The following is a 115,343-nucleotide window of genomic DNA, read 5'->3' on the forward strand; positions in this document are numbered from 1 at the left end:
CGAGGCGCTCACCCGGGTGCTGGGCGCCGGCCGGCACGCCGTCCTGACGGCGGAGACCGGGCCGGAGAAGCGGTACGCCCAGTGGCTGGCCGTCAGGCGGGGCGCGGTGCGGGCGGTGGTCGGCACCCGGGCCGCGATGTTCGCGCCGGTACGGGACCTCGGCCTCGTCGCCATCTGGGACGACGGCGACGGCAGCCACAGCGAGCCGCACGCCCCGCAGCCGCACGCGCGCGACGTGCTGCTCCTGCGCGCCGCCCACGACGGGTGCGCGTTCCTGCTGGGCGGCACGAGCTGCACCGTCGAGGCCGCCCAGCTGGTCGAGAGCGGCTGGGCCCGGCCGCTGGCCGCGAACCGGGACCAGGTGCGGGCCGCGGCCCCGCTGGTGCGCACGGTGGGGGACACGGACCTGGCCCGCGACGAGGCCGCGCGGGCCGCGCGGCTGCCCACGCTGGCCTGGCAGGCGGTACGGGAGGGGCTGAAGACGGGACCCGTGCTCGTCCAGGTGCCTCGCCGGGGCTACGTACCGCGCCTCGCCTGCGAGCGCTGCCGCACCCCCGCGCGCTGCCGGCACTGCGCGGGACCGCTGGAGGCGCCGGAGCAGCGGGAACTGCGCTGCGGGTGGTGCGGCCGGGGCGCTCCCGACTGGCACTGCGTCGCCTGCGGGTCGACCCGGCTGCGCGCCCAGGTCGTCGGCGCGCGGCGCACGGCGGAGGAGCTCGGCCGGGCGTTCCCGGCGGTGCCCGTCCGCACGTCCGGCCGGGACCACATCCTGGACACCGTGCCGGGACGGCCCGCGCTGGTGGTCTCCACACCGGGCGCGGAACCCGTCGCCGAGGGCGGCTACGCCGCGGCGCTGCTGCTGGACGGCTGGGCCATGCTCGGCCGCCCCGACCTGCGGGCGGGCGAGGAGGCCCTGCGGCGCTGGATCGACGCGGCCTCGCTCGTGCGCGGCCAGGGGGACGAGGGCGCCGGCGGGGTCGTGGTGATCGTCGCGGAGCCGACGCTGCGGCCGGTGCAGGCGCTGGTGCGCTGGGACCCGGTCGGCCACGCCCAGCGGGAACTGGCGGAGCGGGCGGAGCTGGGCTTCCCCCCGGTGTCGCGGATGGCCGCGGTGTCGGGTCCGCCGCAAGCGGTGGAGTCCTTCCTCGCGACGGCCGAACTGCCGCACGACGCCGAGGTGCTGGGCCCGGTGGCACTGCCCGTCGTCCGGCCCGGCGGACCTCGGCGGCCCGGCGACACCCCGCCGGGGGAGCAGTGGGAGCGGGCGCTGGTCCGGGTGCCCCCGGGCAACGGCGCCGCGCTGGCGGCGGCGCTGAAGAAGGCTCAGGCCGGACGCCTGGCCCGTGGCGGAGGCGAACCGGTGAGGGTCCGGGTCGACCCGCCGGACATCGGCTGAGGCGTGCGGGCGGCGGCGCGTCGCCCACCCGGGAACGGGGGACCCTGCCGACCCGACCCGACCCGGAGATGGCTCGGACATGGCCCGGACATGGCTCGGCCGCCCCGCTCCGCTGGAGCGTGGGCGGCCGGAGAGCGCAGGTCAGCCGTTGCGGGGGCCGGGGAAGGCGGGCGGGCGGGGTTCCTCGCGCAACGACTGGGTCGCGGGCGTGGGCTGCGGCGGCATCGCGCGGGCGGACGGGACCACCGGGAGCGTGCGGGTCGTGCCCGGCTCGGACGCGTGGTCCTGCTCGACGGCGCCGCCACCCTGCTGGGGCGCGCGCCGGGCACCGTAACGGCGGTGGACGGCCTGCTTGGTGACCCCGAGAGCCGAGCCCACCGCGTCCCAGGAGAACCCCAGCGAACGGTCGAAGTCCACGGCCGCCGTCACCAGTGTCTCGACGCTGTCCCGCAGTTCCTGCGCCAGCCGCACCGTCGGCGCGGGCGCCCGTCCGTACACGACGAAGCCCGTCGACGGGCCGGAGCGGCGCGGGCGGTAGACATTGCCCAGTTGGGCCGTGAGCGTGCGCAGTGCGTCCACCTGCCGCCGGACCCGCTCGATGTCCCGCACCAGCAGGTGCAGACTTGCCCGGGCCTGGGCGTCGTGGGTTGCGTGGTCGGCCATGTGCAAGCCTCTCGAACCGGCGTGTCAAGGGGAGCGGGCCACGGCGAACAGCGGCCCGTGTCGGTCAATCTCTCTTGACCAACGCGCCACCCGTGGTCAGGTCACGCTGCGGGGGCGTATCCGCATATGCGCGGAGCGCCCACGTGCCCGTACGCCCCCTCGCGCCCCCGCCCGGGCGGGTCCTCGACGACGGCTCCCGGGGGGCGTCCCGGCATCCGCCCGTGCGCCCGCCGGGGTTGACGGGTCAGCACCTAGACTGGTGCGTCGCCGCATTCCGCCCCGAGACAGACAGGCAGTCAGCCACTGATGAAGCTCGTCTTCGCAGGCACCCCCGAGGTCGCCGTACCCGCCCTGGACGCCCTGATCGCCTCCGGACGGCACGAGGTCGCCGCCGTCGTCACCCGACCGGACGCGCCGGCGGGCCGCGGCCGGCACCTCGTGGCCAGCCCGGTCGCCCAGCGCGCGGAGGAGGCCGGCATCGAGGTGCTGAAGCCGGCGAAGCCGCGGGACGAGGACTTCCTGGCCCGGCTGCGCGAGATCGCCCCGGACTGCTGCCCCGTCGTCGCCTACGGCGCGCTGCTGCCCCGCGTCGCCCTCGACGTCCCCGCCCACGGCTGGGTCAACCTGCACTTCTCCCTGCTGCCCGCGTGGCGCGGCGCCGCCCCGGTCCAGCACGCGGTGCTCGCGGGCGACGAGGTGACCGGCGCCACGACCTTCCAGATCGAGGAGGGCCTCGACTCGGGACCGGTGTACGGCGTGATCACCGAGGACGTCCGGCCCACCGACACCAGCGGCGACCTGCTCACCCGGCTCGCCTTCGCGGGCGCCGGGCTGCTCGCCGCGACCATGGACGGCATCGAGGACGGCAGCCTGAAGGCCGTGCCGCAGCCGACCGACGGCATCACCCAGGCGCCCAAGATCCAGGTCGAGGACGCCCACGTGGACTGGAAGGCCCCGGCCCTGCGGGTGGACCGGCTCGTACGGGCCTGCACTCCTGCCCCGGGCGCCTGGACCCTCTTCCGCGGCGAGCGCCTCAAGCTGATCCAGGCCCACCCGGTGCCGGACCGCACCGACCTGGCGGCCGGCGAGCTCGCGGCCGGCAAGAACAACGTGTTCGTCGGCACCGGTTCGTACGCCGTCGAGCTGCTCTGGGTCCAGCCGCAGGGGAAGAAGCCGATGCGCGCCGCGGACTGGGCGCGCGGTGTCCGGATCGCCGCGGGGGAGCGGGTCGGGGCCTGACGCCGGTCCGGAGGTCCCGCCCGGCCCTCCCGGCGGACGGCTCCGGACCGCCTCCGTGCCCTGTCCGGGCCCGGCTCCTGTGCGGAGCCTCCCACCGGCCGCCCGTGGACGGGAGGCGGGTGGGAGGGCCGGTGGCACGGACGTAGGCTGGGAGGGTTCGACCTTCTCACTTCGTCAGCGGAGCACCTTTTGAGCGAGCAGGCCCAGCGCCGTACCCCGCGCACCCCCAAGCCGTACCGGCGCCCCAAGAAGGATCCCGTGCGGATCCTCGCCTTCGAGGCGCTCAGGGCGGTCGACGAGCGGGACGCGTACGCGAACCTGGTGCTCCCGCCGCTGCTCAAGAAGGCGCGCGAGAAGGAAGGGCCCGAGAAGTTCGACGGGCGGGACGCGGCGCTGGCCACCGAGCTGGTCTACGGGACCCTGCGACGTCAGGGCACCTACGACGCGATCGTCGCGGCCTGCATCGACCGGCCGCTGCGCGAGGTCGACCCGCCGGTGCTCGACGTGCTGGCGCTCGGCGCGCACCAGCTGCTCGGGACGCGGATCCCGTCGCACGCCGCCGTGTCGGCCAGCGTCGAGCTGGCCCGGGTGGTGCTCGGCGACGGCCGGGCCAAGTTCGTGAACGCCGTGCTGCGGAAGATCGCGCAGGACGACCTCGACACCTGGGTGCAGCGGGTCGCGCCGCCCTACGACAAGGACGCCGAGGACCACCTCGCGGTCGTCCACTCCCACCCCCGCTGGGTGGTCTCCGCGCTCTGGGACGCCCTCGGCGGCGGCCGGGCCGGCATCGAGGACCTCCTGGAGGCCGACAACGAGCGGCCCGAGGTCACCCTGGTCGCCCGGCCGGGCCGCGCCACCACCGACGAGCTGCTCGGCGAGGACACGCTGCCGGGCCGCTGGTCGCCGTACGCCGTGCGCCTCGCCGAGGGCGGCGAGCCCGGCGCCATCGAGGCCGTCAGGGAGGGCCGCGCCGGCGTCCAGGACGAGGGCAGCCAGCTGGTCGCCCTCGCGCTCGCCGCGGCGCCCCTGGAGGGACGGGACGAGCGCTGGCTGGACGGCTGTGCCGGACCCGGCGGCAAGGCCGCGCTGCTCGGCGCGCTGGCCGCGGAGCGCGGGGCCGTCCTGCTGGCCTCGGAGAAGCAGCCGCACCGCGCCCGGCTGGTCGAGCGGGCGCTCGCCGGCAACCCCGGCCCGTACCAGGTCATCGCCGCGGACGGCACCCGCCCGCCGTGGCGCCCCGGATCCTTCGACCGGGTCCTGATGGACGTCCCCTGCTCCGGCCTCGGCGCGCTGCGCCGCCGGCCGGAGGCCCGCTGGCGCCGCCGTCCGGAGGACCTGGACGGCTTCGCCCCGCTCCAGCGCGGGCTGCTGCGGGAGGCGCTGCAGGCCGTCCGCGTCGGCGGGATCGTCGGCTACGCGACCTGCTCGCCGCACCTCGCCGAGACCCGGGTGGTCGTCGAGGACGTCCTCAAGGGCCGCGGCGGGCCGGCCGTCGAGGCCGAGTGGGTCGACGCCCGGCCGCTGATGCCGGGAGTGCCCGCCCTCGGCGACGGCCCCGACGTCCAGCTGTGGCCGCATCTGCACGGCACGGACGCCATGTATCTGGCCCTCCTGCGCCGCACGGCCTGACGGCGGACGCCCCGCGCGGCGGCGAAAGGCCGGGATTGCCCGGCCTGTCACGCCCGCGGGTCCCGTCGGATCGCACGGAACCGCACACGAAACGCCTCCGCGGCAAAGAAGTGCCCAAGGACATGGCAGGCTTGGCACATGGCGCAGATCAATCCCAGCATCCTGTCCGCGGACTTCGCCCGGCTCGCCGAGGAGGCGAAGGCCGTCGACGGGGCCGACTGGCTGCACGTCGACGTGATGGACAACCACTTCGTGCCCAACCTGACCCTGGGCGTGCCGGTGGTCGAGTCGCTCGCGCGGGCCACGGACACGCCGCTGGACTGTCACCTCATGATCGAGGACCCCGACCGCTGGGCCCCGCAGTACGTGGAGGCCGGGGCCGGGTCGGTCACCTTCCACGTCGAGGCGGCGGCCGCGCCCGTGCGGCTGGCGCGGGAGATCCGGGCCAAGGGCGCGCGCGCCTCGATGGCGCTCAAGCCGGCGACGCCGATCGAGCCCTTCGAGGACCTGCTCCCCGAGCTCGACATGCTGCTGATCATGACGGTCGAGCCCGGCTTCGGGGGCCAGTCCTTCCTCGACATCATGCTTCCGAAGATCCGCCGCACCCGTGAGCTGATCTCCAAGCACGGCCTGGAGCTGTGGCTCCAGGTCGACGGCGGCGTCGCGGAGTCCACCATCGAACGCTGCGCCGAGGCCGGCGCCGACGTCTTCGTGGCCGGGTCGGCCGTCTACGGCGCGGCGGACCCGGCCGAGGCGGTGCGCTCGCTGCGGGCCGCCGCGGAGTCCGCGACCGCGTCCGCGGCGTGGGCGTGTGGCCACTGAGCCGCGGGCAGATGAACGCGGCCCGTCGGAGCGCCGACAGGCCTGATCAAGGACCGCCGTATCTGACAGGATGAACGGTGAGTCCAGAGTGTGAACAGCAGTATGTGAACCACTCGTGCGTGAGCAGTATGTGAGCAGCGGTACGTGAACAGCAGTGAGGAGATCGCGGTGGCGGGTATCTCAGCGGGACGGTCAGCCCTGCGGATGGGACCCGCGGAGCTGGTGCAGGCGGCGGCCATGGCCCGCCGCTTCTACCTCGAGGGCAAGTCCAAGATCCAGATCGCCGAGGAGTTCGGCGTCAGCCGCTTCAAGGTGGCCCGGGTCCTGGAGACCGCCCTCGAACGCGACCTCGTACGCATCGAGATCCGCGTACCCGCGGAGCTGGACGCCGAGCGCTCCGACGCGCTCCGCGCCCGCTTCGGGCTCCGCCACGCCGTGGTCGTCGAGTCCCCGGCGGAGGGCGAGGACGAATCGCCCGACCCGGAGAACCTCGGCGAGGTCGCGGCCGACCTGCTCGGCGAGCTGGTCACCGAGGGCGACGTCCTGGGCCTGGCCTGGGGCCGCTCCACCATCCACATGGCGGCGGCGCTCGACCGGCTGCCGCCCTGCACGGTCGTGCAGCTCACCGGCGTGTACGACGCCGGGACGGCGGAGCGCGGCTCGGTCGAGGCGGTACGGCGCGCCGCCCAGGTCTCGGGCGGCGAGGCGCACCCCATCTACGCGCCCATGCTGCTGCCGGACCCGGCCACCGCCGCCGCGCTGCGCAACCAGACCGGCATCGCCCGGGCCTTCGAGTACTTCGACAAGGTCACCGTCGCCTGCGTCTCCATCGGCTCCTGGGAGCCGGGCATCTCGACCGTGCACGACATGCTCACGGACGAGGAGCGCGCGCACTACGCCTCCCTCGGCGTCGCCGCCGAGATGTCCGCGCACCTCTTCGACGCCGAAGGGCGCCGGGTCGGCCGCGACCTGGGCGAGCGCTGCATCACGGTCGAGGCGGACCGGCTGCGCCGGATCCCCGAGGTCGTGGCCATCGCCGGCGGCCAGCGCAAGGCGGCGGCGATCGGGGCGGTGCTCCGCTCGGGCCTCGTCACCAGCCTGGTGACCGACCGCGCCGCGGCGGACCACCTCCTGACGGAGGCCCCGGGGCCCCGTCCCGCCCTGGACCGCAAGGACCCGGACGGCGTCTGACCCCCCCCGAGGGGGCGGGTGGCCGGCAGCCGCCCACCCCCTCTTCTTCACCGTGGTGCGCGAGCCGACCGGCGCCTCCGCTCCCCGCGCCCGCGCCGGACGGCCCCTCCGGCCTGCGGGACCGAAGGGGCGGCCGTAGATTCGGGGCATGCTGCTCCGGCCCGCGCGCGGGCTCCTCGCGCTCCTCCTCTGCCTCGGGGTTCTGGGCGGCTGTTCCTCCGCCGGGGACGGCGGCGTCTCGCGGAGCAGTGCCACCGCGGAGCGCACCCCCACGCTCCGGGCCACGCCCCAACCGCAAGCCACCCCCACCACCACCCGGCCGCCGGCCCCGGCGCGGTCCGCGACCGTGCCCGGACGCGTCTCAGGGCTCCCCGCCGTCCCGGTCGCCGAGCTGCCCGCCGAAGCCCGGGCGACCCTGCGCCTGATCGAGCGGGGCGGGCCCTTCCCGTACGGCGGGGACGGCGCGACGTTCTCCGACTTCGAGCGGATCCTGCCGCGCCGCGAGCGCGGCTACTACCGCGAGTACACCGTCCGCACCCCCGGCGAACGCGACCGCGGCGCCCGCCGCCTGGTCACCGGCCGGGGCGGCGAGATCTATTACACGGACGACCACTACGAGACCTTCCGGGAGGTCGTGCCCGATGACACCCGATGACGTGCTGCGCGACGCCGTCGTCCTCGACCTCCACGGGGTCCTGGACAAGGGCGCCTTCATGGACCGCTGCGCCGCCGCACTCGGCCTGCCCGCCTGGTTCGGGCGGAACTGGGACGCCCTGGCCGACTGCCTGGGCGACCTCCCCGGCCCGGTCTCCGTCGTCGTCACCCGGTGGCAGGAGTACGCCGACACCCGCCCGCGCGACTGGTCGATCGCCGAGGAGGTCTTCGCGGCGGCGGTCGACGCGAGCCCCTCCGGCCTCATGGTCCTGCTCGCTCTTGGAGGATCCTCCAAGAGTGATGCCGGAAGCCTCGGATGAATCGCTCTGGACTGGTATGCCTACCACCGTGGGACAATGAACTACGTGCTTTTTCCCCTGGCTGAAATGCCTAGGGGCCACTCCGAACGACTGGATGTTCAGCACGTGCGTTTCCTCAATGACGTCAAGCCGCCGTACGACCTGACGTACGACGATGTGTTCATGGTGCCGAGCCGCTCGGCCGTGGGTTCCCGCCAGGCCGTGGACCTCGCCTCGCCCGACGGAACGGGCACGACGATCCCGCTGGTCGTGGCCAACATGACCGCGATCGCCGGCCGCCGGATGGCCGAGACCGTCGCCCGCCGCGGCGGCATCGTGGTCATTCCCCAGGACATCCCGATCGAGGTCGTCACCGACGTCGTGTCGTGGGTGAAGAGCCGCCACCACGTCCTGGACACCGCCATCGAGCTCGCCGAGCACCAGACCGTGGCCGACGCGCTCTCGCTGCTGCCCAAGCGCGCCCACGACGCCGGTGTCGTCGTCGACGAGGACCGCCGCCCGATCGGGGTCGTCACCGACGCCGACCTGTCCGGAGTGGACCGCTTCACCCAGCTGTCCGAGGTCATGTCCAAGGACCTGCTGCTCCTCGACGCGGACATCGACCCGCGCGAGGCCTTCAACATCCTGGACCAGGCCAACCGCCGCTACGCGCCGGCCGTGGACGGGGACGGGCGCCTGGTCGGCATCCTCACCCGCAAGGGCGCGCTCCGCGCGACCCTCTACACCCCGGCCACCGACGCCAAGGGACAGCTGCGCATCGCCGCCGCCGTCGGCATCAACGGCGACGTGGCGGGCAAGGCCAAGCAGCTCCTCGACGCCGGTGTGGACACCCTCGTCGTCGACACCGCGCACGGCCACCAGGAGTCGATGATCGCCGCGATCAAGGCCGTGCGGGGGCTCGACCCGCACGTGCCGATCGTCGCGGGCAACATCGTCGCCGCCGAGGGCGTGCGCGACCTCATCGAGGCCGGCGCGGACATCATCAAGGTCGGTGTGGGCCCCGGCGCCATGTGCACCACCCGCATGATGACCGGTGTCGGCCGCCCGCAGTTCTCGGCCGTCCTCGAATGCGCCGCCGAGGCGAAGAAGTTCGGCAAGCACGTCTGGGCCGACGGCGGCGTCCGGCACCCGCGCGACGTGGCCATGGCGCTCGCCGCCGGCGCGTCCAACGTGATGATCGGCTCCTGGTTCGCCGGCACGTACGAGTCCCCGGGAGACCTCCAGCAGGACGCCCACGGCCGGCTGTACAAGGAGTCCTTCGGCATGGCCTCGGCCCGCGCCGTGCGCAACCGCACGAGCGAGGAGTCGGCGTACGACCGGGCGCGCAAGGGCCTCTTCGAGGAGGGCATCTCGACCTCCCGGATGTTCCTCGACCCGGCCCGTCCGGGCGTCGAGGACCTGATCGACTCGATCATCGCGGGCGTCCGCTCCTCCTGCACCTACGCCGGTGCGGCCTCTCTGGCCGAGTTCGAGGAGAAGGCCGTGGTCGGCATCCAGAGCGCCGCCGGCTACGCCGAGGGCAAGCCGCTCCACGCGAGCTGGAGCTGAGCCGCTGAACCCGCCGGCGGGGCGGACGGGCCCGGTGGCCCGTACGCGCCGCTCGTGACCGTACGCGGCCCCGGCCACGCCGCCGGCCGCGCGGGAGCGCACAGGGCCCCTGGGAACCTCTCCCGGGGGCCTTCGCCGTTCCCGCGGGGCCCGGCACCCGGTACCGGCGCCGCGGGCTCCCGCCGACGGCGCCGTGAGGGTCGCCGGGAGGGTCGCCCGGGCAGATCCCCGCGCCGTCCCCGTTCAGGCGCCTTCGCGTCGTGCCCGGGGCGGGCCGGACGCCTCGACGTAGCCCGCCCGCCGCAGCGCCCCGGCCACGGCCGACGCCAGGCGGGCGTGGCCGCGGTCGTTGGGGTGCAGGCCGTCGGCGAGGTCGTCCGGGGTGAGCAGCGGAAGGCCCGGCAGCAGCGTGAGCCGCTCGTCGCCGTCCGCGACCAGGTCCCGGGCCGCGTCCTCCATCGCGGCCCGGAGCTCGCCGAGGGTGGCCCCGAGGGCGTTCCCGGTGGTCTCGGCAGCCGGGCGCAGGACGGGGGAGAGGAGGAGCATCGGGGTGTCCGGATGTCCCTGGCGCACCAGCGTGACGAACGCCCGCGTCGTCTCGTAGAGCAGCGACGCCGAACACGGCACCGCTGCCCAGCAGTTGGTCCCGAAGGCCAGGGTCAGCAGGTCGCCGGGCAGGCTCGCGAGCTGCTCGGCGAGCGGCAGTTCGCCGCGCGCGCCGCCCGCGAACCCGAGGTTGACCGTGTCCAGCCCCAGTTCCCGGCCCGCCGTGGCCGGCCAGGAGTACGCCGGCCGTGTCGACCACCAGCCCTCGGTGATCGAATCGCCGTGCACCAGCCAGCGCGGTCGGCGGGGCGCGGGGGTGATAGATCCGCCGTCCGCCCGCAGGCCCAGGACCACGGGGCCCTGGCTCTCCGGCAGGTGGACGGTGAACGAGCCGCCGCCGGGGGGCAGTCGGAGGGTGACGGTCGACTCCTCCGCCGGATCGGTGAAGACCTCGGCGACGCACTCGCCGCCCCGCCACAGGGCGAAGCAGTGGCGCAGCTCGCGCAGCGCGTCCCCGCGGCCGGGGACGGCCGCGCGGTAGCGCAGCTCGATCGCCCGGGTGCCGGGCGCCGCCTCGAACTCGACGCGTACGCCGATGGGCAGCGCGGCGCGCTCCGCGGTGTCCCACGGCAGCCGCGCGAGGTCCGCGGGATCGGCGCGTACGGGGCGTCCATGGTCGAGCCAGGCGGTGCCGCGCAGGAAGGGTTCCGGGTCGAGCCAGCCCACCGAGGCCTCCGTTCGGGAAGACGCCGAGGGGTCGCACAGTGCGTGATGGGGCATGAGGAGTCAATGCACAGGGACCGGGGGGTTCACACCCCCAATGTGTCGATTCATGCGGTGGGGCGCAATGTTTCCCCGTCTGTTCCCCCAGCGCGCAATGATCATCTGCTCATGCGCAACAACCCTGCATTACGGATGCGAAGCGCTGGGCTCTAGCATCGTGCTTCGTACCAGGAGTGGCGGCGACCGCCTGCTCGGCGGTCCTCACCCCTCGCGGGCTGCTCCGGCATGCCCGCGCTCCGCCGCGGTCGTCGCGCCCCCGACAGGCAGCGATCAAGGAGCCCCCGCAGTGCTGGATCAAGGCGCAGCCCCGCCGGCCACCGAGCCGACCGTCCCCAGGGCGACCGTGCTCTCCGCCCTAACTCGGCGCAAGCCGGTGGAAGCCCTGGTCGAAGAGGGTGGTCAGGGTGAGGGCGGCAGTCTTCGCCGGTCCCTCTCGATGTGGCAGCTGACCATGATCAGCATCGGTGCGACCCTGGGCACCGGCATCTTCGTGGTGCTCGGCGAGGCCGTGCCGGAGGCCGGCCCGGCCGTCACCCTGGCCTTCGTCTTCGCCGGACTCACGGCGCTCTTCTCGGCGCTGTCGTACGCGGAGCTGGCCGGCACCATCCCGGTCGCGGGCTCGTCGTACTCGTATGCGTACGCAACGATGGGCGAACTCGTCGCCTGGGTCTGCGGCTGGTGCCTGCTCCTGGAGTACGGCGTCTCCATCGCCGCCGTGGCCGTCGGCTGGGGCGACTACCTCAACGAGCTCCTCGACGGCACCCTCGGCGTCACGCTGCCCACCGCGCTCAGCGCGCCTCCCGGCGACGGCGGGATATTCAACCTCCCGGCGCTGATCGTCGTCCTGCTGGCCATGGTGTTCCTGCTCGGTGGCGCCAAGGAGTCGGCCCGCGCCAACACGATCATGGTCGCGGTGAAGATCGGGGCCCTGGTCCTCTTCTGCGCCATCGGCTTCATGGGCTTCAAGTCCGGCAACTACAGCGACTTCATGCCGCTCGGCCCCGGCAGCGTGGGCGCCGCCGGCGCGATCCTCTTCTTCTCCTACATCGGCTTCGACGCCGCCTCCACGGCCGGCGAGGAGGCCAAGAACCCCAAGCGCGACCTGCCCCGGGCGATCATGCTCTCGCTGGTCATCGTGACGGCGCTGTACGTCCTCGTCTCCGCCGTCGCGGTGGGTGCCTGGGACTGGAAGAAGTTCGCGGGCTCCGAGGCCACCCTCGCCGCGATCATGAACGACGTGACCGGCCAGAGCTTCTGGGGCACGCTCCTCGCCGCCGGCGCCGTCATCTCCATCGCGAGCGTCGTGCTCACCGTGCTCTACGGCCAGACCCGCATCCTCTTCGCGATGTCCCGCGACGGTCTCGTCCCGAAGGTTTTCGGCAAGGTCCACGTCAAGACCGGTACGCCCCGCGTCAACACCGTGATCGTCTCGGTCTTCTGCGGCCTGCTCGCCGCGGTCGTCCCGCTGGGCGAGCTGGTCAACGCGACCAGCATCGGCACGCTCTTCGCCTTCGCCCTGGTCAACGTCGCCGTGGTGGTGCTCCGCTACACCCGCCGTGACATGGAGCGTTCCTTCAGGGTCCCGTTCGGGCCGCTCTTCCCGGCGCTGGGCTTCCTCTTCTGCGGCTACAGCATGTACACCCTCGACCTGGTCACCTGGAAGGTCTTCGGTGGCTGGATGGCCGTGGGCCTCGTGTTCTACTTCCTGTACGGCATGCGCCGCTCCCGACTGGCCTCCGCAGAGAAGTGATCCACCCGTAGTGCGACTCAACGACCTCGACGAACGCATCGTCCACGCCCTGGCGGAGGACGCCCGTCGCTCGTACGCCGACATCGGCTCGCTCGTCGGGCTCTCCGCGCCCGCCGTGAAGCGGCGCGTGGACCGGCTCCGGGCCGAGGGCGCGATCACCGGCTTCACCGTACGGGTGGACCCGGCGGCGCTCGGCTGGGAGACCGAGGGGTTCGTCGAGATCTACTGCCGCCACAACACCTCGCCGGACGACATCCGGCGAGGTCTGGAGCGGTATCCCGAGGTGGTGTCCGCGTCGACCGTCACCGGTGACGCGGACGCCGTCGTCCAGGTCTTCGCCTCGGACATGCGCCACTTCGAGCGGGTCCTCGAGCGCATCGCGGGCGAGCCGTTCGTGGAGCGCACCAAGTCGGTGCTGGTGCTCTCGCCGCTCCTGCGGCGTTTCTCCTCGGGCTCGCCCGCGTAGGCAGGTTCGGGCCTCCGGGCGGCGAAGGGCGGTGCGGGCCGTGGTTCCCGCACCGCCCTTCGCCCACCCCGAGGTCACTCCGTCGGGTACTCGAGCCGCCAGGGCAGTACGTGGAAGTCGCCCGTCCCCGCCCGGACCTTCTCGAACGGGGCCGTGCTCATGCAGGGGGGCAGTTCCTTGTACTCCTCCTTGGTGATCCAGTTGTAGCCGAGCCGGTCGTGCCTGCCGTCGTCGTGGACGGAGATGCCGACCCGCTTGTTCCGGAAGCCGTCCACGTCCGTCTCGGTGACGACGCCCGTGACGACCGCCACCTTGCCGCCCGTGACCAGGCAGTCCACCGCGGCCACCGCGTAGCCGCCCTTGCCGCCCTTGTAGTGGCTGAACCGGATCGTCCCGGTGGCGGCCTCCGGATCCTTGTTGTCCTTCGCCGCCAGGTGCGCGTCGAACGAGAAGGTGATGTCGTCGCCGGCCGGGCGGTAGAGCTTCGCGGTCCCGGTCAGCGCGGACGCCTCCCGGCTGCCGCCCCGCCCGTCGCCCGAGGCGACGGCGGAGCCCGCGGCCCCGGCGGTGATCAGCAGTGCGGCGGCGACGGCGGCGATCTTCGTACGGCGGTTCATGTCGGTCCTCTCGGCAGGTCAACCGGACAGCCACCACTCTTCCGCCCGGCCCGTCCCGGGGCGTCAGGCCGGGGAACGGTCCCGCCTCCGCCGCGCGGCGGGGAGGACGTACGACCCTGGGGCCAGGGGGGCGCGCAACGAATCACCGCCGTACCGGGGGAGCGCGCAACGCATCGACGGTCGGTCCGCAACGGTCGCGCCTTGTCCCGGGAGAGTCCGGAACCGTACCGTTTTTGACGTCTTCCCCTTCGCTCCGGACCCCCCGAGGATCGCCCATGCCCGCGCTGCGCACCGCCCTGCTCCAGAGCTCCGGTGAGCTCGGTGACGTGGCCGCGAACCTGAAGCTCCTCGACGAGGCCGCCGCCCGCGCGGCCGCCGCCGGGGCCGGGCTCCTCCTCGCTCCCGAGCTGTTCCTCACCGGGTACGCCATCGGTGCCGACCTGGCCCGTCTGGCCGAGCCGGCGGACGGCCCCTCCGCCCGCGCGGTCGCCGCCGTCGCCGTGCGCCACGGCCTGGCCGTCGGCTACGGCTACCCCGAGCGCGACACCGAGCGGCACGGAGTCCTGTACAACGCCGCCCAGGTCTTCGGCGCCGACGGCGAGGTGCTCCTGCACTACCGGAAGACCCACCTCTACGGCGCCTTCGAGCGGCAGTGGTTCACCCCCGGAGACGACAGCGTCGTCCAGGCGGAGCTCGGCGGCCTCACGGTCGGCCTGATGATCTGCTACGACGTCGAGTTCCCGGAGAACGTGCGGGCGCAGGCGCTGGCCGGTACGGACCTCCTCCTCGTACCGACCGCGCTCATGCACCCCGCCGAGGTCGTCGCCGAATCGGTCGTCCCCGTGCGCGCCTTCGAGAACCAGATGTACGTGGCGTACGCCAACCGGGTAGGCACGGAGGGCGAGTTCGAGTTCGTCGGACTCTCCACGCTCGCCGGCCCCGACGGCACCGCCCGGGCCCGCGCCGGCCGTGGCACGGACCTGGTGCTCGGCGACGTCGACCCCGCCCTCCTGGCCGCCTCGCGGACGGACAACCCGTACCTGAGCGATCGCCGTCCCGGCCTCTACGGCTCCCTCGCCGTCTGACCCCGGCCCGCCCCGCCCGTCTCCCTCCCCAGTCTTTCCCCGCAAGGAGTCCGTACCCCATGACGTCCACGGTGCCCACCGCCGTCCAGCACACCGACGCGCAGCCGCCGATCACCATGTTCGGTCCGGACTTCCCGTACGCCTACGACGACTTCCTGGCCCACCCGGCCGGTCTCGGCCAGATACCCGCGACCGAGCACGGCACCGAGGTCGCCGTCATCGGCGGCGGGCTCTCCGGCATCATCGCCGCGTACGAGCTGATGAAGATGGGCCTCAAGCCCGTCGTCTACGAGGCCGACCAGATCGGCGGCCGGCTGCGGACCGTCGGCTTCGAGGGCACCGGCACCGACGGGCTGACCGCCGAGATGGGCGCGATGCGCTTCCCGCCCTCCTCCACCGCGCTCCAGCACTACATCGACCTGGTCGACCTGAAGACCTCGCCGTTCCCGAACCCGCTCGCCGAGTCCACCCCGTCGACCGTGGTCGACCTCAAGGGCGAGTCGCACTACGCGGAGACGGTCGACGACCTGCCCCAGGTCTACCGCGACGTCGCCGCCGCCTGGAACGCCTGTCTGGAGGAGGGCGCCGACTTCTCCGACATGAACCAGGCCATGCGCGAGCGCGACGTCCCGCGCATCCGCGAGATCTGGTCGAAGCTCGTCGAGAAGCTCGACAACCAGACCTTCTACGGCTTCCTGTGCGACTCGGAGTCCTTCAAGTCCTTCCGGCACCGCGAGATCTTCGGCCAGGTCGGCTTCGGCACCGGCGGCTGGGACACCGACTTCCCCAACTCCATCCTGGAGATCCTCCGCGTCGTCTACACCGAGGCCGACGACCACCACCGCGGCATCGTGGGCGGCTCCCAGCAGCTGCCGCTGCGCCTGTGGGAGCGCGAGCCGGAGAAGATCGTCCACTGGGCGCCCGGCACCTCGCTGCGGTCCCTGCACGAGGGCGAGCCGAAGCCGGCCGTGACGCGGCTGAACCGCACCGCCGGCAACCGGATCACGGTGACCGACGCCTCCGGCGACATCCGGACGTTCCGGGCGGCCATCTTCACCGCGCAGTCCTGGCTGCTGCTGTCCAAGATCGCCTGCGACGACTCGCTCTTCCCGATCGACCACTGGACCGCGATGGAGCGGACCCACTACATGGAGAGCTCGAAGCTCTTCGTGCCGGTCGACCGGCCGTTCTGGCTGGACAAGGCCGTCGACGACCAGGGGAACCCGACGGGCCGCGACGTCATGTCGATGACCCTGACCGACCGGATGACCCGCGGCACGTACCTCCTGGACGACGGCCCGGACAAGCCCGCCGTGATCTGCCTGTCGTACACCTGGTGCGACGACAGCCTGAAGTGGCTGCCGCTGTCCGCGAACGAGCGGATGGAGGTCATGCTGAAGTCGCTCGGCGAGATCTACCCGAAGGTCGACATCCGCAAGCACATCATCGGCAACCCGGTGACGGTGTCCTGGGAGAACGAGCCCTGGTTCATGGGCGCGTTCAAGGCCAACCTGCCGGGTCACTACCGCTACCAGCGGCGCCTGTTCACCCACTTCATGCAGGACCGGCTGCCCGAGGACAAGCGGGGCATCTTCCTGGCCGGCGACGACATCTCGTGGACGGCCGGCTGGGCCGAGGGCGCCGTGCAGACCGCGCTGAACGCCGTGTGGGGCGTCATGCACCACTTCGGCGGCGAGACGGACGCCACGAACCCGGGTCCGGGTGACGTGTACGACGAGATCGCCCCGGTGGAACTTCCGGAGGACTGACCCCGTTGGGGGAGTGGGGCGGACAGTACCGGTGCGCGAGCGGCCGCGAGAGCGGTCAGCCGCACCGTGCGAGCGGCGTCAGCAGCATCCGCCCCACCAGACCCACCGACCGGTCGAGGCGTTCCCGGAACTCCTCGGCCAGGTCGGGCAGTCCACGCAGCTGCCACATCGAGCGGGCGGCGAGCCAGGCCCCGTCGCGGGCCCGGTCCAGGCTCCAGCAGCCCAGCAGGTGCGTCAGCGGGTCCGCGACCTCCAGCAGGTCGGGGCCCGGCATCAGTTCCTCGCGGATGCGCTCCTCCAGCAGGACGAGGATGTCGCCGACGCGGTCGAACTCGTCCTCCAGCTCCGCGGGCGCGCAGTCGAGCGTCCGGCAGCTGTCCACCACGGCAAGCGCCAGGTCGTGCCCGATGTGCGCGTTGATCCCCGCCAGTGCGAACTGCAGCGGGCGGACGCCGGGGTGCCGCCGGTACTGGAAGAGCGGCCGCCAGCAGGCCGGGGCCGGGCAGCCGGTGGCGACCGCGTCGACCACCTCCAGGTACCGCTCCGCGAAACGGACGTCGAGGGTGGCGGCCGCCCGCCGGTCGGCGAAGGTGCCCGCCTCGATGGCGTGGCCGATCTCCTCCGTCACCGTCAGGTAGACCCGGTTGAACACCGCCACCCCGTCGGCGGGGTGCCAGGTCGAACGGAAGCTCCGCATCCGGTCCACCACGGGGTCGACCGCCGTGAACTGCCCGATGTACCCCGTGCCGGTCTGCTGGGTCTGCGCCATGAGGGCAGCGTTCCAGCAGCCGGGCCCGCAGGGGAGCATTCCGGGCCGGGCTTGACCGGAACGGGCGAACGGGACGCCCGCCGGCCGCCGGTCCGTCCCGCACCGGGTCCGGCCCGGGCCCCGGCGCTACGGCTTGCCCGCGCCCTCACCCGCGCCCCCACCGGCGCCCTCGTACGAGCTGGTGCCGGCGTCCAGCAGCGGTTCCTGCGCCTTGAGGTGCGCCGGGGCGAAGGCCCGCAGCACGTGGTAGCCGGTGATCACCACGATCGTGCCGAGCGCGATGCCACCGAGCTCGAAGGTGTCGGTGAAGGTCAGCTTCACGCCGCCGACGCCGATGATGATGCCCGCCGCGGCCGGCACCAGGTTGAGCGGGTTGCGCAGGTCCACCCCGGCGTTGGTCCAGATCTGGGCGCCGAGCAGGCCGATCATGCCGTAGAGGATCACGGTGATGCCGCCGAGGACGCCGCCGGGGATCGCGGCCACGACCGCGCCGAACTTCGGGCACAGGCCGAACAGCAGCGCGAAGCCGGCCGCGGCCCAGTAGGCGGCCGTGGAGTAGACCCGGGTGGCGGCCATGACGCCGATGTTCTCGGAGTACGTGGTGTTCGGCGGACCGCCCACCGCGGTGGAGAGCATCGAGGCGGCGCCGTCCGCGGCGATCGCGGTGCCGAGCCTGCCGTCCAGCGGGTCGCCGGTCATCTCGCCGACCGCCTTGACGTGACCGGCGTTCTCCGCGACCAGCGCGATCACCACGGGCAGCGCGACCAGGATCGCCGACCACTCGAAGCTGGGCGCGTGGAACGACGGCAGGCCGATCCAGTCGGCCTGCGAGACACCGGAGAGGTCGAGCCGCCAGTGGTCGGTGACCTGGCCGCTCGCGGACATCGAGTGGATCTTGCCGAAGACGAGGTCGAAGAACCAGGAGACGGCGTAGCCGAAGATCAGGCCGAGGAAGATCGCGATGCGGGACCAGAAGCCCCGCAGGCACACGACGGCCAGACCGGTGAAGAGCATCACCAGCAGGGCGGTCCACTGGTCCTGCGGCCAGTACGTCGAGGCGGTCACCGGCGCGAGGTTGAAGCCGATCAGCATGACGACGGCGCCGGTGACGATCGGCGGCATCGCCGCGTGGATGATCCGGGCGCCGAACCGCCGTACGGCCAGACCGGCCAGGAAGAGCACCCCGCCGACCACGAACACCGCGCCCGTGACCGTCGCGCTCGTGCCGCCGGAGGCACGGATGGCCGCGGCGACACCGACGAACGACAGCGAGCAGCCCAGGTAGCTGGGGACCGTGCCCCGGGTCGCGAGAAGGAAGATCACCGTGGCGACGCCGGACATCATGATCGCGAGATTGGGGTCGAGCCCCATCAGGACCGGGGCGACGAACGACGCCCCGAACATCGCGACCACGTGCTGGGCCCCGAGGCCGACCGTACGGGGCCAGGAGAGGCGCTCGTCCGGCCGGACGACGGCGCCCGGAGCGGGTGTGCGCCCGTCGCCGTGCAGGGTCCAGCGCACGCCGAGGTTCATGGGGTGGCTCCAGTTCTCCGGTTCCGGTGGCCGTGTCGTGGCCGCAGAAGATCAGCCACATGGTAGTGCGCCGCTGGTCAGCGGGGTTCCGGTGCGCTCCGCCCGGTGGCCGGTGGGCTCCGGACCGGCCTCCCGTGCCCGGCCGGACGGCCCCGCCCGGCCCGCGGGACGGACGGCGCCGCCCACCGGACGGGACCCTACGAGACCTGGCCCGAGCGGGTCGCCCGGCCGGTGCCGCCCTCCTTGCCGGGCGTTCCGGCCGTGGCCCGGCCGCCGCCGGCCGGCACGTCGGCGCCGGACGCCGGGCGGGACGCCTGGCGCAGCACCCCGGCACCGACCACCAGGCCGAAGGTCAGCAGGGTGACCAGGCCGAAGGAGACCATCAGGGAGGTCGCGTCGGCGATGCCACCGATCGCGGAGGGGGCGATCAGCCCCGAGGTGTACGTGATGGTGGCGACGCCCGCGATGGCCTGGCTCGGGTTGGGGCCGCTGCGCCCCGCCGCCGCGAAGGCGAGCGGGACGACGACCGCCACCCCGAGGCCGATGAGCCCGAAGCCGGCCATCGCGACGGCCGGGTGCGGGGCGAAGACCACGAGCAGCCCGCCGGCGGTCGCCGCGACGCCGCCGACGCGCACGGTCCGTACGGCGCCGAACCGGTCCACGACCCGGTCGCCGACCAGCCGGGCGACGGCCATGGTCAGCGCGAACGCGGTGGTGGAGGCGGCCGCGACGCCCGCCGACGAGCCCAGCTCGTCGCGCAGGTACACCGCCGACCAGTCCAGGCTGGCGCCCTCGGCGAAGACGCCGCAGAAACCGATCGCCCCGATGATCAGGGCCGACTTCGGCGGCAGGGAGAAGCGCGGGGGCGGCTCCTCGTCCGGCGCGCTCTGCAGGTCGAGGACGCCCTGGCAGCAGACGAGGCCGAGGGCGGTCAGGACGATCGCCCCGATCAGGTGGTGGAGCCGGGCGTCGGCACCGAGGTGCGCGGCCACCGTGCCGGCCGCGGAACCGAGCAGGGCGCCCACGCTCCACATGCCGTGCAGGCTCGACATGATCGACTTGTGGAGACGGTTCTCCACCTCGACGCCCAGGGCGTTCATCGCCACGTCGGACATGCCGGCGGTCGCGCCGTAGACGAAGAGTGCCGCGCACAGGCCGTAGATGTTCGGGGCGAGGGAGGGCAGGGCCAGGGACAGGGTCCACAGGGCGAGCAGGCCGCGCAGGGCGGTACGGGCACCGAAGCGGTGGCTGATCGCGCCGGCCAGCGGCATCGCGAGCGAGGCGCCGATCGCGGGGAAGGCCAGGGCGAGTCCCAGCTGTCCCGCGCTGACGCCGGCGTGGTCCTGGATCCACGGGACCCGGGTGGCGAAGCTGCCGGTGACCGCGCCGTGGACGCAGAAGACGGCGGCGACGGCGAAGCGCGCGCGTCGCAGCCGTTCGGTGCTGAAGACGGTCTCGCCCGTCATGTGCCCTCCCTCGTCGTGGTGCGCCGTAAACTATCAGGAACCCTGCCTGATAAATAGTTCGGCGACGGAACCGACGCACGAAAGTCTGAGAGGATCCCGGCATGCCCGCATCCCCGAGCACCGCCCGGGCCATCAACGACCGGCTCGCCCTGCGACTGCTCCAGGACGAGGGGCCGCTGACGGCGACTCAGCTGAAGCACCTGACCGGACTGTCCCGGCCCACCGTCGCCGACCTCGTCGAGCGGCTGCGGGGATCCGGGCTCGTCCGCGTCGTGGGGGAGTCCGGTGCCGCCCGGCGCGGCCCCAACGCCAAGCTGTACGGGATCGCCGCCGACCGCGCCCATCTCGCCGCCCTCGACGTGCGCACCCGATCCGTCTCCGTCGTGGTGGCCGACCTGCTGGGCAACACGCTCGGCGAGGCGTCCCTGCCGGTCGGGGACGGCACGGCGACGGGCCCCGCCGTGGAACAGGCGGCCGCCCTCCTCGAACGCACGGCCAAGGAGGCCGGCATCGAGGCCCTGCACAGCGTCGGGATCGGCGCGCCCGGGCTCATCGACCCGGCGACCGGCCAGCTCAACGACTCCTCGGGGCTGCCGGCCTGGCACCGGCGGCTGGTGCCCGCCCTCCAGGAACGGCTGCCGGCGACCGTCCTCGTCGAGAACGAGACCAACCTGGCGGCCGTCGCCGAGCAGCGGGTGGGGGCCGTGCGCGACCGCGACACCTTCGTGCTGCTGTGGCTCGGTCAGGGCGTCGGCGCGGCCGTCGTCCTGGACGGGCGGCTGCGGCGGGGAGCCTCCGGCGGCGCGGGCGAGATCGGCTTCCTGCCCGTGCCGGGCACCTCGGGCCTGCCCTCGGCCGGGGACTGCGCGGGCGGGTTCCACGAGCTGGCCTGCGTGGCGGCGGTCGACGCGCTGGCCGTCCGGCACGGCCTCAACCCCCGAACCGCCCTGGCCTCGGGCGACGGCCCCTTCCTCGACGAGCTGGCGGACCGCCTCGGCGTCGGCGCCGCGGCCGTCGTCTCGGTGCTCGATCCGGGCTGCGTGGTCCTCGGCGGCGAGACCGGCCACGCCGGCGGCACCGCGCTCGCGGCCCGGGTGGAGGAGCGCCTGGCCCGGCTCTCACCCCTGCGCACCGAGGTCCGGCCCACCGCGCTGGGCGACACGGCGGTGCTGCGCGGCGCCCTGCTGGCCGCCCGCGACGCGGCCCAGGACGAACTCTTCGGCCCCGCGGGCCACGACCGCGCCGGACAGGCCCGGCTGGTGCCCTGAGGGCCGTCGCGTGCGCCCGCCGGGGATCGCGGGACAGCCCTCAGGCGGCGGCGCTCCCCGGTCCGCCGCCGAAGCGCCTCGCCAGGAACTCGTCGAACGTCACCCGGCCGACCGCCGACTCCGGGGCGAGGTGGCCGCCGTGCCGCAGACCCCGGTACGCCTTGCCCGCCAGCGGCACCTCCACCAGCCGCCGGGTCCGCCCGCTCGCCTTCAGGTACGCGGCCGCCAGATCCGGGAGGCTGAGGATCTCCGGGCCGCCCATGTCCGCCACGCGTCCGAGCGGACCGCCGGCCGCGAGCTCCGCGAGGCGGGCCGCGGCCTCGGTGACCTCCAGCGGCTGGTCCCGCACGCCCTTGGGCAGCAGCATCACCGGCGGCTTGGCCAGGCCCTGGAGCAGCTGGAGGATCAGGTCGTGGAACTGGGTCGTGCGCAGGAGGGTCCAGCCGAGTCCGGACTGCTGGACCATCCGCTCCACGGCGTACTTCGCGCGGTAGTAGCGCAGCGGCACCCGGTCGACCCCGACGATCGAGATGTACACGAGGTGCGGTGCGCCGCCGGTCCGGTGCGCGGCCTGGATGAGCTGCCGCGCCGCCTCCTCGTCGCCCTTCATGATGTTCGTGCAGTGGACGACGGTGTCCACGCCGTCGAGCGCGCGGTCCACCAGGGGACCACCGCGCCGCAGGTCGACGGCGTACGGAGGGGAGTGGCGGCTCAGGACGCGCACCTCGTGCCCGTCCGCCCGCAGCCGCTCGCACACGGGGCGGCCCAGCGTGCCCGTCCCGCCGGTCACCAGGATCGTGGTCATGCCTCCAGCGTGAACGCGCTCGCCGCGGCCCGCACACGCGGGCCGCGGCGAACGCGGGGGAGGACCCGGCGGCGGCAAGGGCCGTGAGAACCGCCGCCGGGCGTTCTTCAGCGGGCCGGGTTCCCGGTGCGCCGGCGGTTCACCGGTGCACCGGGGCGGCCGGCGTCAGCAGGCGCCGAGGTCCTTCCAGACGCCCCAGTCACCGGTCGTGCCCGGCTCCTCGTTCTGGGTCCACCACTGGGCCTTCCACTTGTGGCCCTTGTGGGAGACCTCGGTGCCGCCGTTGTAGACCGTGCCGGCCACGTACGCCGGAGCCGTGCAGGTGCCGGTGGGCGGAGTGGTCGGCGGCGTCGTCGGCGGGGTGGTGGGAGGTGTGGTCGGCGCGGTGGGCGTCGGGGTCGGCGTCGAGCCGCCCGGCTCCACCGTCGTCGTGCCGCGCGCCAGGTCACCGGCGAGCGCGTAGGTGGTGCCGTTGACGGTCACCGTCCAGTTCGACGGCGTGGAGACCGGCAGGTAGTAGTTGAACGCCAGGTCCACCGTCGCGCCGGGGGCCAGCGACTGCCAGGCCGGGAGCTTCAGGGAGACCCGGTGGAAGTCGCCCTTCAGGCCGCCCACGTTGCTGCCCGTGTGGTCGCTGCTGATGACCTTCGTGCCGAAACCGGACTGGTCGGAGGCGTTGCCCGGGGACGAGGTCGCGTAGTCGAACTGGAACTCCGTGCCGCCGGGCAGCGCGGTCTGCGTGTTGTTGGTGATCCTGATCTTCGGGGTGATCGGGTAGTTGGAGTCGCCGAGCTTGAACTCGGTGAACTCCACGCCCACGTTCACGGCCTGCGTCGGCAGGGTCGCGCGGGACTTCTTCGCGCCGTACGGGGTGGCCGCCTTGAACTTGTCGTACATCAGCGAGGTGAGCGTGGAGCCCATCTCGTACTGGCCCTTGGTCGCGTTCCAGGCGTAGTCGCCGGCCATCTCCCAGATCATGGTGCCGCCGATGCCGCGGTTCACCACGTAGTCGGCCTTCGCGGCGATCGACTGCTCGTCCTCCGTGGAGAGGAAGACCTTCTTCTGCGCGTTCCACAGCCACGGCGCGACCAGCGTCGCGTCGTACTTGCGGGCGTAGGTGCCGGTCAGCGTGGTGTTCGCGGGGAAGCCGTACCGGGTGACGTAGTCGCCGACGATCCCCTTCTCGAGGTTCTTGGCGTGCCACATCGGGTTGGAGCCCGCGGGGGACTCCGCGCCGTTGGTGTCCTTGTCGTGCCAGAGGTTGTCGATGCCGACGGCACCGTCACCGCACTTGGTCAGACCGGAGCCGGCCGGGCAGGTGGTCGCGGTGGCCTTGCCCCACAGTCCGTCCGTGCCGCCCTGCACGTTCTTGTGGCCGCGGGTGTAGTACGGCAGGCCGATGTTGATCCGGCCGGCCGGCATCGAGCCGCGGAAGTAGTGGTACGCCCAGTCGGTGTTCAGGTAGCCGATGCCGCCGTACTGCGAGGAGCCGTAGACGTTCGCGGCGGCCAGCTCGCCGTCCTTGCCGTCGTCGAAGAGCGAGGCGTTCGGCCCGACGTACTCGTTCCAGGCGCCGTGCAGGTCGTAGGACATGATGTTGACGTAGTCCAGATACTTCTGCATCTGGAAGGTCTCCATGCCGCGCAGCAGGTAGCCGGAGGAGGGCGCGGCGACGGTCAGCAGGTAGTGCCTGCCGTCGGCGGCGCCGGCCCGGTCGAGCTTCTCGCGCAGCGACTTCATCAGCACCGCGTAGCTCTGCACGAGGCCCGCGCGGCGGGCGTTGGCCAGCTGCCAGTCCAGCGGGTTGCCCGCGTCCTTCATCGTCGTCGGGTACTCGTAGTCGATGTCGACGCCGTTGAAGCCGTACTTCTTGATGAAGGCGACGGCCGAGTCCGCGAACGTGTCGATCCCGGCCTGGTTGACCGAACCGTCGGCGTTGGTGGCCATCGAGTAGAAGCCGCCGGAGTTCACCCGGGCGCCGTTGTCGTCGAAGTAGCCGCCGGTCTCCGCCCAGCCGCCGACCGAGATCAGCGTCTTCACGTCCGGGTGCTGCTTCTTGAATTTGTTCAGCAGGTTGAAGTGGCCCTTGTAGGCGAAGGCCGGGTCCATCTCCGCGCCGGCGACACCGGGCCAGGTCATCCCGGTGGCCGCGTTGTTCGGGCCGTCCGTGCCGACGGAGAGCTTGTTGTCGGAACCGATGTGGCCGAACGCGTAGTTGATGTGGGTGATCTTGTCCCACGGGATGTTGTTGGCCAGGTAGGCGGGCTCGCCGTTCTTGCCGGTGCGCCAGCCGGTGAAGTAGCCGATGACCCGGCGCTGGTGGTCGGCGCCCATCTTCTCGCGGCCCTCGGTGTCGTAGACCGAGCAGTAGGGCACGTCGACGCCGGGGGTCTTGTACAGCCCGTCGGGGCGACAGGACTCGTTGTCGGCCGCGTACGAGACGCCGCCGGAGAGCGAGCTGATCAGCAGCCCGGCGACGGCCGCGCCGGACGCGAGCAGCGAGGCTCTCGCCTTCGTGGGGGACAACACGATCGGTTTCCTCCTGAATGGGGGTACCACCACACCCCCAGGGCGTAGGGGGAGTGGGCCGAACACAACGAACAAGGGGGTGGGTCGTGTTGGGCCCGTGGAGTGCGCACACCGGCGGGCCGTACCTCGGAGGTGACACGGAGATTAAGAGGACTAGACCAGTGCGTCAATAGGTCTGGACCATTTGACGTGGATGTGAGGTGCACACGGCAGGTTGTGAGCCAGGCCACAGGGCCTCGCCCGCATGGCCGACGATCGTCCGTGGCACACTGGCCCTGTATCAGCAGCAGCGCACTCCGGGGTCGGTGTAATTCCGAACCGGCGGTATAGTCCGCGACCCGTCCGCAGCCAGCGGCCGGTTGACCAGGTGAGATTCCTGGACCGACGGTGAAAGTCCGGATGGGAGGCAGTGCGCGGCGGGCGACCCCTCACGGGGCCGTCGGCCGTATTCCGCTGGTCGCGACGGCCGGATCCTCCGGCCGGCAGCCGGTCTCGCCGGCGATCGCGACGATCGGTGTACGCGCCCTCGGCGTCCCGGTGCGAGGTGTCCCACCCGCTCTCTGTCGTCATCGACAGGCCCCGGAGTCCGTGCCCGAAGAGGCAGGAGGACCCGGTGGCCGAGCAGGCCGAAGTGAACGCCATGCGCCGAGCCGTCGCGCTCGCCGCCCGCGGACTCGGCTCGACCAGCCCCAACCCGGTCGTCGGCTGCGTCATCCTCGACGCCTCCGGACACCCGGTCGGCGAGGGCTACCACCAGCGCGCCGGCGGACCCCACGCCGAGGTCCACGCCCTGCGCGCGGCCGGTGTCCTGGCCCGCGGCGGCACCGCGTACGTCACCCTCGAACCCTGCAACCACACGGGCCGCACCGGCCCCTGTGCCCAGGCCCTGATCGACGCCGGGATCGAACGCGTCGTGTACGCGGTCGCCGACCCGAACCCGCAGGCCACAGGTGGTGCGGACACCCTGCGCGCGGCCGGTGTCGAGGTCGTCGGCGGCCTGCTGGAGGACGAGGCCGAGGCGGGCAACATCGCCTGGCTCACCTCCGTGCGCCGCGGCCGGCCGTACGTCCTGTGGAAGTACGCCGCCACCCTCGACGGCCGGATCGCCGCCTCCGACGGCACCTCCCGCTGGATCTCCTCCGCCGAGTCCCGCGCCGACGTCCACCGGCTGCGCGCCGAGGCCGACGCCGTCGTGGTCGGCTCCGGCACCGCCCGCGCGGACGACCCCCACCTGGCCGTCCGCGACGTCGAGGGCGCCGTCCAGCCCCTGCGGGTCGTCGTCGACACCGAGGCGCGCGCCGTACGGCCCGGCGCCCGGATCCTCGACGACGCCGCCCCCACCCTGATCGCGATCGCCGAGGACGCCGACACCTCGCTGACCGACGTGGTGCGGCTGCCGCGGGCCGACCGCGGCCTGTCCGTGCCCGCCCTCCTCGCCGCCCTCCACGAGCGCGGCGTCCGCTCCGTGCTCCTCGAAGGCGGCCCGACCCTCGCCGCCGCCTTCGTCGCCGCGGGAGCCGTCGACCGGGTCGTCGGCTACCTCGCCCCGGTCCTGCTCGGCGCCGGCCCGAACGCCCTCGCCGACGCCGGAATCACCACCCTCGCCGACGCGTTGCGGCTCGATGTGACCGAGACCGTGCGCATCGGACCCGACCTGCGGATCACCGCCACCCCCGTCACCCCTGCCACTGCCAAGGAGCGCTGAGCGTGTTCACCGGAATCGTCGAAGAACTGGGTGAGGTCACCGCCGTCGAGCGGCTGGCGGACGCCTCCCGCTTCCGCCTCCGCGGCCCCCTGGTCACGGAAGGCGCCAAGCACGGCGACTCCATCGCCGTCAACGGTGTCTGTCTCACGGTCGTCGAGTTCGGCGACGGCGAGTTCACCGCCGACGTGATGGCCGAGACGCTTCTGCGTTCCTCGCTCGGCGCGCTCGAGGTCGGCTCCCGGGTCAACCTGGAGCGCCCGATGGCCGTCGGCGACCGCCTCGGCGGGCACATCGTCCAGGGTCACGTCGACGGCACCGGCTCGATCCTCGACCGGACCCCGTCGGAGAACTGGGAGATCGTCAGGATCGCCCTGCCCGCGCACCTCTCCCGCTACGTCGTCGAGAAGGGCTCGATCACCGTCGACGGCGTCAGCCTCACCGTCGTCGAGGCCGCGGACGACTGGTTCAGCATCAGCCTCATCCCCACGACCCTCGCCCTGACCACCCTCGGCATCAAGCGGAGCGGTGACCCGGTCAACCTCGAGGTCGACGTCATCGCCAAGTACGTCGAGCGGCTGCTCGGCCCGAACGCACGGGAGAACGTCAAGTGAACTGGCTCAACTCCGAGGCGTTCACCGTCCTCGACCAGCACATCATGTGGTCCGACATGATCGGCAACACGATCGGTCTGATCGCCCTCGCGCTCGGCTGGCGCCGCTCCATCCTCACCTGGCCCGCCCAGCTGCTCTCCGGCGTGATCCTGGTCGGCGCCTACGCCTCCGCCCACCTCAGCGGCGGCGTCGGCAAGCAGCTCCTGGTCATCGGCGTCGCCGCCTGGGGCTGGTGGCAGTGGAACCGGGGCAGGCAGCAGGCCCAGGACGGCTCCATCGCCGTCCGCTTCGCCACCTGGAAGGAACGCGGACTGCTCCTGGCGGGCGCGGCCCTCGGCACCCTCGCCGTCGGCGGTCTGTTCACCCTCTACCCGTCGCTCTCCTGGAGCCCCTGGGCCGACGCGTACATCTTCGTCGGCACCCTCGTCGCGATGGTCGCCCAGGCCCGCGGCCTGGTCGAGTTCTGGTTCGCCTGGCTCCTGGTCGACCTGGTCGGCGTGCCCCTCGCCTTCAACAGCGGCCTGGCCTTCTCCGGCCTGGTCTACGTCATCTACTTCGCCCTCGTCATCTGGGGCATGCGCGACTGGTGGCTCCGGACGCGCACGGCCTCCGCTCTGGAAGGAGCCACGGCATGAGCGCGCTTCCGCTCTGGGACGCCACCGACCTGTCCCTGGACCCCGTCGAGCAGGCCGTCCGCGACATCGCCGCGGGCCGCCCCGTCGTCGTCGTCGACGACGAGGACCGCGAGAACGAGGGCGACCTCGTCATCGCGGCCGAGAAGGCCACCCCCGAGGTCGTCGCCTTCATGATGAGCGAGTGCCGCGGCCTGATCTGCGTCCCCATGGAGGGCGACGAGCTGGAGCGCCTCGAACTCCCGCAGATGGTCGAGCACAACACCGAGTCGATGCGCACGGCCTTCACCGTCTCCGTCGACGCGTCCACCGCCCACGGCGTCACCACCGGCATCTCCGCCGCCGACCGCGCCACCACCCTGCGCATGCTGGCGAGCGGCACCCACGAAGCGTCCGACTTCGTCCGGCCCGGCCACATCTTCCCGCTGCGCGCCAAGCCCGGCGGCGTGCTGGCCCGCAACGGCCACACCGAGGCCGCGGTCGACCTCGCCCGGCTCGCGGGCCTGCGCCCGGCCGGCGCCATCGTCGAGATCGCCGGCGAGGACGGCGTCATGCTGCGCCTGCCCGAACTGGTCCCGTTCGCCCGCAAGCACGGCCTGACGATCATCTCGATCGAGGACCTCATCGCCTACCGCCGCTCCTCCGAGCCGACGGTCCGCCGCGAGGCCGAGGTCCAGCTGCCCACCGCGCACGGTGAGTTCACCGCGTACGGCTACCGCTCCACCGTCGACGGCGTCGAGCACGTCGCCCTCGTCCACGGCGAGATCGGCGAGGGGGAGGACGTCCTGGTCCGGGTCCACTCCGAGTGCCTGACCGGCGACATCTTCCACTCGCTGCGCTGCGACTGCGGCCCCCAGCTGGAGGCCTCCATGGACCGGATCACCGAGGCGGGCCGCGGCGTCGTCGTCTACCTGCGCGGTCACGAGGGCCGCGGCATCGGCCTGCTCTCCAAGCTGCGGGCCTACGAGCTCCAGGAGCGGGGCCGCGACACCCTCGACGCCAACCTGGAGCTGGGCCTGCCCGCCGACGCCCGTGACTACGCGGCCGGTGCGCAGATCCTCGGCGACCTCGGTGTCCGCAGCCTCCGGCTGATGACCAACAACCCCGACAAGATCGCCGCCCTCACCCGGTACGGCCTGACCGTCGAGGGCCGCGAGCCCATGCCGGTCCAGGCGGGCGAGCACAACCTCCGGTACCTGCGCACCAAGCGGGACCGGATGGGGCACGACCTGCCCTGGCTGGAGGCCGGCCCGGCGTCCACCTGCGGCAACCAGTAGCCCACCCCGCCCCACCCGCGGAGACCACTCCGCGCGCAGAACCCACCGAACAGCACACCAGGCACAGAGAAACCGAGCAGGGAGAGACATGAGCGGCAAGGGCGCACCCGTCCTCAGCGTGAAGAACTGCAGCGACCTGCGGGTCGCGGTCATCGCGGCGCAGTGGCACGAGAAGATCATGGACGGCCTCGTCGACGGCGCCCTGCGCGCCCTGAGCGAGCTCGGCATCGACGAGCCGACCCTGCTGCGCGTCCCCGGCAGCTTCGAGCTGCCCGTGGTGGCGAAGGTACTCGCCGGTCGCGGCTACGATGCCATCGTCGCGCTCGGCGTCGTCATCCGTGGCGGAACCCCGCACTTCGAGTACGTGTGCCAGGGCGTGACCAACGGCCTCACCCAGGTCTCGATCGACACCGGCGTACCCGTCGGCTTCGGCGTCCTGACCTGCGACACCGAGGAGCAGGCCCTGGACCGGGCCGGCCTCGAGGGTTCGAACGAGGACAAGGGCCACGAGGCCGTCACCGCCGCCGTCGCCACCGCGACGACGCTGCGCACGGTCAGCGAACCCTGGCGCTGAGCCCGCCCACCACCGGGCGGAGGCACTGCGCGCCCGCTCGGTAGCACCCCGTACTCTTAGGACCATCATGGCGAACAAAACCTTCGAAGAGCTCTTCGCCGAGCTCAAGCACAAGGCCGAGAACGGCGACCCGGCCACCTCCCGCACCGCGGAACTGGTGGACAAGGGAGTCCATGCCATCGGCAAGAAGGTCGTCGAGGAGGCCGCCGAGGTCTGGATGGCCGCCGAGTACGAGGGCAAGGAAGCCGCCGCCGAGGAGATCTCGCAGCTGCTGTACCACGTCCAGGTGATGATGGTCGCCCGCGGGATCTCGCTCGACGACGTCTACGCCCACCTCTGACGGGTCCGGCCCCGACGCCCACCGCACCACTTCCAGGCAACTCCCAGAAAAGGAAGCTCACCTCATGCTGCGCATCGCCGTCCCCAACAAGGGTTCCCTCTCCGGACCTGCGTCGGCCATGCTCCATGAGGCCGGCTACCGGCAGCGCAAGGAGTCCAAGGAGCTCGTCGTCATCGACCCGGAGAACGAGGTCGAGTTCTTCTACCTCCGGCCGAAGGACATCGCGATCTACGTCGCCTCCGGCAAGCTCGACATCGGCATCACCGGCCGCGACCTGCTCCTGGACTCCGGCGCGAACGCGGCCGAGATCCTCCCGCTGAACTTCGGCCGCTCCACCTTCCGCTACGCCACCCGGCCCGGCACCGCTCAGGGCCCGGAGGACTTCGGCGGGATGACGATCGCCACCTCCTACGAGGGCATCGTCGCCAAGCACCTCGCCGACCAGGGGATCGACGCCTCCGTCGTGCACCTCGACGGCGCCGTCGAGACCGCGATCCAGCTGGGCGTCGCCCAGATCATCGCGGACGTCGTGGAGACGGGCACCTCCCTGCGCAACGCCGGCCTGGAGGTCATCGGCGAGCCGATCCTCCGGTCCGAGGCCGTCGTCATCCGCCGCGAAGGCGCCGACGAGGACCACCCGCAGGTCCAGCAGTTCCTGCGCCGCCTGCAGGGCGTCCTGGTCGCCCGCTCGTACGTGATGATGGACTACGACTGCCGCGCCGAGCACCTGGAGCAGGCGGTCGCCCTCACCCCGGGCCTGGAGTCGCCCACGATCTCGCCCCTGCACAACGAGGGCTGGGTCGCCGTGCGTGCCATGGTCCCGGCCAAGGAGGCGCAGCGGATCATGGACGACCTGTACGAGCTCGGGGCCCGGGCCATCCTGACGACCGCCATCCACGCCTGCCGCCTCTGACCGAAGCAGCAGGCGGACCCCAGGCAACACGGCGCGAAGGAACCGAGCGATGTCCGACCCCACCCTGCCCGCCCTCCCGGTCACCTTCCGGCCGGGCCGCACCCGGGCGGTCCTGCTGACCGTCGGCGCGGTGATGTTCGCCGTCATCACCGCCGTGGCGCTGATGCTGGAGAAGCTCGGGCCGGGCGAGCGGGCCAGCTTCATCCTCACCGCGGCGCTGTTCCTCGGGGTCCTCGCGATGCTCAGCCGTCCCAAGGTCGTCGCCGACGAGCACGGCGTCACGGTCGTCAACATCACCCGGACCCGCCGGCTGGCCTGGGCCGAGATCCTGCGGGTCAACCTCCGGCCCGGCGACCCCTGGGTCTTCCTGGACCTGAGCGACGGCACCAGCATGCCGGCCCTCGGCATCCAGCCCGGCATCGCCAAGGAGCAGGCCATCCGCGACGCCCGGGCGCTGCGCGCCCTGGCCGACAGCCACGGCACCGGGGCGGACGCGCGCTGAGTCCCCCATACGGGGCCGACCCCCTGCCCAGGCGGCGGTCGGCGTGACTACTCTGGAGGCGGTGGTGCCGAGCGGCGCCACCGCCTCGCGCGTGCAGGGCCGCTGCCGCGGCCCGCGAGGCCCCCCTGCGACCCGAGGAGTGACTCCCTCCAGCAATGGACGGATCGTCCGGTAGTACCTGCGCCGCCCCCTCCACGGAGGCGGCGGCATGATCATCTCTCTTCTGCTGCTCGCCGCAGCCCTCCTTCTGATCCTGGCCAACGGCTTCTTCGTGGCCGCCGAGTTCGGCCTCGTCACCGTCGAACGAGCCGAGGCCGAGCGGGCCGCCGCCGCCGGCGACCGACGAGCCCGTACGGTGGTCAAGGCGCTGCGCGAGCTGTCCTTCCAGCTCTCCGGCACCCAGCTGGGCATCACGATCACCTCCCTCGTCGTCGGCATGCTCGCCGAGCCCGCGCTGGCCGGCCTCCTCGACGGCCCCCTGACCGCCACCGGACTGCCCGAGGGCGCCGTCTCCGGGATCTCGGTGGTGATCGGCATGCTGCTCGCCTCCGCCGTCCAGATGGTGATCGGCGAGCTCGTCCCCAAGAACTGGGCGGTCTCCCGGCCGCTCCAGGTGGCCCGCTTCGTGGCCGGCCCGCAGCACGTCTTCTCCGCCGCCTTCCGGCCGGTGATCGCGCTGCTCAACCGGGTCGCCAACCGGCTCGTCCGGCTCCTGGGCGTGGAGCCCGCGGAGGAGCTCGACTCCGTACGCACCCCCGGCGAGCTGGTCTCCCTCGCCCGCCACTCGGCGCTGGCCGGCACCCTCGAACAGGACACCGCCGACCTGTTCGTCCGCACGCTCACGCTGGGCGGCCTCACCGCCCAGCACGTGATGACCCCGCGCGTGAAGGTCAGCGCGCTGCAGTCGGACGCCACCGCGGCCGACGTCGTCAACCTCACCCGCGCCACCGGGCTGTCCCGCTTCCCGGTCTACCGCGAGCGCATCGACGAGATCGTCGGCATGGTCCACCTCAAGGACGCGCTCGCCGTGCCCCCGCACGAGCGGCTGCGCACGCCCGTCGGCCGGATCGCCGTCGCCCCGCTGCTGGTGCCCGAGACCCTGCCGGCCCAGGCGCTCCTGGAGCGGCTGCGGCGGGAGCAGCCGATCGCCGTCGTCGTCGACGAGTACGGCGGCACGGCCGGGGTGGTCACGCTGGAGGACATCGTGGAGGAGCTCGTCGGCGAGGTCCGCGACGAGCACGACGCCGCCGCCGACGAGCGGCCGGAACTGGCCGTCGTGGCCGCCGGCGAGGACGGCAACCCCGCCTGGGAGGCGGACGGCTCCTGCCGCGTGCACACCCTGCACCGGATAGGGCTCGACGTGCCCGACGGCCCGTACGAGACGGTCGCCGGGCTCGTCGCCGACCTCCTGGGCCGGATCCCCGCCCCCGGGGACCGCGCCGAACTCCCCGGCTGGCGGTTGTCGGTGCGGCAGGTCGACCGGTTCCGCGCCGAACGGGTGCGGATCGTCCGGACGGCCGATCAGCCCCTCGTGCCGGAGGCGGTGCGATGAGTCTGCTCCAACTGCTGTTCGCGGCCCTGCTGGTGGTCGCCAACGGCTTCTTCGTGGGCGCCGAGTTCGCGCTCGTCTCCGTACGGCGCAGCCAGATCGAACCCCTCGGGGGGAAGCGGGCCCGCCAGGTGCTGCACGGTCTGGAGAACCTGCCGCAGATGATGGCGGCGGCCCAGTTCGGCATCACCGTGTGCTCGCTGACCCTGGGCGCGGTGGCCGAGCCGACCGTGGCCCGGCTCCTCGAACCCGTCTTCCACGCGCTGCGGGTGCCGGACGGCCTGATCCATCCGCTCGGGTACGTCGTCGCGCTCGCGGCGGTGGTCTTCCTGCACCTCGTCATCGGCGAGATGGTGCCGAAGAACCTCGCGATGGCGGCCCCGGAGCGGACCGCGTTGTGGCTGGGGCCGGGGCTGGTGGGATTCGCCCGGCTGTGCCGGCCGGTGACCGCCGCCCTGGGCGCCTGCGCCCGCCTGGTGCTGCGCGCCTTCGACGTCGAGCCGAAGGACGAGGTGGAGGCGGTGTTCACCAGCGCCCAGCTCGGGCGTCTGGTCGAGGACGCGGGCCAGGCCGGCCTGATCGGCCCGGTGGAGCAGGAGCGGCTGGAGGACGCCCTGGAACTGGGCAGCCGCCCGGTGACCGACGTCCTGATCGCCCCGGCGGAACTGGTCACGGTCACACCGTCCGTCACCCCGCGGGAGATCGAGGAGCTCACCGTCCGGACGGGGTACTCGCGCTTCCCGGTGTGCGCCGGCGGACGCGGCGGCTACATGGGCTTCGTGCACGTCAAGGACGTCCTCGACCTGGAGGACCGGGAGCGTGCGGTGCCCCAGCACGTCTGGCGCCCGATGGCGACCGTCCGGGCCGAGCTGCCGCTCGACGACGCCCTGACGGTGATGCGCCGCGCCGCCACCCACCTCGCCCGGGTCGTCGACGCCTCGGGCCGGGTGCGGGGCCTGGTGGCCCTGGAGGACGTCCTGGAGATGCTGGTGGGCGAGGTCCGCGACCCCGCGCACCGCGAGGATCCGCTGGTCGCGGTGCGGCCCGTGGGTGTCCAGCGCCCGGAACGGTCGGCCCGGCGGGCCGAGGGTGCCCGAGGGCGGTCGCCGGCAGGGACGCCGACCGCGGACGGTGTGCCCGCGGACGGTGTGCCCTCCGAGGCCGAGGTGCTGACCGGCTGACCCCGGAGGTTCCCGGAGCCGGCCGGGGCCCGACGGGCACGGGCCGGAGCAGGGACCGCCGGGGCTCCCGCGACGACCGACGTCCCGGTCGCACGGGCCCCGGCCGGACCGTCCTCAGAGGCTGCGCGCGGTGATGTCGCCGTGGGAGGTCGTCGCGCGGATGTCGAGCGCGGCGGTGCCGTCGCTCCGGAGGGCGTTGGCGACGCGGCCGTAGCCGGTGCCGGCGTCCAGCGCGGCCGAGACGCCCGCGGCGGCGGCCACCGTGATGTCGCCGGACTCTGTGCGGAGCACGACCGTGCCGCCGACGGCCTCGGCGATCCGGATGTCGCCCCGCGAGGTGGTGATCTCGGAGGGGCCGCCCAGCCGGCCGACCTCGACGTCGCCGCCGACCGCGGTGAGGCGGACGCTCGCGGCCTCGTCGATCCTGACCCGGCGGTACGCGCCCTCGAAGGCGACGTCGCCGAGGCGGCCGACGCCGTCGAGCTCGGCCGCGGCGGCCTTGGCCTCGACGCGGGAGCCGGCGGGCAGCCGGACGGTGACCTCCAGGGATCCGGTGTCACCGACGAGCCGCTTCTCGGAGGCGGGGGTGTGGATCCGCAGGACTCCGTCGGCGTAGGCGATGGTGGTCCGCTCGGCGCTCGTGACGTCGGCGCTCTTGGAGGGGTCGGCGGGCAGGACCTCGACGGTGGTGTCGGCGCGGTCGTCGGCGACGATGCGGACGCGGCCGGCGGGGATGTCCAGGACGGCGGAGATCGGGGCGGTGGTGTCGAACTTCTGCATCGTGCTCTCCTGTGCTCGCTCGTGGTTTCTGACATTGGAAAAGCTACGTTGCTTTCTAGTTCCTGGCAACATGCTCGTTGCGTAGAATCCGCATAACAGCAGCTAGAAGTGCAGAATCTGTTGCAACGACTCTGCTCGTAATGCAACGCAACGAGGCCGATCATTGCAATGACCGAGAAGTGAACGCTATAGTGGGTCCAGGCGACACCACGAACGAGCACCAGGGAGGCCGCGATGCCGGGAGGCAGGCTCACTCAGCAGGAACGTCAGCAGATCGCGCTGGGGCTGGCGGACAGCCTCCCCTACGCCGAGATCGCGAGGCGTCTCGATCGTCCGACCTCGACGATCACGCGTGAGGTCATGCGCAACGGCGGCCCCACCGGCTACCGCTCCGACCTGGCCCACCGCGCCACCGAGCGGCGCGCCCACCGCCGCCGGTCCGCGCCCGCCCGCGGGCCGGAGTCGGCCCCCCTGCCGCACGGACGCGAGGCCGAGGCCGTGGCGGAGTACGAGGAGACGCTCACCACCGTCCTCATGAGCTCGGGCGTGCCCAAGATGGGGGCGCGGGTGCTGACGAGCCTGTTCACCGCCGACACGGGCAGCCTCACCGCCTCCGAGCTGACGCAGAAGCTCCAGGTCAGCCCGGCGTCGATCTCCAAGGCGATCGCCTTCCTGGAGAGCCAGAGCCTCGTCCGCCGGGAGCGCGACGAACGCCGTCGCGACCGCTACGTGGTCGACGACGAACTCTTCTTCCAGGCGACCATCGCCAGCGCCCGGGCCAACGACGAGCTCGTGAAGACCGCACGGCTGGGTGTCGCCGTCCTCGGCCCTGAGACCCCCGCCGCGAACCGGCTGGAGAACGTCGCCCGTTTCCTCGACTTCATCAGCGAGAGCATCACCCGGGCCGCCGAACAGGCCCGCGAAGTCCTCCACACCAAGCCCGCACCCGCCCCGGGCGGTCCCGACGAGCAGTCCCACGCCTGAGGAGCGTCGGCGTCGAGGCCGCGGAAGGGGCCCGGCCCGCCGTCAGGGCCCCGTCGGGTCCTGCCGGCCGCGGGCGGACGGTCCCCGGCCCGACAGGACCTCCCCGTAGGCCTGCATGAGGTCGGCGAGCCGCAGCGTGGCCAGATCGTCCCGGGTGGGCGTGCCGGGGTAGCCGGCGAGCCGCAGATCGCGGTACGCGCAGGACTTCTCGTACAGGGTGCGCAGGAAGCGGCCGTTGCCCAGCTCGTCGATCCAGCCCTGGTCGACGACGTGGCCGCTGATCGAGCGGAGCTCGTCCAGCGCCTCCTCGTCCCAGCGGTCGCCGTTCGTCGCCGCCAGCACCTCGCCGATCGCGGTGAGTTCGAGCGGCCGGTAGGAGGGGAAGTCCACCCGGGTGGTGAAGCGCGAGGAGAGTCCCGGATTGGTGGCGAGCAGCCGGTCCATCCCCTCGGGGTAGCCGGCCAGGATCACCACCAGGTGGTCGCGGTTGTCCTCGGCGCGCTTGAGGAGGACCTGGAGCGCCTCGTCGCCGTAGGCGTCGCCCTTGCTGTAGCCGGTGTTGGACAGCGAGTACGCCTCGTCCACGAAGAGGACGCCGCCGATCGCCGAGTCGATCAGCTCGTTCGCCTTGACCGCGGTCTGTCCGAGGAACTCGCCGACCAGATCGGCCCGTTGGGCCTCCACCAGATGATCGCCGCCGAGCAGGCCGAGTGCGTAGAAGACCCGGCCCAGGATCCGGGCCACGGTGGTCTTCCCGGTCCCGGAGGGGCCGGAGAAGACGAAATGCCGTTTCGGCGGCTGGACCGGCAGTCCCTGCCCCGCCCGTAACCGGGCCATCTCCAGCTGCGCCGAGAGCGCCTTGACCTGCCGTTTCACCGGCTCCATCCCGACCATGCGCTCCAGCTCGGCCAGCGCCTCGGCCAGCAGGACCGGGTCCGTGGGGCTGGCGGGGAAGCGCGGCGGCGCGGGCTGGACCGGGAGCACCGCCTTCTGCCGGACGACGTCCGGGGGCTCGGGAGGTGTGCCCGAGGCGGCCGGAGGCGCCGGGTCCGGGCCCAGGCGCAGTCCGTCGGAGGCGGCCCCCTCGGCGTCGCCCTGCGCCGCCTCGACGGTGTCCTGGCCGAGTCCGCCCAGGGTGACGGCGGCGAGCCCGGCGGTCTCGTCCGGCCCGAAGCCGTCGTACTCGGTGATCGCCGCGAGCCGGGCCGCCGTGTCCATGAAGGCCGGATCGATCCGGTGCACCGCCCGGTAGAGGGGGAGTGCGGCGGCGCTGCGCCCGGTGCCCTCGTGCGCCCGGGCCAGCCAGTACCGCAGTTCCTTGCGCTGGGGCTGCTCGCTGCGGCAGCGCATCAGTGCCGCCGAGAGCAGCGGTTCGGCCTGCCCGTACATCTCCAGCCGGACCCGGGCCATCCCGCCGAAGAGGCCGGCCTCGATGCCCAGCAGCGGGTCGTTCACCAGGGGTTCGGTGTGCCGGACCAGCTGGTCCCAGTCCTTGACCAGGTACGACCGGCAGGCGTGCAGGAAGCGGACCTGCGGGTCGGTGTCGATCGGCGGCAGTCCGGCCAACGCCCGGTCGAGCTCCGGCACATGGCGTCCGTCGAGCCAGTGCGAGGCGTGCGCGAGCAGCAGGTCGCGGGTGCTCTCGAGGACGGGCTGGACCCACCAGCCCAGCCAGTACCAGGAGTTCAGGGTCCGGCGGTGCCGGGCGCGCTGCTCGCCGAAGCGGTCGCGGTTGCGGTACATCCGCAGCAGCGCCGTCGTGGTGTCCACCCGGAGGGCGTGCAGACCGAGCCAGCCGTCCGCCATGCCGGGGTCGACGCGTACCGCGGTCCGGAACTCCTCCTCGGCCTGCGGGTAGGCGCCCATCGTGTAGGCGTCGACTCCCCGCAGCCAGGCGAGCTCGGCCGGGGCATGTCCGCCCTGCGTGCCGATGTCCATCGGGTCCCCCACAAAACGTGTCCCCGTAGTTGTCCCGGGGGGCGGGTGCCCGCCGGACTCCGTACACAACCGCGTTCCCACGGACGGGATTTGACCGCACCGAGGGCATCGTACCTGCGCAGAGGGGGCGCGACGAAGGAGAAGTGCATGATCCGGCGGCGATAACCCTGGGTGAGCATCGGGGCTCGCGGCGGCGCGGAGAAGGGGCGGATCGGGGCAGAACGAAGCCCCCGATCACGGGGGAACAACCGGGGGCTTCGCGTCCGCGGCGGCTCCGTAAAGCCGCACATTGAGAACGTAGGACCTGTACGGCCCTTGGGTCAAGCGGAGTTGAGGCACTTGCGGGCGTCGAGTTCCGGCCCGTCAGTGAGGTGGCAGCGGACGATCACGTTGGGTGACCAGGAGGTCCGAGTGTGGTGCCACAGCGGGCCCGGGGAGCCACTCGTATCCCTCCTGGCACTCACGTATCAGGGCGTCGGCGAAGGGGCGGGAGGGGTCGGCCGCGAAATGGCGCGACTCGGCCACCGTCCAGCCGTCCCAGAAAGCGGACTGGGCCGGTCCGTCGCGCCGCCGGCCGCGGGCCCACGACTCCCCGGCGTCCCGCTCCATCCACAGCAGCGCCGCCAGATACGGGCGCAGCGCCCGCCGGCCCGCACCGACGCCCTCGACCAGGACGACCGGCGCCGGGGGGAGCGCGCGAGGCGGCCCGAAGGCCCGGAGAGTCCAGTCGTACGGGTGGTAGCGCGCGGTCTCGCCCCGGGAGAGCGGGCCGATCACCTGCTCCCGCATCCGCCCGGTCCACGCGAACAGCTCCGCGTGGGTGGCGAGGTCGTCGAGGTGGAGGACCGGGGCGGCCAGCAGGCGGGCGAGCCGGCCGGCGAAGGTGGACTTCCCCGAGCCGGCGTGACCGTCGACCGCGACCAGCCGTACCGGCCCGCAGGACGGCGGCAGGCGGCGCAGCGCGTCGGCGGCGCGGTCGAGGTGGCTCATGGAGGCAAGCGTAGGTGACCGACCCTCGAGGGTGGTCGCCGCAGGTCAGCCGCGTCCGAGCGCCAGTGGTCGAGACCAATATTGGTCCGGCGACGCGGGTCGAATCGCTGGCAGAAGCCCGCCGGGAACCGCGATAGTGGTCCCCGCCCGGCACGCACCGCACGGACGCGCACAGCGCCCCCCGTGCACCCACGCACCCGCCCGACAGAGTCCCGGCCGCTCCTCCCCCGGCGCATCGCACCGCCCGCGCCGCCCGGGGCGTCCGCCGCCTCCGCCCGCCTCACCCGTTCTCCGACTGGGGGTCACCGCCCATGACCAGCTCCACCCCGCGCAGAACCGTCCTCGCCGCCGCCCTCGTGGCCGCCGCGGGCACCGCCACGACCACCGCGGCGCCGGCCGCCGCCGCGGGCCGGGCCGCTGCGGAGGCCACCGCGGACCCGGCGGCCGACCCCGCCGCGCCCCGCCTCGTGGACAACCGCTTCTGGACCTCCTACACCGACTGGCGCTGCGGCAGCTCCCGCGGCACCCGGGCGGTCGCGGGCCACCGCCCGGGCCTCGTCATCGGCACCCCGGCCGGCCGCACCGACTACGCCGACCCGCACACCGGGACGACCTCCACCTGGGAGTACGCGAGCTGGACCTCCCCGGTGCACACCTCCCGCGTCCCGGCCACCGAGGTCATCGCCTCCTGGAACGCCGACACACCGGCCGGCACCTGGATCCAGATCGAACTGTCCGGCACCTACCACGACGGGACCGCCACGCCCTGGTTCGTGATGGGCCGCTGGGCCGCGGGTGACGCCGACATCCGGCGCACCTCGGTCGACGACCAGAGCGACGGCCGCAGCTCGATCTGGACCGACACCTTCTCCGTCGACGACGCGTCGAGCGGGCTGCGCCTGGTCTCCTACCGGCTGCGCCTGACGCTGTACCGCACCCCGGGCACCGACCTGACGCCGACGGTCTGGCGGCTCGGCGCGATGGCCTCCGACGTCCCCGACCGGTTCGAGGTCCCGGCCTCGGTGCCCGGCCTCGCCCGTGAGCTGACCGTCCCGCGCTACTCGCAGAACGTCCACGTCGGCCAGTACCCCGAGTACGACAACGGCGGCGAGGCGTGGTGCAGCCCGACCTCCTCGCAGATGATCATCGAGTACTGGGGGCGCAGGCCCGGCCCCGAGGCGCTCGCCTGGGTCGACCCGGCCTTCGCCGACCCCCAGGTCTGCCACGCGGCGCGCTTCACCTTCGACTACCAGTACGAGGGCTGCGGGAACTGGCCCTTCAACGCGGCGTACGCGGCCACCTACGAGGACATGAACGCGGTCGTCACCCGCCTCGGCTCGCTGACCGACCTGGAGACCCTGGTCCGGGCGGGCATCCCGGCCATAACGTCCCAGTCCTTCCGCAAGGAGGAGCTGACCGGGGCCGGGTACGGCACCTCCGGTCACCTGATGACCGTGATCGGCTTCACCGCCGAGGGCGACGTGATCGCCAACGACCCGGCCTCGCCCGGCAACGAGGCCGTGCGCCGGGTCTACCGGCGCCGCGAATGGGAGAACATCTGGCTGCGCACGAAGAGGTACGACGCGAACGGCAAGGTCAGAAGCGGTACGGGCGGTGTCTGTTACGTCTACTGGCCGGCCGAGCCGACACCGGTCCAGCGTCGCGCGCTACGGTCGCTCGGCCTGCTGTGAGCATGTACGGTCCCACGGCAGTCCCGACGACCTGACGGCACCGCTCCTGGCCGTTCTGCGTGAGGTGGCCGTACCGGTCCACCTTCCGCAGCCTGCGATAGCCGGGCTTACCGGTCACCTGCGGCCCGGTTCTCCTGCCCGAGAACGGTCCGGACGGCGAGAACGGCTGCCGTTGCGACCTCGACCTGCTCGGCGCTGGGGCAGAAGCGGACATATCGTTCGGTGGCACTATTGAGTGCCACCGAAATTCCGACAATGTGTCCGCTCCAGCCACCTAGTGTCCTGGCCATGGACTCTGAACAGCTCAAGCTCTCTTCGCGCAAATGGATGATCGCGGCCTTCACCGCGCTCGCCGAAGGCCCGGCGTCTCATGACCTGGCGGTCCACCACGCCGGGATCGCTGCCGAGCATCTCCTCAAGTCATACCTGGCCAGCCTCCACCCGGCTCTCGTAGTGGAGGGCAAGGACTTCAACTCCTTGCTGCACGCGACGGGTCACGGGGCACACGCTTCGGTTCCCGCGGAGCAGGTCAAGACCATCGGCTTGGCCGAAGCCCATGTCCGAGCGCAGAAGATCTTGCGAAAAAGGATGCCGGTCGATCAGCGGGCGCTTGGACCGCTAGCCAATGCTCGTAACGGCGTCGCACACAGTGGCATGTACGACCGGTCGGAGGTCAATGCCGTCTTCACCACGTGTCTCCGGCTGATCGACCCCTTGCTCGTCGAGCTCAAGATCGACACTTCCTACTGGGGCCGTTACGAGTCCCTGCACGACCGGCTTCTCGAAGAGAACGTGGAAGCTGTCCGTGTCCGGCTGGAGAGCAAACTTGCTCGGGCCAAGGATGTCTTCTCTGAACGTTACGGCCACTTGCCCCAGAAGGAACGCGAGCTCGTCCTCGGCACGATTGCGCGAGTCTCTCCTCCCGGCTACATCGAACACGACGAGCCCGCCACCTGCCCGGCATGCGACTCGCAGGGCTGGCTTAGTGGTGACACGCACGTGGACGAGGATGAGTGGGCGGTCATGTTCACCCCGTTCGTCTTCACCTGCCCAGCCTGCGATCTGCGTGTCGAGCACGAGGAACTTGAAGAGCTGGGGGGGCTTGCGGAGGAGGTCAAGCTGGATGAGCCACCAACCGACTTCGACGCGGACTGGGAGCCAAGTGAAGTCCGTGGATCTTCATGGGATGGAGGATCATTCCACAACTTCTGATAGCCGGACTCACCAACAACTCCTGAGCACTTCCGGCTGAGCGGCGTCCCGTTTGAGGTCCGCATACTGCTGGTGGGCGCGGTCAGCCGGTCAATGCCTTGATTTCCTTTTCCACGGCTTCGGCCAGCAGGGGTCAGGTCACCATCCAGCGAGTCCGGAATCAGTCCAAGGGCGGCCTGCGGGTAATACTCCCGCCCAGCGCAAGGCATTGGCGGCCGTCGGCATCCGCTGACGCGGTGCGGGCGGGCGCCCGCCGCGGTCGGCTCCCGGCAGGCGTGTGACCCGCACCCGCCGAACGGGCATACTCCCCGCGCCACAGCCGCCGGTCCGCCTCCTTCGCGATCCGTCGGAGGCAGCATCGGCGCAGAGCCGAGTACCGGCGACGCCCGCCCCACCCCGGCGCGCGCCGCCGCAGCGCCCGAGAGGGAGGAGTGCACCGCCATGCCCGACCGTGCCGCCCAGACCGTGGAACGCCTGCTGCCCACCGAGGAGGCCGGGGAGCTGCTCGCCCTGGTCCGCGACATCGCGGCGCGGGAGATCGCTCCCGCCGCCGCCGAGGAGGAGGCCGCCGGACGCTTCCCCCGCGAGGTGTTCACGCTCCTCTCCGAGTCCGGCCTGCTCGGCCTGGTGTACGACGCCGAGTACGGCGGCGGGGGTCAGCCGTACGAGGTGTACCTCCAGGTCCTCGAGGAACTCGCCGCCGCCCGGCTCACCGTGGGCCTCGGGGTCAGCGTCCACACCCTGTCCTGCCACGCCCTCGCGAACTTCGGCACCGCGGAGCAGCGGACCGCCCACCTCCCCGCGATGCTCGGCGGCGGGCTGCTCGGCGCGTACTGCCTGTCCGAGCCGGCCTCCGGATCGGACGCCGCCTCGTTGCGGACCAGGGCCGTCCGGGACGGCGACGACTGGGTGATCACCGGCACCAAGGCGTGGATCACCCACGGCGGGATCGCCGACTTCCTCACGGTGATGGCCCGCACCGGCGGCGAGGGGGCCCGGGGGATCACCGCGTTCCTGGTGCCCGGGGACGCGGTGGGCGTCGCTGCCGCCCCGCCCGAGCGCAAGATGGGCCTGAAGGGCTCGCCCACCGCCCAGCTGCACTTCGACGGCGTGCGGGTCCCGGACACGCGAAGGATCGGCGAGGAGGGTCAGGGCTTCGCGATCGCGCTCTCCGCCCTCGACTCGGGGCGCCTCGGCATCGCGGCCTGCGCCGTGGGTGTCGCGCAGGCGGCGCTGGACGAGGCCGTCGCGTACGCGCGGGAGAGGCGCCAGTTCGGCCGGCCGATCGCGGACTTCCAGGGGCTCCGCTTCCTGCTCGCCGACATGGCGACCCGGATCGCGGCCGGGCGGGCGCTGTACCTGGAGGCGGCGCGGATGCGGGACGCGGGGCGCCCCTTCGCGCGGCAGGCGGCCATGGCGAAGCTCTTCTGCACGGACGCGGCGATGCAGGTGACCACGGACGCCGTGCAGGTGCTGGGCGGGTACGGCTACACCGCGGACTTCCCGGTCGAGCGCTACATGCGCGAGGCGAAGGTGCTCCAGATCGTGGAGGGCACCAACCAGATCCAGCGGATGGTCATCGCACGTCACCTCGCCGGACCAGAGTCCCGCTGACGCCGCTGACCCGTACGGTGCGGTTCGCCCACACCGGAGCCGCGGCGAGCCGGTTCCATTCCTGGTCGCTGCGGCCGGGCAGGGTCCGGCCATGGCTGGCCCAGTGCCGGACGAGCGCCCGGTAGATGGGCGGGTCGGCGTACGCGGAGTTCGCTTCGGCCTGCTGCGGAACCGATTCTTCGACGCCCGGGTCGACCAGGCGCCTCCGTCCGTAGCCGCTCGGGGTGGTGTACAGCGAGGTCATGCCCGGCTCAACGCGGCCCGGGGGGAAGGGGTCACCGCCGCGCGGATTCGCGCGCGAGTTCGCGGGGTTCCCCCGCGCCGGTGACATCCGGCCGGCCCCGCTCGCCCCCGGAGCGGTGCCTGCACGGCTCTGGTCTCCCGAGCGGTTTCTGACGTACCGTCAATTCCCGCTCGCCGACCAGGAGGTCCGCCGTGTCCGACGACCGGCCCGTCGCGCTCGACGAATACCCCGTGCACCAGGCCCCGCTGTCGATGAAGCACCACGTCAGCGGCGACCGCAACGCCTACGACCGCTGCATCTTCCACGTCTTCGACCACCGGGGCCGTGCCCTGCTCATCGCCGGCCTCGGCGTCTACCCGAACGCCGGGATCGTCGACGCCTACGCCACCCTCCGCGTCGGCGACCGGCTGCACGCCGTCCGCGCCTCCGACGCCCTCGGCGACGACCGCACGGACCTCGCCGTCGGGCCGCTGCGCATCACCGTCGACCAACCCCTCAGGACCCTCACCCTGCACTGCGACCCCGACCCGGACGACCCCGACGGGCTCTCCTTCGACGTCACCTGGACCGGCGACTTCCCCGCCGTCTGGGAGCCGCACCACACCCAGCGCCGCGGCGGCCGGCTCGTCCTCGAAGGCCGCCGCTTCGTCCAGGCGGGCCACTGCACGGGCACCGTGCGGGCCGGCGGCGAGGAGTTCGCCGTCACGCCGGGGGAGTGGACCGGCACGCGCGACCGCAGCTGGGGCGTACGGCCCCTCCCGGGCGAGGAACCCGGCCGCGCCGACGAGTTCCGGCCGGAGGGGTTCCACTGGCTCTGGATCCCGATGCGCTTCGACGACCGCTTCCTGATGGTGATCGCCCAGGAGGACGCCGACGGCTACCGCACCCTGAACGAGGCGGTCCTCGTCCGCGACGGGCGGCGCGACGTCCAACTCGGCTGGCCCCGCACGGAGATCGTCTACCGGCCCGGCACCCGGCATCCCGAGCGCGCCGTCGTCCACCTCACCGACCCCGCGGGGAAGCCCCTGGAGATCGGCGTCGAGATCCTCGCCTCCTCGCCGCTCGCGGTCGGCGCCGGCTACCCGCCCGCCACCGACTGGCAGCACGGCACCTGGCAGGGCCGCGACTGGACCGACCGGCGGGTCTACGACCTCTCGGACCCGGCCGCCCACCCCATGGCCGCCTTCGGGGTCACCGACCACGCGGCCCGCTTCACCCTGGACGGCCGCACCGGTCACGGGATCTTCGAGCACGGCTCCTTCGGACGCCACGACCCGAGCGGCTTCGCCGACCACTCCTCCGTCGCCCAGTAGGAAGGGGCAGCCATGGCCACGGCCCCGCGACCCCGCACCACCACCCGTGACCCCGAAGAGCTCGGCCGACGACTCGCCGGCTGGCTCGACGGCCGCCTCGCCGGCGCCCGGGTCGGCGGACTCGCCGTCCCCGGCTCCAACGGCATGTCGAGCGAGACGCTCCTCTTCGACCTCGACCACCCCGACGCCCCGGCACGCGGCTGCGCCCTGCGGCTGGCCGCCGACCCCTCCGCCTACACGATCTTCCCCGTGTACGACATGGAGCGGCAGCACCGGGTGATGAGCCTGGTCGGCGACCACACCGACCTCCCCGTCCCGCGCGTGCTCTGGCTGGAGCCCGACCCCGGGCCGCTCGGGGCGCCCTTCTTCGTGATGGAGCGCGCCGAGGGCCGCGTGCCGCCGGACGTCATGCCCTACACGTACGAGGGCAACTGGCTGCACGCCGCCACCCCGGCCGAACGCGCCCTGCTGGAAGCCGAGTCCGTCTCCGTACTCGCCCGCCTGCACGACCAGTTCCCCGCCAAGGAGGCGGAGTTCCTCCTCCCGGACGGCGTGGGCAGCCCGCTGCGGCGCCATGTCGACGCCCAGCGCGCCTACTACGCCTGGGTGGTGGACGGCCTCGCGCCCTCGCCGCTCATCGAGTCCGCCTTCGCCTGGCTGGAGGACCACTGGCCGGACGACGAGGGCCCGGCCGTCCTGAACTGGGGCGACGCGCGCATCGGCAACATCGTGTACGACGGGTTCCGGCCCGCGGCCGTGCTCGACTGGGAGATGGCGGCCCTGGCCCCGCGCGAGGTCGACCTCGGCTGGACCGTCTACCTGCACCGCTTCTTCCAGGACCTGACGGTGGACTTCGGCCAGCCCGGCCTGCCGGACTTCCTGCGCCGGGACGCGGTCGAGCGGCGCTATGCCGGACTCACCGGCCACACGCCGCGCGACATGGACTTCCACACCCTCTACGCGGCGCTGCGGCACGCGATCGTGATGCTCAGGGTCGCGTACCGCCAGGCGCACTTCGGAGAGGTCCGTGTGCCGGAGCGCACCGAGGACGTGGACCGTCTGATCCTGCACCACGCCACGCTCGCGGCGATGGTGCGGGGAAGCTACTGGTGAACCACGGGCGCGGGCGTCGCCTCAGGCGGCGCGCCGCATCTGCGGCACCCTGATCGGACGCGAGCCCGGACCGCCGACGTGCGAGAAGGGCTGCGTCCGCCAGTCGAGTCCCTGAGGAAGCGTCAGCAGGAGCGCGGTGTCCTGCTCCTGGAGCTCCAGGGTCTCGTCGGCGGGGCGGGCGTCGGAGGCCGCGCGGCCGGTGCCGGGGCAGACCGTCAGGACGAACGGGTTCCACGGCGTGGGGCACAGCGCGTGCTCCGGGAGCACGTCCTCGTCCGCGAGCAGTCCGATCGGCTGCACGCAGTCCGGGCAGATGACCCGGAACATCTCGAACGTGTCATAGGCATCGAGCTCGTCGGTCGCCTCGACCGAATCACTAGGCTCCTGCATGGAGAATCTCCCCCTCGGGTGGGTCGACCAGGTACTTGTGGCCTCGACCACAGCAAGCAATTCCCATACGGCGGACCGCATAACCGTGAGGTGCCGCGCGAGCACGGCCACAAACCTGTGGCGTTCGTCACATGCCTGTCGCAGGTGCCCCGGCGGTGCCCAAAGCGTCCCAAAGGGTCGCCACCCGGCTGTGCCGATCACAGCCCGGGGCAATAGGTTGACCGCATGGAGGAGCTGGATCGTCAGATCGTTGAGTTGCTCGTCAAGGACGGGCGCATGAGCTACACCGACCTGGGCAAGGCCACGGGCCTGTCCACCTCGGCCGTACATCAGCGCGTCCGCCGCCTCGAGCAACGCGGGGTCATCCGCGGCTACGCCGCCGTCGTGGACCCGGAGGCCGTCGGTCTGCCGCTGACCGCCTTCATCTCGGTCAAACCCTTCGATCCCAGCGCCCCCGACGACACCCCGGACCGGCTCGCGGACATCCCGGAGATCGAGGCCTGCCACAGCGTGGCCGGCGACGAGAACTACATCCTCAAGGTGCGCGTGGCGACCCCGCTGGAGCTGGAGCACCTGCTCAGCCGCATCCGTTCGCAGGCCGGCGTCTCCAGCCGGACCACCGTGGTCCTGTCCACCCCGTACGAAGCCCGGCCGCCGCGCATCTGAGCGCTGCCCCGTCAGCGCCCGCCGGGCACGACAGGGCAGCCCTTAGCCTGGTCGCATGAGCGAGTACGAACACCGCACCGTGCTGTTGCGCGGTGGAGAAGTCCACAGCCCCGCCGACCCCTTCGCGACCGCCATGGTGGTGGAGCGCGGCCACGTCGCCTGGGTCGGCTCGGAGGGGGCGGCCGACGCCTTCGCCTCCGGGGTGGACGAGGTGGTCGACCTCGACGGCGCTCTGGTCACCCCGGCGTTCGTCGACGCCCATGTGCACACCACCGCCACCGGTCTCGCGCTGACCGGCCTCGACCTGTCGACCGCCACCTCGCTCGCCGAGGCCGCGGACCGCATCCGGGCCCACGCCGCCGCCCGTCCCGGGGACCGCATCCTGATCGGCCACGGCTGGGACGCCTCGCGCTGGCCCGAGCGACGGGCACCGCGCCGCGACGAGCTCGACGAACTCACCGGCGGCCGCCCGCTGTACCTGACCCGGATCGACGTGCACTCGGCCGTCGTCACCACGGCCCTGCTCGACCAGGTGCCCGGGATCCGCTCGCTCGACGGCTTCCGGGACGGCGAGCCCCTGACCGGGGACGCCCACCACGCCGTCCGCGCCGCCGCCTACGCGGCGATCTCGCCCGCCCAGCGCACCGAGGCCCAGCGCGCCGCCCGCGCCCGGGCCGCCTCCCTCGGGATCGGCACCCTGCACGAGTGCGGCGGACCCGAGATCTCCTCCGAGGCCGACTTCACCGGACTCCTGGACCTCGCCCGGGACGAGGCCGGTCCGCGGCTGGTCGGCTACTGGGCCGACCTCGACGTCGAGCGCGCCCGCGCCCTCGGCGCCGTCGGCGCGGCCGGCGACCTCTTCGCGGACGGCTCGCTCGGCTCGCACACCGCGTGCCTCCACGAGCCCTACGCCGACCACGCCGCCGCGGGGCACACCGGCGTCGCGCACCTCGACGCCGACACCGTCGCCGCCCATGTCGTCGCCTGCACCGAGACCGGGCTCCAGGCCGGCTTCCACGCGATCGGCGACGCCGCCGTCGGCGCCGTCGTCGACGGAGTCCGGGCCGCCGCCGAGAAGCTCGGCCTCGCCCGGATCCGCGCGGCCCGCCACCGCGTCGAGCACGCCGAGATGCTCACCCCCGAGACCGTCGCCGCCTTCGCCGAACTCGGCCTCACCGCGTCCGTCCAGCCCGCTTTCGACGCGGCCTGGGGCGGCGAGGAGGGCATGTACGCGGAACGTCTGGGCGCCGAGCGGGCCCGCACCCTCAACCCGTACGCCGCCCTGCTGCGCGCGGGCGTGCCGCTGGCGTTCGGTTCGGACAGCCCGGTCACCCCGCTCGACCCCTGGGGCACCGTCCGCGCGGCCGCGTTCCACCGCACCCCCGAGCACCGGATCTCCGTCCGTGCCGCCTTCACCGCCCACACGCGGGGCGGCTGGCGGGCGGTCGGCCGCGACGACGCCGGCACCCTCGTGCCCGGCGCCCCGGCCGACTACGCCGTCTGGCGCACGGACGAGCTGGTGGTCCAGGCTCCCGACGACCGGGTCGCCCGCTGGTCGACCGACCCCCGCTCCGGGACGCCCGGCCTGCCGGACCTGACCCCCGGTGCCGACCTGCCGGTGTGCCTGCGCACGGTGGTGTCCGGACAAACCGTGTACGTACGGCCGAACGAGTGACGTAAGGGACCTCCGTACCGCCGATCGATGATCCACCGGCTCGACGGCGACCTGCGGATCCTCCCCGCTGACCAGGCATGATCAGAGGTATCCGCAGGTCAAACGAGTGTTGACAGCGAGCCGCCACCGGCCGGTAGGTTCGGCGGGTCCACCACAGGACGTCCGACCGGTTTCGAACCTCCACGCAGTCGTCGAACGCCGCTGGGTCAAGGGACGGTGTGCCGCACCGGCGCGCCGCACCGGGAACCAGGTTCAGCGCCCGCGCCTCGGGGGCGAGGGAAGGTTTCTCCGGCGGAGGGTGCGACCCGGGTGGGGCCCGGATGTTCAGTAGACAACGGCTCTCGGTCGACCCGCAGCCAGCGGGACCCAGGTCGGCCCGAAGGACCCCGGGCCCCCATCCCGCACCGCTCGTGGGCGTTCCGCGCGACGGCCCCGTATCCTCGACCCGCCCCGCCGGGACCCGAGCTGCCGACCAGGCTCGCTATGGTGGGGGTTCGCGTTGGTATCCGAAGGGGCAGCAGTGAACGACGGTGGCCAGAGGCGTTACGGCCCGCTCGGCAGAGCCTTGGTGATCATTCCGACCTACAACGAGGCGGAGAACATCAAGCCGATCGTCTCGCGTGTACGGGAGGCCGTACCGGAGGCGCACGTCCTCGTCGCCGACGACAACAGCCCCGACGGCACGGGCAAGTTCGCCGACGAGCTCGCCGCCGAGGACGACCACGTCCACGTCCTGCACCGCAAGGGCAAGGAGGGCCTCGGCGCGGCGTACCTGGCCGGCTTCCGCTGGGGCATCGAGAACGGCTACGGCGTCCTCGTCGAGATGGACGCCGACGGCTCCCACCAGCCCGAGGAGCTGCCGCGGCTGCTCACCGCGCTCAAGGGCGCCGACCTGGTCCTCGGCTCCCGCTGGGTGCCCGGCGGCCGGATCGTGAACTGGCCCAAGTCCCGCGAGTTCATCTCGCGCGGCGGCAGCCTCTACTCGCGCGTGATGCTCGACGTGCCGATCCGTGACGTCACCGGCGGCTACCGGGCGTTCCGCAAGGAGACCCTGGAGGGCCTCGGCCTGGACGACGTCGCCTCGGCCGGCTACTGCTTCCAGGTCGACCTGGCCCGCCGCGCGGTCGCGGCCGGCTTCAACGTCGTCGAGGTGCCCATCACCTTCGTGGAGCGCGAGATCGGCGACTCCAAGATGAGCCGCAACATCGTCGTCGAGGCCCTCTGGCGGGTCACCGGCTGGGGCCTCACGGCCCGCGCGAACAAGGTCGGCAAGCTCCTCGGCCGCAGGTCCGGGAGCTGATCCCGCCTTTACGACGTTCTAGCGGGGCGCCAGGCACACTGGGGGTCATGACGACCGGCGCACAGCCTCCCCTCGCCCCCAAGCGCTCCCGCGCGCGCACGTTCCTCCCGCTCGCCCTCGCCGTCTGGCTGGTCCTCGAGATCTGGCTGCTCATCGTGGTGGCGGGCGCGATCGGCGGGCTCGCCGTCTTCGGTCTGCTGGTCGGCGGCGCCGTGCTCGGCGCCGTGGTGATCAAGCGGGCGGGGCGGCGCGCCTTCGGCAACCTCACGCGGACCTTCCAGCAGGCACAGGAGGCGGCGCAGACCGGCGTCGCCCCGTCCGCCGAGCCCGCGGGCGCGGACGACCGCAACGGCTTCCTGATGCTCGGCGGTCTGCTGCTGATGATCCCCGGCCTGATCTCCGACACCGTCGGGCTGCTGCTGCTCGTGCCCCCGGTCCGCTCGTTCCTCGGGCGCCGTACGGAGAAGGCCGTCGAGCGCCGGATGAGCGCCGCGTCGGCGGGCAGCCTGCAGGACGCCTTCCAGCAGGCCCGCATCCACCGCCCGGACGGCAAGATCGTGCCGGGCGAGGTCATCCGCGAGGACGCGTCCTCCGGCCCGCGGGGCCCCGGGGAGTCCCGGCCCCCGCTGACTCCGTGAGCGGCGCCCTGCCGCCTTTCCAGGGGGTGTCCCGGCAGGACGGGGGTGTGGCGCCGGTCTCCGACGTCACGCTCGCGTGCGCCCGGGCCACCCCACGGACGGCGCGCCTCGGCCGCACGACGGACCCCCCACCCCGCACGCACGACGCCGAGGGGCCCGGTACACACGTGGTGTACCGGGCCCCTCGGCGTTGCTCGGGCCGCGCCGTCCGTCAGGCGGACTTGCGGCTGTCGCGCGGGTGGACCGCGATGTTCATGGCGCCGGAACGAAGGACCGCCAGCCTCTCGGCCAGCACCTCCTCCAGCTCCTCGCGGGTGCGCCGCTCCATCAGCATGTCCCAGTGCGTACGCGCCGGCTTGCCCTTCTTCTCTTCGGGGCCGTCCCCGTCAACGAGGAGTGCCTGGCTGCCGCAGACCTTGCACTCCCACTCCGGCGGAATTTCCGCTTCCACCGAGAAGGGCATCTCAAAACGATGGCCCTTCTCGCATGCGTACTCCACGGCCTGGCGCGGGGCCAGATCGATGCCGCGGTCGGTCTCGTAGCTGGTCACCACGAGGCGCGTGCCGCGAAGAGCTCGCTCACTCATGAATCGTGCCTCCCGGGCTTGTCGCCCACAGGACAGGTGTCGCTGTCGTCGTCATCCGGTCAACGTCCGGTCGGCGGTAAAGATTCCCGTTCCGGGTCATGCGTCGCCCGTCGTGCCGCCCCTTGTTCTACCCACCAGTGCCCGGTTTGTCACATCTGGCAGCAGATGTCACCCAGCGTCTTCACTAAGTCAGCACGCAGTAACGGTCCGCCTGGCAGGCCAAAGGCGTACACTACCGGCCTTTCACTTCCGCGTCTAAATCCGTTCAGGAACCGGGTTGCCCGCGGCGGCCACGGCCTCCCGCACCGGGACCCGCGCGAGGAGCACGAAGCCGACGACGAAGAAGATCACCAGAGAGATGATGGCATCCCGATAGCTGCCGGTCAGCTGATACGCGAGACCGAACACCAGTGGCCCCAGCCAGCTCAGGCCGCGGTCGCTCATCTCGTAGGCCGAGAAGTACTCCGCCTCCTTGCCGCGCGGCACCAGATGGGAGAACAGCGACCGCGACAGCGCCTGGCTGCCGCCGAGCACCAGGCCGATCGCCGCCGCCAGGAAGAAGAACGCCACCGGCGCGCCGGCCGGCAGGAAGTACCCCGCGGCCAGGATGAGGGTCCAGACGGCAAGCGACGCCAGGATCGTGCGCTTGGCGCCGTACGACCGTGCCATCCGGCCCATGCCCAGCGCGCCCCCGATCGCCAGGACCTGCACGAGCAGGACCGCGGTGATCAGCGTCGTCTGGTCGAGCCCCAGCTCCTCGGAGCCGAAGACCGACGCCTGCGAGATGACCGTCTGCACCCCGTCGTTGTAGATCAGGTACGCCAGCAGGAAGGACAGCGTCAGCGGATGCCGGCGCATGTCCCGCAGGGTCGCCATCAGCTGGCGCCAGCCGCCCCCCACGCTGCCCTCGGCGTTCGGCGGTATCCGGCGGTCGCGCAGCCGCCGCAGCGGCACCAGGGTGAAGGCTCCCCACCACAGCCCGGCCGAGGCGAGGCAGATCCGCACCGCGGTCCCCTCGGAGAGCCCGAGGCTCTCGTGGCCGGAGTACACGACCAGGTTCAGCACCAGGACCAGGGCGCCCGACGTGTAGCCGAAGGCCCAGCCGCGGGACGAGACGGCGTCGCGCTCGTCCGGCTCGGCGATCTGCGGCAGGTACGCGTTGTACAGCACCATCGAGACCGCCAGCGAGGCGTTCGCGACGATGAGCAGGAACGCGCCCAGCAGATAGCGGTCGCCGTCGAGGAAGAACATGCCCAGGGTGGCCGCCGCGCCGAGATAGGCCGCCGCGGCCAGCAGCGGCTTCTTGCGGCCCGTCCGGTCCGCCGCCGCGCCCACCAGCGGCATCACCAGCACCGCCACCACGATCGAGGCCGAGACGGCGTAGGCGAAGAGCGAACCCGCCCGCACCGGGATGCCCAGGGGGTGGACGAAGCCCTCCGCGTCCGCCGCCGCCCTGGCCACGGACGTGAGGTAGGGGCCGAGGAAGACGGTGACGACGCTCGTCGAGTAGACCGAGCAGGCGAAGTCGTAGAAGTACCAGCCGCGCTGTTCGCGCCGGCGGTCCGCCGGGTCGACGGCGTGCTCCTCCGGCTCTGCGGTGTTGGCGGTCAAAGCGCGGCCCCCTCGGTCGTGCCCATGGCGGGACGCGCGCTCAGACCCACACTCCCCGGTCGGTCAGCACCGCACGCAGCGTCTCCAGATGATCGGTCATGATGCCATCCACCCCCAGGTCGAGGAGAGAGTTCATCCGCTCCGGATCATTGATGGTCCACACATGGACCTGCAGGCCGCGGGCGTGGGCCGCGCGGACGAAGCGGCGGTCGACCACCGGGACACCCGCCTGGCTCTGCGGTACCTGCGCGGCGACGGCCCCCGACCGCAGCGCGGCCGGGATCCCGAAGGAGCGGAGGCGCAGCCCGAGGACGCCGCTCACCCCGTACGAGGTGGCCAGGCGGGGTCCCGCGAGGCGCCGGGCGCGCGCGACCCGGCTCTCGGTGAAGGAGCCCACGCAGATCCGGTCCCAGGCCCCGGTCCTGCGGATCAGCTCGACCAGCGGCAACAGCGAGGACTCGGCCTTGAGGTCGACGTTCCAGCGGGCCTCGGGGAACTCCTCCAGCAGGTCCTCGAAGAGCGGCAGCGGCTCCTTGCCCGCCACCCGGGCCTCGCGCACGGCGTCCCACGGCAGGTCACGTATGCGTCCGGCGGCGTCGGTGACCCGGTCGAGCGTCGCGTCGTGGAAGGCCACGAGGGCCCCGTCCGCGGTCGTGTGGACGTCGGTCTCGAAGTAGCGGTACCCGGCCGCCGCGGCCCGCCGGAAGGCGGCGGCGGTGTTCTCGAGTCCGTCGGCCGAACCCCCGCGGTGGGCGAACGGGATGGGGGCGGGGTGGTCCAGATACGGGTGGCGTACGTCAGTCACGGCCGCAGTATGGCCTGTCCCGGTGCCGCGGAGGCGACCACGGTGCTGCCGCGGTCCTCCTCGGGGACGGCGAACCGGCGCAGGAAGAACTGGGCGAGCGGGCCGATGGTCAGCGCGTACAGCACCGTGCCGACCCCGACCGAGCCGCCCAGCAGGAAGCCGGTGGCGACCACGGCGACCTCGATCGCCGTGCGGACGAGGCGGATCGAGCGGCCGGTGAGGCGGTGCAGACCGGTCATCAGGCCGTCGCGCGGGCCGGGTCCGAAGCGTGCGGCGATGTAGAGGCCGGTGGCCACCCCGTTCAGGACGATGCCGAGCACGAGCAGGGCGATCCGCGCCGCGAGTCCGTGGGCGGCCGGGACCAGGGCGAGCGTGCCGTCCATCGCCAGGCCCACCGCGAAGACGTTCGACACGGTGCCCAGACCCGGCCTCTGGCGGATCGGGATCCACAGCAGCAGGACGACGGCGCCCACGATGATCGACACGACGCCGATGGTCAGTCCGGTCCGCTCGGCGAGACCCTGGTGGAGTACGCCCCACGGCTCCAGGCCCAGTCCTCCGCGCACCAGGAGGGCCGAGCTGACGCCGTACAGCGCCAGCCCGGTGTAGAGCTGCGTGAGCCGGCGGGGCAGACGGCGGCCGGTGAGCCGGCCGCGGAGGCCGGAGGCGATGGACAAAGGAATGCCCCCTGTGTGGTGGGAGTGGACTGACTCATGACACTCTGTGGCGGGGGAAGGCACGCCAACCATGGCCAATTCGACGAAGGTGGACTGATTTCCATGGCTCAGTGGACCTCGGCGGTGGGACCGGCCCAGTTGGCCCGGCAGCTGCAGGCGCAGCAGCCCCGCCCCGCCGGACCGGGCGCCCGCAAGCCGCCCGCCTACCGCGCGCTGGCCGACGGTATCCGGCTGCTCGTCCTGGAGGGCAGGGTCCCGGTCGCCGCCCGGCTCCCCGCCGAACGCGAACTGGCCGTGGCGCTCACCGTCAGCCGTACGACGGTGGCCGCCGCCTACGAGGCGCTGCGCGCGGAGGGCTTCCTGGAGTCGCGGCGCGGGGCCGGCAGCTGGACCGCCGTGCCGGCCGGGAACCCGCTGCCCGCACGCGGGCTGGAACCCCTGCCCCCGGAGTCGCTCGGTTCGATGATCGACCTCGGCTGCGCCGCGCTGCCCGCGCCCGAGCCCTGGCTGACCCGAGGCGTCCAGGGGGCCCTGGAGGAGCTGCCGCCGTACGCCCACACGCACGGGGACTACCCGGCCGGGCTGCCCGCGCTGCGCCAGATGCTCGCCGACCGGTACACCGCGCGCGGCATCCCCACCATGCCCGAGCAGATCATGGTGACCACCGGGGCGATGGGCGCGATCGACGCCATCTGCCATCTCTTCGCGGGGCGCGGCGAGCGGATCGCCGTCGAGTCCCCGTCCTACGCCAACATCCTCCAGCTCATGCGGGAGGCCGGTGCCCGGCTCGTCCCGGTCGCGATGGCCGAGGGCCTCGCGGGCTGGGACCTGAACCGCTGGCGGCAGGTGCTGCGGGACGCGGCCCCGCGGCTGGCGTACGTGGTCGCCGACTTCCACAACCCGACCGGGGCACTGGCCGACGAGGACCAGCGCCGGCAGCTGGTCGACGCGGCCCGTTCGGCGGGCACCGTGCTCGTCGTGGACGAGACCATGTCCGAGCTGTACCTGGAGGACGGGCTGGAGATGCCCCGCCCGGTGTGCGCCTTCGACCCGGCCGGATCGACGGTCCTGACGGTCGGCTCGGCGAGCAAGGCGTTCTGGGCCGGCATGCGGATCGGCTGGGTGCGGGCCGCACCCGACGTGATCCGCTCGCTGGTGGCGGCGCGGGCCTACGCGGACCTCGGCACGCCGGTCCTCGAACAGCTCGGCGTCAACTGGCTGATGCGGACCGGCGGCTGGGACCAGGCCGTCACGATCCGCCGCAGCCAGGCCCGGGAGAACCGGGACGCGCTCGTCGCGGCCGTGCGCGACCGGCTTCCCGAGTGGGAGTTCGACGTGCCGCGCGGCGGCCTGACGCTGTGGGTCCGCACGGGCGGTCTCTCCGGCTCCCGCCTCGCGGAGGTCGGCGAGCGGGTCGGCGTCCGCGTCCCCTCCGGCCCGCGCTTCGGGGTGGACGGCGCCTTCGAGGGCTATGTCCGGCTGCCCTTCACGGTCGGCGGCCCGGTCGCGGAGGAGGCGGCCGCCCGGCTCGCGGCGGCGGCCCGCCTGGTCGAGTCGGGCGCGGCGACGGGCATCGAGCCGCCGCGGGCCTTCGTGGCGTGAGGGGCGAGGGAGCCGGGCGCCCGCCGGGACGCCCGGACCTGGCTCCCGTCGGGGTGTGACGCCGGAGGCCCGGCGCGGACGGTCGTCCGCGCCGGGCCTCCGGCCGTTCCCGCCCGCGCTCAGCCCTCGGCCGGGACCGGCGCGTGCAGGGGCGGCGGGCCGGGGTCGCCGACCGGCGCGGGCGTGCGGGCCGTGTCCGGCGCCAGGGCGGGTGCCGGGTCGGGCGCCGAGCCGGGAACGGGCTCGACCGCCGTTCCCGTGCCGTTCAGCCGCTCCGGCAGGAGTTCCAGCACGGCGAGCCGGTGGGCCTCGCTCGTCGCGTCGTCGTACGGGTCGGGTGTGGCCGGCACTTGGAGACGGAGGGCCGGGCCGGTGCCGAGGCGGGCGTAGCCGCGGCCGGGCGGGACGACCGGGGTCGGCGTGGTGTGCGGCGGGACGCCGAGGACGGAGGCGATCTGCTCCGCGGACGCGGGCCCGAGGGCGACCCGGGCGCGGGTGTGCGTCCACACCGTCTCGGACAGGGCGTCGAGGCCGTCGAACTGCTCGGCCACCACCACCGTGACCTGTGCGGCGCGTCCGTGCCGCAGCGGGACCTGGAGCAGGTCCTGCGGGTCGCTCCGGCCGTCGGCCGCCGCCAGGTGACCGAGCACGCTGGGTCGGTCGAGCAGGATCCACAGCGGGCGCTTGGTGTCCTCGGGGGCCGGGTGGCCCGCCTGGCGGGCCCGGTTCGCCGCGATCAGCCGCCGTTCGGTCTCGTGGGCCGCCCACTCCAGACTCGCCAGCGCGCCCGCCAGACCGCACTCGACGGCCAGGACACCGGCACGGCCGGTGAGGCAGGCGTACTCGCCCGTGCCGCTGCCCTCGACGACGAGGACGTCGCCGTACGGCAGGGCCTGGAGCGCGAGGGAGCGCAGCAGGGAGGTGGTGCCGCTGCCGGGCGGGCCGACGGCCAGCAGGTGCGGCTCGGTGGAACGGGGGCCGGTGCGCCACACGACCGGGGGAGCGTCCTGCGGTCCGTCGGCGGCCAGCACCGGGACCGTGCGCGGCACGGAATCGGCGTCGGTGAAGCCGAGGACGGTCTCGCCGGGCGCGGTCACGAAGCGCTGGGCGGCGATGTCGGTGGGCAGGGCGGGCAGCACGGTCATGACCAGCTTGTTGCCCTCCTCGTCCCACTCGAAGTGGTACTCGCGGCCGCGCCCGGACTTGGCGTGCAGCAGGGCCTCGATGCGGGCCCGCGCGGCGGGCTCGCCGTCCGTGAAGTAGGCGGGGTAGCTGATCCGCAGACGCGTCGGGCGGCCGGCGTCGTCGAAGGCGTGGTCCGCGAAGGCGCCGCTCCAGTCGCCGCCGTGGGAGAACAGGGGGGCCGGGTCCTCGGGGACGGAGAAGTACGGCACCAGAGCCTCGTAGAGGCCCTTGAGCCGTTCGATCTCGGCGTCGTCGGGTCCGGTCTTCACGACCGGGCGCTCCCGCCCCTTCCACGCGGCGGCGCCCATCACCGACACCAGAGCCAGCAGCGGCCCGTACGGCACGAGGGCGACGACGAAGACGCAGGCCGCGACCAGGAACAGCGTGGGACCGCGCCGTTCCTTGGGGGTCGCGGCCCACCTGGCCCGCGCGGTCGCGGCCAGCTTCCGCAGACCACGCGAGATGGTGATCAGCGGATGGAGCACATCGGTGGCGTTGTCGGCGGCCGTGCGCGCGATCTCTCGACTGCGAGCGATCTGGGCGCTGCCGCTGCTCAGGATGCGGGGGAGTGGTCGCCGGGCCACGTCGTACTCCTGGAGTTGTGGAAGGGGCTGTGGAACGTCAGAACTTGATCCCGCCCAAGAGGCTGGCGAGGCTCTGTCCGCCTGCGGTGATGCTCGGGGCGATGGCCGTGCCCGCGAGGTAGAAACCGAAGAGGGCGCTGACGAAGGCGTGCGACGCCTTCATGCCGTCCTTCTTGAAGAACAGGAAGCAGATGATGCCGAGCAGGACGACGCCTGAGATGGACAGGATCATTTGGGGTTCTCCTGGTTGAGGGGACAGTCACCATGAGTCCTTCCAGGTTCACAGCAAGTATCTATGCGACTAAAGGTGCATACGGGTGAAATGCGGGCGATTTCACTTGACTGGCGGACGAAGGGGTGTGGCCCGAGTGGCGAATCGCGCGGAGCGCGCTAGCGCGGCGGTCGGCTCGGTCGAGGCGGACGGGGGCGGAGGGGGTCGGTCCGGTCGGGGCCGGGGGGCGGGGCGGAGCGGTGTGCGGGGGCGGGCTCACACCGGGGCCGCACCGGCTGTGAGGTGGGTGCTCGGCGCGCCGGCGCCCGGGTGTGAGCTGCGGTGATCTTTGCCGTGGACGCGCCGCGTCATGTCGTCCGACGGGCAGTACCCTGTCGATTCACTCGTACGGCCGCGGTCGCGTTGCGCGCGGGTCCACGGCCGTACGCGGCACGAACAGCACCGAACGGAAAGGCGGACACGTCCGATGAGCGAGACCCCCGACCCCGAGGTCGTCGAACTGGCCGGCAAGGTCTTCGACCTGGCGCGCGGAGGCGACGCCGAGGCACTGGCCGCCTATGTCGACGCGGGTGTGCCCGCGAACCTCACCAACGACAAGGGCGACTCCCTCGTCATGCTCGCCGCGTACCACGGGCACGCCGACGCGGTGGCGGCCCTGCTCGCCCGCGGCGCCGACGCGGACCGCGCGAACGACCGCGGACAGACCCCGCTCGCCGGCGCGGTCTTCAAGGGCGAGGACGCCGTGATCCGCGCACTGCTCGCCGGCGGGGCAAATCCGGAAGCGGGGACTCCGTCCGCCGTGGATACTGCTCGGATGTTTGGGAAGGCAGAAGTGCTGGAGCTGTTCGACGCCCGGTGACGTTCCGGGTGAACGTGCACTGAACCCCAGGTGAGAGCGGTGTCGTAAATGTGGTCGCGGTGGCGAAATGGCTGGGTCATCATGACGTCGGGCCCGCACGGGACCACCGACGAGAGGCAGAGGAAGATGGAGCACACCAAGCGAAGGACGACGGGCGGCCCTACATGTTGCTGCGCGGCCTAGGCGATCACCAGTCCCCGGTACTCCCCGGTCGTGTCGACAGCTTGATGTGAGGCATCTTCCATGTTCGATCCAGTCATAGCGCCGAGCGGCACCCTGCTCGGCCTGCTGCAGAGGGGCCGCGGCGACGGCACCCTGCACGCGCTCGCCGCGCCGCGCGCCGAGGCCCTCGCGGCCCTCAACCACTGCGTTCTCAGCGACCCCCGCCACGACTGGCAGGTCGAGAACCGCTCCCTCTACTACGCACGCCTGTACCTCGACCTGCACGGCGGGCTCGACGTCATCGAGACCCACCTCTTCGCGGCCGAGGACCACCTCGACACCGAGGAGAACAGGACCGGGCTCGCGCTCGCCGTCCTGGGGCACCTCGCGTCCTACGGCCGCCCGGACGCCCTGGCGCTGCTCCGGCGGTACGCCGCCACCGGCAGCAACTGGGCCTGGGCGCTCGACGAGCTCGCCCTGCGCGACGACGACGCGGGCCTGCGCTCGCTCGCCGTCCCGGTGCTCGCCCGCTTCCCGGCCACCCCGGAGGGCGACGCCGAACTGGCCTGCGCCGTGCGCGACGCCTTCGAGCCCCGGCCGTGGCGGCTGTGGGCCGAGGACCAGCGCGACGCCGTCGGCACCCGGGTCAGGGCCGCCCAGGAACGGGGCTCCTTCGACCGGTGGCAGCGTCAGATGCGACCCAGCGGGCCCCGGCCCGGCTGGAGCGTCCAGGCCGTCTTCGACTGGGCCCAGGAGGGTCTGGAGCGCGGCACGGTCCTGCACGGACCCGCCGCCCGCTGCCTGAACGCCGTGGCCGGCCCCGACGACCGGCCCGCCATCCTCGACGCGGCCCGCCGAGGCCCGGACGGGGCGCGCTGCGCCGCCCTCCACTACCTGGCCGAGGCCCGCGATCCCGCCGTCCTCGACCTCATCGAGGCCGCGGCGTCCGACGGCTCCCACACCCTCGCCGAAGCGGCCGTCTCGGCCTTCGAGCGGATGTGCGGCGAGGCCGCCGTCGACCGCGCCCGCGGCTGGGTCCACCGGCCCGACGCCCTCGGCGCCGCGGCCGCCGCGGTCCTCGCCTGCCGTGGCGGGGCCCAGGACGCCCAGCTGGTGCTCGGCGCCCTGCGCGAGACCGTCCGGGCCGAGGGGCCCGACGCCACCGCCCTCTACGCCCTGGTCGACGGCACCGGCCGTCTCGGCATCGCCTGCGCCGCTCCCGTGCTGCGGCACGTCTACCGGGAGACCGCCTCGTCCCAGCTGCGCGGCCGGACGGCCCGCGCCCTCGCGGCCACCGACCCCACCTACGCGACGGGATTCGCCGTCGAATGCCTCTGGGACTGCGAGGAGACGACCCGCGAGGTCGCGGCGCTGCACGCCGAGACCGGTGACGTGCGCGTCGCGGAGCGACTGCGCCGTCTCGCCGCGGACCCCGCCGAGGAGGCCGAGGTCCAGACGGCGGTACGCAACCGGATAGGCCCCGACCTGCAGGTCTGAGCCGGCGGGCCGGACCGGGACCCCGTCTCTCCGGGGCCGGTGTGCTCCGGCAGGCCCGGGGCGGTGACGGGAGACGACGGCGAAGCGCCCGGGTACCGGGGCGGCGCGGCCTGCGGCGGGAGACCCCCGCCGAATGTGGCCCCGCCCCGGTGCCGGCGCGAGGCGCGGCCGGGGCTTCCCGAGGGCCGGCCATACCGGAGCTCCGGGGAGGGCCGGGACCTCGCCGCGGCCCGGACCGCGTCCCCGCAGGAGGGTCCGGTCGTCGCAGCCCGTTCTCGTCTCCGCCCGCCCGTCTCAGGCCACGGAGGCCCGCTTCGGATCGACGGGGTCGATCGCATGCTCGTCGAAACGGGCCTCGAGGGCCTCGAGTCCCTTCTCCCGACGGAAGTCCTTCTCCGCTGCGGTGATCGGCAACAGCCACAGGATCCGGGCATGGGCCCCGCCTTCCCACTCGCAGACCTCGAATTCGGGTCCGAAGGGATACGGCAGGCTCACCAGGTAGTGGTCGCAGTCGGAGTCATCGAGCCACGGTCGGCCGATGGGGACGGTGTGTCCGACGTCGAGTCGCTGATGCTCCGGTCCGCAGTGGTAGTACGCGTTGACGGTGACGTTCTCCAGGTTGATCCATTCGTCGCGCGGTGCCGCGAGGAAGAACTCCATGCCGTGGCCGTCGTGCCGGGTCGCCTCCCAGCAGCCCGACGTCACGTACAGCCACCAGCCGCCCGGATGCGCGGGATGAATCCGGAACACCCGGAATCCGGGCACGCGGTCCTCGATGGGTCCGTCCACACCCGGGACCTCATCGATGACGCGACCAGGGAAGGTCCGACGGAGGTGATCGAGAAGAGCGGCGCGTGCTGAGGTGGCCGGCATCCGATCATGATGCCCGAGGCGGCCGCGGCCCATCGGCCGGGGTCGGGTGCCGGCCTCACCATGTCCCCGGAGGCCTCCGTGGCCACAATGGGGGGATGAGCGGGCGCTGGGAGTTCTGGATCGACCGTGGCGGCACCTTCACCGACATCGTGGGCCGACGGCCCGACGGCCGGCTCGTCACCCGCAAGCTCCTCTCCCACGATCCGGCCCGCCCGCAGGACGCCGCCGTCGCGGGCATCCGCCTCCTCCTCGGGCTCGCACCGGACGAACCCGTGCCCGCCGAGCGGATCGACGTCGTCAAGATGGGCACGACCGTCGCCACGAACGCGCTCCTGGAACGGCGGGGCGAGCCGACCGTCCTCCTCGTCACGGAGGGCTTCCGGGACGCCCTGCGCATCGCCTACCAGAACCGGCCCCGGCTCTTCGACCGCCACATCGTGCTCCCGGAGGCCGTCCACGAGCGGGTGATCGAGGTCCCCGAACGCGTCGACGCCCACGGCCGTCTCGTGCGGCCGCTCGACGAGGGCGCCGTCGCCGCCGGGCTCGCGGCCGCGTTCCGCGACGGCTTCCGGTCCGCCGCCGTCGTCCTCCTGCACGGCTACCGGCACCCCGAGCACGAGGTCCGCGTCGCCGCCCTCGCCCGCGCCGCGGGCTTCCCCCAGGTCAGCAGCTCCCACGAGGTCAGCCCGCTCATCAAGCTCGTGCCGCGCGGCGACACCACCGTCGTCGACGCGTACCTCTCGCCGATCCTCCGCCGCTACGTCGACCAGGTGGCCGGCGAACTCGCCGGAGTGCGGCTGATGTTCATGCAGTCCAACGGCGGCCTGCGCGAGGCCGCCCACTTCCGCGGCAAGGACGCGGTCCTGTCCGGTCCGGCCGGCGGCGTCGTCGGCATGGCCCGCACCGCGCAGCGCGCGGGCTTCGACCGCGTCATCGGCTTCGACATGGGCGGCACCTCCACCGACGTGTCGCACTACGCCGGCGCGTTCGAACGCGAACTGGGCACCCAGGTCGCCGGGGTGCGCATGCGGGCCCCCATGATGAGCATCCACACCGTCGCCGCGGGCGGCGGCTCCGTCCTCCACTACGACGGGCGGCGCTACCGCGTCGGCCCGGACTCCGCCGGCGCGGTGCCCGGCCCCGCCTGCTACCGCCGCGACGGGCCGCTGACCGTCACCGACGCCAACGTGATGCTCGGCCGCGTCCAGCCCGACCACTTCCCCGCCGTGTTCGGCCCCCGCGGCGACCAGCCCCTCGACGCCGACGTCGTACGGGAGAGGTTCACCGCGCTCGCCGAGCGGGTCGGCGGCGGACGCACGCCCGAGGAGGTCGCCGCCGGCTTCCTGGAGATCGCCGTCCTCAACATGGCGAACGCCGTCAAGAAGATCTCCGTCGAACGCGGCCACGACGTCACCCGCTACGCCCTCACGAGCTTCGGCGGCGCCGGCGGGCAGCACGCCTGCGCCGTCGCCGACGCGCTCGGCATCGACACCGTCCTCGTGCCCCCGCTCGCCGGCGTCCTGTCCGCGTACGGCATCGGCCTCGCCGACGCCACGGCCATGCGCGAGCAGTCCGTCGAGGCCGAGCTCGACGCCCCCGGCACCCCCGCGCGGGTCGCGGAGCTCTGCGCCGGACTCGCCGACCGGACCCGTGCGGAGCTGCGCGAGGACCGGCTGCCGGACTCGGCGATCAGCACCCGCGCGCGCGTCCTGCTGCGCTACGCCGGCACGGACGCGAGCCTTCCGGTCGATCTCGCCCCGCCCGCGGAGATGACGGCCGCGTTCACCGCGGCCCATCGCGCGCGCTACGCCTTCACCATGGACAAGCCGCTCGTCGTCGAGGCCGTCTCGGTCGAGGCCGTCGGACGCGCCGGGCCGCACGGCCCGGTGGCGGCCGGGCCCGGCGGCCGGCGGGCCGCCCCGGTACCGCGGGCCACCGTCCGCGCCTTCGGCGGCGGGGAGCCCGCGGACACTCCGCTGTACCGGCGCGAGGAGCTGCGCCCGGGCGACACCGTCGACGGGCCGGCGATCCTCGCCGAGGCCGACGCCACCACCGTCGTCGACCCCGGCTGGCGCGCGGAGACCGGCGACGACGGCCGCCTCGTCCTCACCCGCGTCCGGCCCCGCCCGGCCCGGGTCGCCGTCGGAACGGACGTCGACCCCGTCCTGCTGGAGGTCTTCAACAACCTCTTCATGGCGATCGCCGAGCAGATGGGCGTCCGGCTGGAGAACACGGCCCACTCCGTCAACATCAAGGAACGCCTGGACTTCTCCTGCGCCCTGTTCGACGCCGAGGGCAACCTCATCGCCAACGCGCCCCACATCCCGGTCCACCTGGGCTCCATGGGCGAGTCCATCAAGGAGGTGCTGCGCCGGGGCGGCGACCGGCTCCGCCCGGGCGACGTGTACGCGATCAACGACCCGTACCACGGCGGGACCCATCTGCCCGACGTCACGGTGGTGACACCGGTCCACGACGACGCGGGGGAGAAGCTCCTCTTCCTCGTCGCCTCCCGAGGCCACCACGCCGAGATCGGCGGCATCACCCCCGGCTCCATGCCCGCCTTCAGCCGGACCGTCCACGAGGAGGGCGTCCTCTTCGACGACTGGCTGCTGGTCCGCGACGGCCGGCTGCGCGAGGACGAGACCCGGGCCCTGCTCACCGGCGCGCCGTACCCCTCCCGCGACCCGGACACCAACCTCGCCGACCTGCGCGCCCAGATCGCCGCCAACGAGAAGGGCATCGAGGAACTGCGCCGCATGGTCGACCAGTTCGGCCTCGACGTGGTCCACGCCTACATGCGGCACGTGCGGGCCAACGCCGAGGAGTCCGTCCGCCGGATCGTCGGCGGGCTGCGGGACGGCGCGTACCGCTACGAGACCGACGACGGAGCCGTGATCCAGGTCGCCGTCCGGGTCGACCGCGAACGGCGTTCCGCCGTCATCGACTTCGCCGGCACGTCCCCGCAGCGGCCCGGCAACACCAACGCGCCGACGTCCGTGGTCATGGCCGCCGTCCTGTACGTCTTCCGGACCCTCGTCGACGAGGACATCCCCCTCAACAGCGGCTGCCTCGAACCACTGGAGGTCCGCGTCCCGCCCGGCTCGATGCTCGCCCCCGTCCATCCCGCCGCGACCGTCGCGGGCAACGTGGAGACCTCCCAGGCCGTCACCGGCGCCCTCTACGCCGCTCTCGGCGTCCAGGCCGAGGGCTCGGGCACGATGAACAACGTGACGTTCGGCAACGCCCGCGTCCAGTACTACGAGACGGTCGCGAGCGGCTCCGGCGCGGGGGACGGCTTCGACGGCGCCGACGCCGTCCAGACCCACATGACCAACTCCCGGCTCACCGACCCCGAGATCCTGGAATGGCGCCACCCGGTCCGGGTCGACGCCTTCACCGTCCGCGAGGGAAGCGGCGGCCGCGGCCGGTGGTGCGGCGGCGACGGCGTCGAACGCCGCCTCCGTTTCCTGGAGCCGATGACCGTGGCCCTGCTGACCGGCCACCGCCGGGTGCCGCCGTACGGGATGGCCGGCGGCGAGCCGGGCGCCCTCGGCGACAACCGCGTGGAGCGCGCCGACGGCACCGTCGACCGGCTGCGGGGCGCCGACACCACCGACGTCGGCCCGGACGACGTGCTCGTGCTGCGCACCCCCGGCGGCGGAGGATACGGCCCGCCCCGAACGACCGCCGGGGAGTCGGCCCCGGGAGGCGGCTGCGCACCCCCCGAGGCGTGACCCGGGCCCTGCGCCCCGGCCGGTACGGCTGCCCCCGCGCCGGCCGCCGGCCGCTCAGCGGACCGGGACGAACCGCACGATCGTGCCCGGGACCGCCTGGGCAGCGGCCGACAGGTCCGCTTCCCGGACGACGGCCACCACCGGATAGCCGCCCGTCGTCGGATGGTCCGCGAGGAAGACCACCGGACGGCCGTCCGGCGGCACCTGGACGGCGCCCAGGACCATGCCCTCGCTGGGGAGTTCGCCGGGGACGGCCCGCTCCAGGGGCGGGCCCTCGGTCCGCAGCCCGATGCGGTTGCCCGCCGCGGAGACCCGGTAGGCGCGCGTGGCGAGGGTGCGCAGCGCGCCCGGCGTGAACCAGTCGTCGCGGGGGCCGAGCCGGACCCGCAGGACGAGTTCGTCCGGCGGGCCCGGCCAGGGGGGAGTGTCGACCGACCTCCGTGCGGCCGTGTCCCCTCCCAGCGGCAGCACCGCCCCGTCCGCCAGCGGTTCCGGGCCGAGCCCGGACAGCAGGTCGGTGGAGCGGCTGCCGAGTACCGGTTCGACGGCGATCCCGCCGCCGAACGCCAGGTACGAGCGCAGGCCGCGCACGGCCGCGCCGACGGTGAGGAGCGCACCGGCCCCGACCCGCACGGACGTCCCCCACGCGGCCGGACGGCCGTCGACGGTGACCGGGCACGGCGCCCCGCCCACCGCGACCGTCACCGGGCAGCGGGGCCGCACGGCGCATCCGTCGACCGTGGTCTCCAGGACCGCCGCGTCCTGCGGGTTGCCGACGAGCCGGTTCACCAGCCGCGCGGCCCCCGGGTCCAGCGCGCCCGAGCGGGGCACGCCCAGATGGGCGTACCGCGTCCGTCCCTGGTCCTGCACGGTGGTCAGCGCCCCGGCCCGTACGACCGCGAGAGCACGATCGCTCATCGGCCCGCCGCCACGAAGCGCACCCGGGTGCCCGGAGCGAGGAGCGCGGCCGGTTCGCGGGACGCGTCCCAGAGCACGGCGTCCGTCGAGCCGATCAACCGCCAACCGCCGGGCGACGACCGCGGGTACACACCCGTGTACGGTCCCGCGAGCGCCACCGAACCGGCGGGCACGGAGGTACGGGGCGTGGCCCGCCGCGGCACCTCGTACCCCGCGCCGAGGCCCGTCAGGTACCCGAACCCCGGCGCGAACCCGCAGAAGGCGACCCGGAACTCGGCGGACGAGTGGATCCGGACCGCGGTCTCCACGGACACCCCCCACAGGCCGGCGACCTCGGCCAGGTCGGGACCGTCGTACCGGACCCGCACCTCGACCGCCTTCTCCACGCGCGCCCGGAGCGGCGGAACGGTCCACTCCCGCAGCTGCCCGGCCAGCAGGTCCGGCGCCTCCACACCGTCGAGCAGCACCGTGCGCGCGGCCGGCACGATCTCCCGTACGGCGGGCAGCGCGCCCGCCTCCCGGCGGCGCAGCAGCTCGGCGTGGAAGGCCTCGGTCTCGGCACCGCTCGTCAGCTCCACGAGCAACGCCCGCTCGCCGACCCGAAACACCCGGCGCGCCTTCATACGAACGCCTCCACCCGGATCCCGGTGGCCTCCAGCTGCGCCCGGACGCGCCGGGCCAGCCCGACCGCGCCCGGGGTGTCGCCGTGCAGGCAGAGGGAACGGGCCCGCACCGCGACCGTCCCACCGCAGTGCGAGGTGACGACCCCGAACCGGGCCATCGACACCGAACGCTCCACCACCCGCGCCGGATCGGTGACGACGGCACCCTCCTGCCCCCGTGGCAGCAGGGTGCCCTCCGCGGTGTACGCCCGGTCGCCGAACGCCTCCGCCACGACCGGCAGCCCGGCCTTCCCGGCGGCGGCGTGCAGCCGGGAGCCCGGCAGGCCGAGCACCGGAAGCAGCTCGCCGCCGCCGCCGAGGAGCACTCCCTCGGCGACCGCAGCGGCCTGCTCCTCGTCGTGGACGACCCGGTTGTAGAGCGCGCCGTGCGGCTTGACGTAGGAGACCCGGGAGCCCGCCGCGCGGGCGAAGACCTCCAGCGCGCCGATCTGGTAGGCCACTTCGGCGGCCAGTTCGTCCGCCGGAACGTCCATCGAGCGCCGGCCGAAGCCGGCCAGGTCGCGGTACGAGACCTGGGCGCCGATCCGCACCCCGCGGGCCGCGGCCAGTGCGCACACGCGGCGCATGGTGGCCGCGTCCCCGGCGTGGAAGCCGCAGGCCACGTTGGCGCTGGTGACTACGGAGAGCAGTTGCTCGTCGTCGGTCAGCGTCCAGCGGCCGAAGCCCTCGCCGAGGTCGGCGTTGAGGTCGATCGCGGCCTGGATCATGGGTCGTTCCCTTCTTCCCCGGTGGTGCGGGTGGTGGCCCGCCGGTGGTGCGGGTGGTGCGGATCGTGCGACGCGGGGCGTTCCGGCGCCGTGCTCCCCCGGGAACGGCCCCGCGCGGCCGGGTCTTCTCCCGCCCGGTCGGACGGGGCCCGGGCACGCGCGCGTCCGTCCGTCCGGGGGTCGGGAACGGTCCTGGTGCTCATGCCAGTTCCCTCCCCCGTGTCTCGGGGAGGCCGAGCAGCGCGACCACGGCGAGCGCGTAGCCCACGGCGCCGAAGACCAGCGCGCCGCCGACGCCCCAGCTCTCGGCGAGGAAGCCGACGAGCGTCGGGAAGACGGCGCCGACCGCACGCCCGGTGTTGTACGTGAACCCCTGTCCCGTGCCCCGTACCGCCGTCGGGTACAGCTCGGCGAGGAAGGAGCCGAAGCCGCTGAAGATCGCCGACATGCAGAAGCCGAGCGGGAAGCCCAGGAAGAGGATCAGGGTGTTCGCCCCGGCGGGAATGTGCGTGTAGACGAGGATGCACACCGCGGACAGCACGGCGAACAGCGCGATGTTCTTCTTCCGGCCGAGCAGGTCGGTGAGATGGCCTCCGGCCAGATAGCCGAGGAAGGCCCCGGAGATCAGGAAGGTCAGGTAGCCGCCGGTGCCGACCACGGTCAGCCCCCGCTCGGTCTTCAGGAAGGTCGGCACCCAGGTGGCGAGGGTGTAGTAGCCGCCCTGGACACCCGTCGACAGCAGCACCGCGAAGAGGGTGGTGCGCAGCAGCGGGGGTGTGAAGACGGTGGAGAAGGAGCCCCGTCCGGCGGCGGTGCGGCGCACCTCGGCGGCCTGCGGGGCGTCCTCGACGTTGCGCCGGACGTAGACGACCAGGAGCGCGGGCAGGGCTCCCGTCCAGAACATGACCCGCCAGGCGGTGTCCGCGTCGACGAACCGGAAGACCAGCGTGTAGACGATCACCGCGAGCGCCCAGCCGGCCGCCCAGGCGCTCTGGACGCCTCCGAGCGTACGGCCGCGGTGCTTCGCCGACGCGTACTCGGCGACCAGGATCGCGCCGACCGCCCACTCGCCGCCGAAGCCCAGTCCCTGGAGGGCGCGGAGGACCAGCAGGGTCTCGTAGTTCGGCGCGAACCCGCAGAGCACGGTGAAGAGCGCGTAGGTGGCGACCGTGATCATCAGGGCCTTCACCCGTCCGATGCGGTCGGCCAGGACGCCGGCCAGTGCGCCGCCGATCGCCGAGACGACGAGGGTGACGGTGGTCAGCAGCCCGGTCTGGCCCTTGTCGAGGCCGAAGTAGGCCGCGATCGCCACCATCGACAGCGGCAGCGTGAAGAAGTCGTAGGAGTCGAGGGCGTATCCGCCGAAGGCGCCCGCGAAGGCGCGCCGGCCGCGGGGCCCGAGGGCGCGCAGCCAGGCGAACACACCCGTGTCGAGGGCCTGTTCGCCGTGAGTCTGCTGGTGGTTCCGCTGGGGGGTCTGCTCGTGGGGCTGGGTCCTGCTCAATCTGCACCTCGCAGAGGGGAAGGAGCGTGCCTGAGTGACGTACCGAAGAACCGTGCGGTGTCGTCAACGTAGAGGATTGTTGAACGATCCGACAAGAGGCATGTTGTCTCGTCCTCGTTTCTGCGATTGACTCGGCCGCGGACGACGGAGGGAAACGGATCATCGTGGGCGGAATCGACGAACTGGCCGACGATCGGGCGCTGCTGGGGCGTACGAGCACGGCGGAGCGGGTGGCCGACATCCTGCGCACCCGGATCGCCGAGGGGTTCTTCCCGCCGGGCACCCGCCTGTCGGAGGACAGCATCGGCGGCGCGCTCGGAGTGTCGCGCAACACACTGCGCGAGGCGTTCCGGCTGCTCACGCACGAGCGGCTGCTCGTCCACGAGCTCAACCGGGGCGTCTTCGTCCGGGTGCTGGCCGTCGAGGACGTCGCCGACCTCTACCGCACCAGGCGCCTCGTCGAGTGCGCCGTCGTGCGCGGTCTGGAGGAGCCGCCGTTCGCGCTGGAGGGCCTCGTCGAGGCGGTCCGGGAGGGCGAGGAGGCGGCCGGCGCGGCGGACTGGAAGGGCGTCTCCACCGCCAACATCCACTTCCACCGCGAACTGGTCGCCCTGGCCGGCAGTGCCCGCACGGACGAGCTGATGCGGGGCGTCCTCGCCGAACTCCGACTCGCCTTCCACACCGTGGACGACCCCCGCGGACTGCACGAGCCCTATCTCGTGCGCAACCGGGAGATCCTGGACGCGCTGCGTTCCGGTGACCGGACGACGGCCGAGCGGCTGCTGGCGCGCTACCTCGACGACTCGCGCGCCCGGATCGTCGAGGTGTACGCCCGGGCGGTCGAGGAGCCGGACCAGCCGAGAGGCTGAGGGCGGCGGGGCACGGTCGGGGAGCGGGGGCGCGGGCCGGACGATCTGGTTCCGGGGTGCGTCGTCCCCGATCGGGGGACGCCGGGCCGACGGCGCGCGGCCCGCGGCGGCCGGTCCGGCCGGCGGCAGCCCGGGCCCCGGGGGCCTCTCCCGGGGCGTGCGGGCCGCCGCGCAACCCTCCAGCTTGCCCGCTCCGACCGGTCGCATCTGCGCCGTTTCGACCGTTGTCTGTGCGAGGACCTAATCTGTGCTCCGTGACTTCGCCTGCCTCGACGGACTTCGTTCCGCCCCAGCTCAGCGCGGGGCCGCGGCCCGCACCGGGCCCGGCCGCCGACGAAGGGCTCGCGCGGCGGCTTCGCGCGCTCGCGTGCACGGCGCCGCTGCACGACCTGGACACGCGCAAGGCGAACCTGGCCGGTGAGTACTCGGTCTACGCGATGGCCGAGGTGGCACTCTCCGCCATCGACCTCGTCACCCTGAACATGGACTTCGACACGGGCGCCGACCACGAGCAGATCGTGGCCCGCCTGCTGCCCCGCGTCGCCGCCCAGGCCCCCGGCCGCGCCGTCGCCGAGCACGAGCGCGTCGCCCGCTGGGTCCTGGAGAACCTGATCAACGTCGGCAGCGTCGACCGCGGCTTCCGCGCCGTCTACGGCACCTTCGGCGCGGACGGCGCCTACACCCGCCGCGACTACGACTTCAAGCTGATCGAGGAGGTCCCCGGGTACGGCGGCGGCGTCTACCTGCGGACGACCGACGAGGCGGTCAACGTCCTCGTGGGCGCCCTCGACACCGACGTCACCAGCGCCCAGATCGCCGCCGAGGTGAAGCTGGAGGTGCTGATCAGCCGGGGCCGCCTCGCCGACGCCCAGCTCGCCGCCGAGCAGGCCCGGTACCGCACCGTGCAGTACGCCGAGACCCTCCGCAAGACCCTGGAGGCGACCCGGCGCAACGTCCGCGCGGTGGACTGGCTCAACGCCGTCCCCGACATGATCGCCGAGGCGCTGGACCACGTCGCCGACCGGTACCGCCACGAGAACGCGATCCTCACCAACATCCGCAAGGCCCGTGACGAGGCCGAGGACCAGGAGCACAAGCGCCGCGCCGCCGAACTCGTCGACATCGTCAAGGACTGCATCCGCCGCCACACGCAGCTCCAGTCCCGCCTCCTGGAGGCGGGACCGCTGTTCCGCGCCGAGCAGGACCGGCAGGCCTTCGCCGCGCCCACCTCGTACACCGGGATAGACCTGTACGGGCAGCTGGTCGCCCCGCTGCTGCCGCTCCCCGTCGAGCAGGCCACCAGGGTCACGGACGCCTTCTTCGCCCGCGGCACGGGACTGCGCACCCCCGTGTCCGTGCGCGTGGGCGATCTGGTCGAGATGCTCCTCACCCCGCCCGTCGAGCGGGAGCACCTCGGCGCGGAGATGCCCGAGCCCGACCTGATCGCCACACCCGACGACAGCCGCTTCAGCGAGGAGCAGCTGGCGCAGGCGATGCGGCTGCTGGACCTGGAGCACGACGCGCCGCGCCGGCTCTCCGGGCTCCTCGCCGACGCCCGGCGCCTCGACCCGGACCTCCCGTACCTGGTCGCGCTGCTCGCCGTGCACGCCGCCAGCCCGCCCGTCGGCACGGCGTACCGGCAGGGCGAGGAGCGCCTGCTGTTCGCGGTCGACGACGGCGCACAGCTCGACGACCCGGAGTTCGGCGGCGCCGACCTGATCGTCGGCACAGCCCTGCTCGACGCCGCCGGCATGGCCGCGGACCGCACGGAGGCCTCATGACCGCGCACGCCACACCCCGTCCGACGGGCGGGCACGCCACGCCCGCGACCCCGCAGGGTGCCGCGGGCGAGACCCGGCCGGCCACCGACGGCCTCGTCGCCGGCGAGGCCGTCGCCCTCGGTGGCGCGCAGCCGCCGGCCTCCGTGCTGCCCGCCCCGCCCGTGCCCGCCCGGCCCGTGCCCGCCCGGCCCGTGCCCGCGTCGCGGACCGAGGCCCGGGCCGCCGTGCTGCCGGGCGCCCCGGCCGCGCACGCCGCCGGCCTCCCGACGCCGGCGGCGGCAGGGGTGGCGCCGGTGGAGGCCCTCGTCCCGCCCGCGCCGCCGGTCGAAGCCTTCGTCGTGCCCGTGCCGGACGTGGCGGACCCCGTCGTGCCCAGCCCCGCGCCGCGGGCGGCAGCCGCCCCCGAGCCCGAGGCCCCCGTCCCCGCCGGGGACGCCCCTGCCGTCGGGGAGCTGCGGCCGCGCGCCGTCGTCGGCACGGTCCCGATCCCCGCGCCCGCCCCCAGGAGCCCCGCCCCGTACGTACGGGCCGTCCGCCTCGCGCCCGGTGGTGCCGGTGCCTCCGGAGTCGCCGGGGCCGGCGCGGAACGCCGGGCCGCCGTCAGCGTCCGGCCCGTCCGGCTGCCGCTGGACCGGCCCGCCGACCCCGCGCCCACCGCACCACCGACCCCCCGCACCACCGAGGAGCCCCAGCCGTGAGCGACCACCACGCAGATCACGCCGACGCGTGGAGCGAGCCGGAGGCCCCGCAGACGCCCGCCGGACCCGCCGCGGTCACACCCGCCGACGCCGCCGACGCGGCCCGGCTCGTCTCCTTCGGGCTCCAGCCCAAGCTGCTGCCCGCGCGCGACGCCGAGTACGCCGAACTGCTCCGGCGCTACCGCGAGGACCCCGCGTTCGCGCGACTCGCCGACGCCGTCGCCACCGGCCTCGGGCTGATCGTCCTCGAGGTCTCGCCGCGCGCCGGCATGGCCGTCACCGCCGGCGAGGACTCCGTCTTCGCCGTCCGCATGGGCGACTACGCCCGCCGCGCCTCGACCGACTCCGCCGACCGCTTCTTGCACGGGCTCGCCCACCTCGCCGTCGCCGCCATGGCCTTCCCGCGGCCCGAGGACCTGGCCGACGACGGCTACATCGGCCGCCTCACCGTCAACGGCGTCGACGCGTTCGTCCGCCAGGCCTGCCGCCGTCTCGAAGAGCGCGCCGAGGAGCAGGGCGAGAACACCGACCCCGCCACCGACGCGCCCGGCCTGGAGGCGGCCTGGCGCATCTACGCGCGCCGCAGCGCCACCGGTGCCACCAAGGACGCCCGTCGGCTGGCCGGCTCCACCACCGGCATCGTCGGCAAGGCCGTGGCCTTCCTCACCGACTCCGGCTTCCTCCAGCGCACCGGTGACGACGCGGGCGGCGCCTACCGCACCACCGCCCGCTACCAACTCCAGGTCCGCGACATGGCCGGCAGCGCCGCCATGGCCGAACTCCTGGAGCTCGGCGTCGTCCCCGTCAGCGACGGCTCGGCGACCCTGCTGCCGCCGCCCGCGGGCGACGACCTGGAGCTCGCTGCCGACGCCGGCCTGCCCTTCCACGCGTAACCGCCCCCGAAGACCACGCAGAACACAGACGACGAGAGTCCGCCGCCATGTACGAGTTGTCCCGGGTCCGCCTCTACTCCATCGGTCCCGCCGGTGCGCGCTACGCCGACACCGTCCTGGACCTGCGCGGAGTCGGCGCGCCCGTGCCGAACCCCGCCCCCACCCAGGCGGAGTTCTTCGAGGAGGAGCCGGTCGGCCCGCCGCGCCGCCCCGCGCCCGCCGGTGTGCTCTTCCTGGAGAACGGCGGCGGCAAGTCCGTCCTCCTCAAGCTGATCTTCTCGGTGATGCTCCCCGGCCACCGCAACACCCTCGGCGGCGCCAGCTCGGGCGTGCTGCGCAAGTTCCTGCTCGCCGACGACTGCGGCCACGTGGCCCTGGAGTGGCAGCACACGCTCACCGGCGAACTCGTCGTCGTCGGCAAGGCCAGCGAGTGGCGCGGCCGCCAGGTCTCCAACGACCCGCGGAAGTTCGCCGAGGCCTGGTACTCGTTCCGCCCGGGTCCCGGACTGAGCCTGGACTCGCTGCCGGTGGCCGAGGCCACCTCCGTACGCCCGCCCGTCGAGGGCGCGTCCGGCGCCCAGGGCCGCCGCCGCACCATGAAGGGCTTCCGCGACGCGATCACGGACGCCGGCAAGGCGTACCCGCACCTGGAGGTGTACTGGGAGGAGATCCACGACCGCTGGAACGAGCACCTCGGCGAACTCGGTCTGGACCCCGAACTCTTCCGCTACCAGCGCGAGATGAACGCCGACGAGGGTGAGGCCGCCGGCCTTTTCGCGGTCAAGAAGGACTCCGACTTCACCGACCTCCTCCTGCGCGCCGTCACCGACACCCGGGACACCGACGGCCTGGCCGACCTCGTCGGCGGCTTCGGCAACAAGCTCGGCCGCCGCGCCGAACTCACCGCCGAACGCGACTTCACCGCCGGCTCCGTCGACCTCCTCGGCCGCATCGTCGAGGCCGCCGAGACCCGGGCCCGAGCCCGCGACGTCCATGCCGGCGCCGAGCGCCGCACCCGGACGCTGGCCCGGCGCCTCTCCGCCCGCGCCACCGGCGAGCGCGGTCGCGCCGCCGAGCTGGCCCAGCAGGTCACCGAGGCCGCGCACGCCGTCTCCGACGCCGAGCACGCCCGCGGCCGCAGCTCCCTCATCGCCGCCGAACTGGCCTACCGGCACGCCTCCCTGGCCCTCACCGTCGCCGAGAAGAGTGCCGCCTCCCAGCGCCGCGAACTCACCGACGCCCGCACCCTGCACTCCGCCTGGCAGGCCGCCGAGGCCGTGCTGCGCCACCGCGCGGCGAGCGACCGCTCCGGCCGCGTGGCCGCCGCCATCCGCGAGGCCGAGCGCGATGCCGCCCCCGCGCTCGCCGCCCGCGCCACGGCCGCCGCCGCCCTCGTACGCGCCCTGCACGCGGCGGCCGAGGACGGTGAACGCCACGCGGCCGAGGAGGAGGAGCGCTCCGCCGCCCTCCAGGAGGCCGGCGAGACCGCCCACCGCGACGCCACCGTCGCCGCGACCGAGGCCCAGCGCGCCCGCAGCGAGGCCGGCCACCTGCGCCAGCGCCTCGCCGAGGTCGAACAGGAGACCGTCGAGGCGGTCCGGGCCGGCTGGCTCGACGACACCGCGCCGGACGCCGACCCCGCGCGGGCCGCCCTGGCGGCGAGCGACGCCGAGAAGACGACGGTCGCCGCCTGGGACGCGGCCCGCGACGCCGCCCGCTCCGCCGCCGACCACGCGCGTGACGCCGCAGCCGCAGAGGCCCGTGCCGAACTGGCCGCCGCCCGTGCCACGGACGCTGCCGACGCCGCCGAGAACGCCTACGACGCCGAGCGCCGCGCCGCCGAGTCCCTCGCCGGCGACGACCGCCTGGCCGAACTCCTGAGCCTCCCGCCCGCGCACGCCCCGTTCCCGGGCCAGCGGGCGGCGGAGTCCGCCGCCCCCCAGGACCGCGCGGGCCGACCGGACCCGGCCGTGCACGACGAGCAGGAGACCGCCGACGGCGCCCCGACCGCTCCCGCCGGCCGTGCCCCCCACGGCCCGCTCACCGTCACCGAGTTCGACCGCAGCGCCGACGAACTGCGGCGCCTGCTCGAACAGTCCATCGCCTCCGCCGAGCGCCAGCTGTTCGACCTGCGCACCGCCGCGGCCGACGACGCCCGCATCCTCGGCGCCCTCGGTGACGGCGGCCTGCTGCCGCCCGGCCCCGACGTCCTGGCCACCGTCGAGTACCTCGGTGAGCACGGCATCCCGGCCCTTCCCGGCTGGCGCTACCTCGCCCAGGCGGTCGACCCGGCCGACCACTCCAGCGTCCTCGCCGCGCGCCCCGAGCTCGTCGACGGCGTCGTGATCACCGACCCCGTCTCGTACGCCCGCGCCCGCGAGGTGCTCGCCACGGCGGCACTCCTGCCGCGGTCCACCGTCGCCGTCGGCACGGCCGCCGCCCTGCTCGCGCCCGTACCCCGCCCCGGCGAAGCCGGGAGCGACGACGGCGACGTCTTCCTCGTCCCGCCGAACCCGGCCATGCACGACGAGCAGGCCGCCGACGAGGAGCGCCACGCCCTCCGCGCCCGCGCCGTCGCCCGCGACGAGGAGATCCGGGTCCTCGCGGCCCGGCTCACCGGTGACCGCTCGCTGGCCGCGCGGATCGGTTCCTGGCGCGCCGACTGCCCGCCCGGCATGCTCGCCGAACTCTCCGCCGTCGCGGCCACCGCCCGGGAGACGGCCGAGGCCGCCGCGGTCACGCTCGCCGAAGCCCGGACCGTACGGGCCGAGGCCGACGAGGCCGCCGCCGACGCGGCCCGCGTACGGGACGAGCGGCAGGAGGCCGCGCAGCGCGCCCGCCGCGCCGCCGACGCCCTGGCCGGCCTGGCGTTCCGGCTGCGCGAGCGCTCCGCCTGGCAGGCCAAGCTCCGCGAACTGGCCGACGACGCGACCGAGTCCGAGGCCCGCGCGCAGACCTGCCTGGAGCGGGCCCGCGCCGCCGACGAGGACCGCCGCGCGGCCCAGCGCACCGCCGACGACGCCCACCGCACCGCCCGCGCCCTGCGGGCCGAGCGGGCCGAGATCGCCGGGGCCCCCGACCAGCTCCCCGAGCCGGACGCCGACGCCCCGCGCACCGCGCTCCCCACCCTCCGCGAGGCCTACCGCGCCGCGTCCCAGCTGTACGAGAAGGTCGGTGTCGGCGCCGACCTGCGCGCCGAGCAGGCCCGCGCCGAGAGCGACGAGTCCGCCGCCCTCGCCGAGCTCGACCGCCTCACCAACAAGGTCCGCACCCGCGCCGAGCAGCTCCTGGAGTCCACGGACGGCGCCGACGGCCCGTCCCGCCAGGCCGCCGCCGCGCGGGCCGAGTCCCTGGTCCAGATGCTGGAGACGCGCGCGTCCGAGGCGAGCGAGAAGCTGGGCCGGCTCCGCGGCGAGGCCGAGCGGCTGGCACCCGAGGACGGCGAGGCGCACACCGAACTGCCCGAGGACCGGGTCCCCGCCGACGCCGAGCAGGCCCAGAGCCTGCTCCGCACGGCCACCGGCGAACTCGCCTCGCGCACCGACGCCCTGGAGGCCGCGCGCACCGCGCACGCCCATCTGCTGCGCGCCCACCGCGCCTCCGAGGACGCCGCGAGCGGCTTCGGCGAGACGGCCGCGCTGCTGCGCGACCTCCTCCGCGACCACACGGAGGAGGAGCAGGACGCCCCCGAGCCGTATCCCGGCACCCTGGACGAGGCCCGGCAGTCCGCGGCCGACGCCCGCCGCTCGCTGCGCGCCTGCGTCGCCGAGCTCGCCGGCGCCGACGCATCGGTACGCGAGGCGAGCGACATCCTCGTCCGGCACGCCAACTCCAGCCGCTACGAGCAGGTCCGCACCCCCGCCCGGCAGCAGATCCGCGAACTGCCCGCGGCGGCGCTCCCCGAGCACGCCGCCAAGTGGGCGGAGGCCTTCGCGCCCCGGCTGCGGGTCCTCACCGACGAACTGGCCCAGCTGGAACGCAACCGCGACTCGATCGTCGACCGCCTCCGCGGTCTGGTGGAGTCCGCGCTGACCACGCTCCGCTCCGCCCAGCGGCTCTCCCGGCTGCCCGAGGGCCTGGGCGAGTGGTCGGGGCAGGAGTTCCTGCGCATCCGGTTCGAGGAGCCGGACCAGGCCACGCTCACCGAACGGCTGGGCGAGGTCGTCGACGAGGCGACCCGCGCCGCCCTCAAGAAGAACTCCGACCTGCGCCGCGACGGCATGTCGCTGCTGCTCAGGGGAGTCCAGGCGGCTCTCGAACCGCGCGGTGTCGCCGTCGAGATCCTCAAGCCGGACGCCGTCCTGCGGGCGGAGCGCGTCCCGGTCGGACAGATGGGCGACGTCTTCTCCGGCGGGCAGCTGCTGACCGCGGCGATCGCGCTGTACTGCACGATGGCGGCGCTCCGTTCCAACGACCGGGGCCGCGACAAGCACCGCCACGCGGGCACGCTGTTCCTCGACAACCCGATCGGCCGCGCCAACGCGACGTACCTGCTGGAGCTCCAGCGGGCCGTCTCGGACGCGCTGGGCGTCCAGCTGCTCTACACGACCGGCCTGTTCGACACCACGGCGCTCGCCGAGTTCCCGCTGGTGATCCGGCTGCGCAACGACGCCGACCTGCGCGCGGGCCTGAAGTACATCAGCGTCGAGGAGCACCTGCGCCCGGGACTGCCCCAGCAGCGCACGGAGGGCGAGACGGTGCACGGCGAGATCACGGCGACCCGGATGTTCCGCCGCAGCCAGGCCGACGAGCCCCAGCCGGCCGCGGCGGACTGACCCGCCACGGAAAAGCGGCTGGCCCGGCCCCCTCGACGGGGGCCGGGCCAGCCGCTTTTCCGTTCGCGTCGACCGGTGAGCCGCTGTGTTCAGGCGGCCTTCGGGATGCTCGACGTCTCGGGGCGCCGGGACCCCGCCGGCCCGGAGGCCCGTTCGCCCGCCGGGGCCTGCCCGGTCTTCCGGGCCTGCCGCCGTTCCCGCCGCAACTGCCGTGCCGTACTGCTCGGCTCCGACACCACGCCGTTGCGCTGCCGCCACACCTGCCGTGTCACCCAGACGTCGAGCACGCTCCAGGTCGCCACGACCGTGCTGCCCACCGACGTCAGCAGCGTCGGAAAGGCGAGCCACGAACCCGTGACGGCGGCGAAGAACGCCACCATTCCCTGAATGAGCGTCACCGACGTGAGCAGCAGGGCCCGTACGGCGGCGGTCCGCACCGGATCGGGCAGCCGACGCCTGGCCTTCTCGTCCTCCACCCACAACTGTCGCGCCGACCGCGCCTCGTACTCCATTGCTCCGTCACTCCCCACAACCCTGAACGTCTTCAGGTTGGCTGCCCCGCTTGCATCGATTTACGCGGGCATGCCGCTCCCCGTACCCAAAGACGATCGAGAGGGCGAAAAGGTTTCCCCGCTTTCTCGCCGGAAGGAACACTTCCAGCCATCTCCCATGGCAGAGAAAGTGACGTCCGACCAGGTGTCCTGCGCCACACCGGAGAATGCCAACTCCCCGAATACCAGGACATCTCATGATCAAGGCTCACTCGGGAGGCTGAAAATCGTCCGGACACGCCTTCGAGTTGGCCGTGATGCAGTAGTAGGCTCGCGCCGCCGTTTGTTGAAATCGAAGGTCGACGCCGTGTGTGGACGCCGGACGTCGCTGTGGAGGACCTCCGCACCGGGCGGAGGCCGAGCTGGGGGAGGCCATGCGCTTTCGCGGGAAGTCCATCCGCCGGAAGATCGTGGCGCTGCTGCTGGTGCCGCTCGTCTCCCTCACCGGACTGTGGGGCTTCGCGACGGTGCTGACCGGCCGCGAGGCGGACCAGCTCCTCGACGTCGCCTACATCGTCGAGAAGGTCGGCTACCCCATCGAGGACACCGCCCGCGTCCTGCAGAGGGAACGCCGGCAGTCCCTCGTCTACCTCGCCGACCCGCGCGCCTCCGACGCCCTCACCGCGCTGCGCGAGCAGCGCGAGGCCACCGACCGCCAGATCGCCCTCATCCGGGCGAACGCCGCGGACTCCGGTGTCCGCGAGGAGATGCGCCCGCTCGCCTCGCAACGGCTCAACTCCCTGCTCCAGGCACTCGACGGCCTCGACTCGCTGCGCCGTTCCGTGGAGAACCGCAGCGTCGGCCGCATCCAGGCCCTCGACTTCTACAACCGGCTCGTCGACCCCTGCTACGCCTTCCTCATGACCCTCCACGCCCTCGAGAACGTGGAGATGGACAAGCAGGGCCGCGCCCTCGTCGGTGTCGTCCGCGCCCGGGAACTCCTCTCCCGCGAGGACGCGCTGGTCGTCTCGGCCCTCATCGCCGACCGCGTCACCGCCGAGGAGGTCCGCGCGGTCTCGGACCTCGTGGCGAACCGCCGCCAGTTCTACGAGGTCAGCCTCGAAGTCCTGCCCGCGTCCGAGCGCGAGCGCTTCGAGCGGTACTGGCAGAGCCCCGCCACCGCCCCGCTGCGCAAGGCCGAGAACGACCTCATCACCGCCGGCGCCACCGAGCGCCCGCGCACCGTCACGCCAGAGCGCTGGGAGGAACGGGCCACCCCCGTCCTCGACGACCTCGCCCGCGACAACACCGCGGCCGGCGACCGCTACCAGGACCGCGTCCAGCCCGCCGCGTACAGCGTCCTGCTGAAGGCGGGCGTCGCAGGCGTCCTCGGCTTCCTCGCCCTGCTCGTCTCCGTCATCGTGTCCGTCCGGATCGGCCGCGAACTCGTGCGCGACCTGCGCCGGCTGCGCAAGGAGGCCCAGGAGGTCTCCGGCGTCCGCCTGCCGAGCGTCATGCGCCGCCTCGCCGCCGGCGAGCACGTCGACGTCGAGACCGAGGTGCCCCACCTGCGGTACGAGGACGACGAGGTCGGCCAGGTCGGCCAGGCCCTCAACACCCTTCAGCGCGCCGCCGTCGAAGCGGCCGTCAGGCAGGCCGACATGCGGCGCGGCGTCTCCGACGTCTTCGTCAACCTCGCCCGTCGCAACCAGGTGCTGCTGCACCGCCAGCTCACCCTCCTCGACAGCATGGAACGGCGCACCGAGGACACCGAGGAACTCGCCGACCTCTTCCGGCTCGACCACATGACCACGCGCATGCGCCGCCACGCCGAGGGCCTGGTGATCCTCTCCGGCGCCGCGCCCTCCCGGCAGTGGCGCAAGCCCGTCCAGCTGATGGACGTCGTGCGGGCGGCCGTCGCCGAGGTCGAGGACTACGAGCGCGTCGAGGTGCGCCGTCTGCCCCGGCTCGGGGTCGGCGGTCCGGCCGTCGCCGACCTCACGCACCTGATCGCCGAACTCCTGGAGAACGCCACGGTGTTCTCGCCCCCGCACACCGCCGTGCAGGTGCTCGGCGAGCGGGTCGCGAACGGTTTCACCCTGGAGATCCACGACCGCGGCCTCGGCATGAACCCCGACGCCCTGCTCGACGCCAACCTGCGCCTCGCCGAGACCCCCGAGTTCGAGCTCTCCGACACCGACCGCCTCGGCCTCTTCGTGGTCAGCCGGCTGGCCCAGCGCCAGAACGTCCGCGTCTCGCTCCAGACCTCGCCCTACGGCGGCACCACGGCGGTGGTCTTCATCCCGGCCGCGCTGCTCACCGACGCCCCCGAGACGCAGGGGTCGGGCTTCCGCCTGGACCGCAAGAGCCTGGAGCCCGCGCGGGGCGCCGAGCACGAGAAGGCCGGCGGCGACGAACCCGGACTGCCCGCCCGGCGCCCGGTGCTGACCAAGGTCCCGGACACCGCCCACCGCCCCTCCGGCCCGTCCCGCCACCCGGCCCCCTCGCTCCTGGAGGGACCCATCGACGGACCCGTGGAGCTGGAGGCGCCCGTCTCCGGCGCCGCCTTCGACGAGCTCGCCGACACCTCCGCGGACCTGGAGGACACCGAGAGCGAACGCGGCGGGATCTTCCGCGCCCGCGAGCACCGCCGGCGCGGCGGTCTCGGCCCGGCGGCCACCCGCGGACAGCACCAGCAGGTGGCGGACCAGCGGCCCGGGCGTTCCGCGGACGCACCCGCCGGCCGCGCCGCCGAACCGCGGACCGGCCCGGTCCCGCAGGCCGGCCGCGCGACGCCGGGCGCGCCCGTACCGCTGCCCCGCCGCCGTCAGCCCACGCTCGTGGTCGACCACGGCCGCCGGCTCGACGCGACGGAGCCCGCCCGCCCAGGGGCCGACAGGCAAGCCGAGCGGCCGATCGCCCCGCAGCCCGCGGCCGGCCCGGAACGGGACACCCCGCCCACCCTCGTACCCGTACCGCCGGAGGGACCCGCCCCGTTCGGCGGACTGCCCCGCCGGGTCCGCCAGGCCAGCCTCGCGCCCCAGCTGCGGGCGACGGGCGACCGCGGCGACGAGCCGCCCGCGCACACCGGGGGCGACCCGGCCGGCGGATCCGCGGACGCCGACTTCGAGCGCGACGCCGAGGAGGTACGCCGCCGCATGGCCTCCATGCAGCGCGGCTGGCAGCGCGGACGACAGCAGAACGCCGAGACGACAGCACCAGGAACCACACCGGAGGGGGACGGTCGATGACCGCACCGAACGCCGCAGCACCGCACACCAACGGCAACGGGGAGTTGAACTGGCTCCTCGACGAGCTGGTCCAGCGCGTCGGTTCCATCCGCAAGGCCCTGGTGCTCTCCAGCGACGGGCTCGCCACCGGCGCCTCGCAGGACCTGACCCGCGAGGACGGCGAGCACCTCGCCGCCGTCGCCTCGGGCTTCCACAGCCTCGCCAAGGGCGTCGGCCGTCACTTCGAGGCCGGCAGGGTCCGCCAGACCGTGGTGGAGCTGGAGGACGCCTTCCTCTTCGTCACGGCGGCGGGCGACGGCAGCTGCCTCGCCGTGCTCGCGGACGCGGACTCGGACGTCGGCCAGGTCGCCTACGAGATGACCCTGATGGTCAAGCGGGTCGGCGCCCACCTCACCACGGCTCCGCGCGCGGGCCTGTCCGCCGGAGGATGAGTGGGGCGACGGCATGACTGACGCAGACCAGCAGGCCCGGGGACCGGTCCGGACCCACCACTGGTTCGACGACGAGGCCGGGCCGGTGGTCCGCCCGTACGCGATGACCCGCGGACGGACGAGCACCGCCACCCGCCACCGTCTCGACCTGATCGCCGTCGTGGTGCCCGAACCGGCCGCCGACGACCCCGGTCGCGACCAGACGCTCTCCCCGGAACACGTGGAGATCGTCGAACGCTGTTCCGAGACACCCCAGTCGATCGCCGAACTCGCCGCCGGACTCGACCTCCCCGTCGGGGTGGTCCGGGTCCTGGTCGGCGATCTCGTCGAGGACGAACTCGTCCATGTGACCCGCCCCGTTCCGCCGGCCGAGCTGCCGGACGTGAGCATTCTCCGCGAGGTGATCAATGGCCTTCGGGCGCTCTAGCCGCAAGAAGCCGCTCGTCGAGCCGGTGACGCTGAAGATCCTGGTCGCGGGTGGCTTCGGCGTGGGCAAGACGACCCTGGTCGGTGCCGTCAGCGAGATCAGACCGCTGCGTACCGAGGAGATCCTCAGCGAGGCGGGGCGGCCCGTCGACGATCTGCACGGGGTGGAGAACAAGTCGACCACCACGGTCGCCATGGACTTCGGGCGGATCACGCTGCGCGAGGACCTGGTCCTGTACCTCTTCGGCACCCCCGGGCAGGATCGTTTCTGGTTCCTGTGGGACGAGCTGGCGCAGGGCGCGCTCGGGGCGGTCGTCCTGGCCGACACCCGGCGCCTGGAGGACAGTTTCGCCGCGATCGACTACTTCGAGCGGCGCGGCATCCCGTTCACCGTGGCGGTCAACTGCTTCGAGGGCGCGCAGCGGTTCCCGGCGGAGAGCGTGCGCGGCGCGCTCGACCTGGATCCGGAGGTCGAGCTGCTGATGTGCGACGCCCGTGACCGGGAGTCCGTCAAGAACGTGCTGGTGGCGGTCGTCGAGCACGCCCTGATCCTGGCCGACCGGGGCCGCCAGCCGGCCACGACGTAGGGGGTGTCCTGTCGCCCGGACAGGACACCGCGCCCGGTGCCGTGGCCCGTACCCCACGTGGTGGCGGTACGGGCCTTCCGCCGACGGAGCGCGGCGGCGTGCGACGCGCCGTCCTCAGCGCACCGCCACCACGGCCGACCCGTGCCCGAACAGCCCCTGGTTCGCGGTCATCCCGGCCCGCGCCCCGGCCACCTGGCGGCTGCCCGCCGCGCCCCTGAGCTGCCAGGTCAGCTCGCAGACCTGCGCGATCGCCTGCGCCGGCACCGCCTCCCCGAAGGAGGCGAGACCCCCGCTGGTGTTCACCGGGATCCGGCCGCCGAGCGCCGTGGCACCCTCCCGCACCAGCTTCGCCCCCTCGCCCGCCCCGCACAGCCCGATGTCCTCGTACCACTCCAGCTCCAGCGCCGTGGAGAGGTCGTACACCTCGGCCAGCGACAGGTCCTCGGGTCCGAGCCCCGCCTCCTCGTACGCGGCCCGTGCGATCGACGCGCGGAACGAGTGCGGCGCGGGGGCGACCGCCGCCGCCGAGTCGGTGGCGATGTCCGGCAGGTCGAGCACCGCCTTCGGGTAGGTCGGGGTGACCGTGGAGACCGCCCGGATGCGGACCGGCTCCCGGTGTCCGTGCCGCCGGGCGAACTCCATGCTGGACAGCACCAGCGCGGCGCCCCCGTCCGAGGTCGCGCAGATGTCGAGCAGCCGCAGCGGATCGGCGACGACGGCGGAGGCCGCGACCTCCTCCGCGCTCACCGCCGTCCGGTACCGCGCCAGCGGGTTGAGCGCCCCGGCCGCCGCGTTCTTGACCTTCACCTGGGCGAAGTCCTCCACCGTGTCCCCGTACAGCGCCATCCGCCGCCGGGCGTAGAGGCCGAAGTACGCGGGGTTGGTCGCCCCGAGGACCCGGAAGCGCAGCCAGTCGGGATCGTCCGGCCGGTCCCCGCCCGCCGGGGCGAAGAACCCCTTCGGAGCGGCGTCCGCGCCGACCACCAGCACCACGTCCGCCATCCCGGCGAGGATCTGCGCCCGCGCGGTGTTCACCGCCTGCGCTCCCGAGGCGCAGGCCGCGTACACGCTGGTGACCCGCGCCCCCTGCCATCCGAGTGCCTGCGCGAACGTCGCTCCCGCCACGTACCCGGGATATCCGCCCCGGACCGTGTCCGCTCCGACCACCGCGCCGACGTCCCGCCAGCCGATCCCGGCGTCCGCGAGCGCCGCGCGGGCGGCGGCCGTCCCGTACTCGACGAAGCTGCGTCCCCACTTGCCCCAGGCGTGCATTCCGGCGCCGATCACCGCGATGTCGTTCACGCGCCCGCCTCCCCGGCCCCGCCGGTCTCCCGGTCCGCCCCGGCCGCCGGTCCGCGGGTGCCGACCGGGCGCCAGTGCCAGGTCGTCCAGATGTGCGCGTCGTCCTCGTTCAGGACGCCCGGCACCGCTTCGACCTCCATGCCGACGGCCAGGTCCGCGGTGCGCACCCCGGGTGCCGCCTGGCCGAGGACCACCAGCGCCTCGTCCGCCAGCTCGACCGCGACCAGGGTGTACGGCTCCCAGGGCGTGTCGGGGTCCGAGACGTACGGCGCGGGCGGGCGGTAGCGGCCGTCGGTGTACGACCAGACGACGCCGCGCCGGGACAGCGGGGTCTCGACCAGCTCGCCGCCGCCCGGGCAGCCGGGGTTGCGGCACCAGGAGTCCTCGCGGGGGAAGAAGACCGAGGAGCAGGCGGTGCAGCGGGTGCCGAGGAGTGCGAAGCCCTCCTCCCGCTCCCGGCCGTCGTCGGTGAACCATCCGGCCACCACCGGTCTGCGCGTCCGTGTCACGACGGCCCTCCCCGAGCATCCAGATCTGACGAAGCGTCAGAAGTGTGCCACGGATGGGAAGACCTGAGAACCGTTCCGGCCCCCGCTGCGTCCTTCCTGCCGGAACGGCGGCCGGGACCCACGGGGGTGGTCCCGGCCGCCCGCCCGTCACCCTCCGGACGTCAGTGCCCGGCCACCGACCGCCGCGCGACCGGGAAGTCGAAGAACGTCGTCGGGAACGGCTCCGGCTTGAAGGTGAAGTGCCACCACTCCTCGGGCAGGTTGACGAAGCCCTCTGCGGCCAGCGTCCCCTTCAGCAGCTGCCGGTTGGCGCGCTGCACGCCCTGGATCCTCGGGTCGTCCGTGTGCGAGCGGGTGTCGAAGCAGTCGTAGCCGGTGCCCATGTCGACCGAGTTGTCGGGGAAGCGCTCGGCCTGCGGGGCGTAGCACTCCACCAGCTCCTCGCCCGGCAGATAGCGGCGGGTCGGCGCGGCCGGCAGCCGCACCACGGTCAGGTCCACCGTCGATCCCCGGCTGTGCCCCGACTTCTCCGCGATGTAACCGTCCGCGAACAGACTCGACTTGTCGACCAGCGGATAGAACTCGCCCTTCATGCGCTCGTCGTCCAGGTCCTTCGCCCAGCGCACGAAGTGGTCGACGGCCCGCTGCGGGCGGTAGCAGTCGTAGACCTTCAGCGAGTAGCCCTGCGCCCGCAGCCTGACCTGGGCGCGGTGCAGTGCCTCCGCGGCGGGACGGGTGAGGAGGCACAGGGGCTGCCGGTAGCCGTCGATCGGCACACCGGTGAAGTTGTGGGGTGTCGTGTAGCGCATCTCCTGAAGGATCGTCCGGTCCACCGAGCTCAGCGCCACGAACTCCTCGGGGGCCTTCGGCTCCGCTCGGGCCTGCGCGGACGGTACGGCGGCGGTGGCGGCGAGCAGTCCGGCGACGGCCAGGGCGCCGAGGGCGCGGAAAGCGGTTGCAAGTCCTGTCATGTGCACCGTCTATCAGGTTCTCCGGGGCGCGGGAAAGGGTGATCGCATACGGTCGCGTCGTGAAGGACTCCCACTGCACCCACTGCGGCGCCTCCTACGGGGACACCGCCTCCTGGCCCCGTACCTGCCCCGCCTGCGGGCAGGTCGCCTACCGCAACCCGCTGCCCGTCGCCGTGACACTCCTCCCGGCAACGGACGAGCACGGAAAGGGACTTGTCGTCATCACCCGCACGATCGAACCCCAGCGCGGCGGCGTCGCCCTGCCCGGCGGATTCATCGACCACGCCGAGGACTGGCAGGGCGCCGTCGTACGGGAACTGCGCGAGGAGACCGGCATCGAGGCGCCGGCGGGGGAGGTGCGGCTCGCCGACGTCCTCAGCTCCCCGGGCGGCCACCTGCTCGTCTTCGGCCTGCTGCCCGAACGCCCGGCCGCCGCGCTGCCGGCCTCGTTCCCCACCGACGAGACGACCGGCTGGCACCTGCTGCGCGCCCCGGCGGAGCTCGCCTTCCCGCTCCACACCGAGGCCGCGCGCCGCTGGTTCGCCGGGATGTACGACTGACGGTCGGGGCGGGGCCGGGCGGGGCCTGGATCCGGGACGGCGCACCCGGCGCCAGGCCCCCGACCTCCGGCCCGTCACCTCCGCAGGGCCTTCGCCCCCGCGCCGGCCCGCTCCGCCCGGCCCCCGGGCGACTCACGAGGCCGCCGTGCCCCGCACCCGTACCGGGAGATCCACCTCCGTCGCTCCCTCGTCGGTGACCCGCTCCACCACCACCCGGCCGTCCCGCAGCCGGGACGTGTACCGCTCGATCACCCCGGGCTCCCACCCGTCCCCGGTGTCCCGCACGACGAGCCCGCCGCCGGTCCGCCCGGCCGGAGGCGCCCACACCTCCAGCTCCAGTCCGCCGTCCCCGCCCCGCACCGGGATCACCGCACCGGCCCGCGCGAGCACCGGGATCCGGGACGGCGGCGCGTCGAGCAGCACCTGCCCGGGGCCCTCGTACGCGCGCCCCGTCGCCGTGTCGTACCAGCTCCCGCGCGGCAGCCGCACCGCCCGCTGTTCCGTGCCCGGCGCCAGCACCGGCGCCACCAGCAGCCCGTCACCCAGCAGGAACGCGTCCTCGCAGTCCCGCAGCGCCCGGTCCTCCGGCGCCCCCCACCACACCGGCCGCACGTACGGCGCCCCGGTCAGCCGCGCGAGCTGCGCCAGCGTGACGAAGTACGGCCGCATCCGCTCCCGTTCGGCCAGCGCCGCGCGCGCGTGGCCGAGCACCTCCGGCCCGAACTCCCACGGCTCCCGCCGCCCCGCGTCGATCGCCGCGTGCGTACGGAAGAGCGGCAGCCAGGCCCCCAGCTGGAACCACCGCAGGAACAGCTCCCGCGACGGGCTCCCGTCGAAGCCCCCCACGTCCGGCCCCGAGTAGGGCACCCCGCACAGTCCGAGCCCCAGGACCAGCGACAGCGACGCCCGCAGCCCCGGCCACCCCGTCGACACGTCGCCCGACCAGGTGCCGCCGTACCGCTGCATCCCCGCCCAGCCCGAACGGGAGAAGAGGAACGGCCGCTCGTCCGGACGCAGCCGGCGCAGCCCCTCGTACCCGGCCCGCGCCATCGCCAGCCCGTACACGTTGTGGCCCTCACGGTGGTCGCCGCCACGGCCCTCCAGCGCGTGGCGGGCCGAGCGGGGCAGCGTCGGATCACCGAACGGGGTGAACGACACCGGCTCGTTCATGTCGTGCCAGAAGCCGGCGAAGCCCTGCGCCAGCCGCTCCTCGTACAGGCCGCCCCACCATGCCCGCACCGCCGGATCCGTGAAGTCCGGATAGGCGCAGTCGCCCGGCCACACCACGCCGCGGACCTCCTCGCCCCGCGCGTCCCGCACGAAGGCGCCGGCCGCCGCCCCGCTGTCGTACACCGCGTTCCCCGGCTCCGCCTTCACCGCCGCATCCACGATCGACACCAGTCGCACCCCCCGTTCCCGCAGCTCGGCGGCGAGCCCGGGAAGGTCCGGGAACCGTTCCCGGTCGACCGTGAACACCTGGTGCGCGTCGTAGTGGTCGATGTCCAGGTGCAGCACGGACAGCGGCAGGTCCCGGTCCCGGTAGCCGTCCGCCACCCGCCGTACCTCGCGCTCGCTGCCGAAGCCCCAGCGCGCGTGCTGCGGCCCCAGCGCCCAGGACGGCGGCAGCGCGGGGGCGCCCGTCAGGGCCGCCCAGCCGTGCAGGACCCGCGCGGGGGTGCCGACCACGACCCAGCAGCGCAGCGGTCCGCCGCCCATCCTGACCTCGCTCGTCCCCGGCCGGTCGTGCCCGGACCCCGCGCCCTCCTCTCCCTCGGCGAGGGTGACCCGCCCGTCCCAGGAGTTGTCGTGGAAGACCAGGTGCGTGCCCGCGTCCGAGACGACGAACTGCACGGGCATCGTGATGTAGAGCGGATCGTCGCCCGGCGCGAAGCCCCTCTGGGGGTCGGTGTTCCACAGCCGGTACGAACCGTCCCGCAGCCGCGGTCCCGAGGCCCGCCCGCCGAGCCCGAAGAACCGCGCGTCCGCCGGCACCTCGCTGCGCTGCACCCAGCGCGCCGGACCGCCCTCGGCCGGCTCCCACCAGCGCGGCGGCAGGTCCCGCCGCAGCACCACCCCGCCCGGCGTCCTGACCTCGACCGCCCCGTGCCGCGACACGGCGACCGTCACGCGCTCCGACACCACCCGCCACCCGCCGTCCGTGTCCGGCTCCAGCACCGCCCGCGGATCCGGCTCGGGCGGGTCGCCGGCCAGCGCGTACGAGGGCGTCGGCCCGGCCCCGTCCCAGCCCCAGAAGACCGTCCCTCCGGCCGACACGACGATCCGCAGCCGGGACCGGGCGAACCTGACGACCCCACCGCCCGGTGCGGGCTCCGCCGCCTCCACCGGCCCCGGCACCCGGGCCCGCTCGTGCCCGCGGGGCTCCAGCCCCCGGGCGTCGGCCCGCCGCTGCCGCCAGGCCGAACGCACCGCCCGCAACCCCTGCACCGATCCGAACACCTTCATCGAACGCACCAGCTCACGACCGTCCATGACGATCACCCTGCCATTCGGCCTACCGCGGGCGAGGTCCGTTCAACTGCCGTTCACCCGTGGTGGGAGCACATATTCAGCTCCCCGACCATGGGCGGGGAGCCCTGGTGCGAAAGACGATCACATGGCATCGTCCCTGTCAGCCGCGTCACGCGCACACCCCAGCACGTGCGCGCGACACACGCAGACCCCGCGTACAGCCAGGGAGCCGACCCAATGACATCTGCGCAGTTCGAGCCGCTTTGGCAGCCTGACGAGGAGCGCGTCGCCGCAGCCGCGGTGACCCGGTTCCAGTCCTGGGCCGCCGAGCGCCACGGAGCTCCGGCCGAGGGCGGGTACCCGGCCCTGCACCGCTGGTCCGTCGACGAGCTGGAGACGTTCTGGCAGGCCGTCGCCGAGTGGTTCGACATCCGGTTCTCGACCCCGTACGAGCGCGTCCTCGGCGACCGCGCCATGCCGGGCGCCCGCTGGTTCCCCGGCGCCACCCTCAACTACGCCGAGCACGCCCTGCGCGCCGCCGCCGAGCGCCCCGACGACGCCGCCCTGCTCCACGTGGACGAGACCCACGAGCCGACGCCGATCAGCTGGGCCGAGCTGCGCCGCGGCGTCGGCTCGCTCGCGGCCGAGCTGCGCGCCCTCGGCGTCCGCCCCGGCGACCGGGTCAGCGGCTACCTGCCCAACATCCCGGAGGCCGTCACCGCCTTCCTCGCCACCGCCGCCGTCGGCGCGGTGTGGACGTCGTGCGCGCCGGACTTCGGGGCCCGCAGCGTCCTGGACCGCTTCCAGCAGGTGGAGCCGGTCGTGCTGTTCACCGTGGACGGCTACCGCTACGGCGGTAAGGAGCACGACCGCCGCGCCACCGTCGCCGAGCTGCGCGCCGAGCTGCCCACCCTCCGGGCCGTCGTCCACATCCCGCTGCTCGGCACCGAGACGCCCGAGGGCGCGCTGGCCTGGTCGGACCTCACCTCGGCCGACGTGGAGCCGGTCTTCGAGCAGGTGGACTTCTCCCACCCGCTGTGGGTCCTGTACTCCTCCGGCACGACGGGCCTGCCCAAGGCGATCGTGCAGTCCCAGGGCGGCATCCTGATCGAGCACTTCAAGCAGCTGGGCCTGCACTGCGACCTCGGGCCGCAGGACGTGTTCTTCTGGTACACCTCCACGGGCTGGATGATGTGGAACTTCCTCGTCTCCGGCCTGCTCACCGGCACGACGGTCGTCCTCTACGACGGAAGCCCCGGCTACCCCGACACCGGCGCCCAGTGGCGGATCGCCGAACGCACCGGCGCCACCCTCTACGGCACCTCCGCCGCCTACGTCATGGCCTGCGCGAAGGCCGACGTCCACCCGTCCCGCGACTTCGACCTGTCGAGGATCGGGTGCGTCGCCACCACGGGCTCCCCGCTGCCGCCCGACGGATTCCGCTGGCTGCACGACGAGGTCCGCGAGGACCTGTGGATCGCCTCCGTCAGCGGCGGCACGGACGTCTGCTCCTGCTTCGCCGGCGCCGTCCCCACCCTGCCGGTGCACATCGGCGAGCTCCAGGCGGCCGGCCTGGGCACGGACCTGCAGTCCTGGGACCCGTCCGGCAAGCCGCTGACCGGCGAGGTCGGCGAACTCGTCGTCGCCAACCCGATGCCGTCCATGCCGATCCGGTTCTGGAACGACCCGGACGGCAGCCGCTACCGGGACAGCTACTTCGAGATGTTCCCCGGCGTCTGGCGCCACGGCGACTGGATCACCATCACCGACCGCGGCTCGGTCGTCATCCACGGCCGCTCCGACTCCACCCTGAACCGCCAGGGCGTCCGGATGGGCAGCGCCGACATCTACGAGGCCGTGGAGCGCCTCCCCGAGATCCGCGAGTCCCTGGTGATCGGCCTGGAGGAACCGGACGGCGGCTACTGGATGCCGCTCTTCGTCCACCTCGCCGAGGGCGCGACGCTGGACGAGGACCTGATCGCCCGCATCAAGCGGACGATCCGCAGCGAGCTCTCCCCGCGCCACGTCCCGGACGACATCATCGAGGTGCCCGCCGTCCCGCACACGCTGACCGGCAAGCGCATCGAGGTCCCCGTCAAGCGGCTGCTCCAGGGCACCCCGCTGGCGAAGGCCGTCAACCCGGGGTCGGTCGACGACCTCAGCCTCCTCCACTTCTACGAGGAGCTCGCCCGGACCCGGCGCGCCTGACCCGCGCTCCCGCCCCGCGCCGAAGCCGCTGCGGGGCGGGGGTCCGCAACCCAGGGGCTGTGGGTGCCCCGCACGCGTTCCTGTCATCCACCTGGGGAAACGACGTCCTGCAGTGTCTCCGGCATCGGGTAGGCGCGCTCGGCGGGAAACAACCGATGAGCCTTGCTCGCGTGCCCGGTCCGTATCAGTGCCGAGGCCTTGCGGACCTGGGGGGTGAGATCGGTGAGACCGACGATCCACTCGTCGGTGAACGTGCGGATCAGGGGGCGGCCGATCCCGACCTGGATGCTGTAGTGGTTCAGTGCCGCTCCGCGCGGCGAGCGTTCCGGGTCCCACTGGACGTGTACGGCCGCCTGGGCCACCGCCGCCGGGTCGGCGGTCGTCAGCACGGCCCGGGACAGGACCTCCTCCCAGCCCTCCCGAGTGATCCGCACCGCGAGAACACGTTCCTGGCCCGGCCTGCGGGCCCAGTTGCTGCGGTGCATCAGCCACATGAACGACGGCTTGATCCACGTCATCCGGTGGAACGAGAACGGCGCGACGAAGCGGCCCGCCCGCAGTGCCGCGTCAGCGATGACGGGCGAGTACGCCTGATAGACCACGATCGTGCGAGCGTCGTAGTCGGCACGGATCTGATGCTGGGGCGTCATGCGCCGCACCCTGCCATCCGGTCCGCCGGCACGGCGAGCCGATTTCGCCTCACCGCCCCCGGGGCCCGGTTGGATGCGCTGCTCGGAGCCACTAGCTTGATCTTTAACCTGTGCGGCGGGGCCGTGGGGTGGTCGATTTCTTCGCTCGCTGGTTGGCCGGCTGTGTGTTGCGGGGTGTGTGGACGTCGTGGCGTGGGGTGGGCCGGGTGTTTTTGCGGCCGGGTGGTCGTCCGGGTCCGGGGTGGGTGGGTTTCGGTGCTCTGGCCGGGCAGGCGGCTTGCGGGCGGATGTGCCGGAAGTCGCGGCGGACCCGTGCGGGGGTGAGTCTGTCCGCGGGAACGGGCCTTTCCCAGGGGCGGCGGCGGTCGGCCGCGAGCGGTCGGGCCAGTCGTAGTTGGGTGTAGGCGGCGAGGATCAGCCAGGTCCAGCGGTCCGCCGCCTCGGGGGTGCGGATCTTCGGGCAGGTCCAGCCGAGGGTCTGCTTGAACAGGCGGAAGGTGTGCTCGATGTCGAAACGCCGCAGGTATGCCTGCCAGAGACGGTCGGTGTCCGCTGCGTCTGCGTCGGTTCCCGACCACCACAGCCAGACCGGCTTCGGGGTGGCGCCGCTGGGCAGATGCTGGATGTCCAGACGGATCACCGTCCCTTCGACGATCGGGAGGGTGCCGTCGGCCGCGGCCCAGGACGAGCGGTGGGTGAGCTTGGGGTGGAGCCGGTTCCAGGAGCGTGCGAGGGCGGTGCCGTAGAGGCGTGTGTCGGTGACGGTGTCGGTGTCCGGGGTGCCCCAGGTGTCGGGCTGTCCGAAGACGAACTCGCCTCCGTGCCGGGGCGGCCGGCCCCTGGTGTGAGGCTGCCGGGGCGGTGCCGGGCGACGCAGGACACGGTCCGAGCGCATCCGGGCCAGCACCTGCACCGGCAGATCCTTGAGGAGGAAGGCGAGGCGGGGTGCGTCGTATCCGGCGTCCGCGATGATGAGGACGTCCGGGTCCCCGGCCTGCCACTGGCCTGCGGTGATGAGCCGCTCGACCAGGTCGCGCAGCTGTCGGGCGGTGACGGTGGCGGTGTCGTCCCCGGGCGCCAGACGCAACGCGTCGAGCGGCGCGGTCCATGAACTTCGGCCGGGTTCCAGTGCGCAGACGATCGAGTAGGGCCAGCCGGGAACGGGGATGTGCTGGTCCTTGCCGCGGCCGTAGGTGTGGCAGAGGATCCGCTGCGGTGAGGTGTGGGCGTCCGGCCGCAGCCAGCAGGTGACGTCGACGGCCAGGACGATTCGGCCGTCGACTGCTCGTGGCAGCGGCACCGAAGCCAGGGTGTGTCGCATCCGGTCGGCGTCGATGCGGCCCTGGGCGAGGGCGGCGTAGAGCCCTCCGTGCCCGCGTCGGTGTTCGCCCACCAGCGACAGTTCGGCCAGTGATCTCACCGGCCCGTCCCCGCACAGAACTGCATCCGTCAGCTCGAACAGAGCGTCCGAACGGGAGGTGAGACAGGAGTAGAACTCGCCCCGGAAGCGTGACAGATCCGCCAACGGCTCTCGCCGGGCATCGTGATGCTGCAGACTCATCCTCACGGCCTTCGTGCTGGACGTGTGTGTTCCTTGGTCGGAGCACATGTTCAGACGAAGGCCGCTTCCGTGTACGGCGGTTACCGAACCGAGTGATCAAGTACGACCCACCGTTCGACAACGCACGTTAAAGATCAAGCTAGCCCCCGTACGTCGCCTGTGCCTCGCCCCGCAGCGCGGCGAAGTCCGCGGCGAGCCGCGCCGCGTCCGCCGTCTCCAGCGTCGCGGTGGTGATGCGCACCGCTGGCCCGGACGCGATCCGGAACCGGGCGCCGGCCGCGACCCACCACCCCTGCGTCCGCAGTCCGTTGACCACGGCGGACTCGTCGCCCACGGGAACCCACACGTTCAGCCCGCTGGCCCCCACCGCCGCGATCCCGTGCCCGGCCAGCGCGTCGACGAGCGCCGCCCGGCGCACGGTGTAGGCCGCCGCGCCGTCCGCCACCAGCGCGCCCACCGCCGGGTCGGCGAGCAGCCCGGCCACCGTCTCCTGCAGGATGTGGCTGACCCAGCCGGACGTCATCAGCATCCGTCCGTCGTGCCGCGCCAGCGTCACCCCGTCGCAGGCCAGTCCGGCCCACCGCAGGTCGATCCCCAGGTGCTTGGACGCCGTGCGCACCTGGGCCCAGCGGGGGAGTCCCGCCGCCGCCAGCGTCGCCGCCGGCGCTCCCGCGATGTCCGCGTTGTGGTCGTCCTCGACGACGAGGACCTCCGGGAACTCCGCGAGCACCGCGACCAGCTCGTCCCGCCGGGCCTCTGTGAAGCAGGCACCCGTGGGGCACTGGCCGCGCGGGCTGCACACGACCGCCCGTACGCCGGCCCGCAGCGCCGCCCGCAGGGCGTCCGGCACGAGCCCCTCCCCGTCCACCGCGACCGGCACCATGCGCAGACCGAGCGCCGGCACCAGGTCCAGGAGGTGGTGGAAGCCGGGGTCCTCCACCGCCACCGCGTCCCCGGGCCGCAGCTCCGTGGACAGCAGGCGCGCGATGCAGTCCAGCGCCCCGTGCGCGAAGGTGACGTGCTCGGCCGGCACCCCGTCCCGCTCGAACCAGGCGCGGGTCAGCTCCTCCAGCCGCCCGAGCCGGGGCGCCGCGCGGTGGGAGCCGAAGACCGGCCGCACCAGCGAGGGGGGCCGCAGCTCCGGGAGGAAGGCGGGGTCGGGATGGCCGCCGGCCAGGTCGACGAGCCCCGTCGGCACCCGCGGCGGCCGGCGCGAGGCGACGGCCGGCGCCTCGGCGACGACGGTCCCGCCGCGTCCGCGCGTCACCACGACGCCCCGCTGCCGCAGCTCCTTGTACGCGGTGGCGACCGTACCCGGACTGACGCCCAGGCCGTCCGCCAGCCTGCGTACCGGGGGAAGGGCGTCACCCGGACCGAAGGCGCCCTCGGCCACTCCCCGTTCGACGGACGCGGCAATCCCCTTGGCCGTCGTCCCGGTGATCGAATATTGTGCTACCACGTAACGAAGTATGTATTGATACATAACTGAGGTCAAGGGGGAACCGGTGGACCTGCGATCGCGCTGGGCGACCTGGAAGAAGAACGTCCCGGGGGGCCTCGACGGCCGCCGCATGCTCGTCATCAGCTTCATCGACAAGTGCGGCACCGGACTCTGGGCGACCTCCATCGCCCTCTACTTCACCTACGTCTCCGGCCTCGGCATCGCCCAGGTCGGCCTCCTCGTCGGCCTCTCCGGCGCCGCCGGCATCGCCGGCGCCCCCCTCGCCGGACGCCTCGCCGACCGCTTCCCCGTCACCCGCGTCCTCATCGCCGCCCAGCTCCTGCGCGCCGCGGCCCTCCTCGCCCTGCTCACCACCGACCACTACGCGCTCCTCATCCTCTACTCGGCCGTCGGCGCCCTCCCCGACCGCGGCACCAACGTCCTCACCAAGCTCTACGCCACCCGCGTCGCCGGCCCGGCGCGCGTCCGCTACCAGGCCATCAACCGCACCGTCGGCAACCTCGGCTGGGTCTTCGGCGGCCTCGGCGCCGCCGCCGCCCTCGCCGCCGGCACGGACACCGCCTACCGGCTCCTGCTCATCGGCAACGTCCTCTCCTACGTCGCCATGGCCGCCCTCACCCTCCGCTGCTCCGAACCCCCCGCCCCCGCCTCCCGCATCGCCGCCGACTCCACCACCGGCGCCCCGCCCGCGCGGCCCACGAGCCCCTGGCGCGACCGCACCTTCCTGCTCTTCACCGGCACCGAGGCCGTGCTCTGCCTCGACGACACGATCCTCCAGGTCGCCATGCCGCTCTGGATCGTCCACGCCACCGCCGCCCCCGCCGGCCTCGCCCCGCTGCTCCTCGTCATGAACAGCGTGCTCGTCGTCCTCTTCCAGGTCCCGCTCGCCCGCTTCGGCGGCTCGACCGACGCGGCCCGGCGCCTCCTCCTGCCGCTCGCCGCCCTCTTCGCCCTCGGCACCTCCGCCCTGGCCGTCTCCGCCCTCGGCGGACGCGGCCTCGCCGTCACCGCCCTCGTCGTGGCCGCGCTCGCCCTCACCTTCGTCGAGATGCTCCACGCCATCGCCTCGTGGGAACTCTCCGTGGCCCTCGCCCCCGACGACGCCCAGGGCGCCTACCTGGGAGTCCACGGCCTCGCCGTCGCCACCCAGCGTTTCGGCGGCCCGCTGCTGCTCACCGGGGTGATCGCGGCGGGCCCCCTGGCCTGGGCAGCCCTCGGCGCCGGCCTCGTGGCGATGTGCGGCGGACAGCACCGCGTCGTCAGCCGCGGCCTCCCCACGGCGTCGTCACTGTCAGTGCCCGCGGTTACGGTGAGTGAGAAATGATCGGCAGCGCTCAGGGGGAGACATGACACGCCACGCCACCACCACGTCCATGCGCCGCGCACTGCGCCGCGAGGTACCCAGCACCGTCGGCCTGCTCGCCGACGAGGACGACTTCGCCGCGATGCGCCGGTACGGCACCTTCACCTTCGACGACCACCCCACCTACCTGGCCCAGGTCGAGGCCCTCCTCAAGAGCCTCGCCGGCCAGGGCGGGCACACCACCGTCGCCCTCTTCGACCCCGAGGAGTACGCCGGCTACTGCCGGGACACCGGACTCGACCCCGACCACCCCGCCAGCCGCAGCCGCTACACCGCCGAACTGGCCGCCACCGGCATCCGCGTCCCCTATACCGGCCAGCCCATGGCGACCCTCGTCCCCACCCTCGTCGACGCCGCCGTCCGCCGCGCCACCTGGGAGTACGCCACGATGCTCCTCACCGACACCGGAGACTGCGCCGACTGCGGCGAGGACATCGGCCACGCCGCCTTCGACCGCGCCTCGCGGCTCCTGATGTCCCTCCTCGAAGCGGCCGGCCCCGGCATCCACCACCTCGTCTGCAGCGTCCCCGCACGGGACGAGCAGCTCCTCGCCGTCCTCCACACCGCCTGCGACGAGGACGGACCCGCCCGCCTCGACAGCGGCGAGGGAGCCGAGTTCGTCACCGTCCTCGCCGCCGGCATCGCCCTGGACAGCCCGGGGGGACTCGTCCTGCGCACCAGCCGCCCCGGCACCCGCGACCGCCTCCACGGCTGGCGCCTGCTCCGGGGCAGCCTCGTCCCCCTCACCGAGGCCGAGGTCTTCAGCGCCTACTGCACCGACGCCCGCACCGGCGAACCGGTCTCACCGGAACCGCACGTCGACTACCGCGCCGGTTTCCCCCTCGCCCCCGACGACGGCCCCACCCACCACTGACGACGCAAGGCCCCGCGCACGACGAAGGGGCTCCCCGCCACGACGTGGCGGGAAGCCCCTCCGATCTCCGACCGGCCGGGATCACTCCCCGGACAGCACCGCCTGCGCGGCCACACGGGCCTCCTCGGCCGTGTCGGCCGCACGCGCCGCCGCGGCGGCACGCTCGCACTGCGCCAGCGTGTACTTCGCCAGCGTCGCCCGCACGTACGGGATCGACGCCGCACCCATCGACAGGGAGGTGACACCCAGACCCGTCAGCACACACGCGAGCAGCGGATCCGCCGCGGCCTCGCCGCAGACGCCGCAGCTCTTGCCCTCGGCCTTGGCGGCCTCGGCGGACAGCGCCACCAGGTCGAGCAGCGCGGGCTGCCACGGGTCCTGGAGCCGCGACACCGCACCGACCTGCCGGTCGGCGGCGAAGGTGTACTGCGCCAGGTCGTTCGTACCCAGCGACAGGAACTCCACCTCCTGCAGGATCGAGCGCGCCCGGAGAGCGGCCGACGGGATCTCCACCATCGCGCCGAACTTCGCCCGCAGCCCCGCCTCACGGCACGCGTCGGCGAAGGCCTTGGCGTCCGTGCGGTCGGCCACCATCGGGGCCATGACCTCCAGGTACACCGGAAGCCCCTCGACCGCCTTCGCCAGCGCGGTCAGCTGGGTCCGCAGCACCTCGGGGTGGTCCAGCAGCGACCGCAGACCGCGCACGCCCAGCGCCGGGTTCGGCTCGTCCGCCGGCGTCAGGAAGTCGAGCGGCTTGTCCGCGCCGGCGTCCAGCACCCGCACCACGACACGACCCTCGGGGAACGCCTCCAGGACCTTCCGGTACGCCTCGACCTGCTTCTCCTCGGACGGCGCCTTCGCGCTGTCGTCCAGGAAGAGGAACTCCGTGCGGAACAGACCGACGCCCTCGGCCCCGGCCTCCACCGCGGCCGGCACGTCCGCCGGGCCACCCACGTTGGCCAGCAGCGGCACCTTGTGCCCGTCGGAGGTCGCGCCCGGACCGCTGGACGCGGCCAGCGCGGCCTTGCGCTCGGCGGCGGCCGCGGTCAGCGTCGCCTTCTTGTCCTCGCTCGGGTTCACGAAGATCTCGCCCGTCGAGCCGTCCACCGCGATCACCGTGCCCTCGCCGATCTCACCGGCGCCCGGCAGCGCCACCACGGCCGGCACGCCCAGCGCCCGCGCCAGGATGGCGCTGTGGCTGGTGGGCCCGCCCTCCTCGGTCACGAAGCCCAGGACGAGCGCCGGGTCGAGCAGCGCCGTGTCGGCGGGAGCCAGGTCCCGCGCGATCAGCACGTACGGCTCGTCGCTGTCCGGCACACCCGGCATCGGAACGCCCAGCAGCCGGGCGACGATACGGTTCCGCACGTCGTCGAGGTCGGCGACCCGCCCGGCCATGTACTCGCCGGCACCCGCGAGCAGCTCGCGGTAGTGGGAGAACGCGTCGTAGATACCGCGCTCCGCGGTGCTGCCCACCGCGATCCGGCGGTCGACGTCCGCGATGAGCTCCGGGTCCTGGGCGATCATGGCCTGGGCCTCGAGCACGTGCTGGGCCTCGCCCCCCGCCAGGTTGCCGCGCGCGATCAGATCGGCGGCCACAGCCTCCACGGCCTGACGGGCGCGCCCCTGTTCGCGCTCCGCCTCCTCGGCGGGAATCTGCTTGGCCGGCGGCTCGAGCACCGCCGTACCCATGTGCCGTACCTCGCCGATGGCCACCCCGTGGCTCACGCCGACGCCTCGCAGCGTTGTCTCCATCTCACCGTCTCCGATAGAGCGGCGGCACCCCGGCCGCCGCGTTGAATGTCGAACTCCGGGCCGTCACGTGGACGGCGCCCGCGTCAGCTCCAGCCGAAGAGGACGTCGTCGGCCTTGACGTCGCCGCTCTCGACGACGTCGGAGAGGGAGTCGACCGTGGCCTCCAGGGCCACGACGGGGCAGATGGGGGACTTGCCGGCGGCCTCGACGTCGGCCGGGTTCCAGCGCACGACGGCCTGTCCGCGCGTCACGGTGTCCCCTTTGGCGACGAGCAGCTCGAAGCCCTGTCCGTTGAGCTGCACGGTGTCGATGCCGAGGTGGGTGAGCACGCCGTGCCCCTCACCGTCGACGACGACGAAGGCGTGCGGGTGAAGAGAGACGATGACGCCGTCGACCGGGGAAACGGCCTCCGACGGCTCACGTACGGGATCGATGGCGGTACCCGGACCGACCATGGCGCCGGAGAAGACGGGGTCGGGTACAGCGGCAAGACCGATGGCGCGTCCAGCGAGTGGCGACGTCACGGTTGTCATGGGAAGCCTCCCAGGGGCGGAGATGGAGTGGCGCCGTCACTGCCTGTCCTGGACGGCGTACTGTTCAGAAGCGTATGTCATGGGAAGTCCAGGTTCCGCACGAGATGTACCAGTTGGCGGACCTAGCGACTACCCCGAAACGATTTGCCTCTACTGACGGTGGGATGTACTGTCGTACTCCTGCGTGACCCCAACGCGACTCTGAGTCGTGGGTCCGCAGCACCTATCAAGCCAGATCCTAACCCCAGTGGTCTACACCTCTGCATGCATGCGGGGGAGTGGTCGGGAGGGCCGGGAAAGCCTGGTAGTGTTTGACCCCGCCGCAAGGGAAAGCGCGAAAAGCGAATTCCCGAAAGGCAGCCCGCTCCAGCGGGTGGCAGAAACGGAAATCGGATCTGCTAAGCTGGAAACACGAAAGACCGAAGGGAAAAGCCCGGAGGAAAGCCCGAGAGGGTGAGTACGAAGGAAGCGTCCGTTCCTTGAGAACTCAACAGCGTGCCAAAAATCAACGCCAGATTAGTTGATACCCCGTCCATCTTCGGATGGTCGAGGTTCCTTTGAAGTCCTACTGGCCCTTGTGGCAGGTAGGCAAAAAACACAGCGAGGACGCTGTGAACGACCGGTCCTATTCCGACTGGTCGTTCCGCTCTCGTGATGTGTGCACCCGATTACGGGTAAACATTCACGGAGAGTTTGATCCTGGCTCAGGACGAACGCTGGCGGCGTGCTTAACACATGCAAGTCGAACGATGAAGCCCTTCGGGGTGGATTAGTGGCGAACGGGTGAGTAACACGTGGGCAATCTGCCCTTCACTCTGGGACAAGCCCTGGAAACGGGGTCTAATACCGGATAACACCGGCTTCCGCATGGAAGCTGGTTGAAAGCTCCGGCGGTGAAGGATGAGCCCGCGGCCTATCAGCTTGTTGGTGGGGTAATGGCCCACCAAGGCGACGACGGGTAGCCGGCCTGAGAGGGCGACCGGCCACACTGGGACTGAGACACGGCCCAGACTCCTACGGGAGGCAGCAGTGGGGAATATTGCACAATGGGCGAAAGCCTGATGCAGCGACGCCGCGTGAGGGATGACGGCCTTCGGGTTGTAAACCTCTTTCAGCAGGGAAGAAGCGAAAGTGACGGTACCTGCAGAAGAAGCGCCGGCTAACTACGTGCCAGCAGCCGCGGTAATACGTAGGGCGCAAGCGTTGTCCGGAATTATTGGGCGTAAAGAGCTCGTAGGCGGCTTGTCACGTCGGGTGTGAAAGCCCGGGGCTTAACCCCGGGTCTGCATCCGATACGGGCAGGCTAGAGTGTGGTAGGGGAGATCGGAATTCCTGGTGTAGCGGTGAAATGCGCAGATATCAGGAGGAACACCGGTGGCGAAGGCGGATCTCTGGGCCATTACTGACGCTGAGGAGCGAAAGCGTGGGGAGCGAACAGGATTAGATACCCTGGTAGTCCACGCCGTAAACGTTGGGAACTAGGTGTTGGCGACATTCCACGTCGTCGGTGCCGCAGCTAACGCATTAAGTTCCCCGCCTGGGGAGTACGGCCGCAAGGCTAAAACTCAAAGGAATTGACGGGGGCCCGCACAAGCAGCGGAGCATGTGGCTTAATTCGACGCAACGCGAAGAACCTTACCAAGGCTTGACATATACCGGAAAGCATTAGAGATAGTGCCCCCCTTGTGGTCGGTATACAGGTGGTGCATGGCTGTCGTCAGCTCGTGTCGTGAGATGTTGGGTTAAGTCCCGCAACGAGCGCAACCCTTGTCCTGTGTTGCCAGCATGCCCTTCGGGGTGATGGGGACTCACAGGAGACCGCCGGGGTCAACTCGGAGGAAGGTGGGGACGACGTCAAGTCATCATGCCCCTTATGTCTTGGGCTGCACACGTGCTACAATGGCCGGTACAAAGAGCTGCGATGCCGTGAGGCGGAGCGAATCTCAAAAAGCCGGTCTCAGTTCGGATTGGGGTCTGCAACTCGACCCCATGAAGTCGGAGTTGCTAGTAATCGCAGATCAGCATTGCTGCGGTGAATACGTTCCCGGGCCTTGTACACACCGCCCGTCACGTCACGAAAGTCGGTAACACCCGAAGCCGGTGGCCCAACCCCTTGTGGGAGGGAGCTGTCGAAGGTGGGACTGGCGATTGGGACGAAGTCGTAACAAGGTAGCCGTACCGGAAGGTGCGGCTGGATCACCTCCTTTCTAAGGAGCACAGTACCGATTGCAGACAAACGTTCTGCACGGTCAGCTCATGGGTGGAACGTTGATTAGTTGGCACAGTGAGTGAGACGAGTTCGCCAGTACTGCTTCGGCGTGGAACGCGAGAATCGTTGATCTGACTGTGCTTGGCACGTTGTTGGGTGTCTGAGGGTACGGCCGTAAGGTTTGTATCTTCGCGATGCCGGCCCCAGTGAACTTGATTCGTTTGAATCAGGGTGATGGGTGGCTGGTCGTTGCTTGAGAACTACACAGTGGACGCGAGCATCTGTGGCCAAGTTTTTAAGGGCGCACGGTGGATGCCTTGGCACCAGGAACCGATGAAGGACGTGGGAGGCCACGATAGTCCCCGGGGAGCCGTCAACCAGGCTTTGATCCGGGGGTTTCCGAATGGGGAAACCCGGCAGTCGTCATGGGCTGTCACCCATGCCTGAACACATAGGGCATGTGGAGGGAACGAGGGGAAGTGAAACATCTCAGTACCCTCAGGAAGAGAAAACAACCGTGATTCCGGGAGTAGTGGCGAGCGAAACCGGATGAGGCCAAACCGTATGCGTGTGATACCCGGCAGGGGTTGCGCATACGGGGTTGTGGGATCTCTCTTTCACAGTCTGCCGGCTGTGAGGCGAGTCAGAAACCGTATGGATAGGCGAAGGACATGCGAAAGGTCCGGCGTAGAGGGTAAGACCCCCGTAGCTGAAATTCATACGGCTTGCTTGAGAGACACCCAAGTAGCACGGGGCCCGAGAAATCCCGTGTGAATCTGGCGGGACCACCCGCTAAGCCTAAATATTCCCTGGTGACCGATAGCGGATAGTACCGTGAGGGAATGGTGAAAAGTACCGCGGGAGCGGAGTGAAATAGTACCTGAAACCGTGTGCCTACAAGCCGTGGGAGCGTCGCTCATTGGGTTTACCCAATGGGTCGTGACTGCGTGCCTTTTGAAGAATGAGCCTGCGAGTTAGCGGTGTGTAGCGAGGTTAACCCGTGTGGGGAAGCCGTAGCGAAAGCGAGTCCGAATAGGGCGATTGAGTTGCACGCTCTAGACCCGAAGCGGAGTGATCTAGCCATGGGCAGGTTGAAGCGGAGGTAAGACTTCGTGGAGGACCGAACCCACCAGGGTTGAAAACCTGGGGGATGACCTGTGGTTAGGGGTGAAAGGCCAATCAAACTCCGTGATAGCTGGTTCTCCCCGAAATGCATTTAGGTGCAGCGTCGTGTGTTTCTTGCCGGAGGTAGAGCACTGGATAGGCGATGGGCCCTACCGGGTTACTGACCTTAGCCAAACTCCGAATGCCGGTAAGTGAGAGCACGGCAGTGAGACTGTGGGGGATAAGCTCCATGGTCGAGAGGGAAACAGCCCAGAGCATCGACTAAGGCCCCTAAGCGTACGCTAAGTGGGAAAGGATGTGGAGTCGCAGAGACAACCAGGAGGTTGGCTTAGAAGCAGCCACCCTTGAAAGAGTGCGTAATAGCTCACTGGTCAAGTGATTCCGCGCCGACAATGTAGCGGGGCTCAAGCGTACCGCCGAAGTCGTGTCATTGCAGCAATTAAGCCCCAACGGGTGCTGTGATGGGTAGGGGAGCGTCGTGTGCCGGGTGAAGCAGCCGCGGAAGCGAGTTGTGGACGGTTCACGAGTGAGAATGCAGGCATGAGTAGCGATACACACGTGAGAAACGTGTGCGCCGATTGACTAAGGGTTCCTGGGTCAAGCTGATCTGCCCAGGGTAAGTCGGGACCTAAGGCGAGGCCGACAGGCGTAGTCGATGGACAACCGGTTGATATTCCGGTACCCGCTTTGAAACGCCCAATATCGAGCCCATTAATGCTAAGGCCGTGAAGCCGCCCTGGAGCCTTCGGGCAAAGGGGAGTGGTGGAGCCGCTGACCCAAGGTGGTAGTAGGTAAGCGATGGGGTGACGCAGGAAGGTAGTCCAGCCCGGGCGGTGGTTGTCCCGGGGTAAGGGTGTAGGCCGTGTGATAGGCAAATCCGTCACACATTAAGGCTGAGACCTGATGCCGAGCCGATTGTGGTGAAGTGGATGATCCTATGCTGTCGAGAAAAGCCTCTAGCGAGTTTCATGGCGGCCCGTACCCTAAACCGACTCAGGTGGTCAGGTAGAGAATACCGAGGCGTTCGGGTGAACTATGGTTAAGGAACTCGGCAAAATGCCCCCGTAACTTCGGGAGAAGGGGGGCCATCACTGGTGATCGGATTTACTCCGTGAGCTGGGGGTGGCCGCAGAGACCAGCGAGAAGCGACTGTTTACTAAAAACACAGGTCCGTGCGAAGCCGTAAGGCGATGTATACGGACTGACGCCTGCCCGGTGCTGGAACGTTAAGGGGACCGGTTAGTGACCTTTCGGGGTTGCGAAGCTGAGAACTTAAGCGCCAGTAAACGGCGGTGGTAACTATAACCATCCTAAGGTAGCGAAATTCCTTGTCGGGTAAGTTCCGACCTGCACGAATGGCGTAACGACTTCTCGACTGTCTCAACCATAGGCCCGGTGAAATTGCACTACGAGTAAAGATGCTCGTTTCGCGCAGCAGGACGGAAAGACCCCGGGACCTTTACTACAGTTTGATATTGGTGTTCGGTTCGGCTTGTGTAGGATAGGTGGGAGACTTTGAAGCCGTGACGCCAGTCATGGTGGAGTCGCCGTTGAAATACCACTCTGGTCGTGCTGGATGTCTAACCTCGGTCCGTGATCCGGATCAGGGACAGTGTCTGATGGGTAGTTTAACTGGGGCGGTTGCCTCCCAAAGGGTAACGGAGGCGCCCAAAGGTTCCCTCAGCCTGGTTGGCAATCAGGTGTTGAGTGTAAGTGCACAAGGGAGCTTGACTGTGAGACCGACGGGTCGAGCAGGGACGAAAGTCGGGACTAGTGATCCGGCGGTGGCTTGTGGAAGCGCCGTCGCTCAACGGATAAAAGGTACCCCGGGGATAACAGGCTGATCTTCCCCAAGAGTCCATATCGACGGGATGGTTTGGCACCTCGATGTCGGCTCGTCGCATCCTGGGGCTGGAGTCGGTCCCAAGGGTTGGGCTGTTCGCCCATTAAAGCGGTACGCGAGCTGGGTTTAGAACGTCGTGAGACAGTTCGGTCCCTATCCGCTGTGCGCGTAGGAATATTGAGAAGGGCTGTCCCTAGTACGAGAGGACCGGGACGGACGAACCTCTGGTGTGCCAGTTGTCCTGCCAAGGGCATGGCTGGTTGGCTACGTTCGGGAGGGATAACCGCTGAAAGCATCTAAGCGGGAAGCCTGCTTCGAGATGAGTATTCCCACCTCCTTGAGAGGGTAAGGCTCCCAGTAGACGACTGGGTTGATAGGCCGGATGTGGAAGCCCAGTAATGGGTGGAGCTGACCGGTACTAATAGGCCGAGGGCTTGTCCTCAGTTGCTCGCGTCCACTGTGTTAGTTCTGAAGTAACGAACTCGCCCCTTGTCGGCTGGAGTTTGTTTATTTCATAGAGTTTCGGTGGTCATAGCGTTAGGGAAACGCCCGGTTACATTCCGAACCCGGAAGCTAAGCCTTTCAGCGCCGATGGTACTGCAGGGGGGACCCTGTGGGAGAGTAGGACGCCGCCGAACAATCATTGTGGGAAAGCCCCGCACCTTATGGTGCGGGGCTTTTCTGCGTTCCGGACCCGGCCGCCACCCCTGTGCTCGTCGTCGTCGTGGCTGAAGGTAAGGTCAGGGGGCATCATCGGCACGTTCCCACAGGAGGCCCCCGGGTGGAGGTCCAGGAGACCCGCGTTCAGACGGAACGGGTCCTCACCATCCCCAACATCCTCAGCATGGCTCGCCTCGTCGGCGTGCCGCTCTTCCTGTGGTTGATTCTCCGACCCGTGTTCGGTGGTCCCAACAGCGACGGCTGGGCTCTGCTGGTCCTGATGCTGAGCGGCATCAGCGACTATCTCGACGGGAAGCTCGCCCGCCGCTGGAACCAGATCAGCAGCCTCGGCCGGCTCCTGGACCCGGCCGCGGACCGGCTGTACATCGTCTCCACGCTCATCGGGCTCACCTGGCGCGAGATCCTGCCGCTCTGGCTGACCGTCGCCCTATTCGCCCGCGAGCTGATGCTCCTGGTGATGGTGGCAATCCTCCGCCGGCACGGCTATCCGCCGCCGCAGGTGAACTTCCTCGGCAAGGCCGCGACTTTCAACCTGATGTACGCCTTCCCGTTGCTCCTGCTCAGTGACGGAACGGGCTGGCTTTCGTCACTCGCTGAAGTTTTCGGGTGGGCCTTCGCCGGATGGGGTACAACTCTGTATTGGTGGGCAGGGATCCTCTACGTGGTCCAGGTCCGTCGACTCGTGAAGGCGGATACCGCGGCCGATTGAGCCCGTCTGTCCCGTGCCGAGCAGCGTCGCCGGCATGTACGAGGACGTCCGAGGGCAACCGAACGGACAGGTGAGGTCGGCCGGACCGTCGTCTCTTCAAGGAGGACGCTTCCGACATGAAGGCCGTCGTGATGGCCGGTGGCGAGGGAACTCGACTTCGCCCCATGACCTCGAGCATGCCCAAGCCTCTTCTGCCGGTGGCCAACCGGCCGATCATGGAGCATGTCCTGCGACTGCTCAAGCGGCACGGTCTCACCGAGACCGTTGTCACGGTGCAGTTTCTCGCCTCACTCGTCAAGAACTACTTCGGTGACGGCGAAGAACTCGGGATGGAGCTCACGTATGCCAACGAGGAGAAACCGCTCGGTACCGCAGGGAGTGTGAAGAACGCCGAGGAAGCGCTGAAGGACGACGCCTTCGTCGTCATCTCGGGCGATGCGCTCACCGACTTCGATCTCACCGACCTGATCGCCTTCCACAAGGAGAAGGGCGCTCTGGTCACCGTCTGTCTGACCCGGGTACCGAATCCTCTGGAATTCGGCATCACGATCGTGGACGAGGAAGGGAAGGTCGAACGCTTCCTGGAGAAGCCGACCTGGGGACAGGTCTTCTCGGACACCGTGAACACGGGTATCTACGTGATGGAGCCCGAGGTCTTCAACTACGTCGAGGCGGATGTTCCGGTCGACTGGTCGGGTGACGTCTTCCCGCAGCTCATGAAGGAAGGCAAGCCGATCTACGGCTATGTCGCCGAGGGCTACTGGGAGGACGTCGGCACCCACGAGAGCTATGTCAAGGCTCAGGCCGACGTGCTCGAGGGGAAGGTCCAGGTCGAACTCGACGGCTTCGAGATCTCCCCGGGCGTATGGGTCGCGGAGGGCGCGGAGGTCCACCCCGACGCCGTCCTGCGCGGACCGCTCTACATCGGCGACTACGCCAAGGTCGAGGCCGGCGCCGAGATCCGCGAGCACACCGTCATCGGCTCGAACGTGGTCGTCAAGAGCGGTGCCTTCCTCCACCGAGCCGTGATCCACGACAACGTCTACGTCGGTCAGCAGTGCAACCTGCGCGGATGCGTCATCGGCAAGAACACCGACGTCATGCGGGCCGCCCGGATCGAGGACGGCGCCGTCATCGGTGACGAGTGCCTGATCGGCGAGGAGTCGATCGTCCAGGGCAACGTCCGGGTCTACCCCTTCAAGACCATCGAGGCCGGCGCCTTCGTCAACACCTCGGTGATCTGGGAGTCCCGCGGCCAGGCGCACCTCTTCGGCGCACGCGGGGTGTCCGGCATCCTGAACGTGGAGATCACGCCCGAACTGGCCGTGCGGCTCGCCGGCGCGTACGCGACGACCCTGAAGAAGGGGTCCACGGTCACCACGGCGCGTGACCACTCCCGAGGCGCCCGGGCGCTCAAGCGCGCGGTGATCTCGGCGCTGCAGGCGAGCGCCATCGACGTCCGCGACCTGGAGAACGTACCGCTGCCGGTGGCGCGGCAGCAGACGGCGAGAGGGAGCGCGGGCGGGATCATGCTGCGGACCTCGCCGGGCGTCCCCGACTCGGTCGACATCATGTTCTTCGACGAGCGCGGGGCCGACCTGTCGCAGGCCGGACAGCGGAAGCTGGATCGCGTCTTCGCACGTCAGGAGTACCGGCGTGCCTTCCCCGGCGAGATCGGCGACCTCACCTTCCCGGCGAGCGTCTACGACTCGTACACCGGCTCCCTGCTGCGGAACGTGGACACCACCGGCATCGCCGAGGCGGGGCTCAAGGTGGTCGTCGACGCGTCGAACGGCAGTGCCGGTCTTGTTCTGCCGAGCCTGCTCGGACGGCTCCAGGTGGACTCGCTGACGATCAACCCGGGCCTCGACGAGTCGCGGCCCACGGAGTCGGTCGAGACCCGCAGGGCCGGACTCGTCCGGCTCGGCGAGATCGTCGCGTCGGCGCGGGCGGCGTTCGGCGTCCGGTTCGACCCGGTGGGCGAGCGGCTCTCCCTCGTCGACGAACGCGGGCGGATCATCGAGGACGACCGATCACTTCTGGTCATGCTCGACCTGGTCGCCGCCGAGCGGCGCTCGGGGCGGGTCGCGCTGCCCGTGACCACCACCCGGATCGCGGAGCAGGTCGCCGCGTACCACGGGACCCAGGTGGAGTGGACGACGACCTCGCCGGACGACCTCACCCGGGTCGGCCGGGAAGAGTCGACGATCTTCGGCGGGGACGGGCGCGGCGGGTTCATCATTCCCGAGTTCAGCAGCGTCTTCGACGGTGCGGCGGCCTTCGTCCGCCTGATCGGCCTGGTCGCGCGGACCCAGCTCACGCTGAGCCAGATCGACGCCCGCATCCCGCGGGCGCACGTCCTCAAGCGGGACGTCGCGACGCCGTGGGCGGTCAAGGGCCTCGTCATGCGCCGGGTGGTGGAGGCGGCCGGCGACCGGTCCGTGGACACCACCGACGGCGTCCGGGTGGTGGAGGCGGACGGGCGCTGGGTGATGGTGCTGCCCGACCCGGCCGAGGCCGTCACCCATCTGTGGGCGGAGGGTCCCGACGACACCTCGGCCCAGGCGCTGCTCGACGAGTGGTCGAGTGTGGTCGAGAGCGCAGGTCAGTAGCCGGATGTGACCGGTGGACCGGGTGGTGTCCGAGTGACACCCCCCGGTTCCCGGGTGGGGCCATTCGGCGGTAGCAGCCGCGACGTGCGACGATGTGCGGCATGTCGCAGCAGCCCCCCGTTCGGAGCACCGGAGCACCGCCCCCGCGTCCGGACGCCTCCATGTCGCTGCTGAACAACGTGATCGACCACGCGCTCGACGACGGGTACGCGGAGGCTTCCGCGCGGCGCGAGGCGGAGGGCGGCGGCGGTCTGCCGCGGACCCTGCGTGCCAAGCTCGGTCTCGCGGCCGGCCTCGTGCTGGCCGCGGCCGTGGTCACGGTCGGAGCCGCCGAGGCGCGGATCTCCGCGCCGGTCCTCGCCAAGGAGCGGCAGGAGCTCATCGACCGGATCGACGCCGAGTCCTCGGCGGCCGACCAGCTCGAGCAGGACGTCGAGAAGATCCGGAGCGAGGTCGGGGAGCGGCAGCGCAAGGCGTTGGAGCAGCACGGCGGCGACCAGGCCGAGCTGGTGGCGCTCCTCTCGGGCGCCACTCCGGTGCACGGTCCCGGGGTGAAGCTCGTCGTCGACGACGCCAAGGGCACCGACTCGGGCGGTGGCGGTCCCCGGGAGAGCAGCGGGTTCTCCGACACGGGCCGGGTGCGCGACCGGGACATGCAGCGGATCGTCAACGGTCTGTGGGAGTCGGGCGCCGAGGCCGTCGCGATCAACGGGCAGCGGCTGACGTCGCTCTCGGCGATCCGGGCCGCCGGCGACGCCATACTGGTCGACAACAAGCCGCTGGTGCCGCCGTACACGGTGCTCGCGGTGGGGGACGGGCAGCGGCTCAGCACCGCGTTCCAGGACAGCGCCGACGGTCAGTACCTGCACGCGCTGCAGGAGAACTTCGGCATCCGGACCCGCATCTCGGCCGAGGCCGACGTGCGGCTTCCGGCAGCGCCGAGCCTGATCGTCCGCACAGCAGAGCCGAGGGGAGCCGGGGCGGCCAAGCCCACCGGGCGGGCCACGGCCGACACAGGGAAGGGCACATCTTGATCGCCGTACTGGGCCTGATCGTGGGAGTGGTGGTCGGACTTTTGGTCCGGCCCGAGGTTCCGGCGGTGGTCGAGCCCTATCTTCCGATCGCCGTGGTGGCCGCCCTCGACGCCGTCTTCGGCGGTCTGCGGGCCATGCTGGACGGGATCTTCGTCGACAAGGTCTTCGTGGTCTCCTTCCTCTCCAACGTGGTCGTGGCCGCGCTGATCGTGTTCCTCGGCGACAAGCTGGGCGTCGGCGCGCAGCTGTCGACCGGCGTGGTCGTCGTCCTCGGCATCCGCATCTTCTCCAACGCGGCCGCCATCCGGCGGCACGTGTTCCGGGCGTGAGGCCGATGAGCGACCACAGCGACGAGCACAAGCCGAAGCACGCCGGCGGCCATCCGCCCCGGCACGGCGACGAGCACTCCCCGCAGCACGCCGCCCCCAAGCACGCGCAGGGCGACGAGGGGACGAGGCGCGACGGCGCGGACGGCCCCGAGGGCGTGACCGGCGCCGAGAACGGTGCCGCGCCCGTGGACGGCGACGCCCGCGCCGAGGGTTCCGCCCCGACCGCCCCCACGACGCCTGGGGGACCGGCCCGCACCGGGGACCCCACCCGGCCCGCCGTGCCCGGCGGCACTGGCAACCCGCCCGCTCCCACCGGTCCCGGAGTACCCACCGGCCCCGGCGGCCCCGCTGTGCCCGGCCGCCCCGCCGGTCCCGCCGTGCCCGGCCGACCTGCCGTGCCCGGCCGACCTGCCGGTCCCGGAGGACCGGCCGGGGCGGGAGCGCCCGGAGGCCCCGCCCGTCCTGCTGTGCCCGCCGGCCCCGGCGTACCCGGGACACCGGGCCGTCCCGCCGGTCCCGCCCGCCCCGGAACGCCTTCCGGCACAGCGGGTCCCGTCGGCAACGCTCGTCCCGGTGTTCCCACCGGCCCCGCGACACCGCCCGGCCCCGGAGCTCCCGGCAACCACGGAGGCCCCGCCCGCCCGGGCGTTCCCGGTGTTCCCACCGACCACGGAGCCCCCGCCGGTCCCGCCGGCCCCGGGGCTCCCCGCCCCGGCGGCCCCGTCGGCCGGCCGCTTCCGCCCGCCCAGACCGCCGCGGAAGCGCCCGCCGCTTCCGGAGACCCGGTCCAGGCCGCTCCCGGGGAATCCGAGCCGGCGATGACGGGTCGGCAGCGGCTCGCCGCCGGGCTGTGGCCGCCGCGCGTCAGCCGGGCCCAACTCATCGTCGCCGTGCTGCTGTTCGTCCTCGGCCTCGGACTCGCCATCCAGGTCCGGTCCACCAGCGACAACAGCGCGTTGCGCGGTGCCCGCCAGGAGGACCTGGTGCGTATCCTCGACGAACTCGACGACCGCACCCAGCGCCTGGAGGACGAGAAGACCCGCCTGGAGAGCCAGCGCTCCGAGCTGGAGTCCAGCTCGGACCAGGCCGAGGAGGCGCGCAAGCAGACGCAGGAGAAGGAGAGCCAGCTCGGCATCCTCGCCGGCACCGTCGCCGCCGAGGGCCCGGGCATCACGCTGACGATCAACGACGGCTCCGGCGCGGTCGAGTCGGACATGCTGCTCGACGCCATCCAGGAACTGCGGGCCGCCGGAGCGGAGGCGATCCAGGTCAACGACGTACGGGTGGTCGCGGACAGTTACTTCTCCGGCGGGGACGGTGACATACAGATCGATGGAACGAAGGTGACCGCTCCGTACGTCTTCAAGGTCATCGGCAAGCCCGAGGATCTCGAGCCCGCGCTCAACATCCCCGGTGGCGTCGTGCAGACGCTGGAGAAGGAGCAGGCCACAGCCACGGTGGCCCGGTCCGAGAAGATCATTGTGGATGCCTTGCGACCTGCGAAGCGGCCTGACTACGCTCAGTCGTCCTCGCAGTGAGGCGGGGACGGATGGCGGTCGCGCGACATGGGGATGACGTTGCGGGGGGTCGCCGCACCACAAGCGTGGTGCGTGGTGGAAACTGTCCGGAGGGTATGGACGTTGTGAAGATGTCCCGGTCGGCAGGTGTGTTGAGTCAGGGTTCGTCCTGCCCCACGGGCGGGTCTGTTTCAGTCAAGGGGAATCGCCCGTGAAGTGGTTTGCGAAGTTGTTCGGCAAGAGCGCAAGCGAGGACGGCGGCAACGCCAGGCACCGCGCTCCGCGTCATGCCCAGAGTGAGGAGCAGGGTGGCGAGCGCCCGCTGTTCCGCGACGAGGTCGGTGGACACGGCGCGTCGTCTGTTGACCCTGCCGGTGCCGCCCGCATAGGTTTCGGGGAACCATCAACCTCAAGTACGGGTGGAGGGTTCACCCCCGACCCGTACGCGACCCAGGCCTCCGCGGGTCAGCCGCGGCAGGAGGATCCGTCCATGCCGGTGTGTACGAGGTGCGGTCACCGCAATGCCGCGGACAGTCGGTTCTGCTCCCACTGCGGCGCGCCGCTGCGGGGCGGGGCCGCTCCGGAGCGACCCTCCGAGACCACGTCGACGATCTCCATCTCGGGCCTCGAGGCCTACTACGACTCCGAGGCCACCGGACAGACGGCGGTTCCGTCGCTGTCTCCCGAGGCCCTGGCCGCCGTCGAGGCGCTCCCGCCGGGTTCCGCCCTGCTGGTGGTGCGTCGGGGACCGAACTCCGGCAGTCGCTTCCTGCTGGACAGCGAGCTGACCACGGCCGGCCGCCACCCGCAGAGCGACATCTTCCTGGACGACGAGTCGTCGTCGGTGTCGCGCCGCCACGTGGAGTTCCGCCGTCAGCCCGACGGCACGTTCGTGGTCGCCGACGTCGGCAGCCTCAACGGCACGTACGTCAACCGGGAGCCGATCGACGCGGTCGTGCTGTCCAACGGCGACGAGGTGCAGATCGGCAAGTACCGGCTGGTGTTCTACTCGAGCCAACGGGGCGTGTGACGCCTCGGGGAAGCCGTCAGGGAAGGTCCATGCTGCGTACACCGACGGGCGGTGCCGGACACGGCACCGCCGCCGCGGGAGAGCGGCTGGTCAGCATCGGGACGGTGCTGAGCCAGCTGCGCGACGAGTTCCCCGAAGTGACCATCTCCAAGATCCGGTTCCTGGAGGCCGAGGGGCTCGTCGAGCCCCGGAGGACGGCCTCCGGATACCGGAAGTTCAGCCCGGAGGACGTCGAGCGCCTCGCTCGGATCCTTCGGATGCAGCGGGACCACTATCTTCCGCTGAAGGTCATCCGCGAGCATCTCGACGCCCTCGCCCGGGGCGAGACGGTCAAGCTCCCCTCGCCCAGCCCGCAGCGGGACCTGCTGGACGGGGCCTGGGACGGTGACCCCGACCGGCCGACCGCCGCACGGGTGGGTCGTGCCGAGCTGCTCGCCGCCGCCGAGGTGGACGAGTCGGAGCTGGCGGAGTGGGAGTCGTACGGACTCGTGGCGCCGGGACCCGAGGGCGGCTACGACGCCGAGACGGTCACCGTGGCGCGACTTGTCGCGGATCTGGGGAGATTCGGTCTGGAACCTCGTCACCTTCGAGCCGTCAAGGCCGCCGCGGACCGCGAGGCGGGGCTCGTCGAACAGGTCGTCGCACCCTTGCGCCGGCACCGTAACCCGCAGACCAGGGCCCATGCGGAGGCCACCGCGAAGGAACTCGCCGGGCTCTCCGTCCGGCTCCACGCCGCCCTGGTCCAGACCGCCCTGGGGCTCCGTCTGCCGTGATCTTGGAGCGGCCCGACTACCCAAACCGGTCGGGCACGTCCTAGGGTTGCTGTGTGAACGAGCTCGACGTTGTGGGTGTCCGGGTGGAAATGCCCTCCAACCAGCCGATCGTGCTCCTGCGTGAAGTGGGAGGCGATCGGTACCTCCCTATCTGGATCGGACCGGGGGAGGCGACCGCGATCGCCTTCGCCCAGCAGGGCATGGCTCCCGCCAGGCCGCTGACGCACGACCTCTTCAAGGACGTGCTCGAGGCCGTGGGGCAGGAGCTGACCGAGGTCCGCATCACGGATCTCCGTGAAGGGGTCTTCTATGCGGAGCTGGTCTTCGCCAGCGGTGTCGAGGTGAGCGCCAGACCTTCCGACGCGATAGCGCTGGCTCTGCGCACGGGTACACCGATCTTCGGAAGCGACGGTGTGCTCGACGACGCCGGTATCGCGATTCCGGACGAACAGGAGGACGAGGTGGAGAAGTTCCGCGAGTTCCTCGACCAGATCTCCCCCGAGGACTTCGGGACCAACAGCCAGTGAGCCGGGCCGGCCGCTGATCCTCGACCGTTCGACGGTCCCGGGTCGGTGGGCCGGCCTCTCGCTTCCGATGGCCGGAAGTCGACTGCCGTTGACGGGGTGCTGTCAGAGCATTCGAGTAGCCTTTCCCGGAAGAGAGACACGGGAAACCACTCTCAGGGTGATTATCACTCGGCGTGCCGAGTGTGGCGATCGTTGACGCACCCCGAGTGACTGCCTACCTTCGTGTGGGCAGGTCAAGGACGGAGGGTCGGCGTGATGAGCAGCGGCGACGGTACGGCAGGGGGCTCTCTCGGGCGGGCGCCCGCGGAGAGCGGTCCGTATCCGCTTCACGGCAGGGCGGGCGACCTCGGGACGGATGCCGGTGCGGGTACGGACACCGTGGGATACCGCGGCCCGACCGCGTGCGCGGCAGCGGGGATCACGTACCGCCAATTGGACTACTGGGCCCGGACGGGGCTCGTCGAACCGAGCGTACGTCCCGCCTACGGCTCCGGGACGCAACGGCTCTACAGCTTTCGGGACGTCGTCGTCCTCAAGATCGTCAAGCGCTTCCTCGACACCGGGGTCGCGCTGCAGAACATTCGCGCCGCCGTCCAGCACCTCCGCGCCCGCGGCTTCCGCGATCTGGAGCGGATGACGCTGATGAGCGACGGGGCGACCGTCTACGAGTGCTCCTCGCCCGACGAGGTCGTGGACCTGCTCCAGGGCGGGCAGGGCGTCTTCGGCATCGCGGTCGGCGTGGTCTGGCGCGACGTCGAGTCGGCGCTGTCACAGCTGCACGGGGAACGCGTCGACACCGGCGAGACCCTCGTCGGGCACAACCCGGGCGACGAGCTCGCGCGACGGCGCCGCGACCGGGCCGTCTGAGCGGGCGGGTGTCCCGGCCCCGCGTGCGCCCGGGCGTCGGCGGGAGCCCGGTTCCGCGCCGGGGTCCGATTGTCAGTGGCGTAGGGGAGCATCGGAGATGTGAGAGCCGCGCCGACGATCCTGCATCTGGACATGGATGCCTTCTTCGCCGCCGCCGAGCAGGCCGCGAAGCCGAGTCTCCGCGGGAAGCCGGTCGTGGTCGGGGGCCTCGGCCCCCGTGGCGTCGTCGCGACCTGTTCGTACGAAGCCCGCCGTTTCGGCGTGCATTCGGCGATGCCGATGGGGCAGGCCCGCCGGCTGGCGCCCAACGCCGCCTATCTCGTGCCGCGCTTCGCCTTCTACCGCGCGATCAGCGAACAGGTCATGGAACTGCTCGGGCGGCTGTCCCCGCTCGTCGAGCCGCTGAGCCTGGACGAGGCCTTCGTGGACCTGGAGGCCGGGGGCGCGGCCGACGACGCGGCGAGCGCGCGGGAGGCCGGTGAGCGGCTGCGCAGGGACATTCTCGGGGCCACCGGGCTGACGGGGTCGGTGGGGCTGGCGGGTTCCAAGATGATCGCGAAGATCGCCTCGGAGGAGGCGAAGCCCGACGGGCTCGTGCTCATCGAACCCGGGACGGAGAGGGAGCTGCTCGGCCCGAAGTCCGTGCGGATCCTGCCCGGGGTCGGACCGGCGACCGGGGAACACCTGCGGCGGGCCGGGATGACCACGGTGTCGGACCTCGCGGAGGCGGGCGAGGACGAACTCGTACGCCTGCTCGGACGGGCGCACG

The 115,343-nt window shown here is 72.4% G+C and carries 94 protein-coding genes, 3 rRNA genes and 1 riboswitch (2 of these 98 cut by a window edge); of the genes, 63 read left to right on the plus strand and 34 right to left on the minus strand.

Annotated features, from left to right (window positions below; genetic code table 11):
• Positions 1-1,396, plus strand: partial view of a primosomal protein N' gene (locus tag ACE1OA_RS29005; protein WP_386544068.1) — the 3' portion only. Its footprint begins 758 nt before the window's first position; 1,396 of the gene's 2,154 nt are visible here — the last part of the coding sequence; the start codon falls outside the window, past its left edge; it ends in the stop codon at positions 1,394-1,396.
• Positions 1,397-1,537: 141 nt separating this feature from the next.
• On the opposite strand, the gene ACE1OA_RS29010 is transcribed toward ACE1OA_RS29005, so the two are convergent.
• Positions 1,538-2,059: a hypothetical protein gene (locus ACE1OA_RS29010; protein ID WP_356600849.1), complete on the minus strand. Its 522-nt coding sequence runs from the start codon at positions 2,057-2,059 to the stop codon at positions 1,538-1,540.
• 306 nt (positions 2,060-2,365) lie between these two features.
• Here ACE1OA_RS29010 and fmt point away from each other — a divergent pair, with 306 nt between their 5' ends.
• The 7 genes from fmt to ACE1OA_RS29045 all read left to right on the plus strand — a co-directional run bounded on the left by fmt (position 2,366) and on the right by ACE1OA_RS29045 (position 9,462).
• Positions 2,366-3,298, plus strand: coding sequence for a methionyl-tRNA formyltransferase (gene fmt / locus ACE1OA_RS29015; RefSeq protein ID WP_356600847.1), 933 nt, complete (start codon positions 2,366-2,368; stop codon positions 3,296-3,298).
• 189 nt (positions 3,299-3,487) lie between these two features.
• Positions 3,488-4,927 carry an RsmB/NOP family class I SAM-dependent RNA methyltransferase gene (locus ACE1OA_RS29020; RefSeq protein WP_356600845.1) on the plus strand — a complete coding sequence of 480 codons (1,440 nt, stop codon included), beginning with the start codon at positions 3,488-3,490 and terminating at the stop codon, positions 4,925-4,927.
• Positions 4,928-5,065: 138 nt separating this feature from the next.
• On the plus strand, positions 5,066-5,749 hold the full coding sequence (gene rpe / locus ACE1OA_RS29025) for a ribulose-phosphate 3-epimerase (protein ID WP_356600843.1): 684 nt from the start codon (positions 5,066-5,068) through the stop codon (positions 5,747-5,749).
• A gap of 144 nt (positions 5,750-5,893) precedes the next feature.
• The gene (locus ACE1OA_RS29030; RefSeq protein ID WP_356600841.1) at positions 5,894-6,940 is read left to right on the plus strand and encodes a sugar-binding transcriptional regulator; all 1,047 of its coding nucleotides are present in this window, start codon (positions 5,894-5,896) and stop codon (positions 6,938-6,940) included.
• 148 nt (positions 6,941-7,088) lie between these two features.
• Entirely contained in the window at positions 7,089-7,595 is a 507-nt protein-coding gene (locus ACE1OA_RS29035; protein WP_432753599.1) for a ribonuclease domain-containing protein, read from the plus strand.
• On the plus strand, positions 7,582-7,914 hold the full coding sequence (locus ACE1OA_RS29040; RefSeq protein WP_356778131.1) for a barstar family protein: 333 nt from the start codon (positions 7,582-7,584) through the stop codon (positions 7,912-7,914). Before ACE1OA_RS29035 ends, ACE1OA_RS29040 begins: the two co-directional genes overlap by 14 nt.
• Before the next feature lie 105 nt (positions 7,915-8,019).
• Positions 8,020-9,462: a GuaB1 family IMP dehydrogenase-related protein gene (locus ACE1OA_RS29045; protein ID WP_356600835.1), complete on the plus strand. Its 1,443-nt coding sequence runs from the start codon at positions 8,020-8,022 to the stop codon at positions 9,460-9,462.
• 243 nt (positions 9,463-9,705) lie between these two features.
• On the opposite strand, the gene ACE1OA_RS29050 is transcribed toward ACE1OA_RS29045, so the two are convergent.
• Positions 9,706-10,734 carry a GDSL-type esterase/lipase family protein gene (locus ACE1OA_RS29050; RefSeq protein ID WP_432753600.1) on the minus strand — a complete coding sequence of 343 codons (1,029 nt, stop codon included), beginning with the start codon at positions 10,732-10,734 and terminating at the stop codon, positions 9,706-9,708.
• A gap of 343 nt (positions 10,735-11,077) precedes the next feature.
• Here ACE1OA_RS29050 and ACE1OA_RS29055 point away from each other — a divergent pair, with 343 nt between their 5' ends.
• Positions 11,078-12,541: an amino acid permease gene (locus tag ACE1OA_RS29055; protein ID WP_432753601.1), complete on the plus strand. Its 1,464-nt coding sequence runs from the start codon at positions 11,078-11,080 to the stop codon at positions 12,539-12,541.
• A gap of 10 nt (positions 12,542-12,551) precedes the next feature.
• Positions 12,552-13,007, plus strand: a complete 456-nt coding sequence (locus ACE1OA_RS29060; RefSeq protein ID WP_015032260.1) for an Lrp/AsnC family transcriptional regulator — start codon at positions 12,552-12,554, stop codon at positions 13,005-13,007.
• 74 nt (positions 13,008-13,081) lie between these two features.
• Here the strand turns inward: ACE1OA_RS29060 and ACE1OA_RS29065 are convergent, their stop codons facing one another.
• Positions 13,082-13,624 (minus strand): Repetin, encoded by a 543-nt coding sequence (locus tag ACE1OA_RS29065; protein ID WP_356778125.1) that lies wholly within the window; start codon positions 13,622-13,624, stop codon positions 13,082-13,084.
• 275 nt (positions 13,625-13,899) lie between these two features.
• Here ACE1OA_RS29065 and ACE1OA_RS29070 point away from each other — a divergent pair, with 275 nt between their 5' ends.
• Positions 13,900-14,709, plus strand: a complete 810-nt coding sequence (locus ACE1OA_RS29070) for a carbon-nitrogen hydrolase family protein (RefSeq protein ID WP_432753602.1) — start codon at positions 13,900-13,902, stop codon at positions 14,707-14,709.
• Between the two features lie 59 nt (positions 14,710-14,768).
• Entirely contained in the window at positions 14,769-16,478 is a 1,710-nt protein-coding gene (locus tag ACE1OA_RS29075; protein WP_356778121.1) for a flavin monoamine oxidase family protein, read from the plus strand.
• Positions 16,479-16,533: 55 nt separating this feature from the next.
• Here ACE1OA_RS29075 and ACE1OA_RS29080 read toward each other — a convergent pair whose 3' ends face one another.
• The 3 genes from ACE1OA_RS29080 to ACE1OA_RS29090 all read right to left on the minus strand — a co-directional run bounded on the left by ACE1OA_RS29080 (position 16,534) and on the right by ACE1OA_RS29090 (position 20,246).
• The gene (locus tag ACE1OA_RS29080; protein ID WP_356778119.1) at positions 16,534-17,247 is read right to left on the minus strand and encodes a DUF5995 family protein; all 714 of its coding nucleotides are present in this window, start codon (positions 17,245-17,247) and stop codon (positions 16,534-16,536) included.
• Between the two features lie 126 nt (positions 17,248-17,373).
• Complete coding sequence (locus ACE1OA_RS29085) at positions 17,374-18,780, minus strand: uracil-xanthine permease family protein (RefSeq protein WP_432753603.1); 1,407 nt, start codon at positions 18,778-18,780, stop codon at positions 17,374-17,376.
• A 197-nt stretch (positions 18,781-18,977) separates the two neighbouring features.
• Positions 18,978-20,246 carry an MFS transporter gene (locus ACE1OA_RS29090; protein ID WP_432753604.1) on the minus strand — a complete coding sequence of 423 codons (1,269 nt, stop codon included), beginning with the start codon at positions 20,244-20,246 and terminating at the stop codon, positions 18,978-18,980.
• Between the two features lie 101 nt (positions 20,247-20,347).
• Here ACE1OA_RS29090 and ACE1OA_RS29095 point away from each other — a divergent pair, with 101 nt between their 5' ends.
• Positions 20,348-21,514: an ROK family transcriptional regulator gene (locus tag ACE1OA_RS29095; protein WP_432753605.1), complete on the plus strand. Its 1,167-nt coding sequence runs from the start codon at positions 20,348-20,350 to the stop codon at positions 21,512-21,514.
• 40 nt (positions 21,515-21,554) lie between these two features.
• Here ACE1OA_RS29095 and ACE1OA_RS29100 read toward each other — a convergent pair whose 3' ends face one another.
• Complete coding sequence (locus ACE1OA_RS29100; protein WP_384870813.1) at positions 21,555-22,319, minus strand: SDR family oxidoreductase; 765 nt, start codon at positions 22,317-22,319, stop codon at positions 21,555-21,557.
• A gap of 165 nt (positions 22,320-22,484) precedes the next feature.
• Positions 22,485-24,848, minus strand: a complete 2,364-nt coding sequence (locus ACE1OA_RS29105; protein ID WP_356600813.1) for a chitinase C-terminal domain-containing protein — start codon at positions 24,846-24,848, stop codon at positions 22,485-22,487.
• A gap of 287 nt (positions 24,849-25,135) precedes the next feature.
• Positions 25,136-25,265: riboswitch (FMN riboswitch) on the plus strand.
• Between the two features lie 223 nt (positions 25,266-25,488).
• On the opposite strand from ACE1OA_RS29105, the gene ribD reads away from it, so the two are divergent.
• The 10 genes from ribD to ACE1OA_RS29155 all read left to right on the plus strand — a co-directional run bounded on the left by ribD (position 25,489) and on the right by ACE1OA_RS29155 (position 34,132).
• The gene (ribD, locus tag ACE1OA_RS29110) at positions 25,489-26,553 is read left to right on the plus strand and encodes a bifunctional diaminohydroxyphosphoribosylaminopyrimidine deaminase/5-amino-6-(5-phosphoribosylamino)uracil reductase RibD (protein ID WP_432754105.1); all 1,065 of its coding nucleotides are present in this window, start codon (positions 25,489-25,491) and stop codon (positions 26,551-26,553) included.
• A 2-nt stretch (positions 26,554-26,555) separates the two neighbouring features.
• Positions 26,556-27,164 carry a riboflavin synthase gene (locus ACE1OA_RS29115; RefSeq protein ID WP_147977064.1) on the plus strand — a complete coding sequence of 203 codons (609 nt, stop codon included), beginning with the start codon at positions 26,556-26,558 and terminating at the stop codon, positions 27,162-27,164.
• Positions 27,165-27,208: 44 nt separating this feature from the next.
• Positions 27,209-27,799, plus strand: coding sequence for a nicotinamide mononucleotide transporter family protein (locus ACE1OA_RS29120; protein WP_356778173.1), 591 nt, complete (start codon positions 27,209-27,211; stop codon positions 27,797-27,799).
• Positions 27,796-29,073, plus strand: coding sequence for a bifunctional 3,4-dihydroxy-2-butanone-4-phosphate synthase/GTP cyclohydrolase II (locus ACE1OA_RS29125; protein ID WP_432753606.1), 1,278 nt, complete (start codon positions 27,796-27,798; stop codon positions 29,071-29,073). Before ACE1OA_RS29120 ends, ACE1OA_RS29125 begins: the two co-directional genes overlap by 4 nt.
• Positions 29,074-29,161: 88 nt before the next feature.
• On the plus strand, positions 29,162-29,647 hold the full coding sequence (gene ribH / locus ACE1OA_RS29130; RefSeq protein WP_147977061.1) for a 6,7-dimethyl-8-ribityllumazine synthase: 486 nt from the start codon (positions 29,162-29,164) through the stop codon (positions 29,645-29,647).
• 67 nt (positions 29,648-29,714) lie between these two features.
• Complete coding sequence (locus ACE1OA_RS29135) at positions 29,715-29,987, plus strand: phosphoribosyl-ATP diphosphatase (protein WP_147977060.1); 273 nt, start codon at positions 29,715-29,717, stop codon at positions 29,985-29,987.
• A 64-nt stretch (positions 29,988-30,051) separates the two neighbouring features.
• Positions 30,052-30,900: an ATP phosphoribosyltransferase gene (gene hisG, locus ACE1OA_RS29140; protein ID WP_147977059.1), complete on the plus strand. Its 849-nt coding sequence runs from the start codon at positions 30,052-30,054 to the stop codon at positions 30,898-30,900.
• Between the two features lie 49 nt (positions 30,901-30,949).
• The gene (locus tag ACE1OA_RS29145; protein ID WP_356600806.1) at positions 30,950-31,402 is read left to right on the plus strand and encodes a PH domain-containing protein; all 453 of its coding nucleotides are present in this window, start codon (positions 30,950-30,952) and stop codon (positions 31,400-31,402) included.
• Between the two features lie 208 nt (positions 31,403-31,610).
• On the plus strand, positions 31,611-32,954 hold the full coding sequence (locus ACE1OA_RS29150) for a hemolysin family protein (protein ID WP_356600804.1): 1,344 nt from the start codon (positions 31,611-31,613) through the stop codon (positions 32,952-32,954).
• Positions 32,951-34,132 carry a hemolysin family protein gene (locus ACE1OA_RS29155; RefSeq protein ID WP_356600802.1) on the plus strand — a complete coding sequence of 394 codons (1,182 nt, stop codon included), beginning with the start codon at positions 32,951-32,953 and terminating at the stop codon, positions 34,130-34,132. Before ACE1OA_RS29150 ends, ACE1OA_RS29155 begins: the two co-directional genes overlap by 4 nt.
• 114 nt (positions 34,133-34,246) lie before the next feature.
• Here the strand turns inward: ACE1OA_RS29155 and ACE1OA_RS29160 are convergent, their stop codons facing one another.
• Positions 34,247-34,912: a DUF4097 family beta strand repeat-containing protein gene (locus ACE1OA_RS29160; RefSeq protein WP_432753607.1), complete on the minus strand. Its 666-nt coding sequence runs from the start codon at positions 34,910-34,912 to the stop codon at positions 34,247-34,249.
• Between the two features lie 234 nt (positions 34,913-35,146).
• Here ACE1OA_RS29160 and ACE1OA_RS29165 point away from each other — a divergent pair, with 234 nt between their 5' ends.
• Entirely contained in the window at positions 35,147-35,896 is a 750-nt protein-coding gene (locus ACE1OA_RS29165) for a helix-turn-helix domain-containing protein (RefSeq protein WP_356600798.1), read from the plus strand.
• Positions 35,897-35,938: 42 nt separating this feature from the next.
• Here the strand turns inward: ACE1OA_RS29165 and ACE1OA_RS29170 are convergent, their stop codons facing one another.
• Both ACE1OA_RS29170 and ACE1OA_RS29175 read right to left on the minus strand, forming a co-directional pair.
• On the minus strand, positions 35,939-37,834 hold the full coding sequence (locus ACE1OA_RS29170) for an AAA family ATPase (RefSeq protein WP_432753608.1): 1,896 nt from the start codon (positions 37,832-37,834) through the stop codon (positions 35,939-35,941).
• Positions 37,835-38,197: 363 nt separating this feature from the next.
• Positions 38,198-38,824, minus strand: coding sequence for a uridine kinase family protein (locus ACE1OA_RS29175; RefSeq protein ID WP_432753609.1), 627 nt, complete (start codon positions 38,822-38,824; stop codon positions 38,198-38,200).
• Between the two features lie 311 nt (positions 38,825-39,135).
• Between ACE1OA_RS29175 and ACE1OA_RS29180 the strand changes: the two genes are divergently transcribed.
• The 3 genes from ACE1OA_RS29180 to ACE1OA_RS29190 all read left to right on the plus strand — a co-directional run bounded on the left by ACE1OA_RS29180 (position 39,136) and on the right by ACE1OA_RS29190 (position 43,341).
• Positions 39,136-40,515, plus strand: a complete 1,380-nt coding sequence (locus ACE1OA_RS29180) for a peptidase C39 family protein (protein WP_386543705.1) — start codon at positions 39,136-39,138, stop codon at positions 40,513-40,515.
• Between the two features lie 288 nt (positions 40,516-40,803).
• Positions 40,804-41,727 (plus strand): hypothetical protein, encoded by a 924-nt coding sequence (locus ACE1OA_RS29185; protein ID WP_386543703.1) that lies wholly within the window; start codon positions 40,804-40,806, stop codon positions 41,725-41,727.
• A 441-nt stretch (positions 41,728-42,168) separates the two neighbouring features.
• On the plus strand, positions 42,169-43,341 hold the full coding sequence (locus tag ACE1OA_RS29190) for an acyl-CoA dehydrogenase family protein (RefSeq protein ID WP_432753610.1): 1,173 nt from the start codon (positions 42,169-42,171) through the stop codon (positions 43,339-43,341).
• Here ACE1OA_RS29190 and ACE1OA_RS29195 read toward each other — a convergent pair.
• The gene (locus tag ACE1OA_RS29195; RefSeq protein WP_356600786.1) at positions 43,304-43,585 is read right to left on the minus strand and encodes a hypothetical protein; all 282 of its coding nucleotides are present in this window, start codon (positions 43,583-43,585) and stop codon (positions 43,304-43,306) included. The genes ACE1OA_RS29190 and ACE1OA_RS29195 overlap by 38 nt on opposite strands.
• A gap of 191 nt (positions 43,586-43,776) precedes the next feature.
• Between ACE1OA_RS29195 and ACE1OA_RS29200 the strand changes: the two genes are divergently transcribed.
• Both ACE1OA_RS29200 and ACE1OA_RS29205 read left to right on the plus strand, forming a co-directional pair.
• Positions 43,777-44,898, plus strand: a complete 1,122-nt coding sequence (locus ACE1OA_RS29200) for a hypothetical protein (RefSeq protein ID WP_356600784.1) — start codon at positions 43,777-43,779, stop codon at positions 44,896-44,898.
• Between the two features lie 12 nt (positions 44,899-44,910).
• Positions 44,911-46,011, plus strand: a complete 1,101-nt coding sequence (locus ACE1OA_RS29205; protein ID WP_356778097.1) for a phosphotransferase family protein — start codon at positions 44,911-44,913, stop codon at positions 46,009-46,011.
• Between the two features lie 21 nt (positions 46,012-46,032).
• Here the strand turns inward: ACE1OA_RS29205 and ACE1OA_RS29210 are convergent, their stop codons facing one another.
• Complete coding sequence (locus ACE1OA_RS29210; protein ID WP_386543700.1) at positions 46,033-46,401, minus strand: hypothetical protein; 369 nt, start codon at positions 46,399-46,401, stop codon at positions 46,033-46,035.
• 225 nt (positions 46,402-46,626) lie between these two features.
• Between ACE1OA_RS29210 and ACE1OA_RS29215 the strand changes: the two genes are divergently transcribed.
• The 4 genes from ACE1OA_RS29215 (at position 46,627) to fxsA (ending at position 50,680) form a co-directional block, all read left to right on the plus strand.
• The gene (locus ACE1OA_RS29215) at positions 46,627-47,067 is read left to right on the plus strand and encodes an Lrp/AsnC family transcriptional regulator (RefSeq protein ID WP_017242178.1); all 441 of its coding nucleotides are present in this window, start codon (positions 46,627-46,629) and stop codon (positions 47,065-47,067) included.
• A 55-nt stretch (positions 47,068-47,122) separates the two neighbouring features.
• Positions 47,123-48,742, plus strand: coding sequence for an amidohydrolase (locus ACE1OA_RS29220; RefSeq protein ID WP_356600778.1), 1,620 nt, complete (start codon positions 47,123-47,125; stop codon positions 48,740-48,742).
• A 520-nt stretch (positions 48,743-49,262) separates the two neighbouring features.
• Positions 49,263-50,042, plus strand: a complete 780-nt coding sequence (locus ACE1OA_RS29225; protein ID WP_356600776.1) for a polyprenol monophosphomannose synthase — start codon at positions 49,263-49,265, stop codon at positions 50,040-50,042.
• A gap of 47 nt (positions 50,043-50,089) precedes the next feature.
• Complete coding sequence (gene fxsA, locus ACE1OA_RS29230; protein ID WP_386543697.1) at positions 50,090-50,680, plus strand: FxsA family membrane protein; 591 nt, start codon at positions 50,090-50,092, stop codon at positions 50,678-50,680.
• Between the two features lie 211 nt (positions 50,681-50,891).
• Here the strand turns inward: fxsA and ACE1OA_RS29235 are convergent, their stop codons facing one another.
• From ACE1OA_RS29235 to ACE1OA_RS29250, 4 genes are all read right to left on the minus strand, one after another.
• Positions 50,892-51,266 carry an RNA polymerase-binding protein RbpA gene (locus tag ACE1OA_RS29235; RefSeq protein ID WP_026278069.1) on the minus strand — a complete coding sequence of 125 codons (375 nt, stop codon included), beginning with the start codon at positions 51,264-51,266 and terminating at the stop codon, positions 50,892-50,894.
• Between the two features lie 255 nt (positions 51,267-51,521).
• A complete protein-coding gene (locus tag ACE1OA_RS29240) occupies positions 51,522-52,877 on the minus strand; it encodes an MFS transporter (protein ID WP_356600772.1) in 1,356 nt (451 codons plus the stop codon).
• A 40-nt stretch (positions 52,878-52,917) separates the two neighbouring features.
• Positions 52,918-53,682 carry a glycerophosphodiester phosphodiesterase gene (locus tag ACE1OA_RS29245; RefSeq protein WP_386543695.1) on the minus strand — a complete coding sequence of 255 codons (765 nt, stop codon included), beginning with the start codon at positions 53,680-53,682 and terminating at the stop codon, positions 52,918-52,920.
• Complete coding sequence (locus ACE1OA_RS29250) at positions 53,679-54,359, minus strand: YczE/YyaS/YitT family protein (protein WP_356600770.1); 681 nt, start codon at positions 54,357-54,359, stop codon at positions 53,679-53,681. Before ACE1OA_RS29250 ends, ACE1OA_RS29245 begins: the two co-directional genes overlap by 4 nt.
• 102 nt (positions 54,360-54,461) lie before the next feature.
• Between ACE1OA_RS29250 and ACE1OA_RS29255 the strand changes: the two genes are divergently transcribed.
• Positions 54,462-55,961 carry a PLP-dependent aminotransferase family protein gene (locus tag ACE1OA_RS29255; protein WP_356600768.1) on the plus strand — a complete coding sequence of 500 codons (1,500 nt, stop codon included), beginning with the start codon at positions 54,462-54,464 and terminating at the stop codon, positions 55,959-55,961.
• 119 nt (positions 55,962-56,080) lie between these two features.
• Here ACE1OA_RS29255 and ACE1OA_RS29260 read toward each other — a convergent pair whose 3' ends face one another.
• Together ACE1OA_RS29260 and ACE1OA_RS29265 are read right to left on the minus strand one after the other, a co-directional pair.
• A complete protein-coding gene (locus ACE1OA_RS29260) occupies positions 56,081-57,730 on the minus strand; it encodes a hypothetical protein (RefSeq protein WP_356778089.1) in 1,650 nt (549 codons plus the stop codon).
• Positions 57,731-57,767: 37 nt separating this feature from the next.
• Positions 57,768-57,962, minus strand: coding sequence for a hypothetical protein (locus ACE1OA_RS29265; RefSeq protein WP_147976179.1), 195 nt, complete (start codon positions 57,960-57,962; stop codon positions 57,768-57,770).
• A gap of 466 nt (positions 57,963-58,428) precedes the next feature.
• Here ACE1OA_RS29265 and ACE1OA_RS29270 point away from each other — a divergent pair, with 466 nt between their 5' ends.
• On the plus strand, positions 58,429-58,821 hold the full coding sequence (locus ACE1OA_RS29270) for an ankyrin repeat domain-containing protein (protein ID WP_356778087.1): 393 nt from the start codon (positions 58,429-58,431) through the stop codon (positions 58,819-58,821).
• 243 nt (positions 58,822-59,064) lie between these two features.
• Positions 59,065-60,480: a HEAT repeat domain-containing protein gene (locus ACE1OA_RS29275; protein WP_361312072.1), complete on the plus strand. Its 1,416-nt coding sequence runs from the start codon at positions 59,065-59,067 to the stop codon at positions 60,478-60,480.
• Positions 60,481-60,774: 294 nt separating this feature from the next.
• Here ACE1OA_RS29275 and ACE1OA_RS29280 read toward each other — a convergent pair whose 3' ends face one another.
• Positions 60,775-61,269 (minus strand): suppressor of fused domain protein, encoded by a 495-nt coding sequence (locus tag ACE1OA_RS29280; protein WP_386543476.1) that lies wholly within the window; start codon positions 61,267-61,269, stop codon positions 60,775-60,777.
• Between the two features lie 179 nt (positions 61,270-61,448).
• On the opposite strand from ACE1OA_RS29280, the gene ACE1OA_RS29285 reads away from it, so the two are divergent.
• Positions 61,449-65,090 carry a hydantoinase B/oxoprolinase family protein gene (locus tag ACE1OA_RS29285; RefSeq protein ID WP_432753611.1) on the plus strand — a complete coding sequence of 1,214 codons (3,642 nt, stop codon included), beginning with the start codon at positions 61,449-61,451 and terminating at the stop codon, positions 65,088-65,090.
• Positions 65,091-65,144: 54 nt separating this feature from the next.
• Here the strand turns inward: ACE1OA_RS29285 and ACE1OA_RS29290 are convergent, their stop codons facing one another.
• The 4 genes from ACE1OA_RS29290 to ACE1OA_RS29305 all read right to left on the minus strand — a co-directional run bounded on the left by ACE1OA_RS29290 (position 65,145) and on the right by ACE1OA_RS29305 (position 68,821).
• Entirely contained in the window at positions 65,145-66,008 is an 864-nt protein-coding gene (locus tag ACE1OA_RS29290) for a biotin-dependent carboxyltransferase family protein (protein WP_432753612.1), read from the minus strand.
• Positions 66,005-66,631: a 5-oxoprolinase subunit B family protein gene (locus tag ACE1OA_RS29295; RefSeq protein ID WP_384870779.1), complete on the minus strand. Its 627-nt coding sequence runs from the start codon at positions 66,629-66,631 to the stop codon at positions 66,005-66,007. The genes ACE1OA_RS29290 and ACE1OA_RS29295 overlap by 4 nt, the downstream gene beginning before the upstream one ends.
• Positions 66,628-67,398, minus strand: a complete 771-nt coding sequence (locus tag ACE1OA_RS29300) for a LamB/YcsF family protein (RefSeq protein WP_432753613.1) — start codon at positions 67,396-67,398, stop codon at positions 66,628-66,630. Before ACE1OA_RS29300 ends, ACE1OA_RS29295 begins: the two co-directional genes overlap by 4 nt.
• Positions 67,399-67,597: 199 nt before the next feature.
• Positions 67,598-68,821, minus strand: coding sequence for an MFS transporter (locus ACE1OA_RS29305; RefSeq protein WP_432754106.1), 1,224 nt, complete (start codon positions 68,819-68,821; stop codon positions 67,598-67,600).
• 245 nt (positions 68,822-69,066) lie between these two features.
• Between ACE1OA_RS29305 and ACE1OA_RS29310 the strand changes: the two genes are divergently transcribed.
• From ACE1OA_RS29310 to ACE1OA_RS29330, 5 genes are all read left to right on the plus strand, one after another.
• On the plus strand, positions 69,067-69,771 hold the full coding sequence (locus ACE1OA_RS29310; RefSeq protein ID WP_384870775.1) for a GntR family transcriptional regulator: 705 nt from the start codon (positions 69,067-69,069) through the stop codon (positions 69,769-69,771).
• 254 nt (positions 69,772-70,025) lie between these two features.
• The gene (locus ACE1OA_RS29315; RefSeq protein ID WP_356600748.1) at positions 70,026-71,552 is read left to right on the plus strand and encodes a hypothetical protein; all 1,527 of its coding nucleotides are present in this window, start codon (positions 70,026-70,028) and stop codon (positions 71,550-71,552) included.
• Complete coding sequence (locus ACE1OA_RS29320) at positions 71,549-72,250, plus strand: hypothetical protein (protein WP_432753614.1); 702 nt, start codon at positions 71,549-71,551, stop codon at positions 72,248-72,250. The genes ACE1OA_RS29315 and ACE1OA_RS29320 overlap by 4 nt, the downstream gene beginning before the upstream one ends.
• Positions 72,247-73,143 (plus strand): hypothetical protein, encoded by an 897-nt coding sequence (locus ACE1OA_RS29325; RefSeq protein WP_356600744.1) that lies wholly within the window; start codon positions 72,247-72,249, stop codon positions 73,141-73,143. Before ACE1OA_RS29320 ends, ACE1OA_RS29325 begins: the two co-directional genes overlap by 4 nt.
• Positions 73,144-73,190: 47 nt before the next feature.
• Positions 73,191-77,918 carry a hypothetical protein gene (locus ACE1OA_RS29330; RefSeq protein ID WP_432753615.1) on the plus strand — a complete coding sequence of 1,576 codons (4,728 nt, stop codon included), beginning with the start codon at positions 73,191-73,193 and terminating at the stop codon, positions 77,916-77,918.
• Positions 77,919-78,007: 89 nt separating this feature from the next.
• On the opposite strand, the gene ACE1OA_RS29335 is transcribed toward ACE1OA_RS29330, so the two are convergent.
• Positions 78,008-78,430 carry a hypothetical protein gene (locus ACE1OA_RS29335; protein ID WP_432753616.1) on the minus strand — a complete coding sequence of 141 codons (423 nt, stop codon included), beginning with the start codon at positions 78,428-78,430 and terminating at the stop codon, positions 78,008-78,010.
• Positions 78,431-78,843: 413 nt separating this feature from the next.
• Here ACE1OA_RS29335 and ACE1OA_RS29340 point away from each other — a divergent pair, with 413 nt between their 5' ends.
• Genes ACE1OA_RS29340 through ACE1OA_RS29355 form a run of 4 tightly spaced genes read left to right on the plus strand, consistent with a single transcriptional unit; the run spans position 78,844 to position 83,104 of the window.
• Positions 78,844-81,660: a nitrate- and nitrite sensing domain-containing protein gene (locus ACE1OA_RS29340; protein ID WP_432753617.1), complete on the plus strand. Its 2,817-nt coding sequence runs from the start codon at positions 78,844-78,846 to the stop codon at positions 81,658-81,660.
• Positions 81,657-82,091, plus strand: a complete 435-nt coding sequence (locus ACE1OA_RS29345; protein ID WP_147977032.1) for a roadblock/LC7 domain-containing protein — start codon at positions 81,657-81,659, stop codon at positions 82,089-82,091. Before ACE1OA_RS29340 ends, ACE1OA_RS29345 begins: the two co-directional genes overlap by 4 nt.
• A gap of 13 nt (positions 82,092-82,104) precedes the next feature.
• Positions 82,105-82,518 carry a DUF742 domain-containing protein gene (locus tag ACE1OA_RS29350; RefSeq protein ID WP_356600736.1) on the plus strand — a complete coding sequence of 138 codons (414 nt, stop codon included), beginning with the start codon at positions 82,105-82,107 and terminating at the stop codon, positions 82,516-82,518.
• Positions 82,499-83,104 carry a GTP-binding protein gene (locus tag ACE1OA_RS29355; RefSeq protein WP_356600734.1) on the plus strand — a complete coding sequence of 202 codons (606 nt, stop codon included), beginning with the start codon at positions 82,499-82,501 and terminating at the stop codon, positions 83,102-83,104. Before ACE1OA_RS29350 ends, ACE1OA_RS29355 begins: the two co-directional genes overlap by 20 nt.
• A 114-nt stretch (positions 83,105-83,218) precedes the next feature.
• Here ACE1OA_RS29355 and ACE1OA_RS29360 read toward each other — a convergent pair whose 3' ends face one another.
• The 3 genes from ACE1OA_RS29360 to ACE1OA_RS29370 form a co-directional block, all read right to left on the minus strand.
• Positions 83,219-84,406, minus strand: a complete 1,188-nt coding sequence (locus ACE1OA_RS29360; RefSeq protein ID WP_356600732.1) for a lipid-transfer protein — start codon at positions 84,404-84,406, stop codon at positions 83,219-83,221.
• A complete protein-coding gene (locus ACE1OA_RS29365; RefSeq protein ID WP_384870764.1) occupies positions 84,403-84,915 on the minus strand; it encodes a Zn-ribbon domain-containing OB-fold protein in 513 nt (170 codons plus the stop codon). Before ACE1OA_RS29365 ends, ACE1OA_RS29360 begins: the two co-directional genes overlap by 4 nt.
• Positions 84,916-85,076: 161 nt before the next feature.
• Positions 85,077-85,886, minus strand: a complete 810-nt coding sequence (locus tag ACE1OA_RS29370) for a M15 family metallopeptidase (RefSeq protein ID WP_384870762.1) — start codon at positions 85,884-85,886, stop codon at positions 85,077-85,079.
• A gap of 59 nt (positions 85,887-85,945) precedes the next feature.
• Here ACE1OA_RS29370 and ACE1OA_RS29375 point away from each other — a divergent pair, with 59 nt between their 5' ends.
• On the plus strand, positions 85,946-86,446 hold the full coding sequence (locus ACE1OA_RS29375; protein WP_356780749.1) for an NUDIX domain-containing protein: 501 nt from the start codon (positions 85,946-85,948) through the stop codon (positions 86,444-86,446).
• Positions 86,447-86,578: 132 nt separating this feature from the next.
• Here the strand turns inward: ACE1OA_RS29375 and ACE1OA_RS29380 are convergent, their stop codons facing one another.
• The gene (locus ACE1OA_RS29380) at positions 86,579-88,936 is read right to left on the minus strand and encodes a glycoside hydrolase family 31 protein (protein WP_384870760.1); all 2,358 of its coding nucleotides are present in this window, start codon (positions 88,934-88,936) and stop codon (positions 86,579-86,581) included.
• A 216-nt stretch (positions 88,937-89,152) separates the two neighbouring features.
• On the opposite strand from ACE1OA_RS29380, the gene ACE1OA_RS29385 reads away from it, so the two are divergent.
• Positions 89,153-91,123, plus strand: coding sequence for an acetoacetate--CoA ligase (locus ACE1OA_RS29385; RefSeq protein ID WP_384870758.1), 1,971 nt, complete (start codon positions 89,153-89,155; stop codon positions 91,121-91,123).
• A gap of 83 nt (positions 91,124-91,206) precedes the next feature.
• Here ACE1OA_RS29385 and ACE1OA_RS29390 read toward each other — a convergent pair whose 3' ends face one another.
• From ACE1OA_RS29390 to ACE1OA_RS29400, 3 genes are all read right to left on the minus strand, one after another.
• A complete protein-coding gene (locus ACE1OA_RS29390; RefSeq protein WP_432753618.1) occupies positions 91,207-91,773 on the minus strand; it encodes a DUF4291 domain-containing protein in 567 nt (188 codons plus the stop codon).
• Positions 91,774-91,876: 103 nt separating this feature from the next.
• On the minus strand, positions 91,877-93,334 hold the full coding sequence (locus tag ACE1OA_RS29395) for an NF041680 family putative transposase (protein WP_432752769.1): 1,458 nt from the start codon (positions 93,332-93,334) through the stop codon (positions 91,877-91,879).
• Positions 93,335-93,473: 139 nt separating this feature from the next.
• On the minus strand, positions 93,474-94,793 hold the full coding sequence (locus ACE1OA_RS29400) for an aminotransferase class I/II-fold pyridoxal phosphate-dependent enzyme (RefSeq protein ID WP_384875788.1): 1,320 nt from the start codon (positions 94,791-94,793) through the stop codon (positions 93,474-93,476).
• Between the two features lie 46 nt (positions 94,794-94,839).
• Between ACE1OA_RS29400 and ACE1OA_RS29405 the strand changes: the two genes are divergently transcribed.
• On the plus strand, positions 94,840-96,120 hold the full coding sequence (locus ACE1OA_RS29405) for an MFS transporter (RefSeq protein ID WP_432753619.1): 1,281 nt from the start codon (positions 94,840-94,842) through the stop codon (positions 96,118-96,120).
• A 22-nt stretch (positions 96,121-96,142) separates the two neighbouring features.
• Entirely contained in the window at positions 96,143-97,033 is an 891-nt protein-coding gene (locus ACE1OA_RS29410; protein ID WP_356780759.1) for a hypothetical protein, read from the plus strand.
• Positions 97,034-97,114: 81 nt separating this feature from the next.
• Here ACE1OA_RS29410 and ptsP read toward each other — a convergent pair whose 3' ends face one another.
• Entirely contained in the window at positions 97,115-98,785 is a 1,671-nt protein-coding gene (ptsP, locus tag ACE1OA_RS29415) for a phosphoenolpyruvate--protein phosphotransferase (protein ID WP_384875795.1), read from the minus strand.
• An 83-nt stretch (positions 98,786-98,868) separates the two neighbouring features.
• On the minus strand, positions 98,869-99,318 hold the full coding sequence (locus ACE1OA_RS29420) for a PTS sugar transporter subunit IIA (RefSeq protein WP_147977021.1): 450 nt from the start codon (positions 99,316-99,318) through the stop codon (positions 98,869-98,871).
• Positions 99,319-99,999: 681 nt separating this feature from the next.
• Here ACE1OA_RS29420 and ACE1OA_RS29425 point away from each other — a divergent pair.
• From ACE1OA_RS29425 to ACE1OA_RS29485, 13 genes are all read left to right on the plus strand, one after another.
• Positions 100,000-101,525, plus strand: a 16S ribosomal RNA gene (locus tag ACE1OA_RS29425).
• A gap of 287 nt (positions 101,526-101,812) precedes the next feature.
• Positions 101,813-104,937, plus strand: a 23S ribosomal RNA gene (locus tag ACE1OA_RS29430).
• Positions 104,938-105,016: 79 nt separating this feature from the next.
• A 5S ribosomal RNA gene (rrf, locus tag ACE1OA_RS29435) occupies positions 105,017-105,133 on the plus strand.
• Together the 16S, 23S and 5S rRNA genes form the textbook arrangement of a ribosomal RNA operon.
• Before the next feature lie 143 nt (positions 105,134-105,276).
• Complete coding sequence (locus ACE1OA_RS29440; RefSeq protein ID WP_356780499.1) at positions 105,277-105,885, plus strand: CDP-alcohol phosphatidyltransferase family protein; 609 nt, start codon at positions 105,277-105,279, stop codon at positions 105,883-105,885.
• A 116-nt stretch (positions 105,886-106,001) separates the two neighbouring features.
• Entirely contained in the window at positions 106,002-108,497 is a 2,496-nt protein-coding gene (locus ACE1OA_RS29445) for a mannose-1-phosphate guanyltransferase (protein ID WP_356602598.1), read from the plus strand.
• Positions 108,498-108,598: 101 nt separating this feature from the next.
• Positions 108,599-109,531 (plus strand): DUF881 domain-containing protein, encoded by a 933-nt coding sequence (locus tag ACE1OA_RS29450; protein ID WP_356602596.1) that lies wholly within the window; start codon positions 108,599-108,601, stop codon positions 109,529-109,531.
• Positions 109,528-109,860 carry a small basic family protein gene (locus ACE1OA_RS29455; protein ID WP_015032176.1) on the plus strand — a complete coding sequence of 111 codons (333 nt, stop codon included), beginning with the start codon at positions 109,528-109,530 and terminating at the stop codon, positions 109,858-109,860. The genes ACE1OA_RS29450 and ACE1OA_RS29455 overlap by 4 nt, the downstream gene beginning before the upstream one ends.
• An 818-nt stretch (positions 109,861-110,678) precedes the next feature.
• Positions 110,679-111,398, plus strand: a complete 720-nt coding sequence (locus ACE1OA_RS29460) for a DUF881 domain-containing protein (RefSeq protein WP_147979165.1) — start codon at positions 110,679-110,681, stop codon at positions 111,396-111,398.
• Positions 111,399-111,480: 82 nt separating this feature from the next.
• The gene (locus ACE1OA_RS29465; RefSeq protein ID WP_356780502.1) at positions 111,481-112,407 is read left to right on the plus strand and encodes an FHA domain-containing protein; all 927 of its coding nucleotides are present in this window, start codon (positions 111,481-111,483) and stop codon (positions 112,405-112,407) included.
• 29 nt (positions 112,408-112,436) lie between these two features.
• The gene (gene ftsR, locus ACE1OA_RS29470) at positions 112,437-113,180 is read left to right on the plus strand and encodes a transcriptional regulator FtsR (RefSeq protein ID WP_356602594.1); all 744 of its coding nucleotides are present in this window, start codon (positions 112,437-112,439) and stop codon (positions 113,178-113,180) included.
• 53 nt (positions 113,181-113,233) lie between these two features.
• Positions 113,234-113,707, plus strand: coding sequence for a bifunctional nuclease family protein (locus ACE1OA_RS29475; RefSeq protein ID WP_005475662.1), 474 nt, complete (start codon positions 113,234-113,236; stop codon positions 113,705-113,707).
• Positions 113,708-113,962: 255 nt separating this feature from the next.
• Positions 113,963-114,574 carry a MerR family transcriptional regulator gene (locus ACE1OA_RS29480; RefSeq protein WP_187282596.1) on the plus strand — a complete coding sequence of 204 codons (612 nt, stop codon included), beginning with the start codon at positions 113,963-113,965 and terminating at the stop codon, positions 114,572-114,574.
• Positions 114,575-114,673: 99 nt separating this feature from the next.
• Positions 114,674-115,343, plus strand: the 5' end (the start) of a protein-coding gene (locus tag ACE1OA_RS29485) for a DNA polymerase IV (RefSeq protein WP_386544363.1). The gene runs 767 nt beyond the window's last position; only the first 670 of its 1,437 coding nucleotides appear in the window; it begins with the start codon at positions 114,674-114,676; the stop codon falls past the right edge of the window.

The sequence above is a fragment of the Streptomyces sp. JL2001 genome, assembly GCF_050917515.1.
Classification (GTDB): domain Bacteria; phylum Actinomycetota; class Actinomycetes; order Streptomycetales; family Streptomycetaceae; genus Streptomyces.

Coding starts and splice junctions, on each gene's coding strand:
- ACE1OA_RS29010 (WP_356600849.1), bottom strand. CDS start 2,059: ATGGCCGACCACGCAACCCACGACGCCCAGGCCCGGGCAAGTCTGCAC.
- fmt (WP_356600847.1), top strand. CDS start 2,366: ATGAAGCTCGTCTTCGCAGGCACCCCCGAGGTCGCCGTACCCGCCCTG.
- rpe (WP_356600843.1), top strand. CDS start 5,066: ATGGCGCAGATCAATCCCAGCATCCTGTCCGCGGACTTCGCCCGGCTC.
- ACE1OA_RS29035 (WP_432753599.1), top strand. CDS start 7,089: ATGCTGCTCCGGCCCGCGCGCGGGCTCCTCGCGCTCCTCCTCTGCCTC.
- ACE1OA_RS29040 (WP_356778131.1), top strand. CDS start 7,582: ATGACACCCGATGACGTGCTGCGCGACGCCGTCGTCCTCGACCTCCAC.
- ACE1OA_RS29065 (WP_356778125.1), bottom strand. CDS start 13,624: ATGAACCGCCGTACGAAGATCGCCGCCGTCGCCGCCGCACTGCTGATC.
- ACE1OA_RS29070 (WP_432753602.1), top strand. CDS start 13,900: ATGCCCGCGCTGCGCACCGCCCTGCTCCAGAGCTCCGGTGAGCTCGGT.
- ACE1OA_RS29075 (WP_356778121.1), top strand. CDS start 14,769: ATGACGTCCACGGTGCCCACCGCCGTCCAGCACACCGACGCGCAGCCG.
- ACE1OA_RS29080 (WP_356778119.1), bottom strand. CDS start 17,247: ATGGCGCAGACCCAGCAGACCGGCACGGGGTACATCGGGCAGTTCACG.
- ACE1OA_RS29085 (WP_432753603.1), bottom strand. CDS start 18,780: ATGAACCTCGGCGTGCGCTGGACCCTGCACGGCGACGGGCGCACACCC.
- ACE1OA_RS29090 (WP_432753604.1), bottom strand. CDS start 20,246: ATGACGGGCGAGACCGTCTTCAGCACCGAACGGCTGCGACGCGCGCGC.
- ACE1OA_RS29095 (WP_432753605.1), top strand. CDS start 20,348: ATGCCCGCATCCCCGAGCACCGCCCGGGCCATCAACGACCGGCTCGCC.
- ACE1OA_RS29100 (WP_384870813.1), bottom strand. CDS start 22,319: ATGACCACGATCCTGGTGACCGGCGGGACGGGCACGCTGGGCCGCCCC.
- ribD (WP_432754105.1), top strand. CDS start 25,489: ATGCGCCGAGCCGTCGCGCTCGCCGCCCGCGGACTCGGCTCGACCAGC.
- ACE1OA_RS29120 (WP_356778173.1), top strand. CDS start 27,209: ATGTGGTCCGACATGATCGGCAACACGATCGGTCTGATCGCCCTCGCG.
- ACE1OA_RS29125 (WP_432753606.1), top strand. CDS start 27,796: ATGAGCGCGCTTCCGCTCTGGGACGCCACCGACCTGTCCCTGGACCCC.
- ribH (WP_147977061.1), top strand. CDS start 29,162: ATGAGCGGCAAGGGCGCACCCGTCCTCAGCGTGAAGAACTGCAGCGAC.
- ACE1OA_RS29135 (WP_147977060.1), top strand. CDS start 29,715: ATGGCGAACAAAACCTTCGAAGAGCTCTTCGCCGAGCTCAAGCACAAG.
- hisG (WP_147977059.1), top strand. CDS start 30,052: ATGCTGCGCATCGCCGTCCCCAACAAGGGTTCCCTCTCCGGACCTGCG.
- ACE1OA_RS29145 (WP_356600806.1), top strand. CDS start 30,950: ATGTCCGACCCCACCCTGCCCGCCCTCCCGGTCACCTTCCGGCCGGGC.
- ACE1OA_RS29150 (WP_356600804.1), top strand. CDS start 31,611: ATGATCATCTCTCTTCTGCTGCTCGCCGCAGCCCTCCTTCTGATCCTG.
- ACE1OA_RS29155 (WP_356600802.1), top strand. CDS start 32,951: ATGAGTCTGCTCCAACTGCTGTTCGCGGCCCTGCTGGTGGTCGCCAAC.
- ACE1OA_RS29160 (WP_432753607.1), bottom strand. CDS start 34,912: ATGCAGAAGTTCGACACCACCGCCCCGATCTCCGCCGTCCTGGACATC.
- ACE1OA_RS29165 (WP_356600798.1), top strand. CDS start 35,147: ATGCCGGGAGGCAGGCTCACTCAGCAGGAACGTCAGCAGATCGCGCTG.
- ACE1OA_RS29170 (WP_432753608.1), bottom strand. CDS start 37,834: ATGGACATCGGCACGCAGGGCGGACATGCCCCGGCCGAGCTCGCCTGG.
- ACE1OA_RS29175 (WP_432753609.1), bottom strand. CDS start 38,824: ATGAGCCACCTCGACCGCGCCGCCGACGCGCTGCGCCGCCTGCCGCCG.
- ACE1OA_RS29180 (WP_386543705.1), top strand. CDS start 39,136: ATGACCAGCTCCACCCCGCGCAGAACCGTCCTCGCCGCCGCCCTCGTG.
- ACE1OA_RS29185 (WP_386543703.1), top strand. CDS start 40,804: ATGGACTCTGAACAGCTCAAGCTCTCTTCGCGCAAATGGATGATCGCG.
- ACE1OA_RS29190 (WP_432753610.1), top strand. CDS start 42,169: ATGCCCGACCGTGCCGCCCAGACCGTGGAACGCCTGCTGCCCACCGAG.
- ACE1OA_RS29195 (WP_356600786.1), bottom strand. CDS start 43,585: ATGACCTCGCTGTACACCACCCCGAGCGGCTACGGACGGAGGCGCCTG.
- ACE1OA_RS29205 (WP_356778097.1), top strand. CDS start 44,911: ATGGCCACGGCCCCGCGACCCCGCACCACCACCCGTGACCCCGAAGAG.
- ACE1OA_RS29210 (WP_386543700.1), bottom strand. CDS start 46,401: ATGCAGGAGCCTAGTGATTCGGTCGAGGCGACCGACGAGCTCGATGCC.
- ACE1OA_RS29215 (WP_017242178.1), top strand. CDS start 46,627: ATGGAGGAGCTGGATCGTCAGATCGTTGAGTTGCTCGTCAAGGACGGG.
- ACE1OA_RS29220 (WP_356600778.1), top strand. CDS start 47,123: ATGAGCGAGTACGAACACCGCACCGTGCTGTTGCGCGGTGGAGAAGTC.
- fxsA (WP_386543697.1), top strand. CDS start 50,090: ATGACGACCGGCGCACAGCCTCCCCTCGCCCCCAAGCGCTCCCGCGCG.
- ACE1OA_RS29235 (WP_026278069.1), bottom strand. CDS start 51,266: ATGAGTGAGCGAGCTCTTCGCGGCACGCGCCTCGTGGTGACCAGCTAC.
- ACE1OA_RS29255 (WP_356600768.1), top strand. CDS start 54,462: ATGGCTCAGTGGACCTCGGCGGTGGGACCGGCCCAGTTGGCCCGGCAG.
- ACE1OA_RS29265 (WP_147976179.1), bottom strand. CDS start 57,962: ATGATCCTGTCCATCTCAGGCGTCGTCCTGCTCGGCATCATCTGCTTC.
- ACE1OA_RS29270 (WP_356778087.1), top strand. CDS start 58,429: ATGAGCGAGACCCCCGACCCCGAGGTCGTCGAACTGGCCGGCAAGGTC.
- ACE1OA_RS29275 (WP_361312072.1), top strand. CDS start 59,065: ATGTTCGATCCAGTCATAGCGCCGAGCGGCACCCTGCTCGGCCTGCTG.
- ACE1OA_RS29285 (WP_432753611.1), top strand. CDS start 61,449: ATGAGCGGGCGCTGGGAGTTCTGGATCGACCGTGGCGGCACCTTCACC.
- ACE1OA_RS29290 (WP_432753612.1), bottom strand. CDS start 66,008: ATGAGCGATCGTGCTCTCGCGGTCGTACGGGCCGGGGCGCTGACCACC.
- ACE1OA_RS29295 (WP_384870779.1), bottom strand. CDS start 66,631: ATGAAGGCGCGCCGGGTGTTTCGGGTCGGCGAGCGGGCGTTGCTCGTG.
- ACE1OA_RS29300 (WP_432753613.1), bottom strand. CDS start 67,398: ATGATCCAGGCCGCGATCGACCTCAACGCCGACCTCGGCGAGGGCTTC.
- ACE1OA_RS29320 (WP_432753614.1), top strand. CDS start 71,549: ATGACCGCGCACGCCACACCCCGTCCGACGGGCGGGCACGCCACGCCC.
- ACE1OA_RS29330 (WP_432753615.1), top strand. CDS start 73,191: ATGTACGAGTTGTCCCGGGTCCGCCTCTACTCCATCGGTCCCGCCGGT.
- ACE1OA_RS29335 (WP_432753616.1), bottom strand. CDS start 78,430: ATGGAGTACGAGGCGCGGTCGGCGCGACAGTTGTGGGTGGAGGACGAG.
- ACE1OA_RS29340 (WP_432753617.1), top strand. CDS start 78,844: ATGCGCTTTCGCGGGAAGTCCATCCGCCGGAAGATCGTGGCGCTGCTG.
- ACE1OA_RS29345 (WP_147977032.1), top strand. CDS start 81,657: ATGACCGCACCGAACGCCGCAGCACCGCACACCAACGGCAACGGGGAG.
- ACE1OA_RS29350 (WP_356600736.1), top strand. CDS start 82,105: ATGACTGACGCAGACCAGCAGGCCCGGGGACCGGTCCGGACCCACCAC.
- ACE1OA_RS29355 (WP_356600734.1), top strand. CDS start 82,499: ATGGCCTTCGGGCGCTCTAGCCGCAAGAAGCCGCTCGTCGAGCCGGTG.
- ACE1OA_RS29370 (WP_384870762.1), bottom strand. CDS start 85,886: ATGACAGGACTTGCAACCGCTTTCCGCGCCCTCGGCGCCCTGGCCGTC.
- ACE1OA_RS29380 (WP_384870760.1), bottom strand. CDS start 88,936: ATGGACGGTCGTGAGCTGGTGCGTTCGATGAAGGTGTTCGGATCGGTG.
- ACE1OA_RS29385 (WP_384870758.1), top strand. CDS start 89,153: ATGACATCTGCGCAGTTCGAGCCGCTTTGGCAGCCTGACGAGGAGCGC.
- ACE1OA_RS29390 (WP_432753618.1), bottom strand. CDS start 91,773: ATGACGCCCCAGCATCAGATCCGTGCCGACTACGACGCTCGCACGATC.
- ACE1OA_RS29395 (WP_432752769.1), bottom strand. CDS start 93,334: ATGAGTCTGCAGCATCACGATGCCCGGCGAGAGCCGTTGGCGGATCTG.
- ACE1OA_RS29410 (WP_356780759.1), top strand. CDS start 96,143: ATGACACGCCACGCCACCACCACGTCCATGCGCCGCGCACTGCGCCGC.
- ptsP (WP_384875795.1), bottom strand. CDS start 98,785: ATGGAGACAACGCTGCGAGGCGTCGGCGTGAGCCACGGGGTGGCCATC.
- ACE1OA_RS29420 (WP_147977021.1), bottom strand. CDS start 99,318: ATGACAACCGTGACGTCGCCACTCGCTGGACGCGCCATCGGTCTTGCC.
- ACE1OA_RS29445 (WP_356602598.1), top strand. CDS start 106,002: ATGAAGGCCGTCGTGATGGCCGGTGGCGAGGGAACTCGACTTCGCCCC.
- ACE1OA_RS29450 (WP_356602596.1), top strand. CDS start 108,599: ATGTCGCAGCAGCCCCCCGTTCGGAGCACCGGAGCACCGCCCCCGCGT.
- ACE1OA_RS29460 (WP_147979165.1), top strand. CDS start 110,679: ATGACGGGTCGGCAGCGGCTCGCCGCCGGGCTGTGGCCGCCGCGCGTC.
- ftsR (WP_356602594.1), top strand. CDS start 112,437: ATGCTGCGTACACCGACGGGCGGTGCCGGACACGGCACCGCCGCCGCG.
- ACE1OA_RS29480 (WP_187282596.1), top strand. CDS start 113,963: ATGAGCAGCGGCGACGGTACGGCAGGGGGCTCTCTCGGGCGGGCGCCC.